Origin of the sequence: Nostocoides sp. (genome assembly GCF_037045025.1) — a bacterium.
GTDB lineage: Bacteria > Actinomycetota > Actinomycetes > Actinomycetales > Dermatophilaceae > Nostocoides_A.
In genome coordinates this window covers 226,289-336,096 of the sequence record NZ_JBAOHM010000003.1, presented here as the reverse complement: position 1 = coordinate 336,096, position 109,808 = coordinate 226,289, and the positions used below count along the sequence as shown (strand labels likewise).

General features: G+C 69.4%; 116 protein-coding genes and 6 pseudogenes (2 of these 122 running past the window's edge). 56 read left to right on the top strand and 66 right to left on the bottom strand.

Features of this window, described 5'->3' with window-relative positions; genetic code table 11:
• The 6 genes from V9G19_RS01845 to V9G19_RS01820 all read right to left on the bottom strand — a co-directional run.
• Positions 1-732: the 5' portion of an ABC transporter substrate-binding protein gene (locus V9G19_RS01845; RefSeq protein ID WP_462283789.1), read on the bottom strand. The gene continues 630 nt to the left of window position 1, outside the view; only the first 732 of its 1,362 coding nucleotides appear in the window; its start codon is at positions 730-732; the stop codon falls past the left edge of the window.
• A gap of 219 nt (positions 733-951) precedes the next feature.
• The gene (locus V9G19_RS01840) at positions 952-1,704 is read right to left on the bottom strand and encodes a GntR family transcriptional regulator (RefSeq protein WP_462283788.1); all 753 of its coding nucleotides are present in this window, start codon (positions 1,702-1,704) and stop codon (positions 952-954) included.
• Positions 1,705-1,748: 44 nt separating this feature from the next.
• Positions 1,749-3,188, bottom strand: coding sequence for an FGGY family carbohydrate kinase (locus V9G19_RS01835; protein WP_462283787.1), 1,440 nt, complete (start codon positions 3,186-3,188; stop codon positions 1,749-1,751).
• 11 nt (positions 3,189-3,199) lie between these two features.
• Positions 3,200-4,633, bottom strand: coding sequence for an FGGY-family carbohydrate kinase (locus tag V9G19_RS01830; protein WP_462283786.1), 1,434 nt, complete (start codon positions 4,631-4,633; stop codon positions 3,200-3,202).
• Positions 4,634-4,680: 47 nt separating this feature from the next.
• Entirely contained in the window at positions 4,681-5,517 is an 837-nt protein-coding gene (locus V9G19_RS01825) for a class II fructose-bisphosphate aldolase (RefSeq protein WP_462283785.1), read from the bottom strand.
• A 283-nt stretch (positions 5,518-5,800) separates the two neighbouring features.
• Entirely contained in the window at positions 5,801-6,115 is a 315-nt protein-coding gene (locus tag V9G19_RS01820) for a phenylalanine--tRNA ligase beta subunit-related protein (RefSeq protein WP_462283784.1), read from the bottom strand.
• A 443-nt stretch (positions 6,116-6,558) separates the two neighbouring features.
• Here V9G19_RS01820 and V9G19_RS01815 point away from each other — a divergent pair, with 443 nt between their 5' ends.
• Entirely contained in the window at positions 6,559-7,296 is a 738-nt protein-coding gene (locus V9G19_RS01815; RefSeq protein ID WP_462283783.1) for a GntR family transcriptional regulator, read from the top strand.
• Positions 7,297-7,513: 217 nt separating this feature from the next.
• Positions 7,514-7,783, top strand: a complete 270-nt coding sequence (locus tag V9G19_RS01810; protein WP_462283782.1) for a hypothetical protein — start codon at positions 7,514-7,516, stop codon at positions 7,781-7,783.
• A 37-nt stretch (positions 7,784-7,820) separates the two neighbouring features.
• Here V9G19_RS01810 and V9G19_RS01805 read toward each other — a convergent pair whose 3' ends face one another.
• From V9G19_RS01805 to V9G19_RS01795, 3 genes are all read right to left on the bottom strand, one after another.
• Positions 7,821-8,495, bottom strand: a complete 675-nt coding sequence (locus tag V9G19_RS01805; RefSeq protein WP_462283781.1) for an LON peptidase substrate-binding domain-containing protein — start codon at positions 8,493-8,495, stop codon at positions 7,821-7,823.
• 93 nt (positions 8,496-8,588) lie between these two features.
• Positions 8,589-10,277, bottom strand: coding sequence for an ABC transporter permease (locus V9G19_RS01800; protein WP_462283780.1), 1,689 nt, complete (start codon positions 10,275-10,277; stop codon positions 8,589-8,591).
• Positions 10,277-11,191 carry an ABC transporter ATP-binding protein gene (locus tag V9G19_RS01795; protein WP_462283779.1) on the bottom strand — a complete coding sequence of 305 codons (915 nt, stop codon included), beginning with the start codon at positions 11,189-11,191 and terminating at the stop codon, positions 10,277-10,279. The genes V9G19_RS01800 and V9G19_RS01795 overlap by 1 nt, the downstream gene beginning before the upstream one ends.
• An 85-nt stretch (positions 11,192-11,276) precedes the next feature.
• Here V9G19_RS01795 and V9G19_RS01790 point away from each other — a divergent pair, with 85 nt between their 5' ends.
• Positions 11,277-11,948: a TetR/AcrR family transcriptional regulator gene (locus V9G19_RS01790; protein WP_462283778.1), complete on the top strand. Its 672-nt coding sequence runs from the start codon at positions 11,277-11,279 to the stop codon at positions 11,946-11,948.
• Positions 11,949-12,200: 252 nt separating this feature from the next.
• Here V9G19_RS01790 and V9G19_RS01785 read toward each other — a convergent pair.
• The 3 genes and pseudogenes from V9G19_RS01785 to V9G19_RS01775 form a co-directional block, all read right to left on the bottom strand.
• Positions 12,201-12,647, bottom strand: a pseudogene (locus tag V9G19_RS01785) (AAA family ATPase); the annotation flags it as partial.
• Between the two features lie 15 nt (positions 12,648-12,662).
• Positions 12,663-14,006, bottom strand: coding sequence for a fatty acid desaturase family protein (locus tag V9G19_RS01780; RefSeq protein WP_462283777.1), 1,344 nt, complete (start codon positions 14,004-14,006; stop codon positions 12,663-12,665).
• Positions 14,007-14,044: 38 nt separating this feature from the next.
• Positions 14,045-15,154 carry a ferredoxin reductase gene (locus tag V9G19_RS01775; RefSeq protein ID WP_462283776.1) on the bottom strand — a complete coding sequence of 370 codons (1,110 nt, stop codon included), beginning with the start codon at positions 15,152-15,154 and terminating at the stop codon, positions 14,045-14,047.
• 145 nt (positions 15,155-15,299) lie between these two features.
• On the opposite strand from V9G19_RS01775, the gene V9G19_RS01770 reads away from it, so the two are divergent.
• A complete protein-coding gene (locus tag V9G19_RS01770) occupies positions 15,300-17,573 on the top strand; it encodes a cell wall-binding repeat-containing protein (RefSeq protein WP_462283775.1) in 2,274 nt (757 codons plus the stop codon).
• Positions 17,574-17,658: 85 nt separating this feature from the next.
• On the opposite strand, the gene V9G19_RS01765 is transcribed toward V9G19_RS01770, so the two are convergent.
• Positions 17,659-18,588, bottom strand: a complete 930-nt coding sequence (locus V9G19_RS01765) for an alpha/beta hydrolase (protein WP_462283774.1) — start codon at positions 18,586-18,588, stop codon at positions 17,659-17,661.
• Between the two features lie 370 nt (positions 18,589-18,958).
• On the opposite strand from V9G19_RS01765, the gene V9G19_RS01760 reads away from it, so the two are divergent.
• Positions 18,959-19,579: a helix-turn-helix domain-containing protein gene (locus V9G19_RS01760; protein WP_462283773.1), complete on the top strand. Its 621-nt coding sequence runs from the start codon at positions 18,959-18,961 to the stop codon at positions 19,577-19,579.
• 5 nt (positions 19,580-19,584) lie between these two features.
• Positions 19,585-20,469, top strand: coding sequence for a polyphosphate kinase 2 (gene ppk2 / locus V9G19_RS01755; protein ID WP_462283883.1), 885 nt, complete (start codon positions 19,585-19,587; stop codon positions 20,467-20,469).
• A gap of 35 nt (positions 20,470-20,504) precedes the next feature.
• On the opposite strand, the gene V9G19_RS01750 is transcribed toward ppk2, so the two are convergent.
• Complete coding sequence (locus V9G19_RS01750) at positions 20,505-20,867, bottom strand: UBP-type zinc finger domain-containing protein (protein ID WP_462283772.1); 363 nt, start codon at positions 20,865-20,867, stop codon at positions 20,505-20,507.
• 65 nt (positions 20,868-20,932) lie between these two features.
• On the opposite strand from V9G19_RS01750, the gene V9G19_RS01745 reads away from it, so the two are divergent.
• Positions 20,933-21,982, top strand: a complete 1,050-nt coding sequence (locus V9G19_RS01745; RefSeq protein ID WP_462283771.1) for an ERCC4 domain-containing protein — start codon at positions 20,933-20,935, stop codon at positions 21,980-21,982.
• Between the two features lie 10 nt (positions 21,983-21,992).
• Positions 21,993-23,165 (top strand): hypothetical protein, encoded by a 1,173-nt coding sequence (locus V9G19_RS01740; RefSeq protein ID WP_462283770.1) that lies wholly within the window; start codon positions 21,993-21,995, stop codon positions 23,163-23,165.
• Positions 23,166-23,270: 105 nt separating this feature from the next.
• Here V9G19_RS01740 and V9G19_RS01735 read toward each other — a convergent pair whose 3' ends face one another.
• From V9G19_RS01735 to V9G19_RS01710, 6 genes are all read right to left on the bottom strand, one after another.
• Complete coding sequence (locus V9G19_RS01735) at positions 23,271-23,873, bottom strand: 4'-phosphopantetheinyl transferase family protein (RefSeq protein WP_462283769.1); 603 nt, start codon at positions 23,871-23,873, stop codon at positions 23,271-23,273.
• 135 nt (positions 23,874-24,008) lie between these two features.
• Positions 24,009-25,307: an ArsB/NhaD family transporter gene (locus V9G19_RS01730; protein ID WP_462283768.1), complete on the bottom strand. Its 1,299-nt coding sequence runs from the start codon at positions 25,305-25,307 to the stop codon at positions 24,009-24,011.
• Positions 25,304-25,930, bottom strand: coding sequence for a CBS domain-containing protein (locus V9G19_RS01725; protein WP_462283767.1), 627 nt, complete (start codon positions 25,928-25,930; stop codon positions 25,304-25,306). Before V9G19_RS01725 ends, V9G19_RS01730 begins: the two co-directional genes overlap by 4 nt.
• A 68-nt stretch (positions 25,931-25,998) precedes the next feature.
• Positions 25,999-27,345, bottom strand: a complete 1,347-nt coding sequence (locus tag V9G19_RS01720; RefSeq protein ID WP_462283766.1) for a serine hydrolase domain-containing protein — start codon at positions 27,343-27,345, stop codon at positions 25,999-26,001.
• Positions 27,346-27,392: 47 nt separating this feature from the next.
• Positions 27,393-28,595, bottom strand: a complete 1,203-nt coding sequence (locus V9G19_RS01715) for an NYN domain-containing protein (RefSeq protein ID WP_462283765.1) — start codon at positions 28,593-28,595, stop codon at positions 27,393-27,395.
• A 140-nt stretch (positions 28,596-28,735) separates the two neighbouring features.
• Entirely contained in the window at positions 28,736-29,641 is a 906-nt protein-coding gene (locus tag V9G19_RS01710) for a hypothetical protein (protein WP_462283764.1), read from the bottom strand.
• 236 nt (positions 29,642-29,877) lie between these two features.
• On the opposite strand from V9G19_RS01710, the gene V9G19_RS01705 reads away from it, so the two are divergent.
• From V9G19_RS01705 to V9G19_RS01690, 4 genes are all read left to right on the top strand, one after another.
• Positions 29,878-31,491, top strand: coding sequence for an acyl-CoA synthetase (locus V9G19_RS01705; protein WP_462283763.1), 1,614 nt, complete (start codon positions 29,878-29,880; stop codon positions 31,489-31,491).
• 8 nt (positions 31,492-31,499) lie between these two features.
• On the top strand, positions 31,500-32,198 hold the full coding sequence (locus tag V9G19_RS01700) for a hypothetical protein (protein ID WP_462283762.1): 699 nt from the start codon (positions 31,500-31,502) through the stop codon (positions 32,196-32,198).
• 35 nt (positions 32,199-32,233) lie between these two features.
• A complete protein-coding gene (locus V9G19_RS01695; protein ID WP_462283761.1) occupies positions 32,234-34,486 on the top strand; it encodes an FUSC family protein in 2,253 nt (750 codons plus the stop codon).
• Between the two features lie 250 nt (positions 34,487-34,736).
• Positions 34,737-35,477, top strand: a complete 741-nt coding sequence (locus V9G19_RS01690) for a M50 family metallopeptidase (protein ID WP_462283760.1) — start codon at positions 34,737-34,739, stop codon at positions 35,475-35,477.
• A 667-nt stretch (positions 35,478-36,144) separates the two neighbouring features.
• Here the strand turns inward: V9G19_RS01690 and V9G19_RS01685 are convergent.
• Positions 36,145-36,978: a hypothetical protein gene (locus V9G19_RS01685; protein WP_462283759.1), complete on the bottom strand. Its 834-nt coding sequence runs from the start codon at positions 36,976-36,978 to the stop codon at positions 36,145-36,147.
• Between the two features lie 110 nt (positions 36,979-37,088).
• On the opposite strand from V9G19_RS01685, the gene V9G19_RS01680 reads away from it, so the two are divergent.
• Both V9G19_RS01680 and V9G19_RS01675 read left to right on the top strand, forming a co-directional pair.
• Positions 37,089-37,469, top strand: coding sequence for a hypothetical protein (locus V9G19_RS01680; protein WP_462283758.1), 381 nt, complete (start codon positions 37,089-37,091; stop codon positions 37,467-37,469).
• A 1,283-nt stretch (positions 37,470-38,752) separates the two neighbouring features.
• The gene (locus V9G19_RS01675) at positions 38,753-39,142 is read left to right on the top strand and encodes a hypothetical protein (RefSeq protein WP_462283757.1); all 390 of its coding nucleotides are present in this window, start codon (positions 38,753-38,755) and stop codon (positions 39,140-39,142) included.
• 87 nt (positions 39,143-39,229) lie between these two features.
• On the opposite strand, the gene V9G19_RS01670 is transcribed toward V9G19_RS01675, so the two are convergent.
• The 5 genes from V9G19_RS01670 to V9G19_RS01650 all read right to left on the bottom strand — a co-directional run bounded on the left by V9G19_RS01670 (position 39,230) and on the right by V9G19_RS01650 (position 42,055).
• On the bottom strand, positions 39,230-39,601 hold the full coding sequence (locus V9G19_RS01670; protein ID WP_462283756.1) for a sigma factor: 372 nt from the start codon (positions 39,599-39,601) through the stop codon (positions 39,230-39,232).
• An 11-nt stretch (positions 39,602-39,612) separates the two neighbouring features.
• A complete protein-coding gene (locus V9G19_RS01665; RefSeq protein ID WP_462283755.1) occupies positions 39,613-39,945 on the bottom strand; it encodes a VOC family protein in 333 nt (110 codons plus the stop codon).
• A 287-nt stretch (positions 39,946-40,232) separates the two neighbouring features.
• Positions 40,233-40,499, bottom strand: a complete 267-nt coding sequence (locus V9G19_RS01660) for a hypothetical protein (protein WP_462283754.1) — start codon at positions 40,497-40,499, stop codon at positions 40,233-40,235.
• Between the two features lie 34 nt (positions 40,500-40,533).
• Positions 40,534-41,529, bottom strand: a complete 996-nt coding sequence (locus V9G19_RS01655) for a serine hydrolase (protein WP_462283753.1) — start codon at positions 41,527-41,529, stop codon at positions 40,534-40,536.
• Between the two features lies 1 nt (position 41,530).
• Positions 41,531-42,055: a hypothetical protein gene (locus tag V9G19_RS01650; protein WP_462283752.1), complete on the bottom strand. Its 525-nt coding sequence runs from the start codon at positions 42,053-42,055 to the stop codon at positions 41,531-41,533.
• A 136-nt stretch (positions 42,056-42,191) separates the two neighbouring features.
• On the opposite strand from V9G19_RS01650, the gene V9G19_RS01645 reads away from it, so the two are divergent.
• Together V9G19_RS01645 and gdhA are read left to right on the top strand one after the other, a co-directional pair.
• Positions 42,192-42,368 (top strand): hypothetical protein, encoded by a 177-nt coding sequence (locus V9G19_RS01645; protein WP_462283751.1) that lies wholly within the window; start codon positions 42,192-42,194, stop codon positions 42,366-42,368.
• Between the two features lie 52 nt (positions 42,369-42,420).
• Positions 42,421-43,773, top strand: a complete 1,353-nt coding sequence (gene gdhA, locus V9G19_RS01640; RefSeq protein WP_462283750.1) for an NADP-specific glutamate dehydrogenase — start codon at positions 42,421-42,423, stop codon at positions 43,771-43,773.
• 7 nt (positions 43,774-43,780) lie between these two features.
• Here gdhA and V9G19_RS01635 read toward each other — a convergent pair whose 3' ends face one another.
• Positions 43,781-45,712, bottom strand: coding sequence for a PhoX family protein (locus V9G19_RS01635; RefSeq protein ID WP_462283749.1), 1,932 nt, complete (start codon positions 45,710-45,712; stop codon positions 43,781-43,783).
• A gap of 210 nt (positions 45,713-45,922) precedes the next feature.
• On the opposite strand from V9G19_RS01635, the gene V9G19_RS01630 reads away from it, so the two are divergent.
• The 4 genes from V9G19_RS01630 to V9G19_RS01615 all read left to right on the top strand — a co-directional run bounded on the left by V9G19_RS01630 (position 45,923) and on the right by V9G19_RS01615 (position 51,452).
• The gene (locus V9G19_RS01630; protein WP_462283748.1) at positions 45,923-47,350 is read left to right on the top strand and encodes a pyridoxal phosphate-dependent decarboxylase family protein; all 1,428 of its coding nucleotides are present in this window, start codon (positions 45,923-45,925) and stop codon (positions 47,348-47,350) included.
• A complete protein-coding gene (locus V9G19_RS01625; protein WP_462283747.1) occupies positions 47,347-48,876 on the top strand; it encodes a xylulokinase in 1,530 nt (509 codons plus the stop codon). Before V9G19_RS01630 ends, V9G19_RS01625 begins: the two co-directional genes overlap by 4 nt.
• 137 nt (positions 48,877-49,013) lie before the next feature.
• Positions 49,014-49,406 carry a hypothetical protein gene (locus tag V9G19_RS01620; RefSeq protein ID WP_462283746.1) on the top strand — a complete coding sequence of 131 codons (393 nt, stop codon included), beginning with the start codon at positions 49,014-49,016 and terminating at the stop codon, positions 49,404-49,406.
• 75 nt (positions 49,407-49,481) lie between these two features.
• Positions 49,482-51,452: a hypothetical protein gene (locus V9G19_RS01615; RefSeq protein ID WP_462283745.1), complete on the top strand. Its 1,971-nt coding sequence runs from the start codon at positions 49,482-49,484 to the stop codon at positions 51,450-51,452.
• A gap of 234 nt (positions 51,453-51,686) precedes the next feature.
• On the opposite strand, the gene V9G19_RS01610 is transcribed toward V9G19_RS01615, so the two are convergent.
• The 5 genes from V9G19_RS01610 to V9G19_RS01590 form a co-directional block, all read right to left on the bottom strand.
• Entirely contained in the window at positions 51,687-54,407 is a 2,721-nt protein-coding gene (locus V9G19_RS01610) for an HNH endonuclease signature motif containing protein (protein ID WP_462283744.1), read from the bottom strand.
• A gap of 234 nt (positions 54,408-54,641) precedes the next feature.
• Positions 54,642-54,863 (bottom strand): hypothetical protein, encoded by a 222-nt coding sequence (locus V9G19_RS01605; RefSeq protein WP_462283743.1) that lies wholly within the window; start codon positions 54,861-54,863, stop codon positions 54,642-54,644.
• 38 nt (positions 54,864-54,901) lie between these two features.
• Positions 54,902-55,039: a hypothetical protein gene (locus tag V9G19_RS01600; RefSeq protein ID WP_462283742.1), complete on the bottom strand. Its 138-nt coding sequence runs from the start codon at positions 55,037-55,039 to the stop codon at positions 54,902-54,904.
• 280 nt (positions 55,040-55,319) lie between these two features.
• Positions 55,320-56,303 carry a D-hexose-6-phosphate mutarotase gene (locus V9G19_RS01595; RefSeq protein ID WP_462283741.1) on the bottom strand — a complete coding sequence of 328 codons (984 nt, stop codon included), beginning with the start codon at positions 56,301-56,303 and terminating at the stop codon, positions 55,320-55,322.
• Between the two features lie 21 nt (positions 56,304-56,324).
• Positions 56,325-56,663: a putative immunity protein gene (locus V9G19_RS01590; RefSeq protein ID WP_462283740.1), complete on the bottom strand. Its 339-nt coding sequence runs from the start codon at positions 56,661-56,663 to the stop codon at positions 56,325-56,327.
• Positions 56,664-56,776: 113 nt separating this feature from the next.
• Here V9G19_RS01590 and V9G19_RS01585 point away from each other — a divergent pair, with 113 nt between their 5' ends.
• Complete coding sequence (locus V9G19_RS01585; protein WP_462283739.1) at positions 56,777-57,286, top strand: hypothetical protein; 510 nt, start codon at positions 56,777-56,779, stop codon at positions 57,284-57,286.
• 41 nt (positions 57,287-57,327) lie between these two features.
• Here V9G19_RS01585 and V9G19_RS01580 read toward each other — a convergent pair whose 3' ends face one another.
• The 3 genes and pseudogenes from V9G19_RS01580 to V9G19_RS01570 all read right to left on the bottom strand — a co-directional run bounded on the left by V9G19_RS01580 (position 57,328) and on the right by V9G19_RS01570 (position 59,352).
• Positions 57,328-57,771 (bottom strand): PaaI family thioesterase, encoded by a 444-nt coding sequence (locus tag V9G19_RS01580; RefSeq protein WP_462283738.1) that lies wholly within the window; start codon positions 57,769-57,771, stop codon positions 57,328-57,330.
• 37 nt (positions 57,772-57,808) lie between these two features.
• A pseudogene (gene arsB, locus V9G19_RS01575) lies at positions 57,809-58,805 on the bottom strand (ACR3 family arsenite efflux transporter).
• Positions 58,806-58,974: 169 nt separating this feature from the next.
• Positions 58,975-59,352 carry an ArsR/SmtB family transcription factor gene (locus V9G19_RS01570; protein ID WP_462283737.1) on the bottom strand — a complete coding sequence of 126 codons (378 nt, stop codon included), beginning with the start codon at positions 59,350-59,352 and terminating at the stop codon, positions 58,975-58,977.
• A 106-nt stretch (positions 59,353-59,458) separates the two neighbouring features.
• Between V9G19_RS01570 and arsD the strand changes: the two genes are divergently transcribed.
• The 6 genes from arsD to V9G19_RS01540 all read left to right on the top strand — a co-directional run bounded on the left by arsD (position 59,459) and on the right by V9G19_RS01540 (position 64,636).
• Positions 59,459-60,322 (top strand): arsenite efflux transporter metallochaperone ArsD, encoded by an 864-nt coding sequence (gene arsD, locus V9G19_RS01565; protein WP_462283736.1) that lies wholly within the window; start codon positions 59,459-59,461, stop codon positions 60,320-60,322.
• A 5-nt stretch (positions 60,323-60,327) separates the two neighbouring features.
• Positions 60,328-62,115 (top strand): arsenical pump-driving ATPase, encoded by a 1,788-nt coding sequence (gene arsA / locus V9G19_RS01560; protein ID WP_462283735.1) that lies wholly within the window; start codon positions 60,328-60,330, stop codon positions 62,113-62,115.
• Positions 62,116-62,155: 40 nt separating this feature from the next.
• On the top strand, positions 62,156-62,773 hold the full coding sequence (locus V9G19_RS01555) for an arsenate-mycothiol transferase ArsC (protein WP_462283734.1): 618 nt from the start codon (positions 62,156-62,158) through the stop codon (positions 62,771-62,773).
• Positions 62,774-62,860: 87 nt separating this feature from the next.
• The gene (locus V9G19_RS01550; protein WP_462283733.1) at positions 62,861-63,283 is read left to right on the top strand and encodes an arsenate reductase ArsC; all 423 of its coding nucleotides are present in this window, start codon (positions 62,861-62,863) and stop codon (positions 63,281-63,283) included.
• Between the two features lie 313 nt (positions 63,284-63,596).
• On the top strand, positions 63,597-63,794 hold the full coding sequence (locus V9G19_RS01545; RefSeq protein ID WP_462283732.1) for a hypothetical protein: 198 nt from the start codon (positions 63,597-63,599) through the stop codon (positions 63,792-63,794).
• 8 nt (positions 63,795-63,802) lie between these two features.
• Complete coding sequence (locus tag V9G19_RS01540; protein WP_462283731.1) at positions 63,803-64,636, top strand: alpha/beta fold hydrolase; 834 nt, start codon at positions 63,803-63,805, stop codon at positions 64,634-64,636.
• A 68-nt stretch (positions 64,637-64,704) separates the two neighbouring features.
• On the opposite strand, the pseudogene V9G19_RS01535 reads toward V9G19_RS01540, so the two are convergent.
• The 3 genes and pseudogenes from V9G19_RS01535 to V9G19_RS01525 form a co-directional block, all read right to left on the bottom strand.
• Positions 64,705-65,725 (bottom strand): annotated as a pseudogene (locus V9G19_RS01535) (zinc-binding dehydrogenase).
• Positions 65,726-65,767: 42 nt separating this feature from the next.
• Positions 65,768-66,460 (bottom strand): (R)-mandelonitrile lyase, encoded by a 693-nt coding sequence (locus V9G19_RS01530; RefSeq protein WP_462283730.1) that lies wholly within the window; start codon positions 66,458-66,460, stop codon positions 65,768-65,770.
• Complete coding sequence (locus V9G19_RS01525) at positions 66,384-67,865, bottom strand: MFS transporter (protein ID WP_462283729.1); 1,482 nt, start codon at positions 67,863-67,865, stop codon at positions 66,384-66,386. The genes V9G19_RS01530 and V9G19_RS01525 overlap by 77 nt, the downstream gene beginning before the upstream one ends.
• A 27-nt stretch (positions 67,866-67,892) precedes the next feature.
• On the opposite strand from V9G19_RS01525, the gene V9G19_RS01520 reads away from it, so the two are divergent.
• Positions 67,893-68,234, top strand: coding sequence for a rhodanese-like domain-containing protein (locus V9G19_RS01520; RefSeq protein WP_462283728.1), 342 nt, complete (start codon positions 67,893-67,895; stop codon positions 68,232-68,234).
• Here V9G19_RS01520 and V9G19_RS01515 read toward each other — a convergent pair.
• Entirely contained in the window at positions 68,191-68,814 is a 624-nt protein-coding gene (locus V9G19_RS01515) for a TetR/AcrR family transcriptional regulator (RefSeq protein ID WP_462283727.1), read from the bottom strand. The two genes, V9G19_RS01520 and V9G19_RS01515, sit on opposite strands and share 44 nt — an antisense overlap.
• A gap of 115 nt (positions 68,815-68,929) precedes the next feature.
• Here V9G19_RS01515 and V9G19_RS01510 point away from each other — a divergent pair, with 115 nt between their 5' ends.
• The gene (locus tag V9G19_RS01510; protein WP_462283726.1) at positions 68,930-69,373 is read left to right on the top strand and encodes a hypothetical protein; all 444 of its coding nucleotides are present in this window, start codon (positions 68,930-68,932) and stop codon (positions 69,371-69,373) included.
• Between the two features lie 232 nt (positions 69,374-69,605).
• The gene (locus tag V9G19_RS01505) at positions 69,606-69,938 is read left to right on the top strand and encodes a hypothetical protein (RefSeq protein ID WP_462283725.1); all 333 of its coding nucleotides are present in this window, start codon (positions 69,606-69,608) and stop codon (positions 69,936-69,938) included.
• A 64-nt stretch (positions 69,939-70,002) separates the two neighbouring features.
• Here V9G19_RS01505 and V9G19_RS01500 read toward each other — a convergent pair whose 3' ends face one another.
• Positions 70,003-70,359: an ArsR/SmtB family transcription factor gene (locus V9G19_RS01500; protein WP_462283724.1), complete on the bottom strand. Its 357-nt coding sequence runs from the start codon at positions 70,357-70,359 to the stop codon at positions 70,003-70,005.
• 78 nt (positions 70,360-70,437) lie between these two features.
• On the opposite strand from V9G19_RS01500, the gene arsM reads away from it, so the two are divergent.
• Positions 70,438-71,367: an arsenite methyltransferase gene (gene arsM, locus V9G19_RS01495; RefSeq protein ID WP_462283723.1), complete on the top strand. Its 930-nt coding sequence runs from the start codon at positions 70,438-70,440 to the stop codon at positions 71,365-71,367.
• A gap of 130 nt (positions 71,368-71,497) precedes the next feature.
• Here the strand turns inward: arsM and V9G19_RS01490 are convergent, their stop codons facing one another.
• Positions 71,498-73,090: an ABC transporter permease gene (locus tag V9G19_RS01490; RefSeq protein ID WP_462283722.1), complete on the bottom strand. Its 1,593-nt coding sequence runs from the start codon at positions 73,088-73,090 to the stop codon at positions 71,498-71,500.
• A pseudogene (locus V9G19_RS01485) lies at positions 73,087-74,042 on the bottom strand (ABC transporter ATP-binding protein). The gene V9G19_RS01490 and the pseudogene V9G19_RS01485 overlap by 4 nt, the downstream one beginning before the upstream one ends.
• A 53-nt stretch (positions 74,043-74,095) precedes the next feature.
• Here V9G19_RS01485 and V9G19_RS01480 point away from each other — a divergent pair.
• From V9G19_RS01480 to V9G19_RS01455, 6 genes are all read left to right on the top strand, one after another.
• Positions 74,096-74,917 (top strand): TetR/AcrR family transcriptional regulator, encoded by an 822-nt coding sequence (locus V9G19_RS01480; RefSeq protein ID WP_462283721.1) that lies wholly within the window; start codon positions 74,096-74,098, stop codon positions 74,915-74,917.
• 41 nt (positions 74,918-74,958) lie between these two features.
• Positions 74,959-75,849, top strand: coding sequence for an aldo/keto reductase (locus V9G19_RS01475; protein ID WP_462283720.1), 891 nt, complete (start codon positions 74,959-74,961; stop codon positions 75,847-75,849).
• Positions 75,850-75,855: 6 nt separating this feature from the next.
• Positions 75,856-76,389, top strand: a complete 534-nt coding sequence (locus tag V9G19_RS01470; protein ID WP_462283719.1) for an SDR family oxidoreductase — start codon at positions 75,856-75,858, stop codon at positions 76,387-76,389.
• A gap of 64 nt (positions 76,390-76,453) precedes the next feature.
• Positions 76,454-77,413, top strand: coding sequence for an aldo/keto reductase (locus tag V9G19_RS01465; protein WP_462283718.1), 960 nt, complete (start codon positions 76,454-76,456; stop codon positions 77,411-77,413).
• Between the two features lie 127 nt (positions 77,414-77,540).
• The gene (locus V9G19_RS01460) at positions 77,541-78,011 is read left to right on the top strand and encodes a hypothetical protein (RefSeq protein ID WP_462283717.1); all 471 of its coding nucleotides are present in this window, start codon (positions 77,541-77,543) and stop codon (positions 78,009-78,011) included.
• 227 nt (positions 78,012-78,238) lie between these two features.
• Positions 78,239-78,838 (top strand): DapH/DapD/GlmU-related protein, encoded by a 600-nt coding sequence (locus tag V9G19_RS01455; RefSeq protein ID WP_462283716.1) that lies wholly within the window; start codon positions 78,239-78,241, stop codon positions 78,836-78,838.
• 235 nt (positions 78,839-79,073) lie between these two features.
• Here the strand turns inward: V9G19_RS01455 and V9G19_RS01450 are convergent, their stop codons facing one another.
• Positions 79,074-79,625, bottom strand: coding sequence for a GNAT family N-acetyltransferase (locus tag V9G19_RS01450; RefSeq protein WP_462283715.1), 552 nt, complete (start codon positions 79,623-79,625; stop codon positions 79,074-79,076).
• 77 nt (positions 79,626-79,702) lie between these two features.
• On the opposite strand from V9G19_RS01450, the gene V9G19_RS01445 reads away from it, so the two are divergent.
• Positions 79,703-80,680 carry an SRPBCC family protein gene (locus tag V9G19_RS01445; protein WP_462283714.1) on the top strand — a complete coding sequence of 326 codons (978 nt, stop codon included), beginning with the start codon at positions 79,703-79,705 and terminating at the stop codon, positions 80,678-80,680.
• Positions 80,681-80,872: 192 nt separating this feature from the next.
• Here V9G19_RS01445 and V9G19_RS01440 read toward each other — a convergent pair whose 3' ends face one another.
• Positions 80,873-81,328: a hypothetical protein gene (locus V9G19_RS01440; RefSeq protein WP_462283713.1), complete on the bottom strand. Its 456-nt coding sequence runs from the start codon at positions 81,326-81,328 to the stop codon at positions 80,873-80,875.
• A gap of 144 nt (positions 81,329-81,472) precedes the next feature.
• On the opposite strand from V9G19_RS01440, the gene V9G19_RS01435 reads away from it, so the two are divergent.
• From V9G19_RS01435 to V9G19_RS01425, 3 genes are all read left to right on the top strand, one after another.
• On the top strand, positions 81,473-82,096 hold the full coding sequence (locus V9G19_RS01435; protein ID WP_462283712.1) for a maleylpyruvate isomerase family mycothiol-dependent enzyme: 624 nt from the start codon (positions 81,473-81,475) through the stop codon (positions 82,094-82,096).
• A 167-nt stretch (positions 82,097-82,263) separates the two neighbouring features.
• Complete coding sequence (locus tag V9G19_RS01430) at positions 82,264-83,037, top strand: DinB family protein (RefSeq protein ID WP_462283711.1); 774 nt, start codon at positions 82,264-82,266, stop codon at positions 83,035-83,037.
• 38 nt (positions 83,038-83,075) lie between these two features.
• On the top strand, positions 83,076-83,561 hold the full coding sequence (locus V9G19_RS01425; protein WP_462283710.1) for a VOC family protein: 486 nt from the start codon (positions 83,076-83,078) through the stop codon (positions 83,559-83,561).
• Positions 83,562-83,587: 26 nt separating this feature from the next.
• Here the strand turns inward: V9G19_RS01425 and V9G19_RS01420 are convergent, their stop codons facing one another.
• From V9G19_RS01420 to V9G19_RS01410, 3 genes are all read right to left on the bottom strand, one after another.
• Positions 83,588-86,206, bottom strand: a complete 2,619-nt coding sequence (locus V9G19_RS01420; RefSeq protein ID WP_462283709.1) for an HNH endonuclease signature motif containing protein — start codon at positions 86,204-86,206, stop codon at positions 83,588-83,590.
• A 299-nt stretch (positions 86,207-86,505) separates the two neighbouring features.
• Complete coding sequence (locus V9G19_RS01415; protein WP_462283708.1) at positions 86,506-87,120, bottom strand: class I SAM-dependent methyltransferase; 615 nt, start codon at positions 87,118-87,120, stop codon at positions 86,506-86,508.
• A 310-nt stretch (positions 87,121-87,430) separates the two neighbouring features.
• Positions 87,431-87,862 (bottom strand): GNAT family N-acetyltransferase, encoded by a 432-nt coding sequence (locus tag V9G19_RS01410; protein ID WP_462283707.1) that lies wholly within the window; start codon positions 87,860-87,862, stop codon positions 87,431-87,433.
• 44 nt (positions 87,863-87,906) lie between these two features.
• Between V9G19_RS01410 and V9G19_RS01405 the strand changes: the two genes are divergently transcribed.
• On the top strand, positions 87,907-89,931 hold the full coding sequence (locus tag V9G19_RS01405) for an oxidoreductase (RefSeq protein ID WP_462283706.1): 2,025 nt from the start codon (positions 87,907-87,909) through the stop codon (positions 89,929-89,931).
• A gap of 8 nt (positions 89,932-89,939) precedes the next feature.
• On the top strand, positions 89,940-90,488 hold the full coding sequence (locus V9G19_RS01400; protein ID WP_462283705.1) for a PadR family transcriptional regulator: 549 nt from the start codon (positions 89,940-89,942) through the stop codon (positions 90,486-90,488).
• Between the two features lie 69 nt (positions 90,489-90,557).
• Here the strand turns inward: V9G19_RS01400 and V9G19_RS01395 are convergent, their stop codons facing one another.
• The 4 genes and pseudogenes from V9G19_RS01395 to V9G19_RS01380 all read right to left on the bottom strand — a co-directional run bounded on the left by V9G19_RS01395 (position 90,558) and on the right by V9G19_RS01380 (position 93,043).
• Entirely contained in the window at positions 90,558-91,073 is a 516-nt protein-coding gene (locus V9G19_RS01395; protein WP_462283704.1) for a pyridoxal-phosphate dependent enzyme, read from the bottom strand.
• An 87-nt stretch (positions 91,074-91,160) separates the two neighbouring features.
• Positions 91,161-91,685, bottom strand: coding sequence for a M20/M25/M40 family metallo-hydrolase (locus V9G19_RS01390; RefSeq protein WP_462283703.1), 525 nt, complete (start codon positions 91,683-91,685; stop codon positions 91,161-91,163).
• A pseudogene (locus tag V9G19_RS01385) lies at positions 91,624-91,782 on the bottom strand (hypothetical protein); the annotation flags it as partial. The gene V9G19_RS01390 and the pseudogene V9G19_RS01385, both read right to left, overlap by 62 nt.
• A gap of 271 nt (positions 91,783-92,053) precedes the next feature.
• Entirely contained in the window at positions 92,054-93,043 is a 990-nt protein-coding gene (locus tag V9G19_RS01380; protein WP_462283702.1) for a helix-turn-helix transcriptional regulator, read from the bottom strand.
• Between V9G19_RS01380 and V9G19_RS01375 the strand changes: the two genes are divergently transcribed.
• Together V9G19_RS01375 and V9G19_RS01370 are read left to right on the top strand one after the other, a co-directional pair.
• Complete coding sequence (locus V9G19_RS01375; RefSeq protein ID WP_462283701.1) at positions 93,006-94,292, top strand: epoxide hydrolase N-terminal domain-containing protein; 1,287 nt, start codon at positions 93,006-93,008, stop codon at positions 94,290-94,292. The two genes, V9G19_RS01380 and V9G19_RS01375, sit on opposite strands and share 38 nt — an antisense overlap.
• Positions 94,293-94,463: 171 nt before the next feature.
• On the top strand, positions 94,464-95,402 hold the full coding sequence (locus V9G19_RS01370; RefSeq protein ID WP_462283700.1) for a hypothetical protein: 939 nt from the start codon (positions 94,464-94,466) through the stop codon (positions 95,400-95,402).
• Here the strand turns inward: V9G19_RS01370 and V9G19_RS01365 are convergent.
• Positions 95,389-95,775: a S41 family peptidase gene (locus tag V9G19_RS01365; protein ID WP_462283882.1), complete on the bottom strand. Its 387-nt coding sequence runs from the start codon at positions 95,773-95,775 to the stop codon at positions 95,389-95,391. The two genes, V9G19_RS01370 and V9G19_RS01365, sit on opposite strands and share 14 nt — an antisense overlap.
• 289 nt (positions 95,776-96,064) lie before the next feature.
• Between V9G19_RS01365 and V9G19_RS01360 the strand changes: the two genes are divergently transcribed.
• From V9G19_RS01360 to V9G19_RS01350, 3 genes are read left to right on the top strand one after another with little or no spacing between them, the layout of a single operon-like run.
• Positions 96,065-96,187 (top strand): hypothetical protein, encoded by a 123-nt coding sequence (locus V9G19_RS01360; RefSeq protein ID WP_462283699.1) that lies wholly within the window; start codon positions 96,065-96,067, stop codon positions 96,185-96,187.
• Entirely contained in the window at positions 96,184-96,528 is a 345-nt protein-coding gene (locus V9G19_RS01355; protein WP_462283698.1) for a hypothetical protein, read from the top strand. Before V9G19_RS01360 ends, V9G19_RS01355 begins: the two co-directional genes overlap by 4 nt.
• A gap of 9 nt (positions 96,529-96,537) precedes the next feature.
• Positions 96,538-96,702, top strand: a complete 165-nt coding sequence (locus V9G19_RS01350) for a mycothiol transferase (RefSeq protein WP_462283881.1) — start codon at positions 96,538-96,540, stop codon at positions 96,700-96,702.
• Here the strand turns inward: V9G19_RS01350 and V9G19_RS01345 are convergent.
• Positions 96,695-97,390, bottom strand: coding sequence for an ArsR/SmtB family transcription factor (locus tag V9G19_RS01345; RefSeq protein WP_462283697.1), 696 nt, complete (start codon positions 97,388-97,390; stop codon positions 96,695-96,697). The two genes, V9G19_RS01350 and V9G19_RS01345, sit on opposite strands and share 8 nt — an antisense overlap.
• Positions 97,391-97,456: 66 nt before the next feature.
• On the opposite strand from V9G19_RS01345, the gene V9G19_RS01340 reads away from it, so the two are divergent.
• From V9G19_RS01340 to V9G19_RS01325, 4 genes are all read left to right on the top strand, one after another.
• A complete protein-coding gene (locus V9G19_RS01340) occupies positions 97,457-97,939 on the top strand; it encodes a hypothetical protein (RefSeq protein ID WP_462283696.1) in 483 nt (160 codons plus the stop codon).
• 221 nt (positions 97,940-98,160) lie between these two features.
• Entirely contained in the window at positions 98,161-98,562 is a 402-nt protein-coding gene (locus V9G19_RS01335; RefSeq protein WP_462283695.1) for a hypothetical protein, read from the top strand.
• A 300-nt stretch (positions 98,563-98,862) separates the two neighbouring features.
• The gene (locus V9G19_RS01330; RefSeq protein ID WP_462283694.1) at positions 98,863-99,585 is read left to right on the top strand and encodes a VOC family protein; all 723 of its coding nucleotides are present in this window, start codon (positions 98,863-98,865) and stop codon (positions 99,583-99,585) included.
• Positions 99,586-99,684: 99 nt separating this feature from the next.
• Complete coding sequence (locus V9G19_RS01325; protein ID WP_462283693.1) at positions 99,685-100,275, top strand: N-acetyltransferase; 591 nt, start codon at positions 99,685-99,687, stop codon at positions 100,273-100,275.
• Positions 100,276-100,361: 86 nt separating this feature from the next.
• Here V9G19_RS01325 and V9G19_RS01320 read toward each other — a convergent pair whose 3' ends face one another.
• From V9G19_RS01320 to V9G19_RS01305, 4 genes are read right to left on the bottom strand one after another with little or no spacing between them, the layout of a single operon-like run.
• Positions 100,362-100,742 carry a type II toxin-antitoxin system VapC family toxin gene (locus tag V9G19_RS01320; RefSeq protein ID WP_462283692.1) on the bottom strand — a complete coding sequence of 127 codons (381 nt, stop codon included), beginning with the start codon at positions 100,740-100,742 and terminating at the stop codon, positions 100,362-100,364.
• Positions 100,739-100,981 carry a type II toxin-antitoxin system VapB family antitoxin gene (locus tag V9G19_RS01315; protein WP_462283691.1) on the bottom strand — a complete coding sequence of 81 codons (243 nt, stop codon included), beginning with the start codon at positions 100,979-100,981 and terminating at the stop codon, positions 100,739-100,741. The genes V9G19_RS01320 and V9G19_RS01315 overlap by 4 nt, the downstream gene beginning before the upstream one ends.
• A gap of 57 nt (positions 100,982-101,038) precedes the next feature.
• Complete coding sequence (locus V9G19_RS01310; protein WP_462283690.1) at positions 101,039-101,743, bottom strand: VOC family protein; 705 nt, start codon at positions 101,741-101,743, stop codon at positions 101,039-101,041.
• Between the two features lie 56 nt (positions 101,744-101,799).
• Complete coding sequence (locus tag V9G19_RS01305; RefSeq protein ID WP_462283689.1) at positions 101,800-103,455, bottom strand: ABC-F family ATP-binding cassette domain-containing protein; 1,656 nt, start codon at positions 103,453-103,455, stop codon at positions 101,800-101,802.
• Between the two features lie 52 nt (positions 103,456-103,507).
• Between V9G19_RS01305 and V9G19_RS01300 the strand changes: the two are divergent.
• A pseudogene (locus V9G19_RS01300) lies at positions 103,508-103,681 on the top strand (GNAT family N-acetyltransferase); the annotation flags it as partial.
• A gap of 244 nt (positions 103,682-103,925) precedes the next feature.
• On the opposite strand, the gene V9G19_RS01295 reads toward V9G19_RS01300, so the two are convergent.
• From V9G19_RS01295 to V9G19_RS01275, 5 genes are all read right to left on the bottom strand, one after another.
• Entirely contained in the window at positions 103,926-104,459 is a 534-nt protein-coding gene (locus V9G19_RS01295; RefSeq protein ID WP_462283688.1) for an ArsR/SmtB family transcription factor, read from the bottom strand.
• Between the two features lie 136 nt (positions 104,460-104,595).
• Positions 104,596-104,841, bottom strand: a complete 246-nt coding sequence (locus V9G19_RS01290) for a hypothetical protein (protein ID WP_462283687.1) — start codon at positions 104,839-104,841, stop codon at positions 104,596-104,598.
• 35 nt (positions 104,842-104,876) lie between these two features.
• Positions 104,877-105,047, bottom strand: a complete 171-nt coding sequence (locus V9G19_RS01285; protein WP_462283686.1) for an SDR family NAD(P)-dependent oxidoreductase — start codon at positions 105,045-105,047, stop codon at positions 104,877-104,879.
• Complete coding sequence (locus V9G19_RS01280; RefSeq protein ID WP_462283685.1) at positions 105,044-105,550, bottom strand: zeta toxin family protein; 507 nt, start codon at positions 105,548-105,550, stop codon at positions 105,044-105,046. The genes V9G19_RS01285 and V9G19_RS01280 overlap by 4 nt, the downstream gene beginning before the upstream one ends.
• A 10-nt stretch (positions 105,551-105,560) precedes the next feature.
• Positions 105,561-105,902, bottom strand: coding sequence for a TA system antitoxin ParD family protein (locus tag V9G19_RS01275; protein WP_462283684.1), 342 nt, complete (start codon positions 105,900-105,902; stop codon positions 105,561-105,563).
• Between the two features lie 129 nt (positions 105,903-106,031).
• On the opposite strand from V9G19_RS01275, the gene V9G19_RS01270 reads away from it, so the two are divergent.
• Together V9G19_RS01270 and V9G19_RS01265 are read left to right on the top strand one after the other, a co-directional pair.
• Positions 106,032-106,391 (top strand): ArsR/SmtB family transcription factor, encoded by a 360-nt coding sequence (locus tag V9G19_RS01270; protein WP_462283683.1) that lies wholly within the window; start codon positions 106,032-106,034, stop codon positions 106,389-106,391.
• Positions 106,388-107,485 carry a cation diffusion facilitator family transporter gene (locus V9G19_RS01265; protein WP_462283682.1) on the top strand — a complete coding sequence of 366 codons (1,098 nt, stop codon included), beginning with the start codon at positions 106,388-106,390 and terminating at the stop codon, positions 107,483-107,485. The genes V9G19_RS01270 and V9G19_RS01265 overlap by 4 nt, the downstream gene beginning before the upstream one ends.
• A gap of 276 nt (positions 107,486-107,761) precedes the next feature.
• Here the strand turns inward: V9G19_RS01265 and V9G19_RS01260 are convergent, their stop codons facing one another.
• From V9G19_RS01260 to V9G19_RS01245, 4 genes are all read right to left on the bottom strand, one after another.
• The gene (locus V9G19_RS01260; protein ID WP_462283681.1) at positions 107,762-108,034 is read right to left on the bottom strand and encodes a hypothetical protein; all 273 of its coding nucleotides are present in this window, start codon (positions 108,032-108,034) and stop codon (positions 107,762-107,764) included.
• Positions 108,035-108,300: 266 nt separating this feature from the next.
• Positions 108,301-108,708 carry a PIN domain-containing protein gene (locus tag V9G19_RS01255; RefSeq protein WP_462283680.1) on the bottom strand — a complete coding sequence of 136 codons (408 nt, stop codon included), beginning with the start codon at positions 108,706-108,708 and terminating at the stop codon, positions 108,301-108,303.
• Complete coding sequence (locus V9G19_RS01250; RefSeq protein WP_462283679.1) at positions 108,705-108,917, bottom strand: ribbon-helix-helix domain-containing protein; 213 nt, start codon at positions 108,915-108,917, stop codon at positions 108,705-108,707. Before V9G19_RS01250 ends, V9G19_RS01255 begins: the two co-directional genes overlap by 4 nt.
• 168 nt (positions 108,918-109,085) lie before the next feature.
• Positions 109,086-109,670 (bottom strand): hypothetical protein, encoded by a 585-nt coding sequence (locus tag V9G19_RS01245; RefSeq protein ID WP_462283678.1) that lies wholly within the window; start codon positions 109,668-109,670, stop codon positions 109,086-109,088.
• Between the two features lie 98 nt (positions 109,671-109,768).
• On the opposite strand from V9G19_RS01245, the gene V9G19_RS01240 reads away from it, so the two are divergent.
• Positions 109,769-109,808, top strand: the 5' end (the start) of a protein-coding gene (locus V9G19_RS01240; protein ID WP_462283677.1) for a hypothetical protein. Its footprint extends 194 nt past the window's final position; 40 of the gene's 234 nt are visible here — the first part of the coding sequence; the start codon lies at positions 109,769-109,771; the stop codon falls past the right edge of the window.

The window sequence follows — 109,808 nt, the reverse complement described above, 5'->3', positions numbered from 1 at the left end:
CTCGACATAGAAGCTGACGGCCTTCTCGGTGTTGGGCGATGTCAGCTGCGGGGTCCAACTCTCGTCGAACCAGCGACCACCGAAGGTGTTGATGACGGTCGTGATGGCGGCGAGGTTCTGGCCCCAGCCGGGCAGGCCACGCAGACAGATGCCCGAGACACCGCCGGCCTTGTCATCCATCTTGGCGGCAGCTGCGGCGATCTCTTCCCAGGTCGGCCTCTCGGGGATGGTGACGCCGGCCTTGGTCGCAAGATCCTTGCGGTAGAACAGGAAGGACGAGGAGCCATAGAAGGGCGCGGCAAATAGGGTGCCGTCGGCGGAGACGATGTCCTTGATCGGCTGCAGCAGGTCGGCCTGATCCCAGGCGGTGTCCTTGGCGGCGTAATCCTGCAGCGAAAGGATCCACTTGTTCTTCGCCCAGATCGGCACCTCGTAGCTGCCCATCATCGCCACATCGAACTGCCCGCCCTTGGTGGCGACGTCCTTGGTAACGGTCGGACGCAGGTCGTTCTCCGGCAGCGTCGTGAACTTGACCTTGATGCCCGGGTTCTTCGTTTCGAAGTCGGAGATGAGGCTCTCCGCGGTCTTCATCTGCGGGTTGGCCGCGAGAGCGACGTTGATCGTGACCGTGCCACCGGCGGAGCTGTCGTTGCCGGCGTCCTTGGTCGAGCAGCCCGCGAGCGTGGCGGCGCCAACCACCACGGCCGCAACCGCGAAGACGAGCCTGGGCATTGGCTTGGAGGATGAGCGCATCCGTGAGCTCCTTCGTTCGTTAGGTATGTACGTCTTGTACGTACAGTCTGTAGTGTTGTACTTCTGTTGACTGGTTGTCAAGAGGGCTCGGCGGCTGCTCGGCGGCACTCTCCGACAGATGGAATACCGACCGAGCCAACTGACCGATCAAATAGCGGGCTCTAGCGCGTTTCGGTATTCCAGATGTCGCCGGTTGCTCTAGAGCCGGGTGGTGGCGTCGACTTCGAGAGGGACGACATCGGTGCGCAGCCAGGTCTCGTAATAGTCATACGGGACAAGGGATTTGTCCCAGGTGGTGGAGCGGATGAGCAGCACCGGGGAGCCGGCGGGGATATCGAGGTGTTGGGCGATCCGCTCGGAGGCGCCGACGGCGTGGATCACCCGGCGGGCACCGGCCGCGGTGTAGCCACCGGCGGCCAGGGCGACCGTCAGTGACGAATCTCCTTGGCACACACCGGTAGCGGCGGCGACCACCGGGGCAACCGCGGGCGGGGTGAAGTTGGTGCTGAAGAGGGCGGCGTCCGCATCGACCCGGCGCACGCGATCCAGGACGAAGCCCCTGGCGCCGCGGGCAAGGCGAAGGGCGGCCGTCGCCTCGTCGGGCAGTGTCTGTTCGCCGGACCCGATCACCTCGGTGCTCACGCGCGGGTTGCTGTGCCCAAGACCGTTGTCAAGGAAGCCACCCAACCCCTCGATGATCCATCTCGGCGCGGCCGGACCGATGACAAAGTAGCCGCGACGAGCCACCTTTTGCGCATAACCATTGGACTCCAACAGATCGAGCGCCTGCCGCACGGTGGCTCGCGAGAGTCCGAAGGACCGGTGCAGCTCGCTCTCTCCCGGCAACCGCTGGCCCGGCGGCAACTCACCGGAGTGAATGCGGGCGAGCAGCGCGTCATACAGCTGCTCGTAATAGGGCGTGGGCGAGTCGCGTTCGATCACGGTGGTCATTGCGTGGCTCCTCCTCACGGTGGTGATTGTACGGACGGTAGACATCACGGCATCCTGGCTGCGCCGACCGGATAGCCCAGGGCCGCCTTGGCCGCCCGATGCTGGGCCAGGATGACCGGCTCAACGGGCACGGCCGCTACGTTCAGCATCACGGGAGGCCAGCCGGCGAAGGCTCCCGTCAGCGCGCCGGCCGCTTGCACTGCGGCGCCGCGGGCGGCGTACTCCCCGGGCTCGGGAACGATCAGTGGCACGTCGACCATCTGCGCCACCACGGTCAACACCGCCTCCCCTCGCGCGCCTCCGCCGATGAGCAGCAGCCGGTCCATCGGCACTCCGCAGCGCCGGATCGCCTCCACCATCTCCACCTGCGTCGCGACCATCCCCTCGATTGCCGCCCGCGCCAGGTTGGGCCGAGTGAAGTTCGTGAGCGAGGCACCGAGCACTGAACCGCGGGCATCGGGCAGGTTCGGCGTGCGCTCGCCCTCGAAGAAGGGCAACAGCGTCAAGCCCTCCGCGCCCGGGGGCGCTGCCATCGCGAGATCCGACATCTCGTCGTGCGTGCCTCCGAGCAGTTGTATGGCTGCGTCGAGAGTGCGCGCCGCACTGAGGGCGGCGGCGATCGGCAGGTGTTCGCCAGTGGCGTCGGCATAACTGCACACCACGCCCGAGTAGTCGTGCACGGGACGCGCGCTGCGCGCATAGACCACACCTGACGTGCCGAGGGACATCACGGCATCGCCGTCCCGCAGGTGCAGCGCGAGGGCGGCCGCAGCATTGTCGCCGCTGCCCGGGCCGACGACGATGCCCGCCGGTATGCCGGGCATCCCGGTCCCCGTGACACCCGCCTTGTCGTGGGGACCCAAGACCTCTGGCACGACAGCGCTCTTTCCCAGCGCCAGCTCAAGGAGATCGGGGCAATAGGCCCCCGTCTCCCCCGACCAGTAGCCGGTGCCGCTCGCCTCCGAACGGTCGGTGACGAGGCGGTTGACGTGGTCGCCGCCACCGTCGTACCCGAGCAGCCGCCACGTGAGCCAGTCGTGGACAACGGCGACAGCATGCGTCCGGGCGGCGCTCGCGGGGTCGGTGTCGCGCAACCAGCGCAGCTTGACGACCGTGTCCGAGAGCGTGATCGGCAGACCCGTCCGCCGCACCCACTCGTCGGCGCCTAGTTCGGCATTCAGTGCCTCCATGTGGGGGTGGGAGCCGATGTCGTTCCACAGCGGTGAGTCGCAAACCACCTGGCCCTCGGCGTCGAGGAAGACCGGTGTATGTTGTTGCCCTGCAACTGAAACCGCGCTGACACCATTGAGGCCACCCGCTCGCTCCACCGCCAGGAGGAGAGCCTGCCACCAGGCCTGCGGGTCGACGATCGTCGCCTTCGGATGCGCCGCCTTACCGGAACGCACCAACGCTCCGGTCGCGAGATCGCGGATCTCCACCTTGCAGCTTTGGGTCGAGGAGTCGATTCCCGCAACGAGCGTCATCGCATGCCCCCTCACCACACCACAGTGCTCAGGTCGCGCAGCACGGTCCGGCTCTCCTCGTGCCAGTCCAGCAGCTGCGCGTGCCGGACAGAATCGGGTGAAACGGTGAATGGCCGCACGCCCGTCCAGTCGGTCGCCACAGCCGACGCCAATGCCTGCGCCCCCCGCGAGACCACCTCGGGGAAGGTGGAAACACTCAGTTCCGCCTGCAACACATCGGCCTTCAGGTGCAACCACAACGGGTTCTCGCTGGCGGGGCCGATGACCTTGACCGGCCCAGCAGCCGGGCCGAAGAGCTGAGCGACGGTGCGGAACTGCAGCGCCATGCCGAGGAAGGTCCCGAAGACGATGTCCGCAGGGCGCACGTCCGTGCCGAGGTTGGCGATCGCGCCGCGCGCTCGCGCGGACTTGCGCGGTGGTGGACTGCCCCGGAACTGCGGCACAACTACGGGAATTGCCGCCAGGTCGATTGCGCCGGCACGATATTCGTCAGCCAGCGACTCCACGCACTCCACCAAGGCTGCCGTGGACGTCCCCAGCATGCTCTGCAGGGCCGCGAAGGCGGCGCCTCCGGTGGGGATGGACGCGAAGAGGGTGAACCGCTCACCGTCGCAGGCGATGCCGTTGGCGAGCTGCGCGGCCGCCATCTGCTCATCGGTGCTGGGCTGATCGCGGAGCATCAGGATTCCCTCGGTCGTGCCCGTCGAGTTGAGGATCTCGCCGGGCCGTAGGCCGGCGCCAACACCCCCGACCATGTGGTCATGGCCGACGACGTGCACCGCAACCGTGCTGGGCAGGCATACCCGTTCCGCGAAGTCCGCAGCGACGGGCTGCCCCTCGGCGGCTCGGCGCAGCGGTGGCAGCAGGGCGGCGTCGATGCCGGCGAGTTCGGCGATCCGCGGCGACCACCCAGAACTTGCCAGATCGAGGGCCATGGTCCGACTCGCCAATGTGTACTCGGCCCAGCGCATCCCGGTCATCGTGGCGGCGAGATATTCGGAAATGTTGAGCCACAACAGATTTTCGCCTACTGAGGTGGTATGCTGGGCGGCCCAGGCCAGCTTGGACAGGCCGTAATTGGGGCTCGCTGGCAGGCCGGTGATGCGATAGATCTCGTCCCGCTCCTCGTCGCTCAACGCGGCAAGGAGCGGCGCACCGCGCTGGTCGAACCACAAGATCATCGGTGACGCCAGGCTGAGATCGGGAGCCACCAGACCTCCGGACTCGCCCACTCCGGCGATCGCGATCCGCTCGATGCGCGCCCGAAGGTCTTCTCCTAGCCCGCTGATGAAGGCGGTGACGAGCCCGCGAAGGGCGGGCACGTCATATACAACACCCCACTGATCCGGTTGAGTTGGCGTCGGGTGTTTGGCCAAGGCGAGCTGGGTGCCGGCCTCGTCGAAGAAGCCGAGTTTGACTCGCGTCGTGCCGATGTCGACGGTCACCGTCGCCCGCATCGGATCGCCCCGAAACTCTTCAGGCACGTGCGTACTCAGAACTTCGGGTTGAAGATCCGGATGCGCTCCTCGACCACCTCGGTGATGGCCGTGACCGCGGACTGCGAGACGCGGATGAGGGAGTACTCGTTGGGGTTGGCGGTATAGGCCTCGCCGAAGGTGCGGATCATCGCCATCCGCAGGTCGGTGGCGACATTGACCTTGACGACGTTGTATTCGGCGAGGGCGCCGAGTTGCTCGTGCGGCAGTCCCGATCCGCCGTGGATGACCAGCGGCACCGAGCTCGCCTCCTGCACCGCCCGGAGCAGGTCGGTGTCGATGCGGGCATCGGGGTGGAAGCCGTGGACATTGCCGACGGAGACGGCGAGCATGTCGCAGCCGGTCTTGTCGACGAAGTCGGCGACCTGCGACGGATCGGTCGCCGTCTCCCGCTCCGGGCCGTGGTCGTCCTCCTTGCCGCCGATGCCGCCGAGTTCGGCCTCGACCGAAACCTCCGCCGGGCACAGCTGCGCGGCCTGGATGGAGAGGTCGATGTTCTCTTCGAACGGATAGGCGGAGGCGTCCATCATGATCGAGGTGAAGCCGGCCCCGAGCGCGGCGCGCACATCGTCGAGGCTCCGCCCGTGGTCGAGGTGCAAGGCGACGGGGACGTCGATCGAGGCCACCCGCCGAGCGACCATGTCGTAGATGTACTCGAAGCCCGACAGCACGGCATTCGTCGGGGCCACTTGAATGAAGGTCGGCACACCGGTGTTCTCGATGGCCTGGGCGATGCCCATCGTCGTCTCAAGATTGGTGGTGTTGAACGAGCCGGCGACCATGCCCTTCGAGGTGCACTCGGCGATCACCTCATACCCGCTGACCAGACCCATTGTCCGACCCTCCGTCTCACTTGTACGTGTTGTACGTACAAGATGCCTGAGAGCCTCCGACTTGTCAACCTCGCACCGCACCCTCCGTCACGGACCACCCCAGACACGCCGACGCTGAGGCGAGCCCCTCGATGACGGCCTCAACCTCGCCGCGCGCGCCGGCATGAACTGCCTCGGTGACCACCAGCGCGCGCCGCGTCGCCGCGCCGACGGTCGACCGAGCACTCTGCCGATGGGTCCAGCGGCGGGCGTGAGCGTGGCCGGCCTCGTCAGCGAACACGATTTAGCCCGCCAGTGGATGTTCGACCTCGCCGCCGAAGGTCACATAGCTTTCCATTCCGCTCGCCGGCCGCACGACGATCTCGCCGACGACCTGGTCAAGGTCGAGCACCGCGATCGGCAGGCTACGAGCTGCCGAGGTGGCATTGCCCAGATCGACGAGCGGATGGATCGATGGCAGAGCGCCGTCCAGACGCAGCCGGCGCAATAATTGCTCTGCAGCACAACGATATTGCGTGGGCTTGAGCCTCATCGCCGCGAAGACCCGGCGCCAGGCCACGGCGGAATACCAGAGGACAAATGCCAATGCCGTCACCACAAGAGCAAGGTATGCGCCCAGCACCAGCCACCAGCGCGACATTGAAGAGCACGAGTCCGGTCAGGCTGGTCCCTAGCAGCCACAGCCATTCCTGACCACGCGGCCGCACCAGCCGCTGCCGAGCCCGGCGGGCCAGGACGGTCAGGATCAGCGCGGCGGCGGCATACCGGACGGCTTGCCCGGCGGCCAGCGGCGCCGCAGCGAGCGCGCCGGAGACGGCGACGCTGCCGCCGACCGCGGTCATCGCGACCGCACCCTTGGCGAACGATCGGTGCAATTGGCCAGGTGGCGAGGAGAACGTCATACCTGCCATGCTGAGTCGCATCTGGTCCTGGCCACAGGGCCGATCTAGTCCTCCTGGAGAGGTCCAATCGTGCCGGATGCGACGCCGACGAAACAGCCGCAGTCGGGATCCGATTTCCTGACCCTCCAGCGCGCCCGAGGTGCCCGACCGCGGACGCACCGACTGGCTCACCAGGCACCTGCGCCGGGCCATCGTGGACGGGCAGTTGCCCCACGGCGGCCCACTCCCGCCCTCCCGGCGGCTTGCCGCCGACCTCGCCCTCTCCCGTGGGGTCGTCGTGGAGGCCTACCGCCGGTTGGCGGACGAGGGCCTGGTCACCACCAAGACCGGCGCCGGATCCTCGGTCACCCCCGGTCCGTTGATCTCCACTCCACCCCTGACCGCCGCCAGCGCCGACCCGTCGCTCCCCATGCTGGCCGCGGGCGGCAATCCCGGCTTGCTCGTGCCCTTCCTGCCGCGGCGCCCGAGCCCGGACGTTCGCCTTCGACCTCTCGGCTGGCGTGCCGGATCTCGCGGCCTTCCCTCGTCAAGCCTGGCTGCGCGCCGAGCGCGCGGTCCTCGCCGGCGCCACGGCAACCGACCTGGGGTATGGCGACCGCGCGGGCATCCCCGGCTGCGCACCGAGATCGCGGCCTACCTCGCGCGGTTGCGGGGGTGCGTGCGGACGCGGACGCCGTCCTGGTCGTCGCTGGCGTTGCACAGGCACTTGCCCTTCTCTGCCAAGTCCTTTCGCGCTCCGGCGCGATGCACTCCGTGGCGCTGGAGGACCCGGATCGCGGGGCATCCGAGACGAGCTGACCTATTGGGGGCTCCCGCCGACGCCGGTCACCGTCGACGGCGAGGGCCTAGTCGTCGCGGATCTCGCGGCGAGCGGTGAGCGGGTCGTCGTGACCACACCGGCGCACCAGTTCCCCATGGGTGTCGTGCTTTCGCCGACGCGGCGCCGCGAGCTGTTGGCGTGGGCGCACGAACGCGACGGCCTGATCATCGAGGACGACTAGGACGCCGAGCATCGCTATGACCAGCCACCGGTTCCGGCGCAGCAATCCTCCGCCTCGGATCACGTCGCGCACACCGGCAGCACGTCCAAATCGTTGGCGCCCGGGCTGCGTCTCGGCTGGCTGATCGCCCCCACTCGCCTGCGTGCCGACCTGGTCGCCGCTCGGCACGCGAGCGACATCGCCGGCGCCTCGCTCGCGCAGCTCGTCCTCGCCCACCTGCTCGCGACCGGCGCCGACGAGCGTCACCTGCGCCTGGTGCGAACCCGCCAGCGTCTGCCACCCCGCCCTGATCATCGGGTATGCCGCCCACTCCCCGATCGCCTGCGCTCCGCTATCGAACGCCTCGCCGATGCGCTGCCCTAGGGTGCCCCGGCGCTGGCGCGGCGGCCAAGGCAAACCGTCAGTTGAGGGAGGCTTCGCCGGATGGCGGCAGGCCCGGGCGGGTGCGTAGGCGGCCGGCCAGGCCGGTCTCGCGCCGGAGGAGCCCCGCCAGCATCTGCAGGCGCTCGCTCGTCGTCGGTGCGGCGAGGAGACGCTGCCGCTCGGGCAACGGGAGGTGGAGCCGCTCGAGCACGGCATACGCGAGCGCTGCCTCCTTGTCCTGCCGCGCCTCGGCGCTCTCGGCGACGTCGGCGACGTCGAGCGGCGGCGCCCCCACAAGCTCGCGATAAGCCGAATACGCTTCTTGGACAACCCGGCTCAGCTCCGCCACGGCGGTTGCATCACCTGGCTCGTCCGGCACCCACGTCACGTCGCCCGTCGGATAGCTGGCATCCGACGTCAGCGCCTCGAGCCGGAACCGGCGCACCCCGACGGTACGCACGCGGATCCCGCCCGGCCCACCGGCCAAGGCCTCGACCCGGACGGCGGTGCCCACGTCATACAGCTGCTCGACGCGGCCGGCGCCCACCTCGTGACCGCGCCGGATCGCGATCACCCCGAAGACCCGATCCGGCTCCGGCAGCTGCAGCAACTCACCGATCAGGCGACGATAGCGGTCCTCGAAGATCACCAACGGCAACGTCCCGCCGGGCACCGCGATGGTGGCCAATGGGAAGAGCGGCAGCGAGGGCATAACCGAGTATGTCGCGCTGACGTCAGAGGGACGAGGAGGCCGCTGAGAACTGAACCGAGGAACAACCCGCGAGGGCCTCGAGATGGACACGAGTCACCCCCGGCGCAGATCCCGACGCTCGATGCCGGCGACCGAGGCCACGGCGAGCACGAGCGTTGCCACCGCGAGCCCGCCCACCGCAGGCCAGCGCGGGTCGTCGACGGGCACCTGCCCAACGAGGTGGAAGGGCGAGCAGTCGCGGGCCCAGCCGGGCAGGTCGAGGGTCTCGGCGAGGAAGCCGACGATGGCACTCCAGCCGATCACCGCCCACACCACACCGGCGGCCTGGGGCAGCACCGCCCGGATCGCCAGCGCGAGGGCGAGCACGAACAGCGCCCCGACGGCCAGCACGAGCGCGGCGCCCAGGCTGGCGGTCAGGTCGCCGGCAGCGCCCGTCGCCCACCACGCGGTGGCCCCAAAGGCCAGCGCCTGGACCACGAGCACAGCGACGATGTCTGCGACCAGAACGAGGCCCCAGGCGATCCACAGTCGGCGCCGGGATCCCGCGGCGGCGAGCACGAGCCCGAGCCGGCCGCTGTCCTCCTCACCCGCCAGTCGGCCGACGCCCTGCACCGCCAGGGCTGCGGCGCCCAGCGCGGCGAGCGTGCCGGTCAATGAGGTGATCAGATCCTCGGGCCGCTCGACACCGAGGACCTCCAGCAGTTGCGGGTTGGTGCGGACGATCTCGGTCATGTCGGCGGTGAGGGAACCGATCGCGGCGCCCCAGACGACCAGCCCGGCGAGCCAACCGAGCGCCGCACCGCGGGTCAGCCGCCACGCGTATCCGAAGGGCGTGCCCAGCCGAGCGGAGCCGTGCGCGGGGCCCGAACGCGGCGCAAGCAGCCCCCCGGACAGGTCGCGCCGGGCCGCGGTGAGCACGGCGAGCGCCGTGGTGGCGGCGGCCAGCGCGAGCAGCGCGGCATACGGCCACCAGCGGGCGGAGCCGAACGGCGCGGCCTCGGGCAGCCAGCCCATCGGTGTGGCCCAGGCGAGCCGCCAGCCGGCGCCGTCGATCACCGCTTTGGCGACGAACACGGCGAGCACGAGGGCGAGACCGAGGCCGCTCGCGGTCCGGGCATCCCGGCTGACCTCGGCGCACAGCAGGCCGATTCCGGCCCAGGCGAGCGCGTATGACGCGAGCAGAGCGGCATACCGGATCGCGCCGCCGGGCGGGAGGCCGACCGCGGCGAGACCACATGCACTTAGCACGCCAAAGAGCCCGATCGAGGCCGCGACGGCGAGCGCGCCCGCGGCCAGGGGAGCGAGCCGGCCCACCGGGCGGGCGGTGAGGATCTCGATCCGGCCGGAGTCCTCCTCCCGACGGGTGCGGCCGATCGCGAGCAGCACGCCGGCGACCGGGAACAGCAACAGGCCGAGGAAGCCGACCTCGTTGGTCGTGATTCCCCCGACCGTCTCCAGATCGGTCCACTTCCCGTTGAAGGCGACCGCTCCCGGCGAGACCGAGACCGAGGCAGCGTAGGCGAGCCGGTCGCTCTCCCCCGGATAGAGGGCAACGATGCTGCGGCCGGTCGCCACCACGAGCCCGGCAAGTCCGAGCGGCCAGCCGAGCAGCGGCCGCCACCCGGTCCGCGCGTGCAGGCGCAGCAACGTCGTTGTTCCGTATGCCGCGCCGCCGGGCGCCGGTCGGGCGTGCCGGGCGCTGTGCCGGCCCGCGGTGCGCAGTCGGCCCGCGTTCAAGCCGGCGCGGGGAATGCCGGAGCGGTGCCTCTGGATCGATGGCATCACGCCTCCTGGTACTGCTCGAGGAAGAGTTCGTCGAGGGAGGGCGGCCGGACGGTCAGCGAACTCGGTCGCGCGGCGACGATCTCGGCCACGGCTCCGGGCAGCGCCTGCGGCGTCGCCGTCAGCTCGGTGCGGACTCCGCCGGGGACCGCCTCCACCCGCAGGCCGGCGACGCCGGGAAGCTGCGCCAGGCCAGGAAGCTCGGCCGCGGTCGTCGCGGTCACCGTGGTGACCGTGTGGGCCCGCAAGTCGTCAAGAGTCCCCGTCGACACCGTGCGCCCCGACCGGATGATCGTCACCCGGTCGCACAGGGCCTCGACCTCATCGAGGATGTGACTGCTGAGCAGCACGGTGCGCCCGGCCGCCCGGATCTCGGCGATCGTTGCCTGGAAGCGTGCTTCCATGAGCGGGTCGAGGCCCGAGGTGGGTTCGTCGAGCAGATAGAGGTCGACGTCGGCGGCGAGGGCGGCGACCAGGGCGACCTTTTGCCGGTTGCCCTTGGAATAGGTCCGCGCGCGCCGGGAGGGGTCGAGCTCGAACCGGTCGATCAGCCCGGCCCGCCGAGCCGAATTGAGCCCGCCCTGGAAGTGCCCGAGCAGGTCGATGCACTCCCCGCCGCTGAGGTTGGGCCACAGCGCGGTGTCGCCGGGGACATAGGCGAGCCGCCGGTGGATCGCGACCGCGTCGTGGCGAGGATCCATCCCAAAGACCCGCAACTCGCCACCGGTGAGCGCGAGCTGGCCGAGGATCGCTCGGATGACCGTCGTCTTGCCGGCGCCATTGGGCCCGAGGAAACCGTGCACCTCGCCGCCGGCGACGCTGATGTCGAGGCCGTCGAGGGCGGTGATCGACCCGAAGTCCTTGCGCAGCTCCCGCCCGTCGATGATTTCCCCTGCTGACAGCGACTTGCTCATGACAGTAACTATACTCAGATTGACAGTCGCTGTCAGATGATTGTCGCTACCATGGGGGCGACTCCCGGCGAAAGGATGCCAACGGGTGCACGAACGCGCGCAACGTGCCGAGGGCCTCGGATTCGACCCGGTCGGCCCCGACGGGGCGCTGCCCGAGGTGCCGCAGGTGCCGTTGACCTTGCGCGAGCGCAGGAAAGCCACGACCATGCGCCGGGTGCAGACCGTGGCGGTCGACCTCTTCGACGTGCGCGGCTTCGACGCCGTGACGATCGAGGAGGTCGCCGCCGCCGCCGAGGTCTCGCCGAGCACGATCTACCGTTACTTCGGGACCAAGGAACGCCTGGTCCTGCACGACGAGTACGATGACCTGTTCCTCCGGCTGGTCCCGGTGCTGCTCGCGCAGCATGATCCGGTGACGGCCACCGAGAAGGCAATGGCGCTGCTCATGCCCGCCCACCTGGGCGACGAGCGGATGATCCGCCGCGTGCAACTCTGGTTCGACCATCCCGCGATCCGGGCCGCCGGCTACTTGCTCATGGACGAGATGGCCGACGACCTAGCGCAACTCCTCGCCGCCTCCCCCCGCCATGAGTACACCCTCCCTCAGGCACGCGTCGTCGTCGGCGCCCTCGTGGGTGGGCTCATCACGGCGATCCGAGACTGGCACGAGAGCGGCGGGGACGGTGACCTGACGGCCATGATCGCCGACGGCGTGCAGGCTATGCGGCGAGCGTTCGGCGGAGATGGTCGAAGGTAGCTGGGGCGAGCAATCAGCGCGGCGAGCCTGTGCCCAGTGCACGAGCAACGTCTTCCCGCAATCGTTGCCAGGAAGGAAGCGATCCGACTGCTCCAGTGATGTCCAGCCGCTCCAGGAGGATGCGACCTAGTTCGCCGCAGAGACGTTGTAGCGGTGCCGCCAGCGCCTCGTCCGAGCGACCGTCGGTGACCAACAGGGTGGATGAGGCGAGCGGGGGTTTCGACCATGTCCAGCCTCACCGACGCCGAGTCGTCAGGCAACGATGTTGAAGAGCGCCGACTGCCCGGGCGGCATTGTCAAGTAGTCGATCAGGTCTGCCGCTCCCGCGACCGGTCCGCCCAGCTCTGCCCGCCAGCTGTCACGTATGGGGAGGAGTTGGATGCCGCCTTCGCCAACACCATCCAGGGTCGGCACCTGTCGCGCGTAGAGCAGGTCTTCATGTCCGACCAGCTTGACCACCCCGGGCGAGTGCGTGTTCACGATGACTTGGCGCATCGGGTTGCCCGGTCCCGGGGCCTGGCTGGTGTCCACAGCCAACTCATGGACCAGTTCGACCACCTGCGCAAGGTTGGCCGGGTGGATCCCGTTCTCGGGCTCCTCCATGGTGATCGTTCCGGCCAACCCGGGGTCTTCGAGGAGCACGCACAGCGCGAGGTAACGAAGGGTGCCCTCAGACAGTGACCTGGCCGGCAGTTCACGTCCATGCCCGTCCGTTTAGACGGTCGACGGCGCGTGCCGCTTGGCGCGAGCCCCACCCTTGCCGCGCAGCACCTTGGCGATCTCGCCGGCGACGATGCCCAGGCGCGAGCGTCCGGGCTCCTTGTTGGGCAGCGCGAGCACACCCACCTTGCGATAGACCTGGGCGGCCTGCTTGAGCAGCGGGCCGGTGACGTAGTGCAGATCGTTGCGCTCCATCAGCTCGCGCACCCGGGGGGCGATCTCGGCATACCGGTTGGAGGGCATGTCGGGGTAGAGGTGGTGTTCGATCTGGTGGCTGAGGTTGCCGGTCATGACATGCATCAGCATCGGGCCGGAGATATTGCCCGAGCCGAGCATCTGGCGCAGATACCACTCACCGCGGGTCTCGCCCTCGATCGAGTCGGTCTCGAAGGTGTCGATGCCGTCGGGGAAGTGACCGCAGATGATGACCGTGTTGGACCACACATTGCGGGTGCAGTTGGCGATGAAATTAGCCAGCAGCGTCCAGCCGAAGCTCGGGCCGGACAGTGCTGGATGGACGAGGTAGTCCTTGGTCGCCTGCTTGCGGATCTTGTGCACGGTGTCCCAGGCGAGTTGCTTGAACTTCGCCCGCTCGTCCTCGCTTAGGGCGTCCCAGTTCTGCAGGGTGCCGCGCAGCTCCAGGTCATAGGCGGCGATGCCATATTCGAAGAACATCGCGTTGATGACGTGCCAGAGCGGCTGCCCGAGGTGGAATAGTTGCCATTCCTGGTCCTCATCGACGCGCAGCAGCCCGTAGCCGAGGTCGGTGTCCTTCTCCAGCACGTTGGTGTAGGTGTGGTGCAGCTCGTTGTGGCTGTGCTGCCACTGCTTGGCCGGGGAGGCCATGTCCCAGTCCCACGTCGTCGAGTGGATCTTGGGATCGCGCATCCAGTCCCACTGGCCGTGCAGGACGTTGTGGCCAATCTCCATGTTCTCCAGGATCTTGGCGAGCGACAGACCGGCGGTGCCGAGCCAAAAGGCCGGCCGGATGCCCTTGACTTTGACGCCGCTGAACAGCAGCAGCGCCCGGCTGCCGATCTCCAGCCCCCGCTGGATCTTGATGACCCGGCGGATGTATGCCGCATCGCGCGCGCCGCGCGAATCCATCACCTCGGCGCGCAGCGCGTCGAGTTCCACGCCGATGCGCTCGATCTGCGCGTTGTCCAGGTGCGCCATCGGGTTGGGCCGCCCGGATTTCTTTGGCGGGTGGGTCCGGCCCGCTCCGCCCCCGAGGGATAACCGTGTGTTCAGGACGTGATGGGGCGCCGCCACATGAGTCGGCTCGGTGACGTGCGGTGCGGTCGGGGAGATGTGCAGCCGCTCCGGGGCCAGGGTCATGGGCAATACGTCCTGTCGGTTGTTGGTGGGACGTTCGGTCAGATCTCGAGGTCGCAGCTACCGGCGACGGCGTTGATGCACGTCTGGATCGGCAACTCGTCGCCGGGCTCGGCCGTGGTTATCTCTCCAGTGCGCAAGTCTCGCACCGCGCCCTGCCTCATGGTGACGACACAGCCGAAGCAAATCCCCATCCGGCATCCGCTGCGCATCAAAATGCCCGCGTCCTCGGCCGCGTCGAGGATCGGCGTGGAGCCGTCGGCGTCGACCGTGACCGCACTGTTGAGGAAGGTGATCTCGCCGCCGTCGCCGGGCTCGATGACCGTCGGCCGGAAACGTTCGACGTGCAGCCGGTCGGTCAGCTCGTGGGCCGCCCAGTGCAGTTCGGCGGCATCGAGCAGGCCGGTCGGGCCGCACACCCAGGCGGTGCGCTCGCGCCAGTCGGGGACGATCGTGTCGAGTTCGGCCAGGTCGAGCATGCCCTCGGTGTCGGTGTGCCGCACCTGCATCCGGGTGCGGCCGCGGGCCGCGAACTCGGCGAGTTCGCGGGCGAAGATGACGTCCTGCTGCCGGGGGGCGCTGTGCAGGTGGACGATGTCGGTCGGTGCGCTCGGGGGCAGGTTGCGCAGCATTCCCATGACCGGGGTGATCCCGGAGCCCCCGGTGACGAAGAGCAGTTTGGCCGGCACCGGCTGCGGCAGGACGAAGTCGCCGCACGCCTGGTCGAGCATGACCAGCGTGCCCGGCCGGGCCTGGTGGACGAGGTGGTTGCTGACCACGCCGTCCGGGATCGCTTTGACGGTGATCGAGATCGTGTCGGTGGGTTCACCGGGAGGCGCCAGGCGGGAGGTCACCGAATAGGTCCGCCAGTGCCGCACCCCGTCGATGTCGATGCCGATGCGGATGTATTGGCCCGGCTGGTGCGGGCGCCACGAGCGGCCCGGTCGGATGACGAGCGTCGCCGCGTCGGCCGTCTCGAGATGCTTGGCGACGATCCGGCCGCGCAATTCGGCTCCGGCGCGCAGCGGCGCGAGCATGTCGAGGTAGTCCTGCGGCAGGACGGGCGTCGCGAGCGCTTCGGCCACCTTCCACGCCCCATCGAGCAGCATGGGGAGTCGCGTTCGCACCGGACGGGGTGGCGCGGCGGTCATGGGGAGAATTCTAACCTACGATGCCGTAGGTTACGCAGGCGTAGCCTGTGAGGTGCCGCTCGCTCACCCGCTGGGGGCAGCCCTTCCCTGACAGGGAATCGAGGGCCACCGGGCCATGTCAGGGTGGGCGAGGTAGATTCTGGCTATGCCGACCCGTCCTCGAGTTCGCTTCCGCCTGCACCGGATCCGCAGCCAGGTCCTCGCCGCGTTCGCCGCAGGGGCGCTTGTGCTTCCGGCGGGCCTGGTCGCCGGATCCGCCGCCGCCGCGTTCCCCGAGGCGACCGTGACCGCCGCTGACACCGGACCGAACGGCCAGATCAGCGCCGAGCGGGCCGCTCCGCCCGCAGCGTCGCTCGGGCCGGCCGGGATCCCGCGCGGCGGGACGGCGGCATACCGACTGGACAGGGGTGACGCCGGCAACGGTGACGCCGGCAAGGGTGACGCCGGCAAGGGTGACGCCGGCAAGGGTGACGCTGGCGGGCAGGCGCGCGTGGATCCCGACCAGTGGGTGTACTTCCTGCCGGTCTACTGGGCAAGCACTCCTTCGGCAGACCCCGCCGAGGGGAAGGAGGCCGCGGTCAAGGACGCCGATGACTACCTGCGGACGGCCACGAACGGTCAGGTCCGCACGGTGCTGGCGTGGACCGAGCCGTGGTCGCACATCGAGATGAGTTCCACCGAGGCGGCCAGTTGCGACCGGGATGCGATCTGGCGCGAGGCAAGCGCCCTGATCGAGGGCGGCGGGGTCGCCAGCGACCATGTCGTCATCGTCCTGCCCGGCTACTCGGCCTGTTCCTGGAAGGACGTCGAATACCGCGGCGTCACCAGTCGCGGATACGGGCTGTCGATGATGAACGGCACCAGCACTCCGGCGGAGCAGGTGGTCGAGCGGGCCGTGCTGCACAACAACGGCGTCACGACCACCGGGTCACTCGACTGCACCAGCAGCGGAGCCCCGGTCCCGCTGTCGAGTTCGTGCACGCAGCGAATCTTCACCAACCCCTGGGATCCGACCAGCGGGCGCCCCTATGGGCAGGTCGGTATGCCGATCGCGAGCACCTTGTCGCAGTTCGGCGTATTGGCCTCGGCCGACTACCCGCAAGCCTCCGTCGGTTCGGCGCGCACTTTCACGATTGCCCGCCTGGGCGCGGCGGGCGGCGTGCGTGGCTTTTGGTTCGACCTCAACGGGTATCGCTACCACGTCGACTACCGGACAGCCACCGGCGTGGATGCGTGGATCGATGACCGGACGTATTCCGCTGCCTCCGGCACCAAGACCGATCCAGGCGGCGGGGTGACCGTGCACAGGCAGAGCCTGACCGACGGCGTCGGGTCCCGCAATGTCGTCGATTTCCACCCCGAGGCCCGAGGGTCTGCGGACACCGAGCGGCATCCGGGACTGGACGCCGGCGAGAGCTACACCTTCCCCGACGGCTACGTCAAGCTCGCGGTCACCTCCGCAAACTCCAGTTCGGCGACGGTCGAGTTCACCTCGCCCGCCTTGTCCAAGGTGGCGCGTTGGTCCGGTGAGGACCGCTATGCGACGTCCGCGCAAATCTCGGCGCGCACCTTCGACCCCGGCGTGGCCACGGCCTACATCGCCTCCGGTGAGGTCTATGCCGACGCCCTGTCCGGCGCCCCGGTCGCGGGCAAGAACGACGGCCCGATCCTGTTGACCCGCTCCAGCGAAATCCCCGACGTCGTCGCCGCCGAGTTGCGGCGCTTGGACCCGAAGCAGATCGTCGTGCTCGGTGGTCCGGCGACGATCAGCTCGGCGGTCGAGAGCGCGCTGAACGGCTTCACCACCGGCGCTGTGCAGCGGTGGTCCGGCGCGGATCGCTACGCCACGTCGGCAGCCATCTCGGCGCGCTCCTATCCCCCCGGCGTCAACGTCGCCTACCTCGCCAGTGGGCGCGTGTTCACCGACGCGCTGTCGGGCGCTCCGGTTGCCGGCAAAACCCGCGGACCGGTCCTGCTCGTCGACACCACCTCGGTGCCGTCGGTGATCTCGGCGGAGTTGCAGCGGCTGAATCCGGACAGCGTCGTCATCCTCGGCGGCACGAGCACGATCAGCAGCGGCGTGCAGGCCGAGGTGGGCGCGCTGCTCGGGAAGCCGGTGACCAGGTGGTCGGGCGACGACCGGTTCACGACGTCGACGGCCATCACCCAGGCGTCCTATGATCCGCCGGTCAATGTCGCCTATATCGCCTCCGGTCGGCTCTACACGGACGCGCTGTCCGGTGCCCCGGTCGCCGGCGCGACCGGCGGGCCGATCCTGTTGGTCGATTCCACCAAGATCCCGTCGTCCGTGGGCGACGAACTCCAGCGCTTGCAGCCGAAGCAGATCGTCGTCCTCGGCGGCCCCAACACGATCTCGTTGTCCGTTCAGGCCGAGCTGGCTCAGTATGTGCGGGAGTGACGCGGGCGGGTGATCGGTGTGCGCGAGCGACCGAGCCGGTCAGCTGCGCGACGAGTCCGGCAAGCCGTGTCCTCCAGCGGGCGGCTCAGGCGGGCAGATGCGCGTCCAACCACCCGATGAGGTCCGCGGTGACCTCGTCCCGGTTGGTCTCGTTGAGCAGTTCGTGTCGGCCGCCGAGGTAGTAGCGGGTGGTCACCTGGGCCACCCCAGCCTTGCGGTATTGCGCCGCCACTTGGTCGACGCCCTTGGTCTGCGCCCCAACCGGGTCCATTGAGCCGGCCATGAGGTGGATCGGCAGGTCCGCAGGCACCTTGGCAGTCGTCGCGGGGTCGTGGATGTGATTGAGGCCGCGGATCAGGTCGACAAAGAAGCCGGCGGTGAACACATTGCCGCACAGCGGGTCAGCGACGTACTTGTCGACCTCGGCCTCGTCTCGGGAGAGCCAGTCGAACTTGGTGCGCGTCGGTTTGAACGCCTTGCCGTATTGCCCGAACGACATGCTGTCGAGCAGCGGCGAGACGTGGTGGCGGCCCCGGACTCGAGCCTCGGCCAGCGCCAGCCCGAGCCCTACCTTGCCGAGCACCCCTTGATCGCCCGCGGTTCCCGAGAGCACGAGGCCGGCGAGTTCGCTGCCAAAGCGCGCGGCATACGCCCGGGCGAGGAAGGAGCCCATGCTGTGCCCGAACAGGAACACGGGCAGGTCCGGGTTCTCGGCGCGCGCAACCTCGGTGACCGCCCGCATGTCGTCGACCACGGTCGCGAAACCGTCCCGGTCGGCGAAGTAGCCATGGCCGCGCCCCACCGGGTGGGTGCCCCCGTGCCCGCGATGATCGTTGGCGTATACGGCATACCCCGCCGCCGTCAGCGCTGCGGCGAACCGCTCATAGCGGGCTGCATGCTCCGCCATCCCGTGCGCGATCTGGACGATCGCCTTCGCCTGCCGCTGCGGCACCCACCGGAAGGTGTGCAACGGCGTCCCGTCGGCCGCCATCGTCGTGAACGTCTCGCTCTGCATGCCCCACCCACCTCGATATTCCGGCTCGGCGACACTTCGGCTCGGCCCGCGACATTTCGGCTCGGCCCGTCAACTCGCCAATCTACCGAAGGCCGTGGCACCCCGCCACGACTCGTAAGTCACTGCTTCCAAATCGGAAGCAGTGACCAGTCTGTGCTTCCGATGTGGAAGCAGTGACCAGTCTGTGCTTGCGATGTGGAAGCAGCGACCAGTCTGTGCTTCCGATATGGAAGCAGTGACTTAGCTTGCGCGGACGATGACCGCGACCGGCGAGGTTGTCCGTGGCGACTGACATGCTTGCCGGCAGAACGATCGGGGGATCGTTCCTGGTCGTTCCGGCGATCAAAGACACAGGACCAGGGGGGGTCTGATGAATGGCGGGTTTGACGTGGTGGGATTGCTGTTGAGGGTGCGGCGCCGGGCGGACCTGAGCCAGCGTGACTTGGCCGCCGAGCTCGGCGTCTCTGCCGCAACAATCGCGAAGTGGGAATCGGGACTGCGCCCGGTGCCGATCGACGTGCTCGTGAGCGCGTTGCGCCTGGCCGATCTCACGCTGCAGGTCGTCTCGCCGGACGGCTCGGCGGTGGCGCCTTTCCCGAAGAATACGCTGCGCGACAATGCCTTCAGGCGCTTCCCCGCGCATCTGGACTTGGATCCGCCGGAGGATGTGCCCGCGCTGCGCCGGGTCTTTCCGCGCTACGACCGGCCGCCCGCCCAAGCATGGTATGCGCTGCGTGAAGAGCGCGACCGGCGGCGAACCACAGGCGGGGTGAGCCCGGAAGATCACCTAACCGAGGACAGCCTTGCCGCGTTGCGGGCTCAGCGGCGCCGCGATGGGCCGCCACCGCGGCGCGCCCCGGGGCCGGTGTGGGAGATGCCCGAGTGCACCTGCCTGGACGAGTGCTTCGAGACCGTCTGCGTGCCCGAATGCCCGTGCCGGTGCGAGGCCATCGACGGCGATGGAGCGGGAAGCACTAGCCTGTGCCCGTGAGCCAAATGAACCTGCGGGAGTATATCGACAGCCTCAAGACCGAGGGCTACACCGTGCGCGACGACCACGGTGACGATCCGATGTTGATTACTCCCGACGGGCTGGCCGTGGAGACGTGGCGGGAGAACTATCCGTATGACGAGCTGATGTCTCGCAACGACTACGAGGTCGAGAAGTACCTGCTGCAGATCGAACTGCTGAAATTTCAGTACTGGGCACAGGACGATGGCGAAAAACACGTCATCGTCTTCGAAGGACGCGACGCCGCCGGCAAGGGCGGGACGATCAAGCGGTTCATGGAGCACCTCAACCCGCGATCGGCACGCGTCGTCGCGTTGACCAAGCCGACGACGACCGAGTCCGGCCAGTGGTACTTCCAGCGCTACATCGCCCACCTCCCGACCACCGGCGAGATCGTGCTCTTCGACCGGTCCTGGTACAACCGCTCCGGTGTGGAGCGCGTCATGGGATTTTGCACCGACGAGCAGTACGAAACCTTCGTCCGGCAGGCCCCCCGCTTCGAGGAGATGCTCATCGAATCCGGGACGACGGTCACCAAGCTGTGGTTCTCGGTGACCCAGCAGGAGCAACGGACCCGGTTCGCGATCCGCCAGATCGACCCGGTGCGCCGCTGGAAGCTCTCGCCGATGGACCTGGAAAGCCTGGACCGCTGGGAGGCCTACACCGAGGCCAAGGAAGCGATGTTCAAGCTCACCGACACCAAGCACTCCCGCTGGCACACGATCAAGTCCAACGACAAAAAGCGGGCGCGGATCAACGCGATGCGGCTGTTCTTGAGCCTGCACGACTATGAGGGCAAGGACGTCGATGTCGTCGGCGAGCCCGACCCGCTGATCGTCGGCCGCGGCAAGCGGACCGTCGGCGACTGATCGCCACGCGGAAGGCGTGACCCATAGCGCCCGGCTCAGGTGTGGATCAGCTCGCGCCAGTTCGAGGGGACCTTTCCCGCCGGGCCCGGGACCGGCTGATCCTCCGGCCGGCTGCTGGGCTCGGCTAGCCGGAACTCCGGAAGGAACTTCAGGTCCTGGTAGTCCCACAGCCACCATTCGCCGGGCTCGAAGCTCTGCACGATCCGGTGCCCGGTCTGGCGGTAATGCGCCGAGGCATGCTGCGACGGGCTGGTGTCGCAGCAGCCGATGTGCCCGCATTTGGCGCATCGCCGCAGGTGCACCCACCACCCACCGGCGGCCAGGCAGTCACCGCAACCGGTGCCGGCCGGGGGCACCGCCGGATTGATGCTGAACACCGGGTCGGCGCGAAGAGGCATAGGCTCAGTCTGAGCCGCCGCCCGCCCCGCTGCCCAGGGCTTCGCCGTGAGAGGTGCGCCACCGCATGCCCGACGACTTCCTCATCGCCCGCAACCCCGAGGCGGACAGCGCCCTGCCCTTCCTCGTGCGCATCCCGCTCGGCGCGTCCGGCATCGTCTTGAAGGCCAAGGGGACCTGGCCGCGAACCACCAAGATCTATTGCCACCGCACCAGCGGCTGGCCGGACGAGCCGGACATCATCGAGCGCATCCCCACCCGCTCGTGCACCCGCCGCGGCGCCGCGATCGAACTCGTCCTGGACCGGCGCAGGGAGAGCCGCTCCCAGTTCGTGCTGACCTATGCCCGCGGCCGCGAGGCGATCTTTTGGCAAAGCGCCCGGACCACCAAGCAGGCTCGCCCCCGGGTGCGCGTGCCGACCGCGCGCGCCGGCGGACCCCACCAGAGCGAACCGCTGGAGATCCTCATCGACAGCCACGAGCGGTACGCCTGGAAGTTCGCGACCCAGCAGGTGACCACCCGCAGCCAGCCGCTCGCCGCAGGCGACTACGGCGTCGAGCTGGACGGCCGGCTCGTCGCCGCGGTCGAGCGGAAGAGCCTGGCCGACCTGACCGCCTCGCTGCTCAACGGGAGCCTGCGCTTCGCGCTGACCGAGCTCGACCAACTCCCGCGGGCCGCCGTCGTCGTCGAGGAGCGGTATTCGCGTGTGTTCGGCTCGGCCTATTCGCAGCCGGCGGTCCTGGCCGACGCGATCGGCGAGTGCCAGGCGCGCTATCCGCGGGTGCCGATCATCTTTGCCGAGAACCGCAAGCTGGCCCAGGAGTGGACCTACCGCTTCCTCGCCGCGGCCAGCCGGGAGCTGGCCGACGACGCGATCGCGCTGCTGCGCATCGCGGAGTTACCGGTCGCGGGCGCGATCGCGCCGCGCCCGCCGAGCAGCCAGACCACGCGAAGTAGCCAGACCACGCGAAGCAGCCAGACCACGCGAAGCAGCCAGACCACGCCAAGCACCAAGCACATCCGGGCCTGGGCACTGACCCAGGGCCTGACGGTCGCCGACCGCGGCCGGCTGCGACCGGAGGTGCTCGCCGCCTATGCCGCAGCCCACGAGAGTTAACCTGGCGGTCGTGCCCCGTCTGCCCACCCGGCCCACCCTGCCCAGCCGCCCGATCCGGCACCTCTCGGCCGCCACCGACGCGGCGCGCGTGGTGGCCGGCCGGCTGGCGCCCGGGCTCGCCCGCGCCCCGCTCAGCTTCGCCGGCTGGAGCACCGCCGAGTTCCGTTCGTATGCCGCTTCGCCCAGCCGCTCAGCCACCCCGCAGCGGCGGGCCGGCCGGGACGCCGTCACCCGGGTCAACGCGGCGACCGGGAACATCCCGATCGAGGCGGCCCTGCTTGCCCGCGCCATCGCCGACACCGCTCCCCCGGTCGGGGTCGAGCCGAACCCGACGCTCTGGGATGTCCTGGAGCGCTACCTGCCGGATTGCCTCAGCGCCTTCGAGGTCTCCTCGCGGCGCGCCGGGCGCGAGTCGGCCGAGCAACTGCTGATCGCGCAACTGCGGCTGCTGCATTCGGTGGCGCTTAACGTCGAGCAGGCCGAGGCCGAGCACAACGAGCGCGACCTGCAGATCCAGGACCGGTTCTTAAAGGAACGCTTCGCCAGCCTGACGCCCGGCGAGCTGGACCTGACCGTCCGGCCGCCGGCCACCGCCTCCATTCGTGCCCTCGATGCCGCCGGGAAGACCAGGGCCAAGGCCGCACCGACCGAGGGCCGGGCCTACCTCGACGCCGAAGCCGACCCGGTCGTGCTTTTCCGGCGCCAGTCCCCCGGGCCGTGGGAGCTGGGACTGCGCCTGGCGCTGCCGAGACGCTCCCCGGTCACGCTCGGGGTCGTCGAGGAATCCACGACCGGCGCGATGCAGTTCACCCACCGCGCCGGCCGGCGCGTGTTCACCCAGCGCCGGGCGACCGGCTTCCGCGCCGCTCAGGTCGACCTGACGCTCGCGGTCCGGCTGAGTTCGCCGCGCCGCTTCCTGGTGTATGCCGAGGGCCTCTCCGGCCGAGAGCCCACCGACACCGTGCTCTTCCTGCGCGCCGACACCCGCAGCCAGGCCGAGTTGGCCACCACCTTGGCCAACCACCCGCGGGCGCCGCTGACGGTCATCGCTTCCGGCTACGAGACGACCGACGGGCTGATCGTGCGCAACGAGTCGATCCTCTTTCCCGACCTGCGCGCGGCCTGCGACGGCTACGGGTATCGCCGGATCACCTGGCTCGATCGCCACTCCCCCGTCGTGTGACCCTGGCCGGCCGCTGGAGTGGTGGCTGAGCCGGCCGCCCGCGTCAGCAGCACCGCGGGCAGCAGCACCGCGGGCACCGGCACGGCGGGCAGCAGCACGGCGTCATCAGCACCGCGTGATCAGCACCGGCTGGTCGGTCAGCACCGCTAGCGCGCTGGCGTAGCCGGGCGCGAGGTCGACATCGTGCAGCTGGACGCTCAGCGGCCCGCCCGGGTAGCGCACCGGCTGCCCCCGCTCGGCGACGATCTCGGTCAGCGGCACGGTCAGCCCGTCACCCGTGGCCTTGACGAGCGCCTCCTTGCGGCACCACAACGCGAGCAGCTCGGCCGGAGTGCCAGCCGTCTCCCCGGGCGCAAGCAGGTGTTCGGCCACGTCGGTGACCGTGGCGGCATACCGCTCGATGTCAATGCCGACGGGCCCGAGTGCCGTCACCGCGACGACGGCCAGATCGGCCGACTTCGAGATCGACACGTGCAGCGGGTGTCCAGGGATTTGCGCGCGCCCGTGTTGGGCGCCACATCCGGGACACGACCGGTCGACCGGCACGTCGCGGGGGGCGATTCCCAGGATGTCGCCGACCACGCGGCGCAACAGACTCGCCCGCAGCCGGAATCGGTCACGATCCTCGACCCGGCGGTATGCCGCCTCCCGCCGCCGCTCGGCCGCGTCCAGCACCTCCGGCTCACCGGCCGCGCAAGCCGCGCCCATCCGGTCACCACGGACCGGGAGCGAGTCAACCGCAATCCGGCATTCGCCCGCCCGCAGGGCGCCCCGCGGCAGTCCCCTCGCCCTCGGCGTCCACCACAGCTGCGTCACGCCCGCCTCACCGACGTCACCGGGACGCTACCCGCCGAAGTAGCGCAGCGCGACATAGGGCACGCAGGCGGCGATCGTGACCGCGGCAACGATCAGGCCGTACTTGGTGAACATCCAGAACGAGATCGGATGCCCATTGCGTTTGGCGATCCCGGTGATCACGACATTCGCCGAGGCACCGATGGCGGTGGCGTTGCCACCGAGGTCGGCGCCCAACGCGAGCGCCCACCACAGCGAGGCCTGCTCCGGCGCCAGCCCCTGCGCCGGGCCGACGAGGTCGTGGACGAGCGGCGACATCGTCGCGACATACGGGATGTTGTCGACCACTCCCGATAAGACCGCCGAGCCGACCAGGATGCCTTGGGCGGCCGCGGCATAGTTGTCCCCGATCTGCTCCGTCACGAATCCGGCGAGTTCGCCGATGACCCCCTGGTGGACGAGCGTGCCGACCATGATGAACAGCCCGGCAAAGAACAGCAACGTCTCCCATTCGACGTCGGCGAGATAGTCCGACGCCTCCTGGCGGGAGATCGCGATCGCGACCCCGGCGCCGAGCAGCGCGATGACCGATGGCTCGATGTGCGTTAGCGAGTGGGTCACGAAGCCGGCGAGGACGACGGCCAGGATCACGCCCATCCGCCGCAGCAACCGGGTGTCGGTGATCGTCTCGCGCGGCGTCAGCGCCATGACCTGCCGGGCCTTGTCGGGGTCGTCGCGGAAGTGCCGTCCCCACAGCAGCCAGCACAGGCCGACGAAGATCACCAGCAGCACCACGACGATCGGGGTCAGATGGATGAGGAAGTCGTTGAACGACAGCCCGGCGCGGCTGGCGATGATGATGTTCGGGGGGTCGCCGATCAGCGTCGCGGTGCCGCCGATATTGCTCGCCATCGCCTCCGCGAGCAGGAAGGGCACCGGCGCCAACCCGAGCCGGTCGCACAACAGCAGGGTGACCGGGGCGATGAGCAGCACGGTCGTCACGTTGTCGAGCAGGGCCGAGGCGAGCGCCGTGATCAGCACGAGCATGACCATCATCCGGAACGGCCGCGCCCGCGCGCGCTGCGCCGACCAGATCGCCAGGAATTCGAAGACCCCGGTCTGGCGCAGGATGCCGACGAGGATCATCATCCCGAAGAGCAGGAAGATGACATTCCAGTCGATCCCGGTCTCCTCGGAGAAGAACATGTCGTGCCCGCGGGTGGCGCCGATGGCGACCATCACGGCCGCCCCGCCGAGCGCGACCGCGGCCCGGTTCAGCTTCTCGCTGGCGATCAGCAGGTATGCCGCGGCGAACACTCCGATCGCCAGCCACGCGGTGAGCGTCATCGCGCCCCGGGGGTGCCGCCGTCGGGCTCGCCATCCCCGGCGGGCACGTCCCCGGCCGACACACCACCGGCCGGCACGTCGCCGGCCTGGCCGCCGAAGAAGCCGGGCTGTCCCCGCTCGATGATGTCGCGCTCGAGACGCAGCCGGACCAGATAGCTCTCCTGACCGGCGGCGCTCGCAATGGCCGCGAGAACCCGGCTCATCGTCAGCACGCCTCGGTAGGTCCCGTCGCGCTCGCGCACGACGATAATCGGGTAGTGCCCGGAGTCCATGACCGTGGCAATTTCGAGCAGCGTGTCCTCGGGGAGCACGGTGGGCAGCTTTTTGAGCTTGAGCTGCTTAGCGTCGATGAGTTCGCCCAGGGTGACCGTGTTGAGTTTGGCGCACAATTCGTCCGCCGCCGCCTCGTCGATGGCGTGCGCCAGCTTCGGGTCGTCCCGCACATATTGCGGCAGCACGACCGACAGCAGCTGGCTGCCGGCCAGGACGGCGATCGGTTCGTCGTTGGCATCGCCGACGACCAGTCCGCTGAGGCGGAACTCCGCGACGGTCTTGGCCGCCTCGGCGCCGGTGGTGGACCGGTGCACGATCGGCACCTGTTCGAGCAGTTCCTCCGCGCGCATGGCCCCATGCTTGCAGGCTCGGCCCGATGCTTGCAGGCTCGGCCCCGGACGCGCCGCAATGAGCGCCGTCAGCCCGCGGCGATGACATCCTCGACCAGCTGCACGGTGCGCAGTTGGTCGCTCTCCAGCTCCGGGGTGAACCCGAGGCGGACCACGACGAGCCGCTCCGACGGCACCACATAGAGCCGCTGTCCGTCGTGGCCCTGCGCCCAGTAGGTGTCCTCGGGCAGGCCCTGCTCGAGAAGTGTTCCGTCGGCAAGCCGGTTGACCCACCAGCCGGCGGCATAGTTCGCCTCCTCGGAGCGCACGTCGGTATGCGTCGTCGACCACGTCATCCAATCCTGCGGCAGCAGCCGCTTCCCGCGCCACTCGCCGCCCTGAAGGGCGAACTGGCCGATCGCCGCCCAGTCGCGCGGCGTGGCCCACAGATAGGAGCTGCAGACAGTCGCCCCGGACGCGTCCGGTTCCCACACCGCCGAGGACAGCCCGAGCGGCTCGAACAACTGGCGGCGGGGCAGGTCGGGTCCGACCCGGGTGCGTTCGTGCAACACCTTGCAGAGGATGTTGGTCGACCCGCTGGAGTACTGCTGATAGGTGCCCGGCGCGTGCGCGAGGTCGAGGCTGGCGGCATATCCGCCCATGTCGGGCTCCCGGTAGAGCATGCGGGTGACCGGGGTGCCGAGGGCATAGGTCTCGTCCCAGGTCAGCCCGCTGGTCATCCGGGCGAGCTGCTCGATCGTGATGGCCGAGCGCTCGTCGCGCCACAGCGGCAGCAGGTTGGCGTCATCGACCTCGACCGCTCCCTGCAGCACGAGCGTGCCGAGCAGCAGGTTGGCCGCGCTCTTGGCCATCGACCAGCCCAGCTGCCGGGTGGTGGCGGTGAAGCCCGCGGCGTAGCGCTCGGCAACGATCTTGCCGTCGCGAACGACGACTACCGCGCGGGTGCCGAGCCGGGCCTGCTCGGCGGTGACCAGGTCGTCGCCGAAGGCATGCCCGAGCGCGGCGGCGAGCGTGGGGTCGGCGGCAGGCGCCGCGGCACCGGTGAATGGGTTGCCGGTCGCGGCGAGCGGCCCGCCCGGTTCGAGTTCCGGCCGATCACCGGCGAGCGTGCACCCGAGCCCCTCGGTGTGCCAGGCGCGTTGTCGGGCCAGCAGGCCGAGCAGGCTGGCCTGGACGGCCGCGCCGGCGTCGATGTCCTTGGCCCGCAGAGAGGGCACAAGCGGGTTCGGCGGCAGGTCGCTCTCGGCGTCCGCGCGCCCGGCGAGGTGGTGCAGCGCGCAGGCGTTATGCGCGGCATACCCGGTGCCGGTGAGCAGCAACGGGCGCTCATACCAATACCCCGCGATCACCACCACGACAAGCAGGGCGATCAGCCCGAGGGCAAGCCGCCGGAAGCGGCGACGTCGAGGCGGCATACGCGGAATTTATCGGACCGCGGGCACGCCCGGGCCCGAAGCCCGGATCAGGTCAGCCGGACGCGGTCGACGAGTTCCCAGAAACGGTCACGCAGGGCGTGCCGGGTCGGGTCGTCAATGTCGTTGACGCCGCTGCGGCTGGACAGGTCGAGCAGCAGCGTGCGGTCGAGGTCGCCGGGAATGAACGGCCGGCCCCGTTTGAGATCGACCAGCGCGTCCGGGGTGGCGCTCGCGCACCACGAGGTGACGACCTGCCGGACGACGACGTCGACAAGCTCCTCGGTGATGCCGCCCTCGGCTCCGATCGTCGCCGGCTGCCCGGTCGATGTCGACCAGGTGAGCGTGCTGCTGGGTGGCGGCGGCTTCGGCGGGACCAGACCGGTGGGCTTCTTGGCGGCGAGCATGGAGGGGGTCGGCGGCCTCCGCCTGCCGCCGTGATGCTCGCGTGCGATGGCCGGGGTGAGCAGCTCGGGCTTCTCGCCGTTGCGGCCGGACGCCGCCACCTCCGCGGCGGCCGCGCCATCGTCGGCTCGCTGCGCCGCAGGCTCCCCGGCTATGCCCGTCTCGCCGGCGCGCGGCCCGCTGGAGGTCGCCGCACTCGTCTGGCCGCTCACGGCAGCGGCTACCTCGGCGCCCGGCTCGGTGCCGGCGGCCGCGGCGGACTCGGCGGCGGACTCGGGGATCAGCCCGGCCGGGATGGCCACCGAGCGCACGGTCTGGGTGATCGTGTCCGGGTCGATGAGGATGAGACCGTCGGCCTCGCGCTGCAAGTGGCGTGCCACGGCATACGGGCGATCGGCGTGATCGGGGACGGCGAGGATGACGACCTGCACGCCATGCCCTTGGGCTTCCTCGACCGCTTCGGTCAGGTCGTCGTCGCCGGAGACGAGATAGATGACGTCAACAACCCGGTTGCGGCCGTGCGTGGCCAGGTCGAGCCCGATGCGCAGGTCGACGCCCTTCTGCTCGCCGCTGTGCGAGATCCGGCCGAGCCGCAGCTTGACCCGCGGCAGCAGCCCGATCTCCTCCTGATGCAGATCGGGCATGCCGCTCGGCCGCGCGCCGGAGTCATACCAGTTGACCCGCAGCAACGGCAGCCCGCTGTCGGTCTCGGCCTGCTGGATCAGCCCCTCGATGAGCGCGCGATGGTCGACGGTGACGCCACGTCGCAGCGACGTCCCGGTCACGCGGGTGGCCGCCGAGGCCAGCAGATAGCCGACATCGACGTAGATCGCGCAATAGGACCGCATGTCTCCACCCTGCCAGGCCAAGTCGAGGATTCCGAACCGAGGACGGGATTATCGTCGGCTCTCCCGGGGACGGAGGCATCCATGGCCGTCCGTCCCCGGGGGTCAGGGGGTCCCCGAGGGGACGAGTGCGACGCCCGAGATCAGGCGGTCGCCGACCCCGCTGCCGGCGTCCCGGTGCCCGGCAAAACCGCGGGCGGATCGGTGGCGGCGGGGGTTTCGGGCGCCTCGGCCCCGGTCGGCGCCACCGCCGGCGGGTCGACGGGCTGAGTCGGCGAGTCGCCGGCCGGCGGCTCGGTGGTCGTCGGCGAGGGCGTCTGCGGCGTGGTCGGGTCGGTGGTGGGGTCGGTGGCTGTCGGACCCGTCGGGGGCACCTCGGTGGTCGTGTCCGATCCGCTCGGCGACTGGGTCGCGGACCCATCCGACGAACTGCTTGAGCCGGGAGCGTCGCTCGAGCTGCCGCCCGCCGGTTTGAGGTCCCGGTCACCCGGCACCGAGGTGGTGGCGCGCGCCTTGCTGGCGACCTTGGTGACCTGCCCGACCGTCGTTCCCTGCTTGCCGTCCAGGGAGTGGCCGGTGGCCAGCTCGATGCCGGTGAGCAGGGCAATGACCAGCGCGAACAGGGCGCCCGCACCGAGCGCGACCCGGCGCATCTCCAGGCGGCCGAGGTCGAAGCGGCGGTAACGCGCGCTCTCGCGCTCACCCGGGCCGGCCGAGGTCGGGCTCAGCTCGTCCGGGTCGGTCGCAGGCTCGCCCGCAGCCGGGGACCCGTCCGCGTCGTCCGGGCGGCCGCGGCGAAGGACGAAGTCACGGGTGCGGCGCAGTGAGTGCGTGTAGGCGGCGCCCGCGATGGCCGAGACCAGCGAGCCGAGCGCGGCGCCCAGCAGGGTGCCGCCGACGCCGATGCGCGCGCCGAGCGCCGCGGCGCTGGAGGCGGCGAGTGCGCCGCCGGCCAGCTGGGTCAGCGAGAGGTCGAGGAAGGTTGCGCGTTGATCGGTCCCGGCGTCGGCCGCGGTCGCCCCGGAGGGGGGTCGCGTCCGGGGACGCATTCTGAGAAGTCGAGCCGGTGGGGGGCCCTGGCGTCGGTGGCGGGGCTGCGCTGGAGGTGGTCGGGTGGCCAAGGGTGTTCGTGTCGCGCGGCATACGTCAATCGAGTCGGGGTGAGAGGGGGATTGGCCGCACTGTGCGACCAACTCAATTATCGACGCAGTCGGCGAGGTGATCGTTACCACGGAGCACGCGAGTGTGACGCGACTCACAATTGCCTCCCTGACATGCTGGCGGTATGTCAGCCCAGCACGCCGCAGGAGGTCCCAGCGGCACCCCGCTCGAGCGCGCGGCGGCCGTGCCCGAGCGGTTCAACATGGCGCGCTACTGCCTCGCCCCGGGAGAGCTACGCCCCGCGGATGCCACCGCGCTGGTCGTCGTGCACGACCTGGCCACGGCCGCCGCCGACGCCGAGTCGTGGACCTTTGCCGCGCTCGATGACGCCGTCCGGGCCGTGGCCGCGGGCCTGCTCGCCGCCGGGCTGGCCCCGGGCGACCGGGTGCTGATCCGGCTGCCAAACACCAGCAGCTATCCGCTGATCTTCTTCGGCGCGCTCGCGGCCGGGGTCGTCGCGATCCCGACCTCGAGCCAGCTCACGGCCGAGGAGTTCGCCTTCCTCGTCGCCGACGCCGCACCCCAGCTCGTGGTCTGCGACCCGTCGCTGGGCGTGCCGCTGCCGGCCGGACTGCCGGTCGTCGGCCCCGCCGAGATCGACGACTGGTGCGGGCAGCCCGACCGGGCGCCCTACGCCGACACCGCACCGGACGACCCGGCCTATCTCGTCTATACCTCGGGAACCTCCGACCGGCCCAAGGGCGTCGTTCACGCCCACCGGGCCGCCTGGGGGCGGCGGCCGATGTATGCCGCGTGGCTCGGCCTGCAGCCCGGCGACGTTGTCCTGCACACGGGCGCGTTCAACTGGACCTACACCCTCGGGGTCGGCCTGACCGACCCGTGGGCCAACGGAGCGAGCGCGGTCATCTACAACGGCCCCAAGGACCTGGGCGTCTGGCCGGCGCTGATCGAGCGCTACCGGGCGACCCACTTCGCCGCGGTGCCCGGGCTGTATCCGCAACTGCTGCGCCACGGCGGACTCACCGGCGCCGACCTGTCCTCGTTGCGGCACGGGCTGGTCGCCGGCGAGGCCCTCTCCCCCGCCCTGTGGCGGCAGTGGCGCGAGGCCACCGGCACCGAACTCTTCGAGGCGCTGGGGATGAGCGAATGCTCGACGTTCATCTCCTCCGGCCCGAGCATCCCGACCCGGCCGGGCAGCCCCGGCAAGCCGCAGCCCGGGCGGCGAGTCGCCGTGCTGCCGCACCAAGGCTTAGGCACCGAGCCGCTCCCCGCGGGCGAGGTGGGATTGCTCGCCGTGCATCGCAGCGATCCGGGCCTGATGCTCGGCTACTGGCAGCGGCCGCAGGAGGAGGCGGCGGCATACCGCGGAGAATGGTTTGTCACCAGCGATCTGGTCCACTTCGACGCCGACGGCTATGTGCACTATCACGGCCGCGCCGACGATGTGATGACCGCGATGGGCTACCGCGTCTCTCCGCTGGAAGTCGAGGAGTGCCTGGCCCGCCATCCAGGCGTCGGCGAGGCCGCCGTCGCCGAGGTCGAGGTCCGCGAGGGCCTGCGGATCATCACCGCCTTTGTCGTCCCGCGCGATCCCGACGACCGGGACACCGTCGATGCCAGTGTCCTCCTCGCGTATGCCGCCGACCACCTCGCCGGCTACAAGCGCCCCCGCGAGGTGGTCTTCGTCGACGCGTTGCCGCGGACCGCGAACGGCAAGATCTTGCGGCGGGAGTTGGCCGGGCGGCATACGCGATTGTCGGGGCCGGCATCGGGTTGACTGGCGCGGTGGCGAGCGAGTGGGGTGTGCGGGCGACGCGGCCCGAGCTGGGCTGGAGCCGGCGCGGCTATCGCACCGCCGGAAGCCCGACGCGGCGGCAGGCCGACGACGGGGAGTGGGGGGTCGGCATACCGCTGCAGCGACCGGCGCTGTCGCTGGAGCTGGCCATGGCGGCGCTGGCCGGAGGGCTGCTCGTCGCGTTCGGCTTCGGCGCCCGGCGGATCGCCGAGCGTGGGCTCGGTGTGGGACCTGTCGTCGGGATGCTCGGGATCGCGCTGTTTGCCGCCTTCTTCGGGATGGCCGCGGTCGCGGCGCATCGGCTGCGCGCCGGGCCGGGCCGGTGGCTGCTGCTGACGCCGACCCGGCTGATCACGCCGGTGCACACCTACCGGTGGGATGAACTGCGCGGCATCAGCGCCGAGGCGTATTGGCGCCAGGGGTCGCTGCGGCGGCGCAATTTGATCGTCGTCCAGCTGCTGCCGGATGCCCCGAACCCGCTCACCGAGGCCCTGCCCCGGGTCGGCCGCTGGGTGGCCAGGCAGACGCGCGACCAGATGCGGCTGGCCGCCGCCGACGAACTCGACGTCGATCCGTGGCGGGTGATCCGCGCGCTGCAGGAGCTGCACGCCGACCCGGGGCTGCGGGCACGGCTGGGCGCCGTCGACGGCCCGGGGATCGTCGCCGGGCAGGACGCCGGCCGCGGCTGAGCGGGGGCGCTGGCGCAAGCTGGGACAATGGGGCGGTGCCGTCCACTGTGTTGCCCCCGGCGGAGGCGGTGATCCGGCGGGCGCTCTCAACGGCGCGGGACGAGGCGCGCGACGCCTTCGATCGTTTCCTCGCCTCCGACCCCGGGCTGAGCCGGCTGCGACACGGCCTGCGGGCCGTGGTCACCCTGGCCAGCGCCATCGTCGTCCAGACCGTGGTCGCCGTTGGGTTGGGCGTGCCGCGGGGGGAGGGGTTGCTGCACGTCATGCTCGGCGCCGTCGTCGCGCTCAACCTGGCGACGACGATGAAGGAGACCCGCCGGCGGCCGATCGCCGGGACCGCGCTTGCCGCCGCGGGTGGCGCGGCCGTCGGCGCCGGGTCGGCGGTGGTGGCGGCGCCCTGGCCGGCCGCCTCGATCCCGATCTTCGTGCTCGTCACCTTTGCCGCCGTATGGATGCGCCGGTTCGGCCCGCGGTGGTTCTCGACCGGGTTCGTGATGTGGCAGGCCTATTTTTTCGCGCTCTTCCTGCACCCGCCGGTCTCGGCGCTGCCCGGGATGCTGCTGGCCGTGGTGATCAGCGCGGCGTGGGTGGGCTTCCTGCTCGCCAATGTGCTCACCGCCGATCCGGAGGCCACGTTGCACCGGACCGTCACCGCCTTGCGGGCGCAGGCACGTGGTGTCGTGAGCGCGGCAATCGACCTGGTCGACCGGCCGTCGAGCCCGGCGCTCGAGCACGAGTTGCGTAAGCAAGTGCGCAAGACCTCCGAGGTGGCGCTGCTCTTCGACGGCCAGCTGGGCGATGCCCGCGCCCTGCCCGACGGCGTCTCGGCGGTGCGGCTGCGGGAGTGGATCATCGACCTCGAGATCGCCGTCGACGAGGTCGCCGGGGCGGTCCTCGACCTGGTCGGGCAGACCCATCCCGCTGCCCGGGCGACGACGATGAGCGAGGTGCGGCGGGCGCTGGTCGAGTTGGGCTGGAGCCGCTATGACGAGGCGCGCTTCGCGGTGGGCCGGCTGCGGCAGGATCCCCATTGCGACGCCGGGCCGGTGCGGCGGTTCACGGCCGGCGCCACCCAACTGCTCGACACGGTCGCCGACTGGACGTCCGGCCGGGTGCTGGAGCAGGCCCGGCACGAGAGCGACCCCGAGGCGTTCGCGCCGGTGGTGGTGCTGCAAGGCGGCAATCTGCCCGGCAGCCAGGAGCTGGCCGGCAAGGCGGTGGCGGCGCCGGTCGGCGACACCGCGCACTGGTGGTCGGCGGGGCGGCTGCGGTTCACGACCCGTCAGGCGATCCAGGCAGCCGCGGCGGTGGCCTTGGCGATCCTGGCCGGGCGGCTGATCTCGCCGGAACGCTTCTATTGGGCGGCGATCGCCGCGTTCGTCACCTTCACGGGTGCCTCAACGACCGCCGAGACGGCCCGCAAGGCGATCGACCGGACGGTCGGGACGATGCTGGGGCTGGTGGCCGCGGTCGGACTGGCCCACGTGACATCGGGGCACACGGTTCTCGTGGCCGCCCTGTTGCTTCTTGGGGTCTTCCTCGCCTTCTATGTCCAGGCGCTGTCGACGACCTGGATGATCTTCTTCCTCACGCTCGTCCTCGGTCAGCTTTACGAGATGTTGCGGACCTACAGCGAGGACCTGCTCCTGCTGCGGCTGGCCGAGACCGCTGCCGGTGCGGCGGCCGGGGTCATCGTCACCTACGCGGTGCTCCCGGCTCCGGCCCGGGACACCCTCGTCGTGGCCCGCGGGGCGTTGCTCGAATCCGTGACCGAACTCGTTGACCGAGTCGGTGTCCTACTATCCCCCGAACGCGTCGACGGCCCCTCCGAGCGCGCCGAACTCTATGCCAATGTGCTGCAGATGGAGGAGGCGGCCCGGCAGGTCGTCACCGCCCACGACTCGCTGATCCGGCCGCGGATCTTCGACGCCGACCATGCCGCCCGCCGCCACCGGATCGCGACGCTGCGCGTCTGCGCCGCCTCGGCCCGGGCACTGGCCGCGGCCGCGCTGGCCACCACGCAACCGGTCCCGCCCGCTGCTTCGGCCGTATGCCGCCTCCTCGCCGAGGAAGCCCGTCGCCTGGTGCGCGTCCCCGATCTGCGCGACCAGCGTCCTGCCCCGGCGGATCGCCCGGGCCTGACTACCCGGGTCGCCGAGCTGCTCGCCGGGGCCGGTGCGGCGTCAGAATCGGGTGCGGTGTCCGGCGCGGGGATCCCGGTGGACGTCGTTCGCCCGGCCCAGCGCCTCGCCGAGGCCCTCGCACTGCTCACCCCGAAGCGGCGCTGAGCCGCAGCACTTTGCGGGCAGGCGTGCAGCCAATCGCTGGAGAGGGCCGGAGTCCTCGCCCGGGTGGGCTCAGCCGCCTCCTGGGTCTCCTTGTTATCTCGATCGCGGAGTCGACCGTATGCCGACTCTCCCCAGTCCACGAATCGGCCCACCCCGATACGACACCTGGCGCGAACGTCTGCACGGATTTTCGTGCAGGGATCCGGTGGCGGGTGCCCGGGCGACAGCTTCGGGAGTTACCGTCCGGGTCATGGCGGGTGGGGGCAGGTCCGGCGGGGACTGGGTCGAAGCCGTTCGTGACCGGATGCTGCCGAGCGCGGATGCGGTCGGGTTGGACCGGTCGAGCCTGATCGTCGCTGTGCTCGCGGCCGTCGTCCTCGTGGGGTTCACCGGCAGCTGGCGGCTGCTGCGGGTGGCCGTGACCCTGGTGCACGAGTTGGGACACGCGCTCGTCGGGGTCCTGGCCGGGCGCCGGTTCACCGGGTTCGTCGTGCGCGGCGATATGTCGGGGCACGCGGTCACCGTGGGTCCCGCGCGGGGATTGGGCCGGGTGGTGACGACCTGGGCGGGCTATCCCGCCCCTGGAATCGTCGGCGCGCTGATGGTCGGATGTTCAGCGCGGGGATGGGCGGCACCGCTGTTGTCGGCCGTGCTCGCGGTGTTGCTCGTGACGGCGACCCGGATCCGTTCGCTCGGCACCGCGGGCGTCGTCGCAGGAGCCATCGCCGGTGTGGCTGGACTGTGGTGGTGGCGTGACGACGGCGTCCAGGCGATGGTCGTCTCGGCTGTCGGTGTGGTGCTCCTCCTCGGCGCCTGGCGCCACCTCGCCGCCCTCGCCCGGACGCCCCGCGGCGACCGGGTCAGCGATCCGGCGGTCCTCGCCCGGCTCACCGGGATCCCGCGACTGGTCTGGCTACTCACCTTCGTCCTCGCGCTCGCCGGCGCCACCTGGCTTGCCGCCGGGCTGGCGTCGACGCTGTTCTGTGCGTAGGTGAGGCGGTGGCGCCGATCGCGAAGGCCGACCTGGGCACGCGGTCGGCACGCGGTGCCCGGATAAGGGCAGGTGTTACTGGATGCTTTTTCGGCAGGACAATCGCGCAGGAGGCGAGTAGTCTGTTGCCGCGCAATCGGATGTCACACGCCTCAAACTCAAGGGCATCGGCGAGCCGGGCGACGGTGCCATCGACGTCGCCGAGCTTGTCCAGGCCAAAGGCCGAGGCGGAAGGTCGAGAAGCCGTCGGGTTCGTCGCAACATCAGCGGCACCCCGCCGGACACCTGGACACCGACGGCTTTGAACGCGGCGCCGGACTCGATCGCCGGATCGTCGGTATGCACGACGACGACGCTCGGCGACGCAAACCAGCCACCGCTTGAGGTCACCGGCGAAGCTGCTCGACGCGCTCGCCTCGACCGCGGACCGGCCGCGGTCACCGAGGACGACATAGCCGGCGCACGAGTGCCCACTCCAGCCCTTCTGCGGGCGCTCAACAGGACGTCGACGCCGAGCCGCACCCAAGTCGACCCAACGCGCGCCGGAGGCAATGCAGTCGAGCACCAGCAGCCCGTCGACCAGCGGTAGGAGAAGAAGCCGGTCCGGATGACGAGGGCGCGGCGGGTCCATGCGTCCCAACCGAGCGGCGCGGTCCTGCCGGATCGGCTACTGGCAGACCGCGACCTGGCCGACCGGAAGGTTGGAGCCGCCCTCCGACAGCGCAGTCTCGGGGAACCAGTCCCAGGTGCCGCCGGCCTGCGCCCAAAACCACCAGGTGTTGGCCTGCTTCGCCGTGTATTGCGGGTTGGGCGCCGAGGGGAAGTCGCGCTGGCAGACGATGTCAACGCTGCCCTTGGCCAGGCTCACGCCGGCCCACATTGCGGCCGCGCGCTGCCAGGCTCGGCAGGCGGCTACGGGATAGCCGGCGATGGTCCGGCCGGTGGGGCGGCACTCCTTGGTGGCGTGGTCGCGGATCAGGTGCGGCGAGGTCGTCGCATCGGGAGCATCGGTGCTGCCCGGCCAGGGCAGGATCTCCTCGGTGGTGGTGACGGTGGGAATGCTCGATGTGGGTGCGCTCGGCGTTGCGGCCGTCGGCGAGGATGGCGTGGCCGGCGTCTCCGGGTCGCTCGCGCCGGCCTCGGACGCCGCGCCCGCGCTGGTGGCGCTCTCCCCGGGCGATGCCGTGTTGCCGGCGGAGGCGGTGTCCTTATCGCCAAGGACGCCGCTGGCCCAGAGCGCGACGGCAACCACCCCTGCGCCGAGCAAAGCCCCGAGGACGGTGAGTGCCATACTGCGTGGCCGCGGCGGAGGAGGTGAGGGCGGCGGCGCGGGCGGCCGGTCGGCATACGGGGAGAAGGGGGTTGATGAGGCAGGAGAGGAAGCGCGGATCACCGGCGGCGGCGGGGCGGCCGGCTGGCTATCGCCGAGGCGGCTGCCGCAGTTGGGGCAGAACGCCCCGGTGGCGCGCATGCCGCACGACGGACAATAGTCGGCGGCCATGACTCCCCCTTCCCGGTGCGACGTCAGGCTATCGTCAGCCCGCACAGCACCGGCTGCGCACCGGGGCTGGGCGGTGGCTGCTGCTTACTCCGACCCGGCTGATCACGCCGGTGCACACCTACCGATGGGATCATCTGTGCGGCATCAGCGCCGAGGCCTGTTGGAGCCAAGGGTCGATGCGGCGGCGCAATCTGATCGTCGTCCAACTGCGGCCGGATGCCCCGAACCCGGTCACCGAGGCCCTGCCCCGGGTCGGCCGGTGGGTGGCCCAGCAGACCCGCGACCAGATGCGGATGGTGGCCGCCGAGGAGCTCGACGTCGATCCGTGGCAGGTGATCCGCGCGCTGCGGGAGCTGCACGCCGACCCGGGACTGCGGGCACGCCTCGCCGCCGCCGACGGCCCGGGGATCGTCACCAGGCAGAACGCCGGCCACGGCTGCACTTGTTACTGGATGCTTTTTCGGCAGGACAATCGTGCAGGAGGCGAGTAGTCTGTTGCCGCGCAATCGGATGTCACACGACTCAAGCTACCTGGAAGGACCCCAAACAATGATAGCCGTCCGCGCCATAATGATCGTTGCGTCCTTGTGTCTTATTGGCAGCCAAGCTGTAGCCGCTCATGCGGAAACAAAGCGGAATCCAAACCCCCCCCAGGTCACCATCTCCGTGGGCACCCTTTCTGCGAAGTTGAGCACGCCAGGAGAAGTCGCGATCTGGGCCTTTCCTCCAGCGACGGGCAGGGTGCGCAAGGGTCAAAGCCGGTCTCTCATCCTCGTAGCCGCCAAGACCTTCAACAGAAATTCGGGAGTTGCACCCTTAGCTTCGGTCGAGATTTCCAGGCTAACGTCCACGCTCGATGTCCATCGAAACATGAACTTATGGCTGGTGGCGCGCACAGACAACGGGATTTATGGGACCCACTGGTCCGGCACCCAGGAGGGTCGAGGAGTCACGCACGTATTAGCGTCGGGATGGCGCCGGCTCCCGGTATCATCCAAGTCGATGAGAGAATGGTCATCGGTCCAGTGTCGTGATTATGCCTACAGGGACTTGGGGGTCCGCACGGCTTTGGTCGGCATGCACTACTCGACGACTAGGTCATGGGATCACACCTTCACTCTGACCATCGGTCAGTCGACCACCTTCGGCGTGGGGTTCTCCCAGAGCGGCGCAATCGGTTCCTGGGAGGCTAACGGGACCAGCACTAAGTCGACCACTGACGTAACTGATTTTCCCCACAGCGTCGGTCGCCGTCATGACTACACTTACTACTCATGGTATGAATACAAGTACATTTGCGATGGGATACTTTTCGGATACCACGCTAAGCCCGTTGCGCATGAGGGCGGGACTGTTACCTACGCGCCCTCAACAAGCAACATCCCAAGCGCACGACTATGCCTCCCCTACGCGAGGGGGTCAAAGAAGACCACACTCGACGAGTCCGACGTCGCTTACACTGCCGGGGGAGGAGCGAACCTGCTCGACGTCCTCGGGATCAACTTCTCAACTTTGACCGGGTACTCATCGAAGGCGAAAGTCGAGTTCATCGCGAACGGGAGTGGACTGAGCTTGTGCGGAACCAATGCGTATCCCGCTCGCGCTGGCACCCGTCGGTTAGTGGGTAAGCTGACGAGTGAGACATAGCCCGGCTTCGGCCGTGACAAGAGCGAGAGTTTTGGCCAGCATTGTGCCACTGCTCCTGGCCTCGGGTTGTTCCAGCGCTCGCACCGATGACCCCGACTTCCGTTTCACCCCGGGAAGCAGCTGTTCCTTGCGGTCCGCTCGCGACGCGGTGTACGGGGAGATCAGCTTCCGCAACACCAAGTCCGAAGATTTGGAGCTGGTGGCGGCCACGCCGGCAAGTGGGTCGACGCTGACCTTCCGGGAGGTCTACCTCGCGGACATCCTGGGCAACAACCTTGCCGGCGTGGGCTTTGACTGGCCGCCACCGCTCTGGTCGGACACCCCGCATGTGGATCTCGCCGGCGCCATCGTGCATCCCGGCGAGGAGAAGAACCTCGTTATCCGCGTTGCCTCGGCTGGACGCACCGGAAGCTTTGACTCAACGGAAGTGGAATTTCTCCGAGGCAAGACGCGCTATCGCGTCTCGACAGGTCTCGGCTTCACGATCGCGGACACGTGCGAAACGGCTGACAAGTAGCTCGCTGGTCGAACAGCGACCGAACCGGTCCAATGCGTCGGCGAGCCTTGCGACCGTGCCGTCGACGTCGCCGAGCTTGTCCAGGCCTTAGCTTAGTCCCGCCACGGCCCGAGGGACGACGAGCATCGCCGGCCCGACGGATTCGGCGACGGCCTGCTCCTCCGGTGTCCGCAGCGGCAGGACGGCAGCGACCGGCTCGTTCGGATCGTCTGAGGGAGTAAGGGTTTCGGGTCGCGCGGCGCGAGCGCGCAGCATACTCAAACTGACGCGCGCCACGATCGTGGTCAGCCACGCGGGCGGGTTCTCAATCTCCTCGCCGGTATGCCGGCTCGCCCGCAGCCAGGTCTCCTGCACCGCATCCTCGGCGTCGGGGGCCGGGCCGAGGATGCGGTAGGCGACGGAGTGCAGCTGGAAGCGATGTCGCTCGAAACGCTCGGTGAGCCAATCGCTTTCACTCACTGGTGGGCCCTTCAGGCCGTGATCAGGCCGATGGAGTTGCCGTTGGTGGAGAGCACGGCGAGCGTGACTCCGGGCGCGACCTCCATGGGCGGCTGGGTCACCGTGGCACCGGCGGCTGCAAGCGTGGCGAGCGAGCCTTCGACGTCGGCGGTGGCCCAGAACGGCGTGGCCCCCGACATGCCCTGCTGTGCGCCGCCGGGGTTCAGCGCGATCTCCAGGCCGTCGATGTTGTAGCCGACGTAGTACTCCGTGTCCGTATGCGGCTCGACCCCGAAGAGGGCGGTGAAGACGGCCTTCGCGGCGGCGAGGTCGGTGACGGGGTAGTTGATGTTGGCCAGGGCCATGTCGTTCTCCTCGAGGAGTGTCGGTCGGATGCGACGGTCCGGATCGGTCCGTCACCGTGATGACGCTTTCGAACCGGCAGATGTGACCGCCTGGGTCGAGGGGCAAGACTAGACCCGCCACCTCGCCACCCAGCCCCCTGCCGGCGACCGGGACCATCCGCGTTGGCCAGGCCGCTATCGCCGCCCGGGTATTCCATTTAGCTTGGACAACACCAATTCTGTTGCACCACAAGGGCACCCGTCACCCAAAATACGCCCTCATCGAAAAATCACCCGTGGAACCAGGTTCAGCTAGTGGCGAGCAGCCCGCCGAGGACGGTCAGCGCCGCTCCCCGACTCGGCGGCGGAGGAGGTGGGGGCGGCGGCGAGGGGGTCCGATCGGCATACGGGGAGAAGGGGGTTGAGGCGGGAGGGGCAGCGCGGATCACCGGCGGCGGCAGGGCGGCCGGCGGCGGCGGGGCGGCCGGCTGGCTATCGCCGAGGCGGCTGCCGCAGTTGGGGCAGAACGCCCCGGTGGCGCGCATGCCGCACGACGGACAATAGTCGGCGGCCATGACTCCCCCTTCCCGGTGCGACGTCAGGCTATCGTCAGCCCGCACAGGGCGCAGCGGGGAGGCGGTCGAGCCGGGCCGCGAGCCGGTCGGCCATCAGGCTGAGCGCGCCCTGACCGGCCTCGAAGCTCCCCGAGGCCGGCTGCGCCGCAAGCGCGACGCCGACGTGACCGGCGGCGGTGTCGATGACCCCGAGCTGCCGGGTCAGGTAGCGGCCGGCCGGGTCCGGCCCCCAGCCGCCCTTGAACCGCGCGCCGGGCACATGCCCAAGCCCGAACGCCTGCGACGGATCGATCCGGCCCATCAGGTCGAGCACGGGTCCGGCACTGGCGCGACAGGGCAGCCCGGCCGCCGCGACCGCGGCGTCGGTGAGGGCCCACTGGGTTTGACCGAAGGCCGTGAACGGCGGCCGGATTCGCTGCCATTGCACGACCGTATGCCGATCGCCCAGCTCCCGCACGACCGCTTGCGTCCGCGTCCCGGCCGTCTGAGGCTCGCCGAGGCTCGCCCAGAGTTGTTCGGCGGCGTCGTTGTCGGACAACCGGATTGCCGAGGAGGCGAGGGTGCGGAGGTTGTCGTCGCCGGGGTTGTCGGCCAGGGCGGCGATGGCCACGGGGACCTTCGCGGTCGACCACGCCGGTCCGGTGCTCCAGGTGCCGCCGGCGGTGGGTGTCGAGAAGGGGGCGGCCACGGCGATTCCCGCGGTCCCGCCAAAGGAATCGACCGCCGTCGCGGCGATTTCGCCGAGCTGGGCCGCCAGCGACGACGTGGCCGAGTTCGACGGGCCGGTGCTCGTCGTGGAGGACGTGGCCGACCTGGTGGTGGACGCGGGGCGCGGTGAGCTTGTCGACCCGGACGTCCCGGCATTGGTCGCCGAGGTCGCGCTGGCGGGTGGCGTGGACGAGGCGGGTGATGGGGACGTGGCCGGTGAGGTCGCGGCTCCCGAGTCGTCGCGCGCCGTTGACCGGCCGCCCCCGACGCAGCCTGCGGTCAGCAGCAGGAGCGCGGCGGCGGCGGTGAGGCGGGGACGCATCTCAGCGCCGCGGCTCGCCCTCGAACAGCAGCACGACGGCATTGTTGCCGCCCCGGCAGGTGACCGGCTGGGAGCCGGTGCACTCCATCGAATACGTCCGCTTCATGGCCGGGCTGTAGGCGATCACGGTCGCGTCGGCGCCGCCGGCGGCGACATACGCCTCCTGGACGTTGAGCGTGAACGGACAGCTGGTCATGTCGTTGCCGCGAGCGGCATAGGCCACCGGGCCGTATTGCTCGCGCACCGGCAGGCACACCTCGGCCTCGCGGGGCAGGGTGACCGGTGTCGGGGTCGCCGGGGCTGTTTCGGTCACGGTCTCGGTGACCGCGGGGGGGCCTTCGGTGGTTGCCGAGGTTGGGCTGGGCTGCAGATCCGTCGGGGACTGGGCGGTCTCGCTGGGTGCACCGCTTGCCGAGGCGGTGGTCGCGCTCTTGTCGTCCGAGCCGCCGATGGCACCGGTCGCCACCAGGGCGGCACCGAAGCCACCGAGGAAGAGCAGGACGACCAGCGGGATCAGCCACCGCATCGAATTCCGCTGGGGTGGAGGGGGCGGCGCAGGCGCGGCCGGACCCCAGCCAGCGGACGATCCCGATGCTGGTGTCGCGCGGATGGGCGGCGGGGGGTGCGCCTGGGCGGTGTTTGCCGGCGGTGGGACGCCGATCATGCCGCGCGGCATGGTCTCGTCCGCTGCCGGTGGCGGTGCATCCACGCGCGCCCCGCACGCGCCGCAATACCGGCCGGTGGCGCGCGCCCCGCACGCCCTGCAGACCACGTCCGTCATGGCCACCTCCCCGTGCCTTAGCCTAGCGGGAGCGGTCAGCGTCGGGGCGGGCTGGTGAACGCGGTGAACACCGAGGGACAGGCCCGGCCGGAATGCGGCAGGCTGTTCCCATGACCGCCGCCGTCCATCCTCGCCTGCAGCCCCACTTCGACGCCGTGATTGCGCGCAATCCGGGCGAGAAGGAGTTCCATCAGGCGGTCTATGAGGTGATCCTCAGCCTGACCCCAATCGCGGGCAAGCGGCCCGAATACCTGCAATGGTCGATCCTCAAGCGCATCTGCGAGCCGGAGCGGCAGATTATCTTCCGGGTGCCGTGGCTGACCGACGCCGGCGAGGTGGAGATCAACCGCGGGTTCCGGGTGCAGTTCAACACCGCGCTCGGGCCATACAAGGGCGGGTTGCGCTTCCACCCGAGCGTCAACCTGTCGATCATCAAGTTCCTCGGCTTCGAGCAGGTCTTCAAAAACTCGTTGACCGGTATGCCGATCGGCGGCGGCAAGGGCGGCTCCGACTTCGACCCCAAGGGCAAGTCGGAGCAGGAGATCATGCGCTTTTGCCAGTCGTTCATGACCGAGCTCTATCGCCACATCGGCGAATATCGGGATGTGCCTGCCGGTGACATCGGGGTCGGTGGCCGCGAGCTCGGCTACCTCTTCGGGCAGTACAAGCGGATCACCAATCAGTACGAGTCGGGTGTGCTGACCGGCAAGGGCCTGTCCTGGGGCGGCTCCCAAGTGCGTACCGAGGCAACGGGATACGGCACGGTCTTCTTTGCCCAGGAGATGCTGGGCACCAAGGGCCAGTCGTTCGACGGCAAACGGGTCGTGGTCTCCGGCTCGGGCAATGTCGCGATCTATGCGATCGAGAAGGTGCATCAGCTGGGCGGCACCGTGATCGCCTGCAGCGACAGCAATGGTTATGTCGTCGACGAGCAGGGCATCGACCTCGACCTGCTCAAGGACATCAAGGAGGTCCGGCGCGCCCGGTTGAGCGAGTATGCCGAACGCCGCGGTTCGGACGTCCGGCACGTCGCGGACGGCTCGCTGTGGGATGTCCCCTGCCAGATCGCGCTGCCCTGCGCCACACAGAACGAGTTGCGCGGCTCGGCGGCGAAAGCGTTGCTGGACAACGGCGTCGAGCTGGTGGCCGAGGGCGCCAACATGCCGTGCACCCCGAAGGCGATCGACCTCTTCCAGGGCGCCGGCATCCTCTATGCCCCCGGCAAGGCCTCCAATGCCGGGGGTGTCGCGACCAGCGCCCTGGAGATGCAACAGAACGCCAGCCGCGACTCGTGGAGCTTCGAGGACACCGAGGCCCGGCTGCAGCAGATCATGACCGCCATCCATACCCGCTGCGTCGAGACCGCCGAGGAGTTCGGCGAGCCGGGCAACTATGTGATGGGCGCCAACCTCGCCGGCTACATGAAGGTCGCCAACGCGATGGTCGCCCTCGGCGTCATCTGAGAACCGGTCACCGGGTCATCGCCGGCAGGGCATCTCCACTCGTCGTGCCGATATAGCCGATGGCCGCCTTGAGCTTGTTGTTCCACATCGAGTTGATCATGGCCTCGATTTGCGGCCAGTCCGGGTCGCTGTCGCCGCCGTCACCCGGGTGCTGGAAGTTGCTCATGATGTAGGCCGAGCCGTTGTAGTTGTCGACCGCCTGCAGCCCGGTTGCCTCGGCGCCCATCGGGACCGAGAGGATGCGGGAGAGCTTGCCGGTGTCGACGTTGTAGGCCCACACGTAGTTGTTGTTGCGGTAGCCGGTGTCTTCACCGATGAACAGCGTGCGCATTCCCTCGGAGAACTTCAGGTTGTCGCCGCCGCAGACCCGGTTCTGGACGCAGCGGTTGCCGTTGGCGTCCTCGGTGTCGTGGTACTTGCCGAGCAATGCCGGGATCGCCGTCATCCGGTTGACGACGTAGTTCGACGCGATGGCGTTGCCCCCCTCGTCCGTCGCCGAGCTGGTCAGGTCGAGCCGGTAGGTGGCGCCGCCCTTGTTTTCGGCGAGCTTGATGTCGCCCTCGGTGTCGGCCATGCCGTCCTCGACGCGGGACATCACGACATACGCCTTCTTGTCTGCCGCGTTGTGGGTCGTTCCCTCGAACTTGTTGAACTCCGTCGTGGCGCCCCGGTAGGCGGCGTAGCGGCGGGTTTCGAGGAAGGCCGCGGCCTTGGCCTTACCGGGCTTGAGCTTGAGCCATTCGGTGCCGGTGTAGGTGTGCACCTTCGTGAAGCTGGCGTCGTGCGGGTCGCTCAGCCGGACGGCGAAGATGTCGCTGAACTTGATGCCGCCCTTGACGAGGGCGTTGATCTCGCTGTCGGTGCCGTGGCCGAGCTTGATCCAGGAGATCCGCGCGGCTCCGCCGTTGCTGCCGGCGGCGCTGGTCTGGTGCCACTTGCCGGCATAGAGGGTGCCGCTGCTCAGGTCGTTCCGGCGGTCGGCGACGAACAGGAAGAAGCCGGTGAAGGCGCCGTCGTCGCCCATGTATGCCGTGCGCCGGTCGGGCTGGACGTCGACCAGTTCCCGCGCGATCCGGCCGAGCGCGTAGTGCATCTTGACGCCGCGGCTGCCGTCGCTGCGCACGACGACCTCGGGGACGATCCCGTAGTTGTAGGGGTTGGCCGCCCTGGGATTGCCGAAGAAGTATTTGCTGAAGCTGGAGATGTCGGTCGCGTCATCGGAGTCCGCGGCGGCGGGCAGGCCCTCGCGGGTCTTGGCGTCCGGCTCGTACTCCTCGGAGGACAGGTGGGTGTTCCACGGCGAGAGCGAGGCAGCGCACGGGATCCACAGCCCGCCGAACGCGGCGAAGCTGATCGTGTTGTATGCCGCGACCGCCAGCGCCCCGGTGTCCTTGTTCTGGTTGATCCGGGCCAGGCTCATCGTTGCCGGGAGCTTGCTCCAGTAGTCGTCCTCGGTGAAGCCGGGGCCGGCCGGGCGCAGGCCGCGGTACTCGTACTGGGTGACCAGGGCGAGGCCGTTGTTGGCCGTCGGGTTGGCGGCGGCCAGGCCGGGGACCTTGATCAGCGAGGTCCCGTCCGGCGCGGTGGAGGCGATCTGGCCCTTGGCGTCCATGAGCGGCTTGTTGCGGGAGTCGAAGAGCCCGCCGACGACCTTGCCGCCGATGCGCTGGCCGGTCGCCATCAGCTGGTTGTAGGCCAAGGTGTAGGTCCGCGTGGTGCCGGTGGCGTAGGTGACCTTGACCTTGGCCGTGGTGTAGACGCTCGCCTTTTGCCGCGGCGTCGCCGGCGGCGCCATCCCGACGAATTCGACCGACCGAACTCGCTCGGTCGGCCCGGCGCTTTGGCTAGCGCCGGCGCCTTGGCTGATGCCCGCGGGCGCGGCGGCGATGGTCGCCACGGCTGCCGTCGTGGCCGACAGGATGAGTGAGCGTTTGCGCATGTCAAGAGTCCCTTCGAGGTACCGGAGGACGGGCGCCCCGGGGGTCGAGCGCGCGTGGTCCACCAGCGACGCTAAGGCGCCGCGGGTTACGTCCTGGTGGCCTCCAAGCGAAGACCCCGCGAAGGCTCGGCGTTCCAGACATGGCCGGGGCCAGGAACGAGGGGCTCGCGGGCGTCTACCACATCGGCTACCCGCTGGTAACATGGGTTCATGTCCGACTTCCCGTATGCCGCTCGCTTCCCCGTGCACCGAAGCCTGTCGGAGCGAGGGACGCCGCGGGAGGAGATCCTCGCGCAGCTGAAGGAGATGGCCAGCGAGGAGGACGCGGTCTGGGAGAGCGGCAAGATCTCCGGGACGATGTATTGCGGCGACCACGAGCACTACGCCTTCCTCAGCGAGGCGTTCGCCAAGTTCGCCCACGTCAATGCGCTGCAGCGAGATATGTGCCCGTCACAGACCAAGTTCGAGGGCGAGATCATCGCGATGGTGCTCGACCTGATGCACGCCGACGCGGTCACCGACACCACGCCGGCCGGGCTGGTCACCAGCGGGGGGACGTTCAGCATCCTGCACGCGATCCTTGCCTACCGCGAGCACGCGGCGAAGGCCCGCGGGATCAGCGCGACGGCCGGAAAGCTGCCCAACCTCGTCAAGCCCGAGACCGCTCACCCCGCCTTCGACAAGGCCTGCCACCTCTTCGGCATCGAAAACCGCACCGTCCCCGTCGATCCCGAGACCACCCTCGTCGACCCGGCCACCGTCGCGGCGGCGATCGACGAGCAGACGATCGCGATCGTCGGGTCGGCGGGGAACTATCCATACGGGACAATCGATCCCATCGCCCAGCTTGGGGAACTGGCGCAGAACAACGGAATTGGGCTGCACGTCGACGGGTGCCTCGGCGGCTTCATCCTCCCCTTCGGCGAGGAACTCGGCTACGACATACCGCCATTCGACTTCCGCGTCCCCGGCGTCACGTCGATCTCCGCCGACACCCACAAATACGGCTACGCGTTCAAGGGCTCGTCAGCGGTCGTGTTCCGCGACAAGGCGATCCGCAACGCCCAGTACTTCCACAACGTCGGCTGGTCGGGCGGCAAGTACATGTCGCCAGGCATGGACGGTTCCCGCTCCGGCGGGCTGCTCGCTGCGACCTGGGCGTCGATGGTTCACCTCGGCCGCGAGGGCTATCGCCGGTATGCCGCAGACATCTTCGCGACCGCCGCCGCCCTCATGGACATCGTCCGCAGCCACGCTGAGTTGCGGATCATGGGCAGCCCGAGCTTCTGTTTCTCGTTCACCAGCAACGACTTTGACATCTATCACGTCGCCGACTTCATGAAGCCACGCGGCTGGCGGTTCAACGGCCAGCAGTATCCAAACGCGATCCACCTCGCGGTCACCCGCCCACAAACCCAGCCAGGCGTCGTCGAGACCTTCGCCATCGACCTCACCGAGGCCGTCGCCTATGCCCGCGAACAGCACGCCGCCGGGCGGATCACTCAGTCCGGCGCGATCTATGGCGGCGCCGTCGGCGGGCTGAACGCGCAGGTCGAAGGCATCATGACGATGATCATGGATGGCATGCTCGACACCCAGCAGGCCCTGCCGCCGGCCCCCCTTCCCGACAACACATGACGCGCGTCCCCCGCGACGGGCTCGTCCTGGCCATCGACCAAGGAAGCGGCGGCCCCAAGGTCGGCTATGTCACGGTCACCGGCGAGCCGGTGTGGTGGCACTACGAACGCAGCGACTCCGTCCACGGCGCCGAGGTCCAAGACCCCGAGCAGTGGTGGAGCACGATCGTCGACGTCGCCCGCCGCGGCCTCGCCGAGGGCGTCGACCCCGGCCGCGTCGTCGGCGTCTCGGTCACCGGCCAGTGGGCCAGCACCGTCCCCGTCGACGCCGATGGCTGCCCGGTCGGCGAATGCCTGATGTGGAGCGACACCCGCGGCAGCGAACACTCCGCCGAGCGCTTCGGCGGCCCGGTCGCCGGCTACTCCCCCCGCCCGCTCGCGACCTGGCTGCGCCGCTCCGGCGGCATACCGAATCCTGCTGGCGCAGACCCGATTGCGCACATGCTGCACCTCGACCGCGACCGCCCCGAGGTGCGCGCCAACGCCCGCTGGTATCTGGAACCCGTCGACTACCTGACGATGCGGTTCACCGGCGTCGCCGCCGCCAGCCCGATGTCGATGACCGGCGCGTGGCTGACCGACAACCGGGACCTGAGCCAGGCGGCATACGACCCGCAGTTGGTGCGCCTGGCCGGCATCGACCCGGGCACCCTCCCGCCGCTGGTCCCGTCGGGCTCGGTCATCGGGACGGTGCGCGCGGACGTGGCCGAGCTGATCGGCATACCGGCGAGCGCGCAGGTGATCACCGGCGCGCCGGACCTGCACAACGCGGCCGTCGCCTCCGGCTGCGTGCGCCTCTATGCCCCGCACGCGAGCCTCGGCACGACCGCGTGGATCTCCTGCCCGGTGCCGGCGAAGAAGACCGACGTCATCCGCTCGATGGCCGCCGTCCCGGGTGTCGGCGACGGCCGCTATCTGCTGGCCAACAACCAAGACAACGCCGGCCGCGCGCTCGAGTGGTTCAAGGGGGCGTTCGCCCCCGACCTCTCGTATGCCGCTCTGCTCGCCCAAGCGGCCGCCGTCCCGCCCGGCGCGGGTGACGTCTTGTTCACCCCGTGGCTGACCGGGGAACGCTCGCCGATCGACAACCGCCGCGCCCGCGGCGGCTTCCACAACCTCTCCCTCGACACCGGCCGCGCCGAGCTGGCCCGCGCCGTGCTGGAGGGCGTCGCGTTCAACCTGCGCTGGCTGCTCGGCGGAGCCGAGAAGTTCGCCGGTATGCGGCTGAACCCAATCCGGCTGATCGGCGGCGGCGCCCGCGAGGGCCTGTGGTGCCAGATCCTCGCCGACGTGTGCGACCGCTCGTTCGCGCGGGTCGCCGACCCGCTGATCGCCGGGCTGCGCGGCTGCGGCCTGTTCTTCGGCCTGGCGACCGGCACGGTGCAGCGCGAGGAGATTCGCGCCCTGGTTCCCGTGGACCGAACCTTCGCGCCCGACCCGGCGACCCGAGCGGCATACGACCGGCTGTTCGCGCAGTTCCCCAAACTGCACTCGCGCAACAAGGCGATGTTCGCCAGCCTCAACTGACCTCCTCGTGGCAGCGGGCTTAAGTGCGCGTTAAGCCGCACGCGGCAAAGTGGGCTGGCAGGACATGGCGGTAGCAGGAACATGGCGGCAGCAGGACATGGCGCTGCCGACGTGAGTTGCAGTGCGGAGGAGACGTGATGCGGACTCAGAGCGGGTTGGCGACGCTGACCCCGGCATACGACATGATCGCGAGCATCGGGAGTGCCGCGGCGCGGCGGCTCGCCCCGGCCTTCCCCGAGACCGTCGATCTGTGGGAGGCGGTGACCATGTCGGCGTCGGCCGTCGCCGAGATCGCGGCCGTGCCCGAGGCTCTGGTCGTGCGGTGGTGGCCGGGCGCGCTCGCCTGGCTGGCGGCCGGGCGACGGGCCGAGGTCATCAACCTGTATCAGGCGGCCGGGTATGCGGATGCTCGGGCCGTTGCCGCGGACGCCGACACTCAGGTGCTCTGGCGGCTGAGCCGGATCGCGGCGGTGGATATCCGGTTGCGCATTCCGCCGACCTGCGAACGCAACCTGATGCGGGTCGCCTGACCGGGGCCGGTCCCTGCTCCGGTCCCCCAAAAGGGGGACACCGGCGCGGCCTGGGCGTACACCAGGATGATAGGTGTGACGCGAGATGTGACGACGCGAGCGACGGCTTTGCTGGTGGCGGCGATGCTCGCGATGGTGGGCCTGCTGGGGGGATGCCGCGACGACAAGCCGAGCGCGACGCCGGGGGCCGCTGCTGGCCTGACGCTCTCCGGAGTCCCGTCCGGGAAATATCGGGTGGCCAACGTCGGGGAGGCCGCGCCCGGGCAGCCGTGGATGCGCTCGCTGGCGCCGTCCTTCGCGGTGGAGCCGTCCGGCGCCCTCGCCCAGCCCGCGACCGTGACCGTTGCGTTGTCGAAATCGCCTGCCACGGACGAGGTTGTCCTGATCGGCACGCGGGAGAAGGAGGCCGATCCGTGGACCTATGTCCCTGCGCGGCTGGCCGCTGACGGCAAGACCGCCAGCGTCGAGGTCGAGCACTTCTCGTTCTTCACCGCCGTGCTGGTCGCGCTGCGGGAGCTGGCGGACGTGTTCGTCGACCAGTTCGGCGAGGCGCTCACCGGTGGGCTCGGGCAAAGCATCAAGAAGCCGACGTGCGCGGACTCCAAGGCTGCGCTCGCCGGTGGGTACGCCGTCTCCGCGAGTTCGAAGTCGGACGCCGTCTATTGGTGTCTCGGCCTGGAGTCGGGCAAGCGGGTGCTCAAGCTGGTCAACCACCGCCGCTATCCGATGCTCGTCAGCCACCCCAAACTCGCTGTCCTGCGCCAGAAGCCAGCCTCGGCAAGCCTCGCGAAGCTGCCCACGCTCAGCCGCGCGGTGAGCGGCAGCGGCTCCGTGGTCGCGTCCGGCGACGAGATTGTGTATGCCGCTGAGCTCCCCGCCGGCACCCGCACATCCGTCGCGACGCAGGCCGATGGGTTCGGTCAGTCGCTGGCTGCCTTGGAGACCGGGGTCACGACGCTCGTCGAGATCCTCACCCTGGTCAAGCCCGGCAAGAAGGACGCCGTGGACGTGATGAAGGACGTTCTGCGCGTGAAGGATTGCGCCGCGCCACTGGGGTCGCTGAAGGACGCCAAGGCGGGCGATTATCTGGTGGACTGCCTGCAGGAGGGCGGGCTGGAGGCGATCGTCGGGCGCACCTGGGCTCCGGTCTTTGCCAAGCTGCTGGCATTCGGCAAGGTGGTCGCGTTCTTGCAGGGTGAAGTCAATGTCCTCGTGGATTCGACGTTGAGCCATGATCGGCTGGCGGTGTCGATCGGCCGTGCCTCGACCGCGATGACCCGCGACGACCTGTTGACCGCGCCGGTCCCGGCGCTGCGCGGAAACCCCGCCGGAAACCTTGTGGACGGCAAGCTGCCCAATCCGACGGGCAGCGGCTCGGTGACCCTGGAGAGATCTGGTGGCGCGGCCGCCGCGATTGGTGATGTGACCGGCGACGATGCCGCCGATGCGGCCGCGGTGATCAGCTTCACCGCCGGCGCCGGCGGCCTCGACCAGACGGTCTACCTCTATTCCAAGGCGACCGGGAAGGTCGTCCGGTTGGGTGAATATGACCTGGTCGCCGTCGATCCCGGTGCGCATGCCTCGGTCAGGGGTATGACGATTGCGTCCGGCCAGATCCAACTCAGCTGGTCGACATGGGCCGCGGCAACGGGCACGCGGAGGTGGCAGGCCGAGCTTGACTGGGACGGCACGGTGTTGGTCGCCCGCTCGCAGCGCGAAGTCTCGGTTGGGGCGGAAGCCGCTGCGGTGGGCAACGCGTTTCTCGACGCCCTGACCAACGGCGACCGCGCGACGGCGGCTCGGCTCGCCTCGCCGGCCGCGCTCGCTGAGTTCGACAGGTTCCTTGCGGGCAACCCGGGTGATCGCTGGTTCAAGGGGGGCAGTCCCTGCACGGCGTCGGGTGAGCCCCCCGAATGTGAGATTCTCCTGGGGCTCGGCCGTGACCAAGCCGAGGGGTACGCCCTGATCTTCCGGCTGGTGTTCGGTGTCGACAGCGCCGGCAATGTCCGAGTCGACGAGGCCATCCCGGGTGGCGACGCCGGCTGAGACGGTGACGGCCGGCTGAGGACGCAGGCTCTCGCGCGCCCGAGCCGAAAGCCAGGCGAGCGGCTCACCCAGCATCGTGAAGCCGTCCTGCAGGGGGTGCGGTATAGCTCACCTTCTGCAGGACGGTGGCCGGGGACCGGGAGGGATGAGTTCGCGGGCTCGGGCGCGTCTGGCGATTGTCCGGGGTCACCGCAAAGTATCGAAGCTGCGAGCGCAGGAGCTTTGTGGGGTGAACTAGAAGGGGGGTTCGTCGTCGGCACCGAACGATGGTTCGTCGTCGGCGGTGAGGTCGGGCGTCGGCCAGGGGAGGGGAAGGCGGGGGTAGATCGGGGCGGCGTAAACCTCCCCGCAGATGGGGCCGGTGGTGACGGTGGCGAAATCGCCCTCGGGGTCGAGCTCGCGGTGGGTGAACTCGCGGGCCCGTCGGGCCTCCTCGCGCGCGCGTCTTCGGGGTTGGGCAGCGCAGCGAGCCGCCTCGCTCGCGTGGGCGTCGGCGATCGCGCTGGCGAGGGCGTGTTCGAGGTAGTACACGAATTCGCTCATCGGGTCGGTGGGCCGGGTCCGACAGCCGGCTGAGGCGACCGGCGTCTCCGCGCCGGCGGTTGTCTCCGCGGCAACGGTTGTCTCTGCGGCGGCAGTTCTCGCCGCGGCGGCGGTTGTCTCCGCAGCAACGGTTGTCTCGGCGGCGGCAGTTCTCGCCGCGGCGGCGGTTGTCTCCGCAGCAACGGTTGTCTCGGCGGCGGCAGTTCTCGCCGCGGCGGCGGTTGTCTCGGCGGGCCGCGATTCGGCGGCAGCGTTTGTCTCGTCAGCCGCCGTTTCGTTTCTCCGCAGGGTCGAGGCGGTGCGGACGGTCCCCGGCCCGGGATCTAGTTCAGGTTCGGGCAGGACGATGGTGTGCAGGCGGTCGATGGGCATGCTCGATTGGACGGTGGCGGTGGGGCTGGTCCAGGTCACCGTCCCATCGGGGTGCAAACGGACGTGCCAGCCGGGGCGTTGTTTGATCCGGTGGTGGCGCCGGCACAGGCAGATCAGGTTGCTCGCGGCGGTCGGCCCGGTGGGCCAGGCGCGGACGTGGTCGAGGTCGCAAAACCGTAGCCCGATCGGGCAGCCGGGGAAGCGGCAGCGCCCGTCCCGGGCGCGCACCAGGGCGGTCAGGTCTTTGCCGGGGCGGTAGGCGGTGGTGGCCAGCCGGTCACCGATATCGAGCAGGGCCCCGGTGACCGGGTGGCACGGGGCCCGGGTGATCGTGGCGGTCGCGGCGCTTGCTTCGAGCCAGGCGCGGGTGACCAGCCACGGCGCGGTCGCGGTGCCGGTCACGATCTCGATTAGGTCCCCACCCGCCGTGCGGGGCGGGCAGCCCGCGCCGCGCACACCGGTGCCGGCGAAGCCAGTACCGCCGGTCTCGTCGGTGTCGTCGGTGTCGTCGGTGTCGCTGCCGGCGGGAGCGAAGGCGGTGCCGGCCAGGTCGCGCGCGGTGAGTTCCTCGCCGGCGTCGCGGTCACCCGGCGCCGGTTCCCGGTCGTCTATGTGCGTGTCGGTGCCTGGGCCCTGACCCGCCAGGTCATCGCGGGTGTCGCCGTCGTCGCTCTCGTCGTCGGTGTCACCGTCGCTGTCGTCGCCGCTGCCGTCGTCGGTGTCGGTGTCGTCGCTGTCGTCGCCGGTGTCGGTGTCGTCGTCGGTGTCGTCGCTGTCGTCGCTGTCGGTGTCCCGGCTGCCAGTGTCCGGGGTGCCGGCGTCATGATCGTCCACATTGTCGGTGCCGCGGCCGGGAGCGTCGGGGCGCCCGGCCCCGCCGGGCCCGTCACCGCGACCATCCGGAGCGTGCCCGCCGAGATCGTGACCGCTGGGGCCGTCGTCGTCCGGTCCGTGGGTGTCGTCACAGCCGGGGTGATCGGCGCGTGGCTCGTCGGTGTCGTCGTCACTAGGAATGTCGTCACCAGGAGTGTGGTCGTCGCCACCGCCGCCCATGCCGCCGGTATCGCCCGTGTCGGGGTCGCCCGGGTCGTCGGGGGTGTCGGGGGTGTCGGGGGTGTCGGGGTCGAGGACGGTGGCGGGCACGCCCAGGGCCAGGGAGACGTCGATGGTCGCGTTCCCGCAGACCAGATCGGTCAACGCCTTGCCGCGGGCGGCCTCGATCGTCGGGCACACCTTGTCCGCCAGGTAGGCGTGGGCCAACGCATCCACCGCCTGCCACGCCACCAAAGCGTCCTCACACGGGAACCGGCCGATCCACTCATCGACCCCATCCCCGACCGCCCGCCGGGTCACCCCCACCCGGGCCCGCTCCCGGGTGGCACGTTGACGCACGAACTCCGGGCTAATCGACGCCAACAACCGCCGGACCCGCCGCCGCAACTGCGGCGCCGTCTCCCCCGGGAAGTACTCGCTGATCGCGGCGACCACCGCCGCCGCCACATCAGGCGGAACCTCAGCCAACTCCTGGGCGACCACCGAGGCCCGGTAACCATCCAAGGTCCCGGCCGCTTGCGCCGCCCGCAACCCGCCCAGGCCGGTGCACGCCGGCTGCGGCGGGGCACCGAGCACCGGCTCGTCCGGCAACCCGCCCGGCGGGTCCTCCCAGGAGTCTTCGTGCAGGGTGAACCGGTCCCCGGCGATCGCCAACGCCGCATCCACCCGGTGAGCGGCGAACGCCCGGGTCGCGGTCAACGCGTGCGCGACCAGGTCTTCCCCGTCCAACACCGCCCGGCCCAGCCCGATCACCCGCTCCGAAAGGGTCCCGTCCTCGTCCCAGTCGTCCTCGATCGCGACCAGCCGCACGATCGCCGCGTCCTGCGCCGCGGTCAAAGTGTTGATCGCGGCCTGGCACTGCCCGACCAGCGCCTGCCAGCCCGCCCGCGACCGGGAGGCACACCCCTGGGACGCCGAGGCCACCACCTCGGCAAGACCCGCGCACAGCGCTGCCATGGCCGGGTCGCCCGACCCGGCACCCGCCATACCCCCACTAACCGCAATCACTCCGGTCTACACCCCCTGTGTATGCCCCTAGTCTACTCGAACATAATCGTGAGAGCAAGGTCTCTGGAAGGAGATTTCGCATTTAGTAGCATGCGAATTCAGCGTCCACTACCTGTTCTGACCGGTAACTCCGACTGGTGGGGGACAGCATGAGCTGACCGGGGCAGTGCGCTGACTCGGTGGTCGGTGCGGGCGGTGAGTTGTGGGTTGTGGTCAGGCGATGGCGTTGAGGGTGACTTCGTAGCCGAGTGCCTCGAGCTGACGGATGTGGTCTAGACCGATTTCGGCGATGATGACCTGGGCGAGGTGCGGGCCGACGCCGGGGATCTCATCGAGGATCGCGATCAGGTCCGCCGCGGTGCGTGGCGTCGGTGCCCGGACGGGCTCGCTGGGGCCGGGACCCTCGGTGGCAATGTGAACCGATCCCTGCAACATCCGGGCCAGCTCGCCGTGGTGCTCGTCGAACTGGCCGATCAGGCCTGCACCAGCGCCGCGTGCTTGCTTCTCATCCGGCCCCGGGCCAGGTCGGCCAGCGCGCGCGGGTCACGCCGCCCGGCGATCAGGGCCTCGAGCATGTCTGCCACCGACAGGGTGTCGATGAGGGAGGCCACCACCGAGACCCTTGATCAACGCGTCCTCGCACAGCTGCTCCAACCGGCCCCAGTGTCGTACCCGGTCGGCAGTCAAGTCCACCCGTAACCGGGGTGTCCCAGGCGTCACCGGAAGGGAATGGAGACTGATCTGACCTTGGTCAGACCGCACTGCTAAAGACGCAGCGTTGGCCCGGCTTGGGGGGGTCACTGGCGCTCGGTGTCAACGAGGAGTCGGTGCTGACACGTGCCGCGGGATGCTCAGCCATCGCGTCCATCAAGGACCCCCACGGCTCCCCCGTCATCGCGTTGGCTCTGGCCGGGGCCGCGCTGCACGCTCGCTCGTCACCAGCACGGTGAGTTCCTGGACGAGCTGGACGAACCCCGGGAGGTCCCGCCCAGCGTCCCGGAGTATTCGCGGAGGGATCGTCAGCGCGCCCGGGCCGATCGCCGCCGCCTCGATGCAGACGAACCCTCGCCAGTCGGAGACATCCGCCATCGTCGGGCCCTTCTCGCGGCCCGGATTCCACACGACCGTGTGCGTCGCGCCCTCGCTGCCTACGCGCAGCGCGTGGTCGTTATCACGCAGGATCACCGGCTCGCTCGTGGCATAGATCCGATCGATCTCTTCCCCGAACGGGATGGCCCCTGACTGCACGGCGTCGCGGCCGGCGACCTTGTCGTGGTAGCTCACGCCGTCGAGACGCTCGATGGTGATGGCCTCGACGTCGGAGACCGCGAGATACGTGTGCAGCGCGGCCTCGCACCTGACCGGCTCCTCGGTGTAGTTGAACAACGTCAGGACGACCCTGAGCGAGTCCCGTCCGGTCCGCGCCTGCAGGTCCGCGCGGGTGCCGGGTGGCCATCCCTCGGCTCCCGCGACGCCGTCTAGCCCCGAACTGCCGCGCGGATTACGCTCTCCCAGAGCAAATTCCAGATCGACCGCCTCGGGATCGTCGTCATAGTCGAAGCCCCAGCCGGCCAACTCCCACTGCGCCAGCCGCGCCGGGCCGTGCGCCGGTTTGCGTTGCCCGTCCGGCCCGCCGCCAAACCACGGATAGATCACCGGTATGCCGCCGCGGATCGCCTTGTCCGCGGCATACTCCGCCGTGGTCGAGAGCCACAATCGTTCCCGGCCGTGGCAGCGCCAGCTGGTCACCTGCCCGCCGTGGGTATGCACGGTGACCTCGCCGGCCGCTGTCGCCGCCAGGTAGCGTTCGCGCGGCATTCCCGCGTCGATCAGTCGCGCCCACTCGGGAAGCTGGAAGTCCTCGGTCTCGCTCATGCACACATCCTGCCCGACCGGCTATTCACCAAACACGTGCCAGCAAATGTCGTTGCGGCGCAACTGGTCTGCCAACACAAGATCTCGGACTTGCTCCGGAGGCCGGTCACGCTGCCAGGCGAGTTCGCCCTTGCGGGCGGCTGCGGCGTCGGGCGGCGCCGCCGCGGCTTGGGCGGCCCGGATCGCGTATGCCGCTGCGCCCAAGTCGTGTTCGGCGACGTGGGCGACGGCCCCGGCCTGGCCGGCGACATACGCGGCGAATCGGGCCGCACCCGTAAGTGGTCGGGCCGCGCCCATGGCGTGACCGCCGAGAGCGCGTGCCTGCGTCAGCCGCGGATCGCGGACTGCCGGGAGGATCATCGCTCGGCAACCTCCCTGCGGACATCCGCGTGATCCGCTCGCAGCACCGACCTACCCTACGCCGCAGGAGACTGCTCACCGAGCGCGGTTGGGCACGCGCATACGATCCGGGTATGGATGACGCGAAGTTCGCCGCGTTCCTGGAGATCGCGCGAGCGCTGAACAGGCGCGGGATCACCCCGCTGCTGTGCGGGTCGTTGGGGCTGGAGGTGGTGACCGGGCGCGGCTGGAAGCCGCAGGATATCGACCTGTTCGTCCCCGGGGACCCACGCGGCTGGGGGGCACCGGAGGAGGAGATGATCCATCAGTGGGAGGAGATCGTCGATCTCATGGCCACCCTCGGCTATCGGCTCATCGACCTGCACGAGCACGAGTTCGCCACCGACGAGGGATTGCACGTGCAGTTCGGCGACCTCGACACGTTGCCCGAGTTCGCCGGCATCGCGGTGAATTCCGTGCGCCGCCATCCAGATCCACGGGCGGACTACTGCCTCCTGACCATGGAGCAGTACTTGGCGCTGTATTCGGCCTCGCTGCTCGACGGTTACCGGGACGACGGCTCCGGGCACAAGGACGAACCCAAGATCGCCTACCTGCGTGAGGTCATCTCCCGGGCACAGTGAGCCCCGGCCGGTCCCTTCGACCACGGTCGAGGCGGGAGCGGTCAGGCCAGCAGGTCGACCCGGATCATCGTGGTCGTCATCGTGGCGCAGTGGGTCTCGGCGCCGCTCTGAACGGCATACGCATCGCCGTGACAAACGGTGATCGTCCGACCGGAGCGGATGATCCGGCCACGGGCGATCAGCGTGTCTCCCTTGGCGGGCGCGAACAGGTTGATCTTGAACTCCACGGTGAGCACTTCCGATCCGGCCGGCATGAGCGTCAACGCGGCATAGCCGCACGCCGTGTCCACGATCGAGGTCGTGACGCCGCCGTGGAAGAAGCCTTGCTGCTGAGTCAGGTGCGCGGCATACGGGACCTCGATCTCGACGAACCCGGGCTCGCAACGCGTCATCGAGGACCCGAAATGGGTCATCAGGCCCTGCTTGGCAAAGGAGCCGCGGACAACCGATTCGAAGTCGGGATTGCGCGCCGTGAACCCACTCATCCGGCAGCCGTCCAATGCACGAGCATCAGTATGGAGCTCACGCCGCCTGGACGCGAGTGGGGTGCGCAAACCGCCGCCGCAGGGCGAGGCTGACATACACGAGGCCGACGAGTACCGGCACCTCGATGAGCGGTCCGACGACGCCGGCTAGCGCCTGGCCACTCGCGGCGCCGAAGGTCGCGATCGCCACGGCGATGGCGAGCTCGAAGTTGTTGCCGGCCGCGGTGAACGCGAGGGTCGTGGTGCGTTCATAGGTCATCCCGAGGCCCTTGCCGAGCAGGTAGCCGCCGCCCCACATGATCGCGAAGTAGGCGAGCAGCGGGAGCGCGATCCGGGCGACGTCGAGGGGGCGGTTGGTGATTTGCTCGCCCTGGAGGGCGAAGAGGATCACGATCGTGAAGAGCAGTCCATAGAGCGCCCACGGCCCGATCTTGGGCAAGAACGATTGCTCGTATGCCGCTCGCCCCCAACGCTTTTCGCCGATCCTGCGCGACAGGTAGCCGCCGAGCAGCGGGATGCCGAGGAAGATAAGCACGCTCTTGGCGATCTGCCAGGCGGAGACGTCGAGGGTGGCTTGGTCGAGCCCGAGCCAGCCGGGCAGGATCGAGAGATAGAACCAGCCGAGCGCGGCGAAGGCGATCACCTGGAAGATCGAGTTGAGCGCGACGAGGACGGCAGCGGCTTCGCGGTCGCCGCAGGCGAGGTCGTTCCAGATGATCACCATGGCGATGCAGCGGGCCAGACCGACAATGATCAGCCCGGTCCGATAGGCCGGCAGGTCGGGCAGCAACAGCCAGGCGAGGGCGAACATCAGCGCCGGCCCGATCAGCCAGTTGAGGACGAGCGAGGCGACCAGCATCCGCTTGTCACCGGTGACGGTGTCGAGCCGGTCGTAGCGCACCTTGGCCAGCACCGGATACATCATCACGAGCAATCCGAGGGCGATGGGCAGCGAGACCCCGTCGATCTCGACGGCGCTCAGGGCCTCGCCGAGCCCGGGGATGATCCGGCCGAGGAGCGAGCCCGGCCACCATGGCCGCGCCGATCCACACCGGCAGGAAGCGGTCGAGGGTGGTCAGCTTGCTCGCCACCGAGTCGTGGTGTTGGACCTGGGCGGTCACGGGGGTCTCCTTCGGAGGGTTCGAGTCGGTGGGTCGAGTCGCTATGCCGCGCCTGCCGGGCGCTCTTGGGCGAGTGGCGGCGTCAGCAGCAGGTGGATTGATCCGGCGTCGGGAGGTCGAGGAAACCCCGCACTCCCGCAAGGGCCTCGGGGCGCACGGTCCAGTGGACCCAGCGGCCCCGCTTCTCGCGGGTCACCAGGCCGGCGCCATGCAGCTTGGCCATGTGGAAGGACAGGGTGGGCTGGGTGATGCCCAGGGCGTCCGGCAGGTGGCAGGCACAGGCCGTGCCGGCCTCGGACTGGGCGAGATAGCGCAGCAGCCGGACCCGCGTCGGGTCGGCGAGGGCCTTGAAGACGTCGGCGATGACGTCCGCCTCGGCCGCCGGCAGCAGGTCACAGTCGGCGCCGGCGCAGCAGACATCGGCGCCGGCCGCGGTGTCCACCGGCTGGATCGTCGTCATGAGGCACACCATACATCGACATATTGACATTCGTCTATGAGTAGCGTTGACTCATCCATAGAGGATCGTCGATACGCGATCCGAGGAGTTCATGAAGGGATCTCAGGTGGCGACGACGCAGCGTCCATCGGTGTTGTTCGTGTGTGCCAAGAACGGTGGGAAGTCGCAGATCGCGGCCGCGCTGATGCGCCAGCTCGCCGGCGACGGCGTCGAGGTGCTGTCCGCGGGCACCAAGCCGGGGCCGGCGCTCAACGAGGAGTCCGCCGCCGCTGTGGCCGAGGTCGGCGCCTCCCTGGCCGGCGAGCAGCCGAAGCCGATCGACCCGGCCGTCCTGGCCCGGGTGGACCGGGTGGTCGTTCTCGGCTCCGAGGCGAGCGTCGAGCCGGTCGCCGGGATGCGCGCTCGCATCGAGACCTGGGAGACCGACGAGCCGTCGACGCGCGGCATCGAGGGGATGGAGCGGATGCGCCTGGTGCGCCAGGACATCGCCGCCCGGGTGGGCGCGCTGTATGCGGAGCTGACCGGCGCCACCGAATCGGTTGCGGGACCGGTGATTCGGGTCTTCGAGCCGGCGCTGTGCTGCAACACCGGCGTCTGCGGCCCCGATGTCGACGAGAGCCTGGTCCGCTTCACCGCCGACCTGGAGCATCTGCGCGGCCTCGGTGTCGACATCACCCGCCACAACCTCGCCAACGACCCGGGGGCCTTCGCCGCCGAGCCGGCCGTCACCGGCTTCCTCAAGGTCGCCGGCTCCGCGGGGCTGCCGCTGGTGCTCGTCGACGGTGTCACCGTGGCGACCGGCCGCTACCCCGATCGCGCCGAGTTGCTGCGCCTCGCCGGCCGCGAAGCCGAGGGGGCGGCGCCCGAGGGCCGCACCGACCTCGGCCTCACCGCAGCAGGCACCACCGCCGCGCCGTCCGGGGGCGGCTGCTGCGGAGGGTCCGGACCGGCCGAGCCCGGCTGCTGCTGATCGCCATGCCGACGACCCCTTGCCCCGGCTTCCTCGAGGACCTGCCCCGCTTCGCCTTCTTCACCGGCAAGGGCGGCGTCGGCAAGACCTCGCTGGCCTGCGCCGCCGCCACCCGGCTCGCGGATGCGGGCGAGCGGGTGCTGCTCGTCTCGACCGATCCGGCCTCCAATGTCGCCCAGGTCTTCGGCCAGGAGATCGGCAACCGGATCACCCCGATCATCGCCGTCCCCGGGCTGGACGCGATGGAGATCGACCCGCAGGGGGCGGCCGCGGCATACCGAGAAAGAATCGTCGGACCGGTTCGCGGGCTGCTACCCGAGGCCGAGATCGCCGCGATCACCGAGCAACTGTCGGGGTCGTGCACGACCGAGGTCGCCTCGTTCAACGAGTTCACCGACCTGCTCGCCGACGACGCGCTGATCGCGCCCTATGACCACGTGCTCTTCGACACCGCACCGACCGGGCACACGATCCGGCTGCTGCAACTGCCCGGTGAGTGGACCACCTTCCTCGACGCCGGCAAGGGCGATGCCTCCTGCCTCGGCCCGATGGCCGGGCTGGACAAGGCGCACAGCACGTATGCCGCGGCTCTCGCCCGCCTGCGCGACCCGCGTCAGACCCGTCTGGTCCTCGTCGCCCGGGCGCAACCGTCCGCCCTCGGCGAGGCGGCTCGCACCGCCGACGAGTTGGGCGCCGTCGGCATCACCGGGCAGCATCTGGTCATCAATGCCGTTCTCCCGCAACCGGATCACGCTGGTAGCGATGAGCTGGCCGGGGCGGTAAATGACCGCGAGCAGCGTGCTCTAACCCACCTGCCGGCCCGGCTGACCGGCCTGCCCCTGACGACGATCCCGCTCCGGCCCGCCGCGGTCTTGGGGGTGGACCTGTTGCGCGAGCTGTTCGCGGCCGAGCCGTCCCTCGCTGCGCCGGCGGCTTCCGGTCCGGCCCCGGCCGATGCGCTGCCCGGCCTCGACGCGCTCGTCGACGAACTCGCCGGCGCCGACCACGGGCTCGTCCTGTGCATGGGCAAGGGCGGGGTCGGCAAGACGACCGTCGCCGCGGCGCTCGCGATCGCCCTCGCCGAACGCGGCAAGACCGTGCACCTGTCGACGACCGATCCGGCCGCCCACATCGAGGACGTGCTCGGCGGGACCATTGCCGACCACCTCACCGTCTCGCGGATCGACCCGCACGCGGCGATCGCGGCATACCGAGAACGCGTCCTGACCACCAAGGGCGCCCACCTCGACGCCGACGGGCGGGCCCGCCTGGCCGAGGACCTGATGTCGCCGTGCACCGAGGAGGTCGCCGTCTTCGGCGAGTTCTCTCACTTGGTTTCCCAGGCGCGACGACAGTTCGTCGTCATCGACACCGCCCCGACCGGGCACACGCTGCTGCTCATGGACGCCACCGGCTCCTATCACCGCGACATCGTCCGCAACCTCGACGAGCAGCAATCTGCCCACGTCACGACCCCGCTGATGCGACTGCAGGACCCGAACTTGACGCACGTCGTCATCGTCACCCTCCCGGAGGCAACCCCGGTCCAGGAGGCGCTCGACCTGCAGGAGGACCTGCAGCGCGCTGGCATCAACCCATGGGCCTGGGTGGTCAACCAGTCCCTGGCCGCAACCGGCACCACCGATCCGCTGCTCGCCGCCCGAGCCGCCGCCGAGGCGCACTATCTCGCTCGCGTCGACGCTCTCGCCCCGCGTGTCGCGGCGGTGCCGCTCCTGGCCCGGGAGCCGGTCGGTTCACGCGGCCTGCACGCCCTGATCCATCAACCCGCCTGACCCCACCCCTGCCGCCCTGCACCGAACGGAGCCACCGAGAATGGACCTCGACCGCGACACCGTGACCCGCCAACTCGTCGACGACCTGAGCTACTCCAATCGCGACGTCTTCGACACCGACGTCATCGAAGCCGCCGTGACCGGGGCCTGGGATCTGCTCGCGCCCCCGTCAACGATCTCGACCTATCTGCCGATCCTCGTCGCCCGCCAGGCCCGGGAACAGTTGATGGCCACCGCCCAGGCCGAGGGCCGGATCGCCAAGAAGGTCCCCGAGCTGCTCTTCGTCTGTGTCCAGAACGCCGGCCGCTCCCAGATGGCGGCCGCGCTTGCCGAGCATCTGTCGGCCCGGCGGGTGCATGTCCGCTCCGCCGGTTCGGCGCCGACCGGGGAGATCCATCCCGTCGTCGTCGAGGTGCTGCGCGAACGCGGGATCGCGTTGGGCACGGCATACCCGAAACCGTTGACCGACAGCGTCGTTCGAGCTGCCGACGTCATCATCACGATGGGGTGCGGCGACAGCTGTCCCTACTTCCCCGGCAAGCGCTACGAGGACTGGGAGGTCGCCGACCCGGCCGGGCAATCGATCGAGGTGGTCCGGGAGATCCGCGACGACATCCAGGCCCGCGTCACCGCCCTGTTGCGCAGCGTGCTCCACTGACCCCCGATCCGCCACGTCGTTCGTCCACGATCCGCATTCCCCTGATCCGCAAACCCCTGATCCGCAAACCCCTGAAAGGCTGCCCTCATGTCCGAGACGCCCCAGCGCCCCTCCGTGCTCTTCGTGTGTATCCACAACGCCGGCCGCTCCCAGATGGCCGCGGCATACACCGACCATCTGTCGGGGGGAGCGGTCGAGGTGCGCTCGGCCGGGTCGGCTCCCGCCGAGACGATCAATCCGGCCGTCCGCGAGGCACTGCTGGAGGAGGGGATCGACATCTCGGCCGAGAAACCGAAGATCCTCACCACCGAGGCGGTCGAGGCTTCCGATGTGGTCATCACGATGGGCTGCGGCGACACGTGCCCGATCTTCCCCGGCAAGCGCTACGAGGAATGGGTGCTGGCGGACCCGGCCGGCCAGGGAGTCGAGGCGGTGCGCCCGATCCGCGACGAGATCAAGGCGCGCGTCCGGACCCTGCTCGGTGAACTCGGCGTCGAACCCACGGTTTAGATCTGGCACTAGGTGCGTGCCGGAGCGGCCAGCGCGAGGGTGTCCAGCAACAGGTGAGGTATACGGCACCTTCTGCAGGACGCCGGAGCGGGCCAGCGTGGAGCCGCAGCCTGCACGCCCTGGTGACAACGCTCGACCGTGCCGCTGACCGGATACTGCACGCGGACTTCGGCATCGGCTACGCCCAGTTCCTGTCTCTCTCTATGGCATTCAGGTCCTCGACGGAGCCACTCAGCGAGACCTCGCCGCGTGGCTTGGGTCGACCGAACCCGCGGTGAGCCGCCAAGTCCGAGGATTGGCATCCGCCGGTCTGGTGACCATCTCCGCCTCGCCCGCTGGCGGTCATCGCCGGCATGTGCAACTCACCGACACCGGCCACGACCTCGTGCGCGGCGCCGGCGCCCACGTGGAACAGCGGCTCGCCGAGGCACTGGCCACGGCGGATGTCGGGTATGCCGAGTACGCCTCCTCGACCGAGCGGTTGCTCGCCGCGGTCAGGACGTCCGCGTGAAGCATCCGATGAGTCCCGAGGTCCGCGGTTTCGTCAGGAGCGCCGACGGCACCTCGATTGCCGTCCATACTCTTGGCGGCGACGGCCCGGACCTCATCGTCCTCGGCGGGACCTTGCAGGACGCCGGCAACTATGCGGGACTGGGGCAGCTGCTCAGCCGGGACTTCACCGTGCACATCCTCGATCGCCGCGGCCGCGGCCGCAGCGGACCGCACGGGTGCGAATACTCGCTCGCCAAGGAAGCCGAGGACCTGGCCGCCATCCAAGCGAGCACCGGTGCCCGTCTCGCGTTTGGTCAATCGTACGGTGGGCTCATTCTCCTCGAAGCGTTGACCCGTGGACTGACCCTCTCTGCGGCAAGCGTTTTCGAGCCGGGGGTCTCAATCGACGGCTCGATTGAGACCGACTGGCTCTCCGACTATCGCGAGCGCCTGGCACGCGGGGACGCGCGCGGCGCGTTCGCCCGGTTCATCGGATCCAATCCGCACGCGCCGGCCATTACCCGGCTGGTGCCCCTGTGGTGCCTGCGAGCGGCCCTCGGCGCAATGCCTGGTTTCCCCGCCCGAATCGCACCCCTGCTCGCCGGCAACGCACTGGAGCACGAACAAATCACGCTGCGAGACAACACCCTCAATGCCTACCAGACCATCCGGACTCGCCTTCAGCTCCTCGCCGGAGGCAAGAGCCCTAAGGACGTCATCGACACGGTGGGCCGGCTCAGAAGTGTCATCCCAGATGCCGAAGCGGTGGTCATCCCAGGTCTGCGCCACCGCAGTCCCACCACCAGGCGCCCCGCGGCGCTCGCCGGCGTCATCCGGGACTACCTGGCCGACGGCCGATGACTCCCCGCAGCCCGGCGCGGACGTGCGCGGGCCACGGACTGCTCAGATGTCCTCGGGTGGCTCGTGAGTCACGGAACGAGCATGACTTTCAGGGCCTCACGGTCGTCCATTAGCCGGTAGGCCTCGGGCGCCTCGTCGAGGCTCAGCACCCGATCGAACACCTTGCCCGGGTTCAGCTTCCCGGCAACGACCTCGGGCAGCAGCTCCTCGAGGTAGGCGCGGACCGGGGCCGGCCCACCGGTGAGGGTTAGATTGCGCCCGAAGAGGCTCGCGAAGCCGACGCCGGCCTCCTCATACTGCGGGACCCCGACCCGGCTGATGATCCCGCCGGAGCGGACCACGCCGAGCGACTGGGTGTAGGCCGGCAAGTGGCCGACCGCCTCGAGGACGACTCGGGTTCCGAATCCGCCGGTCAACTCCTTGACCTTGGCGATGCCTTCCTCGCCGCGTTCGGCGACGACATCGGTGGCACCGAACTCGCGGCCAGATCGGTCCGATCGGTATGCCGCCCCATCAGGATGATCTGTTCGGCACCAAGGCGTTTCGAGGCGAGCACTGCGGAAAGCCCAACGGCGCCGTCACCGATGACCGTCACCGTGGATCCCGGCCCAACCCGTCCCATGAACGCGGCGTGGTGGCCGGTGAGGAAGACATCGGAGAGGGTGAGCAGCGACTTCAGCTGCCCATCGTCTTCGGTCGCCTCGGTGGCCACGAGAGTCCCGTCGGCCTGCGGCACGCGCAGCGCCTCCGCCTGGGCGGCGCTGAAGAAGCCACCGTGCGGGCAGGCGGTCTGGAAGCCGTCGCGGCAGATCGGGCAGGTGTTGTCTGAGTAGGCGAACGGCCCGATGACGAAGTCACCCGTGCGGATCTTGGCGACCTCCGAGCCGGTCTCCTCGACGACGCCGATGAACTCGTGGCCCTCGTCTGGCCCTCATCGGAGGCCGGCATCGAGTGATAGGGGTGCAGGTCGGAGCCGCACACGCAGGCCCGCACGACGCGGACGATCGCGTCGGTCAGCTCCACGATGGTGGGCTCTGGCCGGTCCTCGACGCGAACATCGCCGGGGCCATACATGAGAGTTGCGCGCATTGTGTGAGTATCCTTGCTGTGGAATGAGGTTCGGGCGGCGGATCAGTGGGCGACAGCGATGGCCATGGCGGCGGCATACTCCTCGTCGGTGACCGGCTCGAGCCAGGTCGCGGACCCGCCCTCGTCGTCGACCTCGAGCAGCGCCAAGTGGGCCATCATCTGGCCGGAGACGGCACCGTGCCAGTGCTCCTCCTCGGGCGGGGTCCAGATGGTCTCGCCGGCGGTGATGACCAGGACGGTCCCGTCCCGGGCGACGACAACGCCCTTGCCGTCGGTGCCGTGCAGGCACTGGCCGAGCGGGTGGCGGTGCCAATGCGTCCGCGCGCCGGGAGTGAAGCGGACCAGCGTCGCGGTCATCCGGTTGGGGTCGGTGCCGGAATAGATCGGGGAGCCGTAGACATCGCCGGTGAACCAGTCGGCCGGGCCCTTGAAGGTGTCCTTGGCGGGCAGCTTCTCCATGAGAGTCGTTCTCCTTGCGGTGGATCGGTATGGACGTGGCTCAACTCGGTCGGGCCGCCTGCCGGGGTCGCGGGCGAAGGCGAGGACGATCGCCGTGCCGAGCAGGGCGAGCCCGCCGTGGCCGAAGGCGATCGCGACCGTTCCCACATGATGGCTCAGTTGGCCGGCGATCAGGTTGGGAAGGAGGGCGCCGGTATAGCTATAGCAGGCGAGGAAGATCGCCGACATCAGCGGGGCCCGCTGGGCGTGGGTGGCGCCGGTGAGCAGGCCGCGCATGCTCGCGCTGACGGCGATGCCCTGGCCGAGGCTCGCGACGACGGTCGCCAGGACCAGCCCGATCACGTTCCGGCCGACCAGCCCGGCGAGGATGCCGCCGACGCCGGCGAGGAAGACGGCCATTCCGAGCCGGTGGGCCACCGCCGGTCGCACGTGCCTGGTCAGCGGCACTCCGAGCACCCCGGGCGCCATATAGGCGGCGAAGAGCAGCGCGACGATGAGTGCATTGCGGCTGTCCAATTGGTCGGGCGATCGTCGGCACGAAGGACTGATAGAACGCCCCGAGCGCCCAGGTCGCGCAGAATACGCTGACGGCGACCGGCAGCAGCGGGCGGGCGGCGGCCGGCACGTGGAGGCGCGGGCGCAGCGAGGCCAGCGCACCCGGCGTCCGCCGACCCGTCTCGGGCGCGGTGACCAGCAGCGCGAGGCAGGTCAGCAGGAGGGCGGCCATCACGGCATACACCAGCACGCGGGCGTGCGGAACGTATTGGACGATCGCGCCCGAGGCGAGCGAGCCGAGGGTCAGGCCGACCATCGGTGCCTGCGAGGTGACCGCGGTCGCGATCCACGCGGGCTCGCGCGGGGCGGCGTCGACGATGTAGGTCGTCAGGGCGCTCGAGGCCAGCCCCGCGCCGAGTCCCATGAGGGAGCGCCCGGCCAGCAGGACGGCCAGGCCGGTGACGTCGAGGAAGACGATGCACGCGGCGAGCATCGCCAGGAGCGTGGCGAGGGCGACCGGGCGGCGGCCGACCTGGTTGGCGAGGCGCCCGAGGCAGAGCAGCGCGAGGATCGTCCCGGCGAAGTAGGCGACGACGCTCAGCGACAGGTCCGCGGTTGTCAGCCCATCCTCCGCGCCCCCCCCAGCCGGGAATAGGGCCGGGCCGATGTCAGGCGGGGTCAGGCCGGCGCCAGGTTCGTCAGCGTCGCGGCCGTCGGGGACCCGGGCTACGGCGGTATAGACGACGACCCGCAACCGGTCATAGCCGATCGGGCGCAGCCCCTGGAAGTCCAGGGCCAGGCGCCCGAGCGCCGGATGGTTGATCTCGCGGGTCCCGAACTGCTGGAAGGCGACCCGGTGACTCTCCCAGGCCTCGACGAATTCCGCGCTGCGGGCCTGCAGCTCCTCGACCATGGTGTGCAGGGTGGGGTTGCCAGGGTCGCGGGCGAGGGCGGAGCGGAGGAAGAAGACGCCCTGGTCGGCCCATTCGCGCCAGTCGACGAAGAAGTCGCGGGCGCGCGGGTCGACGAAGAGGAAGGCGATCGCGTTGGGGCGCTCCGAATGTTCGAAATGCCACGGATAGAGGGCCCGGCCGGCCGGATGGCGCGGGAAGTGGCTGTCGGGCGGAACCGGCGTCGTGGCGCGGCGGGCGCGCAGGAAGGCGCCCAACTCGCGGCGCCGATTCATGGGCGAACCCTAGCCCGGAGCCGTTTCATGCGCCCGGTGGTCGCCGCCTTCGCCGACGAGCACCGCGGCGAGCGGCATACGTTTGGGGTATGCCGCTCGGGGACGGTCATTCTCGATGTCCGGACGCACGAGGAGTTTGCCACGGGGCACCTGGCGGGGGCGCGGAACATCGACGTCGGCTCGCCGGACTTCACCGAGACGGTCGCGGCGCTGCCGAAAGACGGGACGTATGCGCTCTATTGCCGCTCGGGCAATCGCTCCGGGCAGGCGTTGAGCGCCATGACGCAGCTGGGCTTCACCCGCGTCTATCACCTAGCCGGCGGCATCAGCGCCTGGGAGAGCGCCGGGCAGCCGGTGACGACAGACTGACCGCGGCCCCGTCATCCGCCGTCGGCCGCAGCCCGGCGAGATAGACCTCCACCAGCCACGCACGCAGGCCGGGAGCCGCGTCGCCGAGCAGCGCGGGCAGGGGCCGGCTGAACGCGGCCAGTCCTGCCTGGAAGAACAGCGTCGTCACGTCCGGGCGCACCAGACCGGCCCGCTTGGCGAGGTCCAGTAACCGTTCGATCTCGCCGAGCCCTTCGGCGCGCAGGTCCAGGAGGTCGCTCGGCAGATCCGCCAGGGCCCGATCGGCGACGAGTTGGGGCACCAGGGGCCCGAGCTCGAGCGCCACCAGATCGTCGACGACGTCCCGCCACGCCGCGGCCGCATCCGCGCCGCTCAGCCGTTCCCGGTGTCGCCGGCAGATCGCGGTGACCTGCTCCAGGACGTCGGTGAGCAGACCGACGATCAGATCGTCCGGGGTGGGGAAGTGCCGATAGAGCGTCCCGATGCCGACGCCGGCCTCGGCGGCGATCTGGCTGAACGGCGCCGACGTGCCGCGAGCGGCATACAACTGCCGGGCCGCCGCGAGCAGCGCCTCTCGATTGGCCCGAGCGTCCGCGCGCATGCCTCTCATCCTTCCCCGGCCGGGACCGGCCGACGTGCCAACATCCTAACCGGAGGATTATACTCCATATAAGGCGGAGGAAAACCCTCCGGATTGATCAGGAAGGCCACCAGCCATGACCACCACCCTCGACCCGGTCGCGACCATCGACCTCCCCACCCCCACCGAGGCGCCGGACCGGCCGGCCAAGCTGATCGCCCTCGTTGCCGGCCTGATCACCATCGTCTGCGCGATGCTCTTCGCCTTCGCCGCTCCCTCGTTGAACTCCGGCGCCCACAACCTGTCGCTGGCGGTCAGTGGCCCGTCGGCGGCGACCGGCCAGCTCGTCGCCGGCCTGGAGCAGAAGAGCCCGGGCACCTTCGACGTCACGACCTATGCCACCGCGGCCGAGGGGGCCGAGGCGATCACCAACCGGGAGGCGATCGGTGGCATCGCGGTCGGCGCCGGCGGGATCACGATCCAGACCGCGGCCGGCGCGGGCACGCTCTACAAGGCGGCCCTGACCGCGATCGGGACCCAGCTGCAGGCCGCGGGCAGCAGGTCACCTATCAGGAGCTAGCGCCGACGACGGCGAAGGACCCCAATGGCAGTGCCATCGCGACACTCGGTATGCCGCTCATGTTCGGCGGCATGGCCGCCTCCGCCCTGCTGCTGATGGCCTACAAGGGCCGCCCGCGCAACCGGTCGTCGCCGTCGCCGCCCTGGCCCCGCTCGCCGGGCTCGCCGCGACCGCCATCCTGCAGTTCGGCTTCGGCGCCTTCGACGGCAACTACCTGCTCACCTCGGCCGCCGTGGCTCTCGGCATCCTCGCCATCGCCTTCCCGGTCCTCGGTCTCGAGCAGCGCTTCGGCACCGCCGGCCTCGGCATCATGGGTGTCATCCTGACGTTCCTTGCCAACCCGCTCTCCGGCCTGGCGACCGGCCCGCAGTGGCTGCCCGCCTTCTGGGGCCAGCTCGGCCAGTTCCTGCCGATCGGTGCCGCCGGCACCGCGATCCGCTCGGCCGTCTACTTCGGTGGCGCCGGCGCGACGCAGGCGTGGATCGTGCTGGCCGGCTGGACGCTGGCCGGCCTCGCCCTCGCGCTGATCGTCAGCCGGAAGAAGGCCGCCACGACGGCCGCGTGACGGCGCTCGTGGCCGGGCACGGCCTGAGGTGCGGCCCGGACGTCGCCGGCGTTCGGATCGAACCTCAGGCCGTCGGCGTCGAGCAGGAAAGCAGGGTCGCAAGCTCGTCGAGGACGCGCGGCTGGATCCAGTAGTAGACCCAGGTCCCCCGGCGCTCGCAGTCGACGACTCCGGCTTCGCGCAGCACCTTCAGGTGATGGCTGATCGTCGGCCCCGAGAGGTCGAACTGGGGAGTCAGATCACACACGCAGGCCTCCGGCGCCGCGGCGATCAGCGAGGCCAGGCGCAGCCGGACCGGATCGCCGAGGGCCTTAAAGACCGGGGCCAACCGGGTCGCGGCATCCGCATCCAGCGCCACGGCGCCGAGGCCGCAACATCCGGCCGTCCGGACGGAAGGAGTGGCGAGGTCGACCTGAGTCACGCTCCTATCTTGACATCTATCGAATAAGAATGCGACGCTGAGCGGGCTGATTCGATGAACATCAAGACAAGAGTGATCATGACCCAGGTGCCGATGAGTGACGAGCAGGTCACCGAGGCCGTCCGAGATCGGTATGCCGCGGCCGCCCGCGCCCGGCTCGCCGCCCACATACCCGGCTGCGGTTGCGGCAGTTCGTGTTGCGGCACCGGCGAATCACGAGCCGAGCACGAGCCGGCCTCCGGGGGCTGCTGCGCTCCCGGCTGCTGCGCCGACGACTCGGCCGCGGACCCGATCACGCGGAACCTCTACGACGCCGACGACACCCCGTCGGCGGGGGCGCTGTCCGCCTCCCTCGGGTGCGGCAATCCCACCGCCCTGGCCGACCTGCGGCCCGGCCTGGACGTGCTCGACCTCGGCTCCGGCGGTGGTCTCGACGTGCTGCTCTCGGCGCGGCGGGTGGCACCCGGGGGTACGGCATACGGCGTCGACATGACCGAGGAGATGCTGGCCCTGGCCGAGCGCAACCGGACCGAGGCGGGCATCGAGAACGCCCGCTTCGTCAAGGGGGCCATCGAGGAACTGCCGCTGCCCGACGGCAGCGTCGACGTCGTCATCTCCAACTGCGTGATCAACCTCTCCCGCGACAAGGACGCCGTGCTGCGCGAGGCCCACCGCGTGCTGCGGCCGGGCGGCCGGCTGGCGGTCTCGGACATCGTGCTGCTGCGGGAGATCGCTCCGCAGTGGGCCGGGCTGGTCGGGCTGTGGACCGGATGCGTCGCCGGAGCCTTGCGGGACGAGGTCTATCTGGACAAGCTCGTGGCGGCCGGCTTCGAGCGGCCCAGCGTCGAGGTGACCCGGCGCTATACGCGGGCGGATCTGGAGGACCTGGCCGAGCAGTTGGACGCCGCCGACCTCCCCGCGGGGTTGACCAAGGCGGCGGCGGTGGCGGCCCTCGACGGCGCCTTCGCCTCGGCCTTCATCCGGGCCCAGCGCAGCGAAGCGTCCTGATCGCGGACACTCAAACGATCAATAGCGATCGATCCACCGCGGTTGCACGATCAAACCAGCGTGTCGGGCTTCCATTGATTGTTTGACTGTCCGGGCCTGGTGAGCTGCACGACTTTGTGGGGTGACTAGACTAGATGATGTCGCGGCGGCGGTAGCCGGCGAACCCGACGGTCAGGAACACGAGGATGGCCAGGGCCAGCCAGCCCAAGCCGCTCCAGTCGGGCGCTGCAGCGTTGACGATGGGAACGTGGCACAGCGGGCTGATCGCGAGGATGTAGTCCGGCAGTTTGAAGGTCGGGCCGAGCAGGGTCAGCCCGAAGGTCGCGAGGATGCCCAGCCAGCCCACCAGCCGCCGGCTCGGTTTGGCACCGACGGCGGCGGTCGCGAGCCCCACCAGCACCCAGACCGCGGGCACGGTGACGAGCGCCTGCCGGACCACATCGCCCCACGAGAGGGTGGCCTCGCTCGCGCGGGAGGCGACCCAGCCGAGCCCGGTGCCGGCGAGCACCATACCGATCGCGGTGGCGACAACGGCGAGAATGACATTGCTGGCCAAGTAGATCGGCCGCCGCAGGGGGGCGGCCAACAGCGGCTCGACCCGGTAGTCCGTCTCCTCGGCATAGATGCGCATGATGATCTGGACGCCCATGATGGCGGCGACGATGCCGATCAGCTGCAGGACGGTGGCGACGAAGGCCGCCGTGATGCCGCCCTTGGTCACGGCCCCGGAGGCGAGGATCTGGCCCATGGCCGGGTTCTGGGCGATGACCTCGCCGATCGAGGTGACGAGATTGCCGAAGAGCAGGCCCATCCCGGTCAGGCCGATCAGCCAGCCGATGAGCGCGCCCCGGTGCAGGCGCAGCGGCAACCCCCAGACGGTCGAGGCCCAACCCCCTTCGGCGGGGCCGGGGCGCAGCGGGATCAGCCCGAAACCGAAGTCGCGGCGGCGCTGCAGCATGAACGCTAGGGCGACGAGGATGACGGCGAGGGCCAGGGCGAGGCCCAACGGCCACGGGTCGTTCTTGACCGAGGGCTCGGTCTGCTCCAGCCAGCCCAGCGGCGTGATCCAGCCGGCCCACTCGGATGCGGTGCTGGAGTCGACATAGCCGCGCACGGCATACAGCACGCCGAGCGCGCCGATCGCCATGGCCGAGGCGCTGCGCGAGTCCGACCCGAGCTGGCTGCTGACGGCGGCGACCCCGGCGAACATCAAGCCCGAGGCGGTGAAGGTGGCCGAGATCATCGCGGTCGAGGCGACCTCACCGCCGCTGAGCCAGGTGAGCAGGAAGCACGCCACACCGAGCGCGACGGAGGCGATCACCGCCATGAGGACGGCGGTCATCAGGCGGGACTGGCGGCCCAGGACGTTGGCGGCGAGCAATTCGGCCTGCCCCGAGTCCTCCTGGGCGCGGCTGTTGCGCACGACGATGAGGATGGCCATCAGCCCGGCGAAGAGCGCCCCGAGCATGCCGGCGCGCCAGGCATTGAAGCCATCCGGGGTGAGCATGTCGCGCGCTTTGCCGAAGACGAGGGACAGGGCGGGGTTGGCCCCCAGGGTCATGGCGAGTTCCCGGCGCTGGTTCAGGTCGGTGAAGATCCACCGGTAGGCGAGGATCGAGGACGCCGACAGGACCGAGATGAGCATGACCCAGGGGGCGATATTCCGGGCGTCCTGACGGATCGACGCCGCCGTCAGCGTGCGGGTCCCCGTGACGGCGCTCACCGGTTGCCCTCCGCGGCAGTCGTATTCGGCGACCGTGGGGCGCCTCCGGCCTCGGCGTACTCGCGCAGGAAGAGGTCCTCGAGCGAGGCGGGAGAGACGGTCAGGCGAGACATCCCATAGGGCACCAGGGCCGCCATGGCGTCGTTGACCCGATCGGGGTCCACGGCGGCGGTCAGCCGGTTGTGCTCGTCGAGGTGGACGTCGCGGAGCACCGCTAGGCTAGGGCGCCGACGTCGTCCGGCCGGCGCTGCAGCACCGCCGAGACCGAGACGTGTGTCTGGGCGCGCAGGTCCTCCAGCGTGCCGGTCTGGACGATCTCGCCGAGCCGGATGATGCTGACCCGGTCGGCCAGGGCCTCGACCTCGCTGAGGATGTGGCTGGAGAGCAGCACCGTGCGGCCGTTGGCCTTGTCCATGGCGATCTCGTCCTGGAAGGCCGCCTCCATCAGCGGGTCGAGGCCCGAGGTCGGCTCGTCGAGGATGAGTAGCTCCGCGTCGGAGGCGAGCGCCGCCACGATCGCGACCTTTTGCCGATTGCCCTTGGAGTATTGCCGGCCCCGCTTGGTCGGGTCGAGCTCGAAGCGCTCGATCAGTTCCGAACGCCGGGCGCGGTTCAGGCCGCCGCGCAGATTGCCGAGCAGGTCGATGGCCTCGCCGCCGGACAGACCCGGCCAGAGCACGACATCGCCCGGCACATACGCCAGCCGGCGGTGCAACGCGACGATGTCGCTCCACGGGTCGCCGCCGAGCAGCGTGACCGACCCCGCCGTGGCGCGCAGCAGCCCGAGCAGCACGCGGATCGTCGTGGACTTGCCGGCGCCGTTGGGGCCGAGGAAGCCGTGCACTTCGCCGGTGCAGACCGTCAGGTCGACACCCTTGAGAGCGGTGAAGTCGCCGAACGTCTTCACGAGACCGGCAATGCGGATCGCGTTGTCCGCCGGGGTGGTCGTCATGTTTGGTATTCTACTACATGTTATCTGCAATCTGATTTCACACGGGGGTGGGTATGCCGGTTCCGAAGGACGTCGTGGACGCCGCAGTGCGGGCGGCCCGGGCTCGCGGACAGGACGTCGGCGACGTGCCGGTCGCCGCGATCGCCCGCGAAGCAGGCGTCTCCCGCAGCACGCTCTTGCGTCGCCTGGGCGGCACCCGCGCGGCCCTGGATGATGCCGTGCGCGCCGCCGGCGTCGATCCGGGCGGCCGGGCGCCGGTGCGGATCCGGGCTCTCGCCGCCGCCGCATCGCTCCTTCAGGAGGAGGGGCTCGCCTCGACCACAATGGAGGCGATTGCCGCGCACGCCGACTGTGCCGTCGAGAGCCTGTATGCGGCATACGGCACCCGCGACGAGCTCCTGGCCGCGACGTTCGAGCGCTACAGCCCGCTGACCGATATCGAGCGCTTCTTCGACGCCCCGCCGGCCGACCTGCGCACCACCGTGACCGCGTTCTATCGCACCATCGGCGCGGCGCTGATCCGGCCGCCCCGGGTCGTGCCAGCGCTGCTGGCGGAGATCCTGTCGCGACCCGAAAGCCCCACGGCCCGTGCCATTTACGAGCGCGGCGCCCCCCGCCTGCTCGCGGCCCTCGGCGGCTGGCTCGCGACGGAGGTGCGCGCCGGACGGATCCGCGAGCTGCCGGTGCCCCTGCTCATCCAGCAACTGCTGGCGCCGTTCGTTGCGCACGCCGCCCTCCGGCCGATCCTGGAGGGAATCGGGATCGCGCTGCCCGACCCCGACCTCGCGAGCGTGATCTTCGCCGACAACTTCCTGCGGGCCGTCGCGACCTCCGGATCGTCGCCGAGCGGCCGTCCGCCCCGGAACGCGACGTAGGCTTCTGGTCTGGCGCACCCTCTATCGCTCAGGAGGAACCGATGACCACCATCCCGACATTCGAGATGAACAATGGCGTCACCATCCCCGTGATCGGCCTCGGTGTCTTCCAGACCCCGCCGGCCGAGACCGTCGCCGCCGTCGAGGCGGCGCTCGAGATCGGCTACCGGATGGTCGACACCGCCGCGGCATACGGAAACGAGCGCGAGGTCGGCGCGGCGATCCGCAATTCGGGCCTGCCCCGCGAGGAGGTCTTCATCGAGACCAAGGTCTGGGTGACCGACTACGGGTATGACGAGACGTTGCACGCCTACGACAAGGCGACCGGCAAACTCGGGGTCGACCGGCTCGACCTGCTCATCCTCCACCAGCCCGATGTCGGCAACTTCGAGAAGACGATCGCCGCCTACAAGGCGCTGGAGAAGCTCTTGTCCGACAACGTTGTTCGGGCGATCGGGGTCAGCAACTTCACGCCCGCCCTCCTCGACCGGCTGCTCGCCGAGGTCGAGGTGATCCCGGCGATCAACCAGATCGAGCTACACCCCTACTTCACGCAGGTGGCGAGCCGGGAGGCGGACGCGGCACACGGCATACTGACGCAGTGCTGGTCGCCGATCGGCGGCATCTCCTCCTATCGCGGGACCGAGCAGGCCACCTCGACATTCACCAACCCGACCCTGGTCGAGATCGGCGAGCGTCACGGCAAGTCCACCGCGCAGGTCATGCTCCGCTGGCACATCCAGGAGGGGCGCCAGGTCATCCCGAAATCGACTCGGCGGGAACGGATCGCGGAGAACTTCGACGTCTTCGACTTTGAACTTGCCCCGGAGGAGATGGCCGCGATCGACGGGCTCGACGTCGGCGAGCGCGGAGGACCGGACCCGGAGCAGCCGCAGCCGGGCTTCCACAGCTTCTCGATCCCGGAGGCCTGAGTCGGTATGCCGCTCGATGTCGCCGTCGACCTGTTGGGGACCGCATACGTTCTGGACGCCTTTGGCGCGGTCATCGGCAGCGGCGGGAGCGGGATCGTCATCGCGAGCCAGGCCGGACACATGGGGGCCTTCCCGGCGGACCTCGAACACGCGCTGGCCTACGGCTCGATCGAGGAACTGCACGACCTGCCGGCGCTGGCCACGATCGACGGGTCGGGTCCGGCCTACATGATCGCCAAGCGCGCCAACGCCCTTCGCGTGCAGGCGGCCGCCGTGCCGTGGGGTGAGCGGGGCGCCCGGATCAACTGCCTCAGCCCGGGGATCATCTCCACACCACTGGCGCGCGATGAGATGTCGCGCCCGAACGCCGACGGCTACCAGCGCACGCAGCAGGTCTCACTGGCGCGGCGGATGGGCACGCCGGCCGAGATCGCCGAGCTGGCCGCCCTTCTCCTCGATGAGCGCGGCGGCTTCATCACCGGCAGCGACATCCTCTGCGACGGCGGCGTCATCGCGACGATGCGGGCCGGCGTGCTGTGACCTAGGGCTTGTCCTGTGCGAGACAATCCCAGTTGAATCGACACTCCCGGAAAGGAATCCGACCATGCAGCAACGCACGCTCGGCGCATCCGACCTGATCGTCTCCGACATCGGCTTCGGGTGCATGAGCCTGACCGATCGGGACCAGGCGCGCGAGGTGATCCACGCGGCGCTCGACGCGGGTGTCACCTTCTTCGACACCGCGGAGGTTTATGGCGCGCGCCTGAACGAGCGACTCGTGGGCGAGGTGCTCGCGCCGGTCCGTGGCGAGGTCAAGATTGCCACCAAGTTCGGCTTCAACGTCGATCAGGGCCTGGAGAGCCTCAACTCGAGCCCCGACCACATCCGTGCGGTCGTCGACGGCTCGTTGTCTCGGCTCGGCATCGAGCAGATCGACCTGCTCTATCAGCACCGGCTCGATCCGCAGGTGCCGATCGAGGAGACCGCTGGGGCTGTCCGCGGGCTGATCGAGGCCGGGAAGGTCGGCCATTTCGGTCTGTGCGAAGTGGGTGTCGACATCATCCGCCGGGCCCACGCAGTCCAGCCGCTGACGGCGCTGCAGTCGGAGTATTCGTTGTGGTGGCGCGAAGCGGAGCAGGAGATCCTGCCGGTGCTCGATGAGCTGGGCATCGGCCTGGTCCCGTTCAGCCCGCTCGGGAAGGGCTTCCTCACCGGGACGATCGGCTCGGCCGCGGATGTCGCCGGCAAGGGCACGGCGATCTTCCCGCGGTTCAACGACGCGACCCTGGCAAACGACCAGGTGTTGGTCGACGCCGTCCGGGCGGTCGCCGGGCGGCACGAGTGCACTCCGGGTCAGGTGGCTCTGGCCTGGATCATCCGGCGCCTCCCGCACGCCTGCCCGATTCCTGGCACGAGCAAGGCGGCGCGCGCCAGCGAGAACTCTCGGGCCGCGGCCGTGGAGCTGACCGACGACGACCTCCGCGAACTCGACGAGACCTCGGCCCGCTTCCAGGTCGATTCGGTCCGCTACCCCGCCGCCCTGCAGGCCCTGATCAACCGCTGACGCCGCTCGGGGCCGGCGCTATCCGGGGTCGACATCGAGCCTGAGCGCCTGCAGGAGGCGTGGCGTAGAGCTACCGCGGGGGTTGGCGGATCGCGTGTCTTTCGAGGCGCGCGACGCACGCCCCATCATGCAGGCGACTGACGCCGTCGTGTGTATCGGCGCGTCCCAGGTGTGGGGCCCACCAGTCGAGGCGGCGCAACCCTTGGACTACCTGGCGGCAGTCATCGCGCTGCGTGACCTGTTGCGTCGCGGCGGTCGTCTCGTTTACGGCGAGGCCGTATGGTGCAGTGCGCCGACGCCCGAGGCGACCGCCGCCCTGAGCGGCCGCGACGACGAGTTCCTTACAGCGGACGAGCTCGTCCATCTCGTGCGGATGAACGGCTTCACGGTGAGCGGGGTCGATCTGGCCAGCCAGGACGAGTGGGACAACTTCGAGTCGGGCTACATGCGCCGCCTCGAGCGCTGGCTCGCAACCCACCCCGCGGATCACTCCGACGCGGCCGAGGTGCGCAAGCAGCTGCTGGACCAACGAGCCCGCTACCTTGACGGCTACCGGGGCGTGCTCGGAATGGCTTATCTGACCCTCGTGGCGGCCTGAGCACGATTGAACTCGCCCCACCCTGTATACCCGTCATGGCATCCTTCTGAGTCGCGTGACAAGGTATGTACCAACTGGGCCTCCCTGACCCGCCCGACGGTGCCTAGGGTGGAGTGTATGAACATCCGAGACGAGGGGGAGTTCATCATCATCCGGCGCACGAAGCTGACGCCGCATGACGTCGGTCTGCCGGACAGGGGGCGGCGCCGGGTCACGAGGTGCCGCCGATGACTGCCGGAGATACCGTTGTCAGGCTTGAGGATTTCCTCGATCACGTGCGACGTGGCGAGGTGATCACCGGTGGCTCGCCGCAGGCCGCGTTCATGCACGTCGCGAGCCAGGAGGCGCTGCGGATCACGGCGCGGCTCAACACCGGGTACCGCACACCGGAGGAGATCCGGGCCCTGATGTCCGAGCTGACCGGCCGACGGGTGCCGGAAAGCTTCCTAGTCTTCCCGCCGATCTACAGCGAGTTCGGCAAGAACCTCCTCATTGGCGAGCGCGTGTTCATCAACATCGGCTGCCGCTTCCAGGACACCGGCGGCGTGACCATCGGAGACGACACCCTGATCGGGCACGGCTGCACCGTGACCACGCTCAACCATGCCGTCGACCCCAACCGGCGCGGCGACATCACGCCCGCGGCGGTCCACATCGGCCGCAAGGTCTGGCTCGGCGCCGGCGTGACAATCGTGCCCGGCGTGAGCATCGGCGACGGCGCCATCGTCGGGGCGGGCTCGGTGGTGACCAAGGACGTGCCGCCCGACACGATCGTCGCCGGGGTGCCCGCCCGAATCCTCCGCGAGACCGGATATCAGGCGATCTGAGCGCGCGCCGCGAGAACGCGGTTCGTCCGGCCGAGCTAGATCTGTCCGCTTGGGTCGGGGCCCCCGCGAAGTATCGGAGTGACGCAGGAACGGAGAACTTTGTGGGGTGACTTGGGTCGGGGCCCCCGCGAAGTATCGGAGTGACGCAGGAACGGAGAACTTTGTGGGGTGACTTGGGTCGGGGCCCCTGCGAAGTATCGGAGTGACGCAGGAACGGAGAACTTTGTGGGGTGATTTAGGCCGGGGACCAGTCGCGCCGGAGGAGACCGAAGACCCACGAATCGGACACGACCCCGTCGACGATGCAGTCCTCGCGCAGCGTGCCCTCCAGCCGGAAACCGAGCTTCCCCAGCACTCGGGCACAGACGGCATTGCGCGTATCGGCCTCTGCCTGAACCCGGTTGAGATCCAGCGTGGCGTATGCCCAGCGCAACAACGCTCCCGCTGCCTCGGTTGCATAGCCGCGGCCCCAGACTGCCTCGGCGAAGACAACAGTCAGCGTCGCGCTGCGGAAGTCGGGATCCCAGCGCGTCAGGCTCAGCCAGCCGATGAAAGCGCCGTCCTCGCTGCGCTCCACCGCGAGCCGCGCGCCGGTGCCCTCGTCGGTGAGTTGCCGGCACATGGCGAGGAAGCGCTCCGCGCGCGAGTCGTCGCGCCACGGCGGCGCGTCCCAATAGGGCAGCACGACCGGATCGGTCATCAGCGCGGTCAGCGGTCGCGCGTCGGCGGGCGTGAACGGCCGCAATAGCAGCCGGTCCGCATGCAGTGTCGGCGTGGGAAGCGGCATACGGACAATCATTCCGGGTAGTTCTCGTTGTGGCGAGGGGGTTTCGGGCGATCGTCCCCCTATGTATCATTCGATACATGTCGCCTAACGCCGCAGCTACCGCAGCCGCACCGATCGAGCGTCTGTGGACCGTCGTCAGCGATGTCACGGCGTGGCCGCGGCACCTGGACACCTTCGACGAGATCGTCGCGGCGGCCGGCAACGGGTCAGGCGGCGAGGTCGGGCGACGCTTCCGGGTCCGCCAGCCCGGGCTTCCGGCCGCCACCTACGAGATCACCGAGTGGTCGCCGCCGACGACATTCACCTGGGTCGCTCGATCCCCCGGCGTCGTGACCACCGCCGCCCACATCCTCATACCCACCGATCGCGGCACCGAGCTGGCGTTGAGCGTCGAGTGGCGCGGGCCGTTGGCGCCGCTGGTGCGCCTCCTCGCCACGCGACGGACCCAACGGATGATCGAGATCGAGGCAACCACCCTGACCCGGTCGCCGAGTCCGATGGGTGAAGCCCGCGACGCGCTCCTGGCGGGGATCGTGAATCACTATGCCGCACGTGGGGTTCGGGATACGAGTCTGCGCACGCTGGCCTCGGCGGTCGGGACCAGCCAGCGAATGCTGAACTACCACTTCGGATCTCGCGAAGATGTCCTCACCGCAGTGATCGACGTCATTGCCGGACAGCAGGCGCGGCAGATCGGGGCGCTCTTCGCTCAGGCTGCCGACCCGTTCGAGGCCGGCCGGCGCAATTGGGACGAGACCGTCGCCGGGGCCCAGGTGTTCGCTCCCCTGTGGTTCGAACTCGCCAGCCATGCCATGCACGACACTCCGTCTGCCGGGCGTCTCCGCGAGGTCATGGTCGCGGCGCAGCTACGGGAGTTCACCCGACTGTATGCCGAGCACACCACTCCCGGGCACGCCGCGTCACTCGCGCGCCTCACCCTGGCAGTCGGTCGGGGCTTGGTCTTCAGCCTCCTCCTCGACGGCGACCGCGTCGGGGCGGACCGCGCGATCAGCGAGTTCACCACAATGGTGCGCCGCGCGCTTTCCGATTCGTAGGCCTGGCTGGTTGGCCATCTCGTCTCGTTCGCTGGGCGACAGATGTGCTGTGGACCGGAGCCCTCGCCTCGGGTGGACGTTCGCATCGTGTAGGTCTTCGGCTGCCAGGGTGACCAATGACCTACACGATCACGCGCGACCCGCGGTCCCCGGCGTCCGGGGAAGGTCATTTGGTCGCCGGCTCGGGAATGCTCAGCCGGCTGGGCCGAACTCGATTGCGAAACGACTCGCCTCGTGCGCCCGGCCGTACTGAGCCGTCGCCGACCGTTCGATGAACGAGCGGAGGGCGTCGGTGTCGTCGAGGTGGTGACACCATTCGCTGTGCGGCTCGATCGCCCGTGCTTCAGCGGTGGGCGGGTACTCCAGGCGCGCCGTTAACTGCCAGAATCCCTCGTCCTCGGGGTTCTCGGCCTCGATGAACTGGCGCGTGACCAGAACGGCGAACGGCGAATCTTCGGCTGGCCCGGCCCCCCACTCGTAGTGGAGCATGTCGCCGTCGGAGTCCATGTCGACGTCATCAAATCTGGTCCCCTCATACCAATTGATCACGGCCTCGCTCAGAGCCTCGAACGTGGGTGGGGAGTCCTCGGACCACCCTCGCTCCGCAGCGAGTGACCGCAGTGCCTGCTCGGATTCAGCGATCAGCATCCATCCATCGTCGCAGAACAAGGGAGGTTCAGGGCGTCGGCGGAGACGTTGAAACTGGACCCTGTGGATTCGGGTCCCGCCCCAAGACGACGTCGCCCACGATCGCGTGTATGCCCGGTTCCGGCGTCCGGCTATGTTGGAGCGATGGCCCGCAAACCGGTGGACCTGGCGGCAGACGAGCGCGCGGAGCTCGCGGAGTTGCTCGCCTCCTTGCCCGCCGACGAATGGGAACGGCCGACCGCATTGCCGGGCTGGAGCGTGCGCGATATCGCGGCACACGTGATCAGCTACGAGCCACTCGGCTGGCCTGGCTTCTTGCTGCTCTTCGGCCGCGCCCGGTTCAGCCTGGAGCGGGCCAATGCGATCGGACTGGACCGGGCCGCTCAGCTGGGCCCGGAGGACATCCTCGCGCAGTACCGCGCCTTCCCCCGCCCGGTCGTCCTGACCTCGTCCTTCGGCGGCCGGCTCGGCCTGACCGACACCCTGATCCACCATCAGGACATCCGACGAGCCCTGGGGCGATCGCGCACCGTGCCGGCCGACCCGCTGCGGGCTGCCATCTCGTTCAGCTTCTGGGCGCTGCCGCTACCCGCGCGACGGCTCGCGAAGGGGCTGCGCCTGGTTGCCACCGACCTGGATCGCCAGTGGGGGTCCGGCCCGGAGGTCCGCGGCCCGGGCGAGGCCCTGCTGATGGCGCTCGCCGGACGGGATGCGCTCGCTGATCTTGATGGTCCAGGCGTACCGGTGCTGACGTCGCGAGGGCGGTGACGGTCCGCACGTCGTGGTTCTGACGAGAGCACCGGGCCTGGTCCGAAGCTGGGAGGTGGCGCTTCGTTGCAGACAGATCGCACCACGAGAGCCAGCGAACTGACCCGAGGTCAGGGGGCTGACAGAATCCGCCCGTCCTGTCGGCGCCCCGTGGCACCCTGGCGGGTATGGCGAACACGGAACCCGAATCCGAACCCGGCCCCGAGCCCCTGGCCGGTCGGGAGTTCCACAACCGGTCGTTGCGCGGTTCCCGATGGGTCGAATGCGATCTGCGGGAGGTCGTCGTGCGCGGCAGCGAACTCGCCGGCCTCGAACTCGACTCGGCGTGGCTGATGGAGGGCGGCACCCTTGTGGTCAACGGCGTCGACGTCGTTCCCTTGGTCGACGCCGAACTCAACCGCCGCTTCCCCGGGCGGAAGCTGCGGACCGCAACCGATCCGGCAGGTCTGCGCGAGGCGTGGGCTGCGCTGGAGCGCACCTGGGCGACGACGATGTCCCGGGCGACGGTTCTGGGCGACGACTCGTTCGAGAGACGAGTCGACGGGGAATGGTCGCTGGCTCAGACCCTCCGCCATCTGGTGATGGCGACGGACGTATGGCTCGGCAAAGCCATTCTCCAGCAGGACAATCCCTATCACCCGTTGGGCCTGCCCAATGACGACGGCGACACCGAGGCATATGATCCGGACGCCTTCTCCACCGCTGATCCGTCCCGGGAAGAGGTGCTCGCGGCCCGCGCCGATCGCCAGTCGCTGGTGCGGGCCTTCCTCGCCGACGTCACCGCGGACCAGTTGAGGGCACCGCGCAAGAATCCCCACTCCCCAACGCACGACGAGACGGTGTTGTCTTGCCTGTCCACGATCCTGGAGGAGGAATGGGAACACCATCGGTATGCCGTGCGCGACCTCGACGCGATTGCTGCGCGCCCACGCCCCACCTGATCTACAGTGAGTCTTCCGCCACCCGCAGGAGCGCCCCAATGCCCATCGCGAAAAACACGATCTGCCTCTGGTTCGACAAGGATGCGCACGAGGCAGCCTCCTTTTATGCGTCGGTATTCCCCGACTCGCACGTCGACGCCGTGCACACCGCGCCCGCCGACTTCCCGGGCGGCAAGGCCGGCGATGTGCTCACCGTGAACTTCACGGTATGCGGCATCCCCTGCCTCGGGCTGAACGGCGGGGACACCTTCTCGCAGACCGAGGCATTCTCCTTCCAGATTGCCACCGAGGATCAGGCCGAGACCGACCGCTATTGGGACGCCATCGTTGGTAATGGCGGACAAGAAAGCGACTGCGGTTGGTGCAAGGACCGTTGGGGCCTGTCCTGGCAGATCACGCCGCGGGTGTTGACCGAGGCATTGGTGGCCACGGACGCTGGCGTTCGCGGGCGCGCCTTCGCCGCCATGATGACGATGCAGCGGATCGACGTGGCCGCCATCGAGCAGGCGGTCGCCAGGAACTGACGGACGACCGAAGCTCCCGAGCAAGCTCATCCTCCTGCCGAGTGCGGTACACGTAACGTTCCGCAGCTCTGCAGGTCGGCTCCCGCGTGCGGGGTTGGCCTGTCGCTGGGCTGGGCGTCTCCCGTGACGTTAGAAGGGGGGCTCGTCGTCGGTGGGGTCGGGCCGGGGGATGTCGATGTGGACCGGGTGCGGGTAGGTGTGGTTGGGGCAGGTGATGGTGTCGCTGCGGATGGGCCGGCCGGTGCTGACCGTGGCCTCGCCGTTGCCGTCGGGGTAGAGCCGGGCCAGGTCGCGGGTGAGCTGAGCGTGTTCTCGGGTTCGCTGGGGGGCGGCGGTCTCGGTGTGGGCGTCGGCGATGGCGTGTTCGAGGTGGTACTCGAGGGCGGTGATCCGGTCGGTGGGCCGGGTTCGGCAGCCGCGTGGCGGGTGGTGGTCCTGCCGGTGGGCGCCGCGGGCGCGCCGGTGGTCTCGGTATCGCTTGCCCCGGGCTCGGCGGGAACGGTTCTCTCGGCCGCAACGGTGGTCTCGGCGGCAACGGTTGTCTCGGCGGGCCGCGGCTCGGCGGCAGCGTTTGTCTGATCGGTCGCGGTTTCGTCTCTCGGGAGGGTCGAGTCGGTGCGCGCCGTCCCCGGCCCAGGATCTGGCCGGGGATCTGGTTCGGGATCTGGTTCGGGGTCGGGCAGGACGATGGTGTGCAGGCGGTCGATGGGCATGCTCGATTGAACGGTGGCGGTGGGGCTGGTCCAGGTCACCGTCCCGTCGGGGTGGAGCCGGACGTGCCAGCCGGGGCGTTGTTTGATCCGGTGGTGGCGCCGGCACAGGCAGATCAGGTTGCTCGCGGCGGTCGGCCGGGTGGGCCAGGCGCGGACGTGGTCGAGGTCGCAAAACCGTAGCCCGATCGGGCAGCCGGGGAAGCGGCAGCGCCCGTCCCGGGCGCGCACCAGGGCGGTCAGGTCTTTGCCGGGGCGGTAGGCGGTGGTGGCCAGCCGGTCACCGATATCGAGCAGGGCCCCGGTGACCGGGTGGCACGGAGCCCGGGTGATCGTGGCGGTCGCGGCGATTGCTTCGAGCCAGGCGCGGGTGACCAGCCAGGGCGCGGTCGCGGTGCCGGTCACGATCTCGATTAGGTCCCCACCCGCCGTGCGGGGCGGGCAGCCCGCGCCGCGCACACCGGTGCCGGCGAAGCCAGTACCGCCGGTCTCGTCGGTGTCGTCGGTGTCGCTGCCGGCGGGAGCGAAGGCGGTGCCGGCCAGGTCGCGCGCGGCCCGTTCCTCGCCGGCGTCGCGGTCACCCGGCGCCGGCTGCGCCTCGTCGATGTGCGTGTCGGTGCCTGGGCCCTGACCCGCCAGGTCATCGCGGGTGTCGCCGGTGTCGCTCTCGTCGTCGGTGTCGTCGCCGCTGTCGTCGTCGGTGTCGGTGTCGTCGCTGTCGGTGTCGGTGTCCCGGCTGCCAGTGTCCGGGGTGCCGGCGTCATGATCGTCCACATTGTCGGTGCCGCGGCCGGGAGCATCCGGGCGTCCGGCCCCGCCGGGCCCGTCACCGCGACCATCCGGAGCGTGCCCGCCGAGACCGTGACCGCTGGGGCCGTCGTCGTCCGGTCCGTGGGTGTCGTCACAGCCGGGGTGATCGGCGCGTGGCTCGTCGGTGTCGTCGTCACTAGGAATGTCGTCACCAGGAGTGTGGTCGTCGCCACCGCCGCCCATGCCGCCGGTATCGCCCGTGTCGGGGTCGCCGGTGTTGGTGTTGGGGGTGTCGGGGTCGAGGACGGTGGCGGGCACGCCCAGGGCCAGGGAGACGTCGATGGTCGCGTTCCCGCAGACCAGATCGGTCAACGCCTTGCCGCGGGCGGCCTCGATCGTCGGGCACACCTGGTCCGCCAGGTAGGCGTGGGCCAACGCATCCACCGCCTGCCACGCCACCAAAGCGTCCTCACACGGGAACCGGCCGATCCACTCATCGACCCCATCCCCGACCGCCCGCCGGGTCAACCCCACCCGGGCCCGCTCCCGGGTGGCACGTTGACGCACGAACTCCGGGCTAATCGACGCCAACAACCGCCGGACCCGCCGCCGCAACTGCGGCGCCGTCTCCCCCGGGAAGTACTCGCTGATCGCGGCGACCACCGCCGCCGCCACATCAGGCGGAACCTCAGCCAACTCCTGGGCGACCACCGAGGCCCGGTAACCATCCAAGGTCCCGGCCGCTTGCGCCGCCCGCAACCCGCCCAGGCCGGTGCACGCCGGCTGCGGCGGGGCACCGAGCACCGGCTCGTCCGGCAACCCGCCCGGCGGGTCCTCCCAGGAGTCTTCGTGCAGGGTGAACCGGTCCCCGGCGATCGCCAACGCCGCATCCACCCGGTGAGCGGCGAACGCCCGGGTCGCGGTCAACGCGTGCGCGACCAGGTCTTCCCCGTCCAACACCGCCCGGCCCAGCCCGATCACCCGCTCCGAAAGGGTCCCGTCCTCGTCCCAGTCGTCCTCGATCGCGACCAGCCGCACGATCGCCGCGTCCTGCGCCGCGGTCAAAGTGTTGATCGCGGCCTGGCACTGCCCGACCAGCGCCTGCCAGCCCGCCCGCGACCGGGAGGCACACCCCTGGGACGCCGAGGCCACCACCTCGGCAAGACCCGCGCACAGCGCTGCCATGGCCGGGTCCCCCGACCCGGCACCCGCCATACCCCCACTAACCGCAATCACTCCGGTCTACACCCCCTGTGTATGCCCCTATCATACTCGAACATAATCGCTGGAGTAAAGCCCTCTAGTCGAAGTTTTTCATTTAATAACAATGAGATTCGACAGGTTCGCACCGCCCCTCACCGCCGGACAACTTGCGGGCCGACGCGTGTGAGTAGGAGTCCTGGGACCGGATAAGGAGGCCGCTGCCCGACCCGTCAGGTGGGATGCTGAGAAGGCTTGACGGTAGTCAGATCCCGCAACGCGCTTCAAGCCTCGGCAACGGGTTTTGACCGGGTGAGGAAGTAGCGCCCGAGCCAGAGCCTGCGGTAGCGGCATCCCGGCAAGACCTGGTGCGAGAGACGACGAACCTGACCGTAGCTCAGCGGCGGTGGCCAGGACGTTGGCGCCGAATGCTCCCACTTGCCCATGACCCGGTTCATGACAAATTTGCCGACGGCGCCGATCAGGGATCGTGGCCAATCCGAGAAGTCGTTGCGCGCGAACCCGACGACCCCGAGTCGGCCGCCGGGCTGCAGGAGGTCGCTCAGCCGTTGCAGCGCCACTGCAGTGTCCGGTAGGTGGTGAAGCGTCGCGTTGGACACCACGACATCGAAGCCGCATTCGACGCCGTCGATGGTGCCGTCGAGGACATCGGCGTGGAGCCAGCGGACCTGTCGGCCGGCCCACCGTCGGCGAGCGCGTTCGAGCACATCGCGGTCACGATCCATGGCAACGACGTCGCAGCCCAGACCGGCCAGCCGAGAGCTGAGGAAACCCTCACCGCAGCCGACGTCCAGGACCCGCTCCCCCGGACGACAGATTTCGGCAAGCAGGCGGTCGTAGTGGATGTTGATGTTCCACGGTCCACCCGAACCCACCATGTCGGCAGGCTATCCGGCCGGCGACGCATCCCTGTGGCCCGGCAACGGTCCCGTTCCGCCCGTCGCCAGGGAGAAAACGTGCGCCGTGGCCTCCGAATCGGCATACACGATCGCGGCGCTCGGCCCGCAGACGTGGCCCGCGTTCGATGCGCTCGTGCAGCGGCAATGACATCTTCGGCAGCTGCTGTTCCTCTACAACGACACCCGCCGGCTCGACGAGCGGCTGGGCTTCACCTACGGCCGGCCCAAGGGCCTGAAGAACTGCGTCATGGTCAAGACCGTCGACCCGCGTGGCTCACGCCCCGACGGGTCAGTCGGTCGCGGTTGATGGTGCCGCGCCGTAGACCAGCGGGATGTAGTCCGGATGCTTGCCGATCCACGCCTTGATGAACGGACAGATCGGCAGCACCTTGCGGCTCGCCTGGGATCGCACGTCGTCGAGGGCGATCCGGGCGAGTGCACCACCGACGCCTTTGCCCTCGAAGGCCGGTTCCACCTCGGTGTGGGTGAAGACGACCAACTGGTCCGTGAGCTGGTATTCGGCGAATCCCGCGAGGGCGTTGTCTACACGAGCTTCGTATCGGTGCTCTGCCTCGTTGTGGATCACCTGGATGTCAGCCACGATCTGGTCCCGTCGTGTCGGAGTAAGTGGCGGCACATCACCGAAGTGGACGAACTGGCCGCTGTTCCGCCCCGTCGTGCCAGCCTCGGTGGCGACCGCACCCTCGAGAACGAGGGCCATCACCGGATGGTCCCGGGTTCTCACTTAGTTGTATAGTTGTAGATATGACTATTACGTCGCCCTACCCGCATCTCCTTGCGCCGCTCGACCTGGGCTTCACCACCCTCCCCAACCGGGTCATCATGGGCTCGATGCACGTGGGGCTGGAGGAGGCTCCCGGCGGCTTCGAGCGGATGGCTGCCTTCTATACCGAGCGGGCTCGCGGCGGGGTCGGGCTTATCGTCACCGGTGGTATCTCGCCCAACGAGGCCGGCCGGCCATACCCCGGAGGTGCCATGCTGACCACGCCGGAGGAGGCCGACAAGCACCAGCTGATCACCGAGGCGGTGCACGCCGAGGGCGGCAAGATCGCCATGCAGATCCTGCACTTCGGCCGCTACGCCTATCACCCGGATCTGGTGGGGCCCAGCCCGATTCAGGCGCCGATCAGCCCCTTCCCGCCCCACGAGTTGACCGGCGCGGAGATCGAGCAGACCATCGCCGACTATGCCCGGTGCGCCCGGCTGGCCCGCGAGGCGGGCTATGACGGGGTGGAGATCATGGCCTCCGAGGGCTACTTCATCAACGAGTTCATCGCGACCGAGACCAACAAACGCACCGACGAGTGGGGCGGCTCCTACGAGAACCGGATGCGCCTGCCGATCGAGATCGTCAAGGCCGTCCGGGCGGCGGTCGGCGAGGACTTCATCATCATCTTCCGGCTCTCCATGCTCGACTTGGTGCCCGGCGGCTCGACCTTCGAGGAGGTCGTCCGGCTCGGCAAGGAGATCGAGGTGGCCGGCGTGACGATCATCAACACCGGCATCGGCTGGCACGAGGCGCGCATCCCCACCATCGCCACCCCGGTGCCGCGGGGCGCCTTCGCGTGGGTGACCAAGAAGCTCATGGGCTCGGTGTCGGTCCCGCTCGTCACGACCAACCGCATCAACACCCCCGAGCGCGCCGAGGAACTGCTCGCCGACGGGTATGCCGATCTGGTCTCGATGGCGCGCCCGCTGCTCGCCGACCCGGACTTCGTCGCCAAGAGCGCCGCTGGCGCACCGGAGTCGATCAACACGTGCATCGGCTGCAACCAGGCCTGCCTCGACCACACCTTCGCCATGAAGATCACCTCGTGCCTGGTCAACCCGCGCGCCTGCCATGAGACCGAATTGACCTTGGCGCCAACCCAATTGCGCAAACGCGTGGCAGTCGTCGGCGCCGGCCCGGCCGGCCTCGCCGCGGCGACGACGTTGGCCGAGCGCGGCCACGCGGTCACCCTGTATGACGCCGCCGACCGGATCGGCGGGCAACTCAACGTCGCCCGTGAGGTGCCGGGAAAGCAGGAGTTCGACGAGACGATCCGCTACTTCGACAACCGGCTCAAGGCGCTCGGGGTCGACGTGCGCCTGGGTGCCAAGGCCGGTGCCGCCGACCTGGCCGACTTCGACGATGTCGTCATCGCCACCGGAGTCACGCCGCGCGTGCCCGAGCTGCAGGGCGTCGACCACCCGAAGGTCCTCAGCTACCTCGACGTGCTCGCCGGCAAGGCGCCGGTCGGGGACAAGGTCGCCATCCTCGGTGCCGGCGGCATCGGCTTCGACGTCGCCGAGTTCCTCACCGACTCCGGAACCGACACCAGTCGCGACATTCCCGCCTTCCTCGCCGCGTGGGGCGTCGATGCCGACCACCTGACGCCCGGCGGACTCACCAAGCCGGCGCGGCATACCTCCCCCCGGAAGGTAACCCTGTTGCAGCGCAAGGGATCCAAGGTCGGCGCCAACCTCGGCAAGACCACCGGCTGGATCCACCGCACGGAGCTAAAGAACCGCGGCGTCGAGATGATCGCGGGCGCCACCTACGACCGGGTCGACGACGCCGGCCTGTATTTCTCGGTCATGGGTCAGGAGCACGTGTTCGACGTCGACCACGTCATCCTCTGCACCGGCCAAGAGCCCAACCGCGGCCTGTATGACGACCTGGCAGCCGCCGGCGTCACCGCCCATCTGATCGGTGGCGCCGACGTCGCGGCCGAGCTCGACGCCAAACGCGCGATCGACCAGGGCACCCGCGTTGCAGCGGAGATCTGAGACAGCGCATGGCACTGCAGGACGCGATCCTCGTTGCACTGGCCAATGGCGAGTCCTCGGGCTACGACCTGGCAAAATCCTTCGACGTCACCGTCGCCAACTATTGGACCGCGACGGCACAACAGCTTTATCGTGAGCTGGACAAGATGGCCGCCGACGGTTTGGTGTCGGCGCGCGTCGTCGAGCAGCAACGTCGCCCCAACAAGCGCGTCTTTGCCCTGACCGACGCCGGCCGCGCGGCCCTGCGCGCCGCCACCGCGCGACCGCCCAAGCCCACGGCCATCCGTGACGAACTCCTCGTTCAGGTAGAGGCGATCGACCACGGCGACGCGGCGGCGATCCGGTCCGCCGTGTTGGCAAAAAGAGATGCGTCCCAGGCTAAATTGGCGCGTTACGAGCGGCGCCGGGCGACGATGCTCGGGGGACGGGACGAAGCGGCATACCTCACAGCGGGGCAGCGCATCGGACCCTATCTGACCCTGGCCCGCGGCATCGCCTTTGAGGAGGAGAACATCCGTTGGTGCGACTGGGTTTTGTCGCTGACCATCCCTAGTTGAGACGGCTCCGGGGTATGCCGATCGGCGTCACCGATGACCGCGCGCCAATCGTTCTCGCCGATTGTCGCGTCACCCCGCTGCCCCCTCGGTGCTGATCAGGACGACGACGGCGCGATTGGGCAGACCGATGGCGTCCCGGGCTCCGGGGTGGTTGAGGTATGCCGTTAGCCCCGCGAGCGGGGCCGCACCGCAGGCGCCGGAGGAAATTGACTGACGGGCGAGAGCGGCCATGGCAGAACGGGTTTCGTCGTCGGACACTGCGATGGCAGCATCCAAGCCGGCGCGAGGCGCGGGCCACGCCGCGGCGGAAACCGTCCCGCAGTTGAGACCGGCCGCGATGGTGTTGCCCGTCGTGACCGGGGTCGGGGCGTCCGCCCGAAGGCTGGTGAGAATGCCTGCCGCAGTGTCGGGTTCGACGCTGAGCACGCGCGTCTCGGCGACCGCCGCACGACGGTAGTGCGTGACGACGGCCTGCGCGAGTGAGCCCACATAGCCCGGCAGCTGCCGGTGGAAGTCCCGGGCGGTGCCGCGGGGCGCGCGGCTGGTCCACTCGCGGGCCGCCGGGTTGACGAACGGTGACTGCATGACCAGCGATCCTCGCCGGTTGAGATCAGACCCGTCCAGCGCACGACGCCGAGCGGGAGACTTCGCGAGACTCGGTCAAGCGGCGGATCATCCCCGGATGTCGTGGGCATAGAGGGCATAGACGGCGGCGACCCGCAGGAGTTCGTCCTCGTCGACATATTCGTCGGGGCCGTGGGAGACGTCCAGCCGGCCGGCACCGAAGCCGACGGCGGGTATGCCGAGCTGGTCATACCAGCGGTTCTCCAGGATCTCGCCGCACATCTCGAATCTGGCCGGCACGCCACGGACCTCCTCGACGCAGCGAGCCAGCGCGACGCCGGCCGGGTGGTCGCTCGGGGTTCCGGCAGCGGGCTGGAACTGGGTCACGTCGACGGTGCCCTTGGCGCCGATCTCGTCGGCAGCGTCGGCGATTATGGTCTGCAGGCGGTCCAACTCGGCATCCAGGTCCTCCTCGGGATTGAACCGGCTGTCGACGGTGAACCAGCAGTCCGGGGGGAACCACGTTGGAGTTCGATCCGGCGCCGCTGCGGCCGCCGACGAGCACCATCGACCCCGGGGGATCGTTCGGGTCAATCGCGTAACCCGTTGGGCGAGCGGCCATTTCCTCGGCATACGCGAGCAGGGGCTGCGCGACGTGAACCATCTGGGCGAAGGTGTTGATGCCGAACGCGGCTTGGCCGACGTGGGCCTCGCGGCCCTCGAAGCTCACCTTCAGGCTGATCGCGCCGCGGGCGGCGTTCTAGATCTAGATGGCGCTGCCGCTGGGTTCGCCGGTCACGATGGCGACCATCCACAAGGACCTCGGCGCAGCGGCCCAGTCCCACCCCGGGCGGGTTCTCGGTCGGCTCGGCCACCAGCCGGGTCAGCAGGCCGACCATCTCCTCGCGGCGTTCCTCGAGCCAAGCAGTCACGCGCTCAGACCGTGCGCTCATCGTCGATCTCCTTGTTGCTCTGTAGGTTCAGCGGTTCATTTGACTGGCTCACTCGGGCAGGCCAGCTCGACGGTACCGCTCAGCGAGCACGGCGACCGCATCCGCGAGCGCCGGCGGTCCGTCGATGTGGACGTCCATCCCGAGCATCCCGATGTATGCCGCGATCATCTCCGGGCTGTCGGCCCCGGTCACGAGCACGCACTGGGTGTCGTCGATCCGCTCCACCACTCCGACGGCCGGGTTGATTCGGGCTAAGACCTCCTCGGCCGTGCCATCAACGACGATCCGCGCGTGAACCGACCACCCGGACGCGGCGACTTCGCGCAGCACGAAGGTGGTGTAGTCCCCACCCGCCAACGCGCACGACTGGAACCGCCGGCCGCCCGGCATACGCAGCCTGATCCAGTCGAGGCGGTAGGCGCCGAACGAGCCGGTTGTCGGCTCTCGGGCCACGACATACCAGCGGCGCTGCCAACTGACCAGCCGATAGGGCTCGCGCGTGAGCACGCCCTCCTCGGTGCGGTAGTCAAAACGCAGCTCCTGCCGGTCGCGGATCGCGGTGGCGAGATCGGAGAGCAGGTCGGGATCCACGGCCGGGTCCGCCACATTGGAGCCGGTGTTCTCCGGGCCCGCCGACACCGCGTCGCGCGGGGCACTGCCGCGGCGCTGAAGCGCATGCGGCAGAACCTGATCCAACTTCGCCAGGGCGCCGGCACTGGCCTCCTCCATGCCGGGCACGGTGAGCGCGGAGCGCAGGGCAACGGCGATAGCGACCGCCTCGTTGTCGTCCAGGAGCAGCGGGGGGAGCCGAGTCCCGACGCCGAGCCGATACCTCCCGCCGGGGCCGCGGACTGGCTCGACCGGATACCCGAGGTCTCTCAGCCGCCGGATGTCGTTGCGAATGGTCCGATCGGTGACCGCCAGGCGTTCGGCGAGGTCCGCAGCGGACCAGTCGGCACGGGACTGGAGCAGTCCAAGCAGGGCCAGCATCCGGGCGGCGATGTCCGACGAGACCATCCGGCCGTTCCGGATCGACATCCCTCAGGCCGACCTCGACGACCTGCGCACCCGGCTCGAGCGGACCCGCTTCGCCGCCCCGGCGCGGGGCGACTCCTGGGACTTCGGCACGCCGGCGGGATACCTGCACGACATGGTCGAACGGTGGCAGGCCCTCGACTGGCGCATGCAGGAGGCGCGCATGAACGCCGTGCCCAACTTCGTCACCGAGATCGACGGGCAGAGCATCCACTTCGTCCACGTCCGCTCCCCGCACGAGGGGGCCACCCCGGTCCTGCTGCTGCACACCTACCCGGGTTCGTTCGCCGAATTCCTTGAGCTGGTCGGCCCGCTCACCGATCCGGTGGCGCATGGCGGGTGCGCCGAGGAGGCCTTCGACGTCGTCATTCCGTCGATGCCCGGCTTCGCCGAACTTCGGCACGGGCACCAGTCTGGTGTCTCCCGAGCAGGTCCTGACTCAGGTCTCGCTCTATTGGCTGACGAACACCTCGGCCACCGTGGTCAGCCAGGGCCGCATCGGGGTCGCCGTCTTCGCCGACGACGTCCAGACGATCCGCCCGTTGGCCGAGCGCGACAACGCCAACATCGATCACTGGTCGGAGTTCGACCGTGGCGGTCACTACGCGGCGTTGGAGGTGCCAGAGTTGCTCGTCGGCGACCTGAGGACCTTCTTCGCCGGATGACGTATGCCGAGTGGCCGTGTGCCAGCGGCCGCCCGGGCCTCGACGGGCGACGATGGAGTATGGCCCTCGCTCCTCGCTCGATCGTCGACTCCGTGGTGCAAACGGTGTGCGGCCGGAGCACCGAGCGACTCCTCCCGCTCAGCGGTGGCGGCATGAATGAGACCTATCGTGCCGACCTCCAGCACGGCGACCCGGTGATCGTTCGGATCGCGCGGCACTCGCGGCCGTGGTTCGAGGACGAGGCGCACCTCGTGGTGCGGGCACGCGCACAGGGCGTGCCTGCACCCGAGGTCCTGGGGGTCGAGCATGTCGACCGGGACGGTGAGTTGCTGTCGTTCTCGATTCAGCGCTTCCAGCCCGGACGTCCGCTCAACGACCTCGGGGATGAGTTGTCACCCTCGGACAGAGAACGGTTCGTCATCGCCTGTGGGGAGCTGTTGGCGCGGATCCACACCGTCGTTCCAGGCCGAGGGATGCGCCACCCGTTGAGGTCGCCGCAGGATCAGGAGGTGGCCCGGGTGGTGCACATCGTCTCCAACGCCCTCGGCGCCCAGGCCGCAGCAATCGTCGACCTTCGTTGCCGGTAGCCGTGGCGCTCAGTCGGCAATTCTGCCGACAACAACGTTGCCGACAACAGCTTGGCCGACGGCACAACTGCCGTCTTTCCGAGGCCGGTTGGTGCCGATCAGGATTGCCGACAAGCGACACCGAGGCGGAATCCACCGCAGCTCGGTCCGCAATCCGAAGGAGAACCTGCCATGAAGCCAGCCACCCGTCCGACCATTCTCGTCTCTGCTGTTGCCCTGCTCGCTGCCAGCCTGACCGCCTGCGGCAATGCCCAGGTCCCGGTCAAGACGTCCGGCCAGAGCACCTCGTCAAGTACGTCGGCCGGCCAGCGCCCGGCAGGGGAGCCGAGTTCGAGCACCCCGCCGGCAACCCCGACCGGGAACGCCTCGTCACCGGTCGCGCCGTCAGCCACCGCGTCCAGCACGACCGACTCCTCAGGCACCACGGTGCCCGCGGCGATCGGCGAATCCGAGACCCGGACCGTCGACGGCCAAGAGGTATCCGGTCTGCCCAAGGACTTCCCGTTCCCGGCGGGCGCCAAGGTCGAACTGGCTGTTGCGGACACGATGGTTCAGCTGTCCGCGCCGAGCGGTGCCGAGATCGCGGCGTTCTACCGGGCCGAGTTGCCCAAGGCCGGCTTCCCGATCAGCTCCGACGGTGGCGGCGACGCCCCGGTCCTGATCTTCGAGAACGGCAGCTGGCAAGGGCAGGTCTCGGTCAACGCCGACACGGGGGCGCTGATCATGTGGAGCCCGGGGTCCGGCACGTCGCCGAGTTCGCCAACCGACGGCGCGTCGTCCCCCACCGCGGGCGGCTCGAGCACGACGGACGGGCTGAGCCCGGAAGGCCTGGGCTTGCCGGGCGGGGAGTACTTCCTCAGCTTCCCGACCGGGACCAAGCTGACCGACCTCTCGGAGACCGAGACGAGTGGCTCGTTCAGCTTCGCCAACCCCGGACCCGCCGAGGTCCTTTCGTTCTATCGCGACTTCGTCGCCAAGACCACGGCGGTGACCCTTGACTCCGACGAGACGCAGGGCGATGTGACGACGATGAAGTGGCACACGGACGAGGCCAGCGTCGTCCTGACCGTCGACGCCGGCTCGGCGAAGATGACGGTCAGCGTGCCGTGAGGGTGGCTGGCGTCGAGCGCCGATCGGCCTGAACGACGCCGGCTATGCGGGCCAGGGCCTGCTCCAGGGCCTCCTCGGCGTCGCACACGATGTCGGGGGTGACTCCGGTGCCCTCCCAGTTGGATCCGGTGGCCGCAATGACGCTGCGCGCCACCGGGATCTGGCATCGGTAGCCGCCGGGGAGGGCGAAATGCTCGACCGGGTGCGCGCCACCTCCCGTGCGCTCGCCCACGATGCGGGCGCGACCGAGTGCCTGGTGGACGTAGGCGAGGTCTTCCCCGCCTGAGAACGTCCGGGTCGAGGTGAGGATCGTCAGCGGCCCCTCGTAGCTGAGCCCGAGACTCGGGTCCGAGACATAGTCCTGCGGCGGCAGCCCTCGGTGCTCGAACCGGCCGAGGAGAACCAGATGGTTGGGCGGCTCTAATCGACAGATGCTTGTCGGGGACGAGTTCGTGAAGCCGCGCGTTCGCCGACTCGCGGTCAGGCAGCAGGGCCTCGAGCTCGGCGCTCGAGTCGCGGATGGTCATGGCGTAGGCCGCGGCGCGGTCGGCGAGGACGTAGTGCTCCTCGACCAGGTCGGCGAGCGCGGCGAACGGGGTGGACATGGACCAACAGTGACGGCCGTCTTGACTCTTCGCCGAGTTCTCTTGACGCTTTGGGGTATGCCGGAGCACATCGCCGATGCCGCCCAACGCCGCGCGCTCGGCCACCCGACCCGCCACCGCATCACCCTCGTGCTGCGGACGCCGATGACGGTGAGCGCGTGGCCCGGGAGCTACGAATGAACAAGGGCAATGTCGCCCACCACATCGCGGTGCTCGAGGACGTCGGGCTGGTCCGTCGGGTCGGTACGCGGACCGGCCGAGGCGGAACCGGAGTCCTCGACGAGAGCGTCGGTGTTCCGCTGCATTTCAGCGGGCCCGAGGCGACCAGCGGGATGATGCAGCAGCTGGTGACCCGCGGTCTCATCGAGGACGCCCAGGCCTTCGTCTTCCTGCGGCGGGTGCACCTGACGAATGCCCAGGCTCACCTTCTCGCCGAGCATCGGGAGCGGATCGTCTGGCAGGTCCCGGACACCGACGACGCGCCGGCCAGCGGCGTCTTCGTCTCGGTGTTGCGGGCCTGAGCAGCCGGACTGGGTCCGGACGCGTTTCGTCCGGAGGGCGGGATGAGCGTGCGCCGGTTGCTCAGCGACATGATCGAGGAGTATGCGCGGCACACCGGTCACGCGGACCTGCTCCGCGGATCGATCGACGGCCATACGGGCGAGGATCCTCCCGCCGACTTCCCCGTCACGTAGCTCGTCGCGGTGCTAGTAAGACCCCGGCGCGGCGGAACACCTCACCACCGGCCGGCGTCATGGTCAGGGCGCGGGACTTGGGCTGGCGGACGACCCACTCGTTGGTGAGAGCAACGTCAGCGATCCGGGCGCCGAGGATGCCGGCGAGATGATCCCGCTGCTCGGTCCGGTCGCGGCACACGCGCACGAGGGGGCGACGCGACGACGGATGCACCAGCGCCTCGGCGGACAGACCGAAGTACGTCGCCAGCGCTTCCCGGCCGGCGGCGGTCACCGCACTGGCGCTCGGGTCCACCCAGCCGGCGTCGACGAATCGCTCCGCGAGGGCGACGCCGAGCTGCCCAGCGAGGTGGTCGTAGCAGGTGCGAGCGGCCCGGACCCGACGTTGTTCCCGGGAGAGCCGCAACGAGGTGGCCGGCGCGAAGTCGGGACCCGCGAGCTGCTCCAGGGCGTGCGCGATCCGCCGATTGGCCAACTCGTAGCGCCCGTATCGGCCCTGGGGCCGAGCGACGACGATGCCCGCCTCCACCAGCACGGCGAGGTGTTGGCTGGCGGTGCCGGAGGTGACCCCAGCCGCGACGGCCAAGTCGCCGGCCGGGTGCGGCGCGCCGTCGAAGAGGACGTTGAGCATGGCCACCCGAGCGGGTGGCCCGATGGCCTTGCCGATGCGCGCCAGATCCGCGGTCATGGGGCCATTGTCGGGGCGGCACATCTCGGTCGGCGTCAAGACGTCCCGCCCCTACCGTCGGCACCCATGAACGTTGACGAACGAACGACGTCGGACCCCGGGTGGCTCGTGGAGGTGGCGACAGCGCGCGTCCTGGAGTTGGCCCAGAGGTGGACCACGTGGGACGGGACGCCCCTTCCCGCGGAGAGCTGTGGGCGAATCTTCACTCCGCACAAGGCGGTTCGTCGATACGCCGACCACCTCGTGGATCACCTTGCCCAGGTCGAAGCCCTCGTGGCCGGGGTGGCCCCCCGGCCTAACGGATGGGGAGAAGGCGCCGTCACGACCGACGCCGACCTAGCCCGGTTCACCGAGGTCGATCTCATCGAGGCCACCGAGCGGCTCACCCGGCTTTCTCGCACATTTCGCCTCCGCCTGCTCGGCCTGGACGCGATCGAATGGGATCGCCCCCGCGGGACCGAGTGGACATTGCGGGAAATTGCCACGCACGTGGCTGACCCTTGGTATGCCGAGCAGCTCGGTGACCTGACGCCGTGGGCAGGCGAGTGAGAGCGTCGTGGGATGTTAGGAAGCGTCTCCCGCGAATGCCCGCCCCTGATCCACCTCGCCCACAATGACACTCGAGCGCAGGCCGGCGGATCCCATTGCGGGGCAGCAGACGTCCGAACAACCGGGGCAAAGCGCCACTGGCTGGCTATTCTGTTCTGACGAGGCCCGAGAATATCCTTGCAAGTGCGGCGTCCATCGGGAAGCACGAGGGGAAGCGCACCGTGAACCGGATCAGTTTCTCCGCGGCGATCGTCGTCTTGCCGTTGGCCCTGGCGGGGTGTGGCGGGCCCGGCAAGGCCGACTTCGAGAAGCGGCTGGACGAGTTCTCGTTGCTGGACTCCTATGAACTGGTCCACGACCCCGAGGCGCCGCCGCCGGTCTCAACCAAGGAGGAGTATGCCGTCCGGTTCTACCGCGCCCCGGCCGGTGCCGACATCTGCGCCGATCTGGACCGGGCCTTCCGCGCCTGGGCCAAGGGGAAGGTCCAGGACAGCCGGGGCGGGGGCATCGGGTGTCAATTCACCGCCCTTGACGACGACACGGCAACCCAGCAGGCGACGGCGACACCGGACGAAACCGGCCTGGTCCGGGTCGACATGTTCTTCAGCCATACGGATTTCTGACCGGGCAGTGCGACACGGCGCATCGCCACCCGCAGCGGCGCCGGGAGCGCTGCAGCCGGCGAGACCCCTCGCGCAACGGCGGCCAGAAAACTTGGGCGCCTGACCAAGCTCCAACCGGCCGCATTTCGTCCGGATTGCGACCTAATGTCACGGTCATGATCCGACTCAGGCACCGCTGTGACCGCCCCCGGCAACACCCCGGACCCGCCCGAGAAGTTCCCGCTGCCGTGTACTGGTCGATCCCACACCGGTCGACCCCACACTGGTCGATCCGACGTGGCGGACAGTAGCGTGCCGGACATGGCAGCCACCGGTTGGCACGTCGTCGATGGCGTTCCGACGGCGTGGTTCGATGCGCCGTCGCTGAGTGCAGGGGCCGCCTTGAGCACCCGGATCGGGGAGCTGTCGCAGCAGATCGTGGTGGACGTCCGCAGAGACGGCATCCGGGTGCGCCTCGACGACGAAGCGCATGCGGCGGCGGTGTCGGTGGCCGCCCAGGAGCTCGGCCTGACCGCGAATCCGGCTGCGCTACAAGCGATGAGCATCGTGCTAGAGACCGCCAACCCGGCCGGCGCCGCGCCGTTCTGGCAGCGCGCCCTCGGCTATCCGCCCGCTGAGAACGGCGAGCTGACGGACCCGATGCGGAACGATCCCGGCGTACCCATCCGACGATCGGACGACCCGCGGCCGTTGCGGAACCGGATCCACCTCGATGTGGTCCGGCCGGCCGAGCTCGTCGAGCGGGCCGATCTCGGGGCCGCCTCGGGACCGTTCGGGGTGCGGCATACCGATCCCGATGGCAACGAGGTCGACCTGATGCCGGGCGAGGCCCTCGGCGCGGGGAGCGATTGTGCCGACTGGCAGCAGGTGTCGAGCGCGATGGCTTGCTATCGCACCACCTCCCCAGGTCAACGTCGTGACCTGGTGATCGCGGCCGCGCTCGCAGAGGGCCGCTGGCGTATTGCCGACCCCGAAGGGAACGACCTGGTGCTCGTCGCCCAGGGATCGGCGGCGCCACGATGATCACGACCACCACGATGATCACGACCACCACGATGACCCCGACCGTGCGGCGCCGCCCCGAGTGCCGCCGCCCTCAATGTCCCCGGAATGGAGTTCGGCATGGCGACTGAATCGGCATACACCTTCGCGGGGCTCAGCCCGCAGACGTGGCCCGCGTTCGATGCCCTGGTGCAGCGGCACAATGGCATCTTCGGCGGCTGTTGGTGCATCTGGTTCCACCCCGACGGCCCCGAGCGGGGTCAGGGAGCGGAGGCCAACCAGGCGCTGAAGAAGTCCTACGTCGAGCAGGGCAAGGCCCACGCCGCGCTGGTCATGGACGGCGAGGAGGCGATCGCGTGGGCGGAATACGGCACCCCGGCCGAGCTGCCGACCATCCACCATCGCAAGGAATACGACGCAACCAAGGCGGCGGACCCCGACTACCGGATCACGTGCGTCTTCGTCGACAAGAGATATCGCCGCCACGGCGTCACAGAGCTGGCGATCACCGGCGCCCTCGACCTGATCGCCCAGGCCGGCGGCGGTCGGGTCGAGAGCTATCCGCACGACCTGACCAACCAAACCAAGAAGATGAGCTCGTCGTTCCTCTACAACGGCACCCGCCGGCTCTACGAGCGGCTCGGCTTCACCTATGACCGGCCCAAGGGGCTGAAGAACTGCGTCATGGTCAAGACGGTCGACCCCGCGTGATCCCCGGCGATCGCCAGCTGCTCCGAGCGCAGTGGCGCAGCTCGATGCCGCCGCGATCGTGCGGGCCGGCGCGCCGAGGCGCAGACTCAGCGCGCCGCAACCACGTCTGTGTGGCTGAAGTCGGTCCCTTTGAACAGCAACGAATCCTCGGCCAGTTTGGCGACGGCATACGACAGACAATCACCGAAGTTCAGGCGTGCGGGGGAGCCCGAGCCCCGTCCATAGGCGGCGTGCGCCCGCCGTGCCACGGCCAGGTGGTCCGCGGTGAAGGCCACGACGTCCACGCGTGCTCGGGCCAAGAGGTCGTCCACATCCGCGGCCCGGCTGGGGCCGGCGACCATGGCAATTTCGAGGACAGTCGGGGCACCGATGGCCACGCTGTCGGCCTCGCGGATAAGCCGGGCCAGTTCGGGCGCTTCCGGCTCACTCCGCAAGATTGCGATGACCGCCGAACTGTCCAGGATCACCTGGGCAGCCCATCGCCGTCATAGAGGTCGGCCTCGTCCAGGAAGGGCTCCGTTCGGGCGCTGCTGCGGCGGCCGATGGCAAGCAAGTCGTCGACCATCGTGTCGTCCTGGGCGATGTCATGCCGCAATGCCTCCTGCAACGCGGCGCGCACGGCGCCGGTCGCGGAGGTCCCGCGCCGACGGGCGAGTTCGCGAGCCAGCCGGTGAACTTCGGGATCTTTGATGTTCAGGGTCGCCATACCGGGAATTCTACCGTGCGAAGGTAGAACCGTCATGACCGAGCGAGGCGCGACCGGTCACTCGTTGGTCGCGGCGGAGGTGTCGACGCACAGGATGCCCCGATTGCCGTCCTGGTCGGCGATCACCGTCAAGCCGGGTGCTTCGCTGTCATCGACCACGGTCCCTCCCGCGGCGATCGCGGCGGCGAGCCGCTGCTCGGTGGCCTCCGGGGCGACATACACCTCGACGTGGAAGCGCTGACGCGCGTCATCGTCTGCCGCGTCACCGAACCACAGGTTCGGCACCCGCAAGGTGGCGTCGCGGATCTCGTCGCTGGGTGATCCGTGGCCCTGGGCGGCGGGATCCCCGGTCAGCAGGGCGGCCCAGACCGGGGCGATGGTCGCGGAGTCGGCGGTGTCGAGGCCGAGTTCGAGGACGCTGACCGAGGCCGGGTCGGCCGTGAGCCCCTGGTTCGCCGCGATCTCGGTGATCCGCCGGGCCAGGTCGAGGTCCTGCTGGGTCGGCCATTCGACGACATACTCGGTGCCGACCTCGTCGCGATAGATCGCGTCCGCGGTGAGCAGCTTGAGGTCGACATATCCCGCCCCCACCGCCACGCTCGGATGGTGCCCGGCCGCGTCGCCCGCCTCCCCCACCACGGCAAGGAAGCGGACGCCGGCACCGAAGTCGTCGACCAGGTAGCGGGCGTGCAAGCCCTGGGCCAGCTTGCGCCAGTCGGTCAGCTTTGCCTCGGCGATCTGCTCGCCCCTCAGCATGTCCATGCCCGGGCAGCCTACCGTCGGCCCACCTCATGCCGGCGAGAAAGCGTCGCACCCGGTCATTCGGCGAGGATCTCCCGGACCTGTCCGGCGTCGACCTCCCAGCGCCGGGTCAGCCGCACCGTCTCGAGCATGCGGCGGTCGTGAGTGACGAGCAGGACGGTACCGTCGAAGGCATCGATCGCCTGCTCCAGCTGCTCGATGGCCGGCAGGTCGAGGTGGTTGGTCGGCTCATCGAGGACGAGCAGGTTGACGCCCCGGGCCTGCAGCAGCGCGAGGGCGGCCCGGGTGCGTTCGCCCGGGGAGAGCGTGTCCGCCGCCCGAGCGATGTGGTCGGCGCCGAGCCCGAACTTGGCGAGCAGGGTGCGGACCTCGGCGTGGGACCACGCCGGCATCTCCTCCTCGAATGCGCGGCCGAGTGGCGCGTCGACCTCGAAGGCCGCTCGCGCCTGATCCACTTCCCCCACAACGACACTCGCTCGCAGACCGGCGGACCCCGAGGCCGCTTCGAAACGCCCAAGGAGCAGCGCGAGCAGGGTCGTCTTGCCGGAGCCGTTCGGGCCGGTGATCGCGACCCGGTCGCCGATGTCGAGTTGGAGGGTCACCGGGCCGAGGGTGAAATCCCCTCGCCGGACACTGGCATTCGAGGCGGTGGCGACGATATCGCCGGACCGGCCGGCGGAGGCGATGGTGAACTGGAGCTGCCACTCCTTGCGTGGCTCCTCGACCACATCCAGCCGCTCGATCATCCGCTCGGTCTGGCGCGCCTTGGCGGCCTGCTTCTCCGAAGTCGCCTTCGCGTGGTGGCTGATGAACTTGTCGCGCTCCTTGCCGGACTTCTTCTTGCGCAGCGCATTTCGCGTGCCCTTGTCCATCCAGGCGCGTTGGCGCCGGGCCCGCTCCTCCAAGCCGGCCTTGCGCGCGGCATACGACTCGTAGCTCTCGCGAGCCCGGCGGCGGGCGATCGAACGCTCCTCCAGGTAGGCGTCATACGACCCGCCATAGGTCGCGACCCGCTGCAGCGACCGGTCGATCTCGACGACGGTCGTGACTGTGCGAGAGAGGAATTCGCGGTCGTGACTGACCAGGACGCACGGGGCGTCGAGGCCGAGGATGAACTCCTCGAGCAGGCCGAGGCCGGCGGCGTCGAGGTCGTTGGTCGGTTCGTCGAGGAAGTAGGCGTCCCACCGGGAGAGCAGCAAGGCCGCCAGGGAGACGCGCGCCGCCTGCCCGCCGGAGAGGCTGGACAGGTCGCGGTCGACGTCGACCGCCAGGCCCAGGTCCGCGGCGACGACCTCGAGTCGCTCGTCGAAATCGGCCCCGCCGAGGGCAAGCCAGATCTCGAGGGCATGCGCGTAGGCGTCGTCCGCTCCGGGCCTGCCGCCGGCGAGGTCGGAGGCCGCGGACTCCATCGCGTCCTGTGCGTCCGCAACGCCGGTCCGGCGGCGAAGTTGCTCCCGGATCGTCTCGCCCGCGAGAGTGTCCGGAGTCTGGTCGAGCAGGCCGAGCCGCGCGTCTTTGGGTTGCACGACAACCGAACCCGAGTCCGGTGCCCGTCGCCCGGCAAGGACCCGCAGCAGCGTCGACTTGCCCGCTCCGTTCGAGCCGACCAGCCCGACGACATCGCCTGCGGCGACGATGAGGTCGAGCCCGGAGAAGAGTTCCCGGTCTCCGTATGCCGCGCCCACACCTCGTGCCTGGATCGTCGCCGTCACCCGGTGATGGTGTCATGACGCCAGCCGGTGTCGGTGCCCCCGGTCAGTGGCGATGGGTTTCCTCGAGCTGCAGGACGGGTCGGGGCAGCCGGGTATGCCGACGCTCACCCAGGGTCTGATCGGCTACATCGTCGACCCCGCGGCCTGGCGCACCGGTGTGGCCGGTGCGCTCGTGCGCGGTCTGCTCACCGCCGCCTTCGACCGGCTCGGGCTGCGCCGCGTCGTGGCCTACTGCAATGCGGACAACATCGGCTCGGTCCGCGCCTTGAAGAAGGCCGGTATGCGACGGGAGCGACATGGCATCGAGGACAGTTGGCACCGCGAACTCGGCTGGATCGACGGCATCAGTACGCCATGCTCCGCCGCGAATGGGATAGAGGTGACCAGCAACGGTGACCGCGAGGGCCTGCCGCGCCAAGGTCGTCGCGGCACGCGCCACGACCCTACGCGTTCGCCTTGCGTCCGCCGGCTCAGCTTTGTCGGCGGGCCACGTGGCGGGCGGGGTGGCTGGCGACGAGGATCCCCCATTCCCGCGACTCGGGCTGCCGGGGCCGGTTGTCGTACTCCAGGACCAGATCATCGATGCGGTGGGTGAGCTCGGACATCTCCTCGGCCGTCAGCATCAGGGTGCCGTGGAGCAGGGTCCGCTCCGAGAGGGGGGCCTGCCCGAAGGCCGTCGTGAAGGCGCCGATGACCGGGTCGGTGACATCGCCGACGTTGGTGTTCGTCAGCTTGTCGGTGGTGCGGTAGGGGATCTCCTTGGCACCGCGGTTGCCGCGCCGGGCCGGGAGGGCCTCGAGGAAGCCGGTGTCACGCAGGGTGCGCACGTGATGCAGGGTCGTGGCCGGCGGCATCTCGAGTGCCTCGGCGATGGCCCTGTTGGTGAGGGGCTCGTGGTCGCAGAGATATATGATCCGCCAGCGCACGCTGGACGCGAGCGCCCGCGCCTCGGGGTCGGTCAGAGCCCGCTTCGGCTCCGGACCCACTGACTCTGCACGCGTCATACGGCCCACCCTATACCAGTGATTGATAAGTCTCAATCACTTGAGATAAGAGTGCTCGGCACTTCCCAATCACTGGCTCGCTCGGCGCCACGCGATGCGGAAAACTCACGGAAAGAACACGATCGATGATCGACGTCTAATCCGGGACGGACACGGCGGACCCGCGGTCTCGACGGCCATCTCGTTCGTGCGTGACACGCGCGTGGATCTGGCCTTCGCCGGCCCGATCGTCGGGGCGGTCCTGTTCCTGCTGTGGGCGAACCTGCTGATCAAGCGCAATCATCGCCAACTCATCCTCGATGTCGGTTTCGAGGAAGCTCCCGCCGAGACTGCGGCCGGCGTTCAGCGCCGCGATATCGAGCGGGCGACCGAGCGCCTCCACCTCGCTCCATACCAGGTCGACGCCCGCGCGAGTCGTCAGGCCAGCGCGGACGGGGTGGACCGCCACTTGCGGAAGTTCGTCGACGAGGTCCCCGACCTTGGCGCTGGACCGACGTCCACGATGTCGAAGCCGCGCGCCGCGAGATTCCTGGCAATCTCGAGACCGATGCCTGCCGAGGCTCCCGTGACAAGGGCAAGTTGGTTCATGACGCCCAATCTGCCACCGGGTCGTCTCTGCCGACGGCCTGAGCCACGTTTCGATCTCGACACCCCCCGTGTTCGACGTGCCGGCACAACCTGTCGCGCTGCACCGGGCGCCGGAGCCCGGCCCGCTCACAGGTGACGGGCCAGCGCGCGGCATACCCCGCCCTCAGGTTGTCAGGACGGACCTCCACGGGAACCATCACCACCTGGAGGTGGACGAGGTAGCCCGCCACGCGGGCACGGCGAACCAGGTCCACCTTGCTCGGATGGCTGAATACAGTCGCGGCGATGAACGAAGCCCGTTGGGCGAGGAGTTGGTCCCGTTGCTCGGCAGCGAGCTCGGCGGCTTCGTATGCGTGCTCGACCTCCTCGCCGGGCCAACGGGCGGCCAGGATGTCGGCATTGACGAAGGGGAGGTGGGTTCGAGGAAGGAGCACCCGGGTCGCGAGGGTGGATTTGCCGGCCCCGTTGGGGCCGGCGAGGAGGTGCAGAACCGGGGTGCTCAACCCGGGGTGCTCAACCGCGGGTCGCGGGCGCGAACTTCAGCACGGCCGCGCCGGAGCCATCACCGACGACCCACGTGCCGCCCTCGACCGTGAACTCTTCTTCTAAGTTTAGGTTGGCCATGTCGTCGGCGATCTGCTCATCCCACACCGCGCGGACGACGGCTTGCTCGCGTTCACGCAGGTCGTCATACCCGCCTCGGCCGGCCAGCACGGCAGCGACGTCGCGCAGACTGACCCCCGGCGACCGCTCGAATTCGCGGCCAATCCGTGCCCAGTGTTCGACCTGTTGGGCGCCCGAACGACTGTGGGTCTTGCCAGCAGCCTTCGCCGCCTCGAACAGGTCCACATCCACTCGGGCCGGCACCGTCCCCATGAGTTGAGTGTAGGAACCTGCTACGCCACCCTGGACGACAAGGGGTTGTCGCGCCCCGGGGATGTCGACCGGTTGCTGCGATACCAGGCCAGAACATAGTATTTGCGCATGCACGCAGATATGCAGGGTTCACCGTGGGCTTCCGATGTCGTCACGCTCGCCGTGGAAGTCCTCAGAGTCCTCGCCGACCCGACGCGCTTACAGATCGCCGGCCTTCTGCTCGATGAGGAGAAGTCGGTCTCGGACCTGGCTGCCGAATTGGACCGGCCGGGCCCAGGGGTGTCGCAGCACTTGGCGAAGATGCGGATGGCGCGGTTGGTGACCACCCGGCGGCAGGGGACCTCGGTTCTCTATCGGGTCGAAAACGACCATGTACGCCAACTGGTGATCGACACCATCGGCCATGTGGAGCATCTCCTCGAGGAGATTCCCGCCCATCACCGCCCGCTGCGGGCGGCATCGTCATGAGCCACCGAGCCAGCGATCCGGGCCACGACCACCCGCCCCCACCCGCACACGACCACGACCCGCTGGCCCCTGGAGCGCACGATCACGACCGCGATCATGGTCACCGACATGATCATGGTCACCGGCATGATCACGCAGACCAGGGTCTGTGGGGCCGGCTGCGCCATGCCGGCTCGGAACTGGTCGGCGGCCACTCCCACGACGTCGCCGACCAGATCGACGACGCTCTCGAGGCCGACAGCCGGGGGCGGCGGGCGCTCTGGATCAGCTTGGGGGCGTTGGGGGTCACCGCGATTCTGCAAGCCATCGTCGTCGTGCTGTCCGGAAGTGTCGCTCTGCTCGGCGACACCCTGCACAACATCGCGGACGCCCTGACCGCGATCCCCATCCTGATCGCCTTCACCCTCGCCCGCCGGCCGGCCAACGACCGGTTCACCTACGGCTACGGGCGAGCGGAAGACCTCGCCGGCATCTTCGTGGTCGCGATGATCAACCTCTCGGCCGTGCTCGCGGCATACGAAGCGATCCAGCGGCTGCTGCACCCGCAGGCGGTGACCCACCTGCTTGCCGTGGCCGGCGCCGGGGTCATCGGCTTCATCGGCAACGAGCTCGTTGCGCGCTACCGCATCCGCGTCGGTCGCCAGATCGGCTCGGCCGCACTCGTCGCCGACGGCCTGCACGCGCGAACTGACGGGTTCACCTCACTGGCTGTGCTGCTCGGCGCCGGCGGCGTGGCGCTGGGCTGGGACTGGGCCGACCCGATCATTGGACTGGTCATCACGCTCGCCATCCTTGGCGTCCTCCGGTCGGCCGTCGCCCAGGTGGGCGCGCGGCTCATGGACGCCGTCGACCCCGCCCTGGTCGCGAGGGCACGCAGATCCTTGGCCACGATGACCGACGTCGCCGAGGTGGGCACCCTGAAGCTGCGCTGGATCGGGCACACCCTGCATGCGGAGGCCGACCTGACGACCCCGTTGCCGACGCTGACCGAGGCGCACGACCTAGCCCATCACGCCGAAGAACACCTGCTCGAGGTGTTGCCGCGCCTGACCTCGGCCACCGTGCACGTCGGGCCCTCGGGTTCGCACGGCTGAACGAATCCACCTACTGTCCCCCCAGGCTGGATCCCCTGCGGGCCCCACAGGTTATCGCTGGGCGCACGTGTCTTGTCACGCAAGAGCAGTCAGGGCTTGACAGGGGTCGGCACCAGGGACGAGCGATAGGTTCCGTCACCCAGTTGCCCCCGTCGTTGTTGTCCCAGCAGTAGTCCGCTCCGTTTTCGCCGATGACGCATGAGTTCTGGTAGGCCGCCGAGGTCCCATGCGCGCCGGGACCCACCTTTGACCAATTCGCAGGGAACTCGCAACTATTTACGTCACATTCGAGTCCATCCCGACGACCGCGGCCGGTTTCGCGGTGTCGTCCGTGGCCGACCCGAGCTGGCCATAGGTGTGGGAGCCCCAACAGGACATGGCAGCGTCGACGGTGACACACGAGTGATCAAAGCCGGCGCTCACCTGAGTGGCGCCAGTGCTCATCCCGATGACCGGCTTGGGCGCCGTCACCGTCTGTGGACCGCGTAAGCCGTCACCGAGTTTGCCGTCCGACCCGTCGCCCCAGCAGAACGCCGCTCCCGAGCGCACCGCACAGGAGTGGTGGATGCCGGGGATACCCCTTCCGCGGGGAATTGGGCGTCACCGCCCCCTGGCCATTCGCGGCAACTCTCACTGCGCGCGCTGCTATCACGCCCACTCCGGTCGCGAAGGCCTTGCTGGTCACCAACACTCGTCCCACCTTGTCCCCCCGGAGGCCGGTCGCGGCCGCTGCGAACGCAGAGCGCCTCCTCAGCCTCGACCCGATCGGTGCGTGAGTCAAGAGGCGGCTGCGCGGGCGCCGCGCCCCTGCCGGGTCACGGGAGAATGCGCGGTGCGGACCCGTCATCGAAGCGCAGGATGGTGAAATGGCGACGGTCGAGGGTCGCGATTTCGCGTGTCTTGTATGCCTGTGCGAGCACGATGTTCGCGGCGTCGGTCACGCCGATCGGGACATCGCAATAGGCCTCGACGATTCGGGCCGCCCTTGCCAGGCGGTGGCGGTCGATCTCAGCGAGTTCCCACGCTCCGCCAGCGAGTTCGGCGAGCACGGCGCGCTGGGCGTCAGACCCATGCCGGGTGAGGACGAGGTAGTCGAGTTCAGCTACGACGAAGGGTGAGACGACAAGTGGTTCGCCGCCGGCCTCGATCGCAGCGACGACCGCGGCGTGTTCGGTTTCCCCCGAGTCGAAGTACGCCAGCAGAGCGCTGGTATCGACGATCATGCGCCAAATCCCTCGGCAAGGAGGTCATCGACACGATCGGCAATCGGTTCGCGGCCTCGGAAGATGCCTGCCCGTGGGCCAACCGGCCGATTCATCAGCGTCGCGCGAAGCGAGTCACGGACAACCTCGGCCTCAGATACTCCCCGTCGACGCGCTTCGACCTCGACGGCTGCCTTGATCTCGTCGGGCAAATACAGCGTCGTCTTCATGCCATATAAGGTACCATCGGTGGCATAACCCCAAGGGGTCTCGGCATGACGTCACAGGTTGGAGGCGATGCGCGTCGTCGCTGAGCTGCGGAACGCCGTAGACCCGAGCTGAGCGAGACCGGTGAGGGCGACGAGGTCGCGCAGGGCGGCGTTCCGGCCCCCCGGGAGCTACCAGGAATCCGGGGGTTCACCCCAGTCGACCGGTGATGCGTATGACGAGTAGTACGGCGCGGCATCCTCGAACATCCGGTCCACGCCCGCGCGCACGGTGTCGAGCCACAGCTGCTCCAGCCGGCCATGCAGTCCTCGGTCGTGCAACGCGCGGGCCACGGAGGCGCGCACCGGACGTGACACGACGCGCGGCATCGTCGCCGTCAGGCAGGCGAAGGCGATCAGCTCATCATCGTCCAGTCCGGCGACCCCGGAGCGGATGGGCGGCGGCGGATAGGCCGGGCGCGGTGGCTCGGTGCACAGCTGCGTGCTCCAGTCGTAGTCGGGGTCTCGCTCCAGGTGGCGCTGCAGGCGGGTGATGGCATGGTCGCGAGGCAGCATTCGCTCATCGACGGGCAGCATCCGGCGGGCCCGGTCGAGGATCGAGTTGGCGCCGCGCTGGAGGACCTCGCAGATGTGATCGAGACTCGAGCCCTCCCTCGCGAGCCGCACGAGAGTGTCGTAGTCGTCGGGAGTCCACGGCTGCCCCGACCGGGCCGGCGGTGGCGGTTTGGGCACGGATGTCAATGGCGTGATCGTCATGCCTACAGAGTGCCGGTAAACGCCGACACCCCTCCGGAGTTATCCACATATCCACAGGGCCGTCTCGGTGCTACACGAGAGTCGTGCTACACTACCTCATGGCGAATCTCACCATTAGCGTCGACGACGCGACGCTCA

What these genes read in the sequence shown, in the direction of transcription:
- V9G19_RS01720 (WP_462283766.1), bottom strand. Translation starts at nt 27,345, where the DNA reads ATGCCGCCTCGACGTCGCCGCTTCCGGCGGCTTGCCCTCGGGCTGATC.
- V9G19_RS01510 (WP_462283726.1), top strand. Translation starts at nt 68,930, where the DNA reads ATGACCACCACCCTCGACCCGGTCGCGACCATCGACCTCCCCACCCCC.
- V9G19_RS01430 (WP_462283711.1), top strand. Translation starts at nt 82,264, where the DNA reads ATGGCGAACACGGAACCCGAATCCGAACCCGGCCCCGAGCCCCTGGCC.
- V9G19_RS01265 (WP_462283682.1), top strand. Translation starts at nt 106,388, where the DNA reads ATGAGCCACCGAGCCAGCGATCCGGGCCACGACCACCCGCCCCCACCC.
- gdhA (WP_462283750.1), top strand. Translation starts at nt 42,421, where the DNA reads ATGACCGCCGCCGTCCATCCTCGCCTGCAGCCCCACTTCGACGCCGTG.
- V9G19_RS01515 (WP_462283727.1), bottom strand. Translation starts at nt 68,814, where the DNA reads ATGCGCGCGGACGCTCGGGCCAATCGAGAGGCGCTGCTCGCGGCGGCC.
- V9G19_RS01635 (WP_462283749.1), bottom strand. Translation starts at nt 45,712, where the DNA reads ATGCGCAAACGCTCACTCATCCTGTCGGCCACGACGGCAGCCGTGGCG.
- V9G19_RS01585 (WP_462283739.1), top strand. Translation starts at nt 56,777, where the DNA reads ATGGATGACGCGAAGTTCGCCGCGTTCCTGGAGATCGCGCGAGCGCTG.
- V9G19_RS01750 (WP_462283772.1), bottom strand. Translation starts at nt 20,867, where the DNA reads ATGCCTCTTCGCGCCGACCCGGTGTTCAGCATCAATCCGGCGGTGCCC.
- V9G19_RS01355 (WP_462283698.1), top strand. Translation starts at nt 96,184, where the DNA reads ATGAACAAGGGCAATGTCGCCCACCACATCGCGGTGCTCGAGGACGTC.
- V9G19_RS01435 (WP_462283712.1), top strand. Translation starts at nt 81,473, where the DNA reads ATGGCCCGCAAACCGGTGGACCTGGCGGCAGACGAGCGCGCGGAGCTC.
- V9G19_RS01795 (WP_462283779.1), bottom strand. Translation starts at nt 11,191, where the DNA reads ATGAGCAAGTCGCTGTCAGCAGGGGAAATCATCGACGGGCGGGAGCTG.
- V9G19_RS01480 (WP_462283721.1), top strand. Translation starts at nt 74,096, where the DNA reads ATGCCGGTTCCGAAGGACGTCGTGGACGCCGCAGTGCGGGCGGCCCGG.
- V9G19_RS01570 (WP_462283737.1), bottom strand. Translation starts at nt 59,352, where the DNA reads ATGACGACGATCCAGCCGGTGGACACCGCGGCCGGCGCCGATGTCTGC.
- V9G19_RS01590 (WP_462283740.1), bottom strand. Translation starts at nt 56,663, where the DNA reads ATGATCCTCCCGGCAGTCCGCGATCCGCGGCTGACGCAGGCACGCGCT.
- V9G19_RS01390 (WP_462283703.1), bottom strand. Translation starts at nt 91,685, where the DNA reads ATGCCGAGGAAATGGCCGCTCGCCCAACGGGTTACGCGATTGACCCGA.
- V9G19_RS01250 (WP_462283679.1), bottom strand. Translation starts at nt 108,917, where the DNA reads ATGAAGACGACGCTGTATTTGCCCGACGAGATCAAGGCAGCCGTCGAG.
- V9G19_RS01555 (WP_462283734.1), top strand. Translation starts at nt 62,156, where the DNA reads ATGGACCTCGACCGCGACACCGTGACCCGCCAACTCGTCGACGACCTG.
- V9G19_RS01340 (WP_462283696.1), top strand. Translation starts at nt 97,457, where the DNA reads ATGAACGTTGACGAACGAACGACGTCGGACCCCGGGTGGCTCGTGGAG.
- V9G19_RS01370 (WP_462283700.1), top strand. Translation starts at nt 94,464, where the DNA reads ATGAAGCCAGCCACCCGTCCGACCATTCTCGTCTCTGCTGTTGCCCTG.
- V9G19_RS01375 (WP_462283701.1), top strand. Translation starts at nt 93,006, where the DNA reads ATGTCCGACGAGACCATCCGGCCGTTCCGGATCGACATCCCTCAGGCC.
- V9G19_RS01715 (WP_462283765.1), bottom strand. Translation starts at nt 28,595, where the DNA reads ATGCGGTCCTATTGCGCGATCTACGTCGATGTCGGCTATCTGCTGGCC.
- V9G19_RS01415 (WP_462283708.1), bottom strand. Translation starts at nt 87,120, where the DNA reads ATGGTGGGTTCGGGTGGACCGTGGAACATCAACATCCACTACGACCGC.
- V9G19_RS01245 (WP_462283678.1), bottom strand. Translation starts at nt 109,670, where the DNA reads ATGACGATCACGCCATTGACATCCGTGCCCAAACCGCCACCGCCGGCC.
- ppk2 (WP_462283883.1), top strand. Translation starts at nt 19,585, where the DNA reads ATGAACCTGCGGGAGTATATCGACAGCCTCAAGACCGAGGGCTACACC.
- V9G19_RS01705 (WP_462283763.1), top strand. Translation starts at nt 29,878, where the DNA reads ATGTCAGCCCAGCACGCCGCAGGAGGTCCCAGCGGCACCCCGCTCGAG.
- V9G19_RS01345 (WP_462283697.1), bottom strand. Translation starts at nt 97,390, where the DNA reads ATGACCGCGGATCTGGCGCGCATCGGCAAGGCCATCGGGCCACCCGCT.
- V9G19_RS01710 (WP_462283764.1), bottom strand. Translation starts at nt 29,641, where the DNA reads ATGCGTCCCCGGACGCGACCCCCCTCCGGGGCGACCGCGGCCGACGCC.
- V9G19_RS01735 (WP_462283769.1), bottom strand. Translation starts at nt 23,873, where the DNA reads ATGGGCGCGGCTTGCGCGGCCGGTGAGCCGGAGGTGCTGGACGCGGCC.
- V9G19_RS01620 (WP_462283746.1), top strand. Translation starts at nt 49,014, where the DNA reads ATGCGGACTCAGAGCGGGTTGGCGACGCTGACCCCGGCATACGACATG.
- V9G19_RS01625 (WP_462283747.1), top strand. Translation starts at nt 47,347, where the DNA reads ATGACGCGCGTCCCCCGCGACGGGCTCGTCCTGGCCATCGACCAAGGA.
- V9G19_RS01410 (WP_462283707.1), bottom strand. Translation starts at nt 87,862, where the DNA reads ATGGCCCTCGTTCTCGAGGGTGCGGTCGCCACCGAGGCTGGCACGACG.
- V9G19_RS01310 (WP_462283690.1), bottom strand. Translation starts at nt 101,743, where the DNA reads ATGGACATGCTGAGGGGCGAGCAGATCGCCGAGGCAAAGCTGACCGAC.
- V9G19_RS01835 (WP_462283787.1), bottom strand. Translation starts at nt 3,188, where the DNA reads ATGACGCTCGTTGCGGGAATCGACTCCTCGACCCAAAGCTGCAAGGTG.
- V9G19_RS01610 (WP_462283744.1), bottom strand. Translation starts at nt 54,407, where the DNA reads ATGGCGGGTGCCGGGTCGGGCGACCCGGCCATGGCAGCGCTGTGCGCG.
- V9G19_RS01805 (WP_462283781.1), bottom strand. Translation starts at nt 8,495, where the DNA reads ATGCCCTCGCTGCCGCTCTTCCCATTGGCCACCATCGCGGTGCCCGGC.
- V9G19_RS01775 (WP_462283776.1), bottom strand. Translation starts at nt 15,154, where the DNA reads ATGACCGCCGCGCCACCCCGTCCGGTGCGAACGCGACTCCCCATGCTG.
- V9G19_RS01525 (WP_462283729.1), bottom strand. Translation starts at nt 67,865, where the DNA reads ATGAATCGGCGCCGCGAGTTGGGCGCCTTCCTGCGCGCCCGCCGCGCC.
- V9G19_RS01730 (WP_462283768.1), bottom strand. Translation starts at nt 25,307, where the DNA reads ATGACGCTCACCGCGTGGCTGGCGATCGGAGTGTTCGCCGCGGCATAC.
- V9G19_RS01540 (WP_462283731.1), top strand. Translation starts at nt 63,803, where the DNA reads ATGAGTCCCGAGGTCCGCGGTTTCGTCAGGAGCGCCGACGGCACCTCG.
- V9G19_RS01765 (WP_462283774.1), bottom strand. Translation starts at nt 18,588, where the DNA reads ATGCAGAGCGAGACGTTCACGACGATGGCGGCCGACGGGACGCCGTTG.
- V9G19_RS01580 (WP_462283738.1), bottom strand. Translation starts at nt 57,771, where the DNA reads ATGAGTGGGTTCACGGCGCGCAATCCCGACTTCGAATCGGTTGTCCGC.
- arsA (WP_462283735.1), top strand. Translation starts at nt 60,328, where the DNA reads ATGCCGACGACCCCTTGCCCCGGCTTCCTCGAGGACCTGCCCCGCTTC.
- V9G19_RS01840 (WP_462283788.1), bottom strand. Translation starts at nt 1,704, where the DNA reads ATGACCACCGTGATCGAACGCGACTCGCCCACGCCCTATTACGAGCAG.
- V9G19_RS01665 (WP_462283755.1), bottom strand. Translation starts at nt 39,945, where the DNA reads ATGGCCCTGGCCAACATCAACTACCCCGTCACCGACCTCGCCGCCGCG.
- V9G19_RS01645 (WP_462283751.1), top strand. Translation starts at nt 42,192, where the DNA reads ATGCCGCGCGGCATGGTCTCGTCCGCTGCCGGTGGCGGTGCATCCACG.
- V9G19_RS01530 (WP_462283730.1), bottom strand. Translation starts at nt 66,460, where the DNA reads ATGCGCGGCCTGCTCACCGGCGCCACCCACGCCCAGCGGGCCCCGCTG.
- V9G19_RS01405 (WP_462283706.1), top strand. Translation starts at nt 87,907, where the DNA reads ATGACTATTACGTCGCCCTACCCGCATCTCCTTGCGCCGCTCGACCTG.
- V9G19_RS01690 (WP_462283760.1), top strand. Translation starts at nt 34,737, where the DNA reads ATGGCGGGTGGGGGCAGGTCCGGCGGGGACTGGGTCGAAGCCGTTCGT.
- V9G19_RS01330 (WP_462283694.1), top strand. Translation starts at nt 98,863, where the DNA reads ATGGCAGCCACCGGTTGGCACGTCGTCGATGGCGTTCCGACGGCGTGG.
- V9G19_RS01440 (WP_462283713.1), bottom strand. Translation starts at nt 81,328, where the DNA reads ATGCTGATCGCTGAATCCGAGCAGGCACTGCGGTCACTCGCTGCGGAG.
- V9G19_RS01550 (WP_462283733.1), top strand. Translation starts at nt 62,861, where the DNA reads ATGTCCGAGACGCCCCAGCGCCCCTCCGTGCTCTTCGTGTGTATCCAC.
- V9G19_RS01255 (WP_462283680.1), bottom strand. Translation starts at nt 108,708, where the DNA reads ATGATCGTCGATACCAGCGCTCTGCTGGCGTACTTCGACTCGGGGGAA.
- V9G19_RS01745 (WP_462283771.1), top strand. Translation starts at nt 20,933, where the DNA reads ATGCCCGACGACTTCCTCATCGCCCGCAACCCCGAGGCGGACAGCGCC.
- V9G19_RS01725 (WP_462283767.1), bottom strand. Translation starts at nt 25,930, where the DNA reads ATGCGCGCGGAGGAACTGCTCGAACAGGTGCCGATCGTGCACCGGTCC.
- V9G19_RS01360 (WP_462283699.1), top strand. Translation starts at nt 96,065, where the DNA reads ATGCCGGAGCACATCGCCGATGCCGCCCAACGCCGCGCGCTCGGCCAC.
- V9G19_RS01685 (WP_462283759.1), bottom strand. Translation starts at nt 36,978, where the DNA reads ATGGCCGCCGACTATTGTCCGTCGTGCGGCATGCGCGCCACCGGGGCG.
- V9G19_RS01295 (WP_462283688.1), bottom strand. Translation starts at nt 104,459, where the DNA reads ATGACGCGTGCAGAGTCAGTGGGTCCGGAGCCGAAGCGGGCTCTGACC.
- V9G19_RS01760 (WP_462283773.1), top strand. Translation starts at nt 18,959, where the DNA reads ATGAATGGCGGGTTTGACGTGGTGGGATTGCTGTTGAGGGTGCGGCGC.
- V9G19_RS01445 (WP_462283714.1), top strand. Translation starts at nt 79,703, where the DNA reads ATGTCGCCTAACGCCGCAGCTACCGCAGCCGCACCGATCGAGCGTCTG.
- V9G19_RS01660 (WP_462283754.1), bottom strand. Translation starts at nt 40,499, where the DNA reads ATGGCCGCCGACTATTGTCCGTCGTGCGGCATGCGCGCCACCGGGGCG.
- V9G19_RS01450 (WP_462283715.1), bottom strand. Translation starts at nt 79,625, where the DNA reads ATGCCGCTTCCCACGCCGACACTGCATGCGGACCGGCTGCTATTGCGG.
- V9G19_RS01325 (WP_462283693.1), top strand. Translation starts at nt 99,685, where the DNA reads ATGGCGACTGAATCGGCATACACCTTCGCGGGGCTCAGCCCGCAGACG.
- V9G19_RS01780 (WP_462283777.1), bottom strand. Translation starts at nt 14,006, where the DNA reads ATGACCCTGGCCCCGGAGCGGCTGCACATCTCCCCGACCGCACCGCAC.
- V9G19_RS01605 (WP_462283743.1), bottom strand. Translation starts at nt 54,863, where the DNA reads ATGTTGCAGGGATCGGTTCACATTGCCACCGAGGGTCCCGGCCCCAGC.
- V9G19_RS01270 (WP_462283683.1), top strand. Translation starts at nt 106,032, where the DNA reads ATGCACGCAGATATGCAGGGTTCACCGTGGGCTTCCGATGTCGTCACG.
- V9G19_RS01315 (WP_462283691.1), bottom strand. Translation starts at nt 100,981, where the DNA reads ATGGCGACCCTGAACATCAAAGATCCCGAAGTTCACCGGCTGGCTCGC.
- arsM (WP_462283723.1), top strand. Translation starts at nt 70,438, where the DNA reads ATGACCCAGGTGCCGATGAGTGACGAGCAGGTCACCGAGGCCGTCCGA.
- V9G19_RS01800 (WP_462283780.1), bottom strand. Translation starts at nt 10,277, where the DNA reads ATGCCATCGATCCAGAGGCACCGCTCCGGCATTCCCCGCGCCGGCTTG.
- V9G19_RS01520 (WP_462283728.1), top strand. Translation starts at nt 67,893, where the DNA reads ATGCGCCCGGTGGTCGCCGCCTTCGCCGACGAGCACCGCGGCGAGCGG.
- V9G19_RS01420 (WP_462283709.1), bottom strand. Translation starts at nt 86,206, where the DNA reads ATGGCAGCGCTGTGCGCGGGTCTTGCCGAGGTGGTGGCCTCGGCGTCC.
- V9G19_RS01425 (WP_462283710.1), top strand. Translation starts at nt 83,076, where the DNA reads ATGCCCATCGCGAAAAACACGATCTGCCTCTGGTTCGACAAGGATGCG.
- V9G19_RS01630 (WP_462283748.1), top strand. Translation starts at nt 45,923, where the DNA reads ATGTCCGACTTCCCGTATGCCGCTCGCTTCCCCGTGCACCGAAGCCTG.
- V9G19_RS01470 (WP_462283719.1), top strand. Translation starts at nt 75,856, where the DNA reads ATGCCGCTCGATGTCGCCGTCGACCTGTTGGGGACCGCATACGTTCTG.
- V9G19_RS01460 (WP_462283717.1), top strand. Translation starts at nt 77,541, where the DNA reads ATGCAGGCGACTGACGCCGTCGTGTGTATCGGCGCGTCCCAGGTGTGG.
- V9G19_RS01380 (WP_462283702.1), bottom strand. Translation starts at nt 93,043, where the DNA reads ATGTCGATCCGGAACGGCCGGATGGTCTCGTCGGACATCGCCGCCCGG.
- V9G19_RS01650 (WP_462283752.1), bottom strand. Translation starts at nt 42,055, where the DNA reads ATGCGGTGGCTGATCCCGCTGGTCGTCCTGCTCTTCCTCGGTGGCTTC.
- V9G19_RS01655 (WP_462283753.1), bottom strand. Translation starts at nt 41,529, where the DNA reads ATGCGTCCCCGCCTCACCGCCGCCGCCGCGCTCCTGCTGCTGACCGCA.
- V9G19_RS01475 (WP_462283720.1), top strand. Translation starts at nt 74,959, where the DNA reads ATGACCACCATCCCGACATTCGAGATGAACAATGGCGTCACCATCCCC.
- V9G19_RS01825 (WP_462283785.1), bottom strand. Translation starts at nt 5,517, where the DNA reads ATGGGTCTGGTCAGCGGGTATGAGGTGATCGCCGAGTGCACCTCGAAG.
- V9G19_RS01455 (WP_462283716.1), top strand. Translation starts at nt 78,239, where the DNA reads ATGACTGCCGGAGATACCGTTGTCAGGCTTGAGGATTTCCTCGATCAC.
- V9G19_RS01595 (WP_462283741.1), bottom strand. Translation starts at nt 56,303, where the DNA reads ATGAGCGAGACCGAGGACTTCCAGCTTCCCGAGTGGGCGCGACTGATC.
- V9G19_RS01395 (WP_462283704.1), bottom strand. Translation starts at nt 91,073, where the DNA reads ATGCAGTCACCGTTCGTCAACCCGGCGGCCCGCGAGTGGACCAGCCGC.
- V9G19_RS01770 (WP_462283775.1), top strand. Translation starts at nt 15,300, where the DNA reads ATGCCGACCCGTCCTCGAGTTCGCTTCCGCCTGCACCGGATCCGCAGC.
- V9G19_RS01400 (WP_462283705.1), top strand. Translation starts at nt 89,940, where the DNA reads ATGGCACTGCAGGACGCGATCCTCGTTGCACTGGCCAATGGCGAGTCC.
- V9G19_RS01465 (WP_462283718.1), top strand. Translation starts at nt 76,454, where the DNA reads ATGCAGCAACGCACGCTCGGCGCATCCGACCTGATCGTCTCCGACATC.
- V9G19_RS01285 (WP_462283686.1), bottom strand. Translation starts at nt 105,047, where the DNA reads ATGAACCAACTTGCCCTTGTCACGGGAGCCTCGGCAGGCATCGGTCTC.